The sequence below is a fragment of the Parapusillimonas sp. JC17 genome (assembly GCF_052180245.1).
GTDB lineage: Bacteria > Pseudomonadota > Gammaproteobacteria > Burkholderiales > Burkholderiaceae_B > Parapusillimonas.
The window spans coordinates 4,130,664-4,243,831 of sequence record NZ_CP197474.1; the positions used below are offsets into that span (position 1 = coordinate 4,130,664).

Below are 113,168 nucleotides of genomic sequence, written 5' to 3' on the forward strand. Positions count from 1 at the left end.
CGGTGTCTTCCTGCCCATCTATACCGAAACCTTCATGAAGGCGCTGGGCGGTTATGTCATTCAGTTCCTGCCCATCTTCCTGCTGGGCGCCCTTTTTGGGCAGCTAATGGCGGACTCGGGTGCCGCCCATACGATCTCCCGCTGGATCGTCGACAAGCTTGGCGACAGGCACGCTATTGTCACCGTCGTGCTGGCTTGCGGCATCCTGACGTACGGAGGCGTGTCGCTCTTCGTCGTGGCATTTGCCATCTATCCGATCGCCAAGGATCTCTTCCGCAGCGCGGACATTCCGAAACGGCTGATTCCCGCAACGATCGCCCTCGGCTCGTTCACCTTCACCATGACCGCGCTGCCCGGCACACCAGCCATACAGAATGCAATTCCGATTCCCTACTATGGCACCAATGTCTTCGCCGCCCCCGGGCTGGGGCTGATTGCGGGCGCCATCATGTTTCTTGGGGGACTGTGGTGGCTGCGCGGCAGGGCTGCGCGCGCCCATGCCATCGGCGAAGGCTACGGCACGCACGAAGACGACAGCGACGCCTCCGCGGCCGACGCCGGCCACGAAGGAGCCTTGTCCCTCATGCCGCTGCCATTGGCACTGCTGCCGCTCGTATTGGTGATAGGTATCAATGCGCTTTTCACGTATGTCGTGTTTCCCGGCATGGACATGAGCCAGGTTCTCAGGCATTTCCCGGGACTGGAACCTTCAAAGATCACCGGGCTATGGGCGTTGATCATTGCCCTCGCAATCGCCTGCACCACCCTGATCCTGTCGCGCCTGGGGCATTGGACCGACTTGCGCGCCAGCGTCAACAAGGGCGTATTCGGCTTCATGCTGCCGCTCTTCAATACCGCGTCCGAGGTAGGATACGGCGCCGTCATCGCCAGCCTGGCGGGCTTCACCATCATCCGCGACGCCGTGCTGAACGTCACGCCCGGCAATCCTCTGATTTCCGAGGCCATCGCCATGAATGTGCTGGCCGGGATCACGGGCTCGTCCTCTGGCGGCCTGAGCATTGCGTTGCAGACGCTGGGCGCCGACTATCTGCGCATGGCGCAGGAGGCCGGCATCAGCCCGGAACTGATGCACCGCGTGGCCGTGCTGGCCGCAGGCGGATTCGACACCCTGCCCCACTGCGGGGCCATCATCACCTTGCTGGCGATCTGCAAGCTGACTCATCGCCAATCCTATTTGAATATCGCAGCCGTGACGATGGGCGCGCCCATGCTCGCCTTGGTCGTCGTCATCGCGCTGGGAACGATGTTCGGAAGCTTCTGAGGGATGGGGTCAGACCCCATGCGGGGTCTGACCCCGAGGCCGCGGTTAGGGGGTCAGACCCGGTACGGGGTCTGACCCCACGTGACCCCCTGCCAGCTCGCGCAGGCGTACGAGCTGTTCATGGTCGACCGCCACGCCCAGCGATTCGGCTTCCCTGCGCTCCTGGTAACGGCGGTCTCCCGGCATGCGGGGCTGGCCGGCGTCATGCATGGCGCGGATCAGCGCTTCGGCGCGTTGCGCGAAGTTGCCGCCCGTCCCCCTGGAGGGATCGATGACGATGAACAGTTGCCCGGTGCGAGGCGTTTGCGCACCGGGATGATCCGCCCAAGTGAAGTCGAAGGAAAAGTTGCCGCCGGTCAATGCCGCGGCAAGCAGCTCGACCATCATCGACAAGGCGGAACCCTTGTGGCCCCCGAAAGGCAGCAGTGCGCCGCCGTCCAGTATTGCCGCCGGATCCTGGGTGGGCGCGCCCGAGCGGTCGACACCAAAACCCGGCGGCAACCGCCGCCCTTCCCGGGCGGCAATCTGCACGTCGCCATGCGCGATCGCGCTGGTGGCCAGATCGAACACCAGGGGATCGGCGTTATCGCGCGGAGCGGCAAAGGCGATGGGATTGGTGCCGAACAGCGCCTGCCGGCCACCATGGGGGACGACGCAAGCCATGCTGTTGACGAAGGTGAGCGCCACCAGGCCTTCCCGGGCGAATGGCTCCACGTCCGGCCACAGTGCCGCGAAGTGATGGGAATCATGGATGGCCAGCAGCGCAATGCCGTTGTTCCTGGCCTTGGCGACGAGCGCTGCGCGCGCGGCCGCGAGCGCCGGCTGCGCGAAGCCATTGCGCGCATCGACGTTGAGGTAGCCCGGTGCCGAGTCGCTGACGACGGGAACCGCCTTGCCGTCCACCCAGCCGCTGGCCAGGGTGGAAAGATAACCCGGTATGCGGAAAACACCATGGCTGTGGGAGCCGTCGCGCTGCGCGCAGGCAATGTTGTCCGCCAAGATGGCGGCTACCTGGGCCGACGTTCCGTGGCGTTCGAAGATGCGTGCCAGCAATGCTGACAGTTCGGCCAAGGGAATACGAACCGTGGTTGGATTGTCTTGCATGATGCTCATCCTATGGTCATCAGGCTGGCGTTGCCGCCCGCTGCCGCCGTGTTCACGCTGACGGCGCGCTCGACGAGCAGGCGCTCCAGCGGTATGCCGGTCTCGCCGTGCGCCAAACCAACGAGGCTTGCAATCGGCCCGCGGCGCTGCGCAATCCACTGGGATGCCGCGCGCAACTGATCGCCATCGCCATGATGCAGCACGACATCGAATGATACGTCGTCCGCGGAACAATCGGCCGCCAAAACAATACGCGCACGCACGGCGGCGGGCAAGCTTTCGTACATACCGCGGGTCAACGGACCATCCTCCCACACCACCGTCGGACCCACCGCGACCGCGGCCGCAAGCTGGGCCAGCAGGTCCGCCTCGCTGGCAGCCAGGCAGAGCACGCGTGACCGTGGCAGCAGGCGATAAGTGTTGCTTTCGCCGGTCGGGCCGGGCAGGTTGCGTGTGAGCCCGCTTTGGGACAGGCCCGCGTAATGGTCGCAAAGCCGCGCCAAGTCGCTGCGTCCTTCTTGCAGAGCCCAGGCCTTCAAGGCTCCGAGTGCCCCGCCATCCTTCTTTGCCAGCATGTCGCGCAAGCGGGTATCCGGCGCGCGTCCGCCGTCGAGCCGGGCCAGCGTACGTCCCACTGCGTCCTCCGGCCGGCTCGCCAGCAGGCGATAAAGATATAGCGGCCCGCCGGCCTTCGGACCCGTGCCCGACAGTCCTTCGCCACCGAATGGCTGAACCCCGACTACAGCGCCGACGACGTTGCGGTTCACGTAGATGTTTCCTGCGTGCGCACGCTCGACCACCCGGTCTATCGTTTCGTTGATGCGTGTATGCACGCCCAGGGTCAGCCCATAGCCCGTGGCATTGATTTGATCGATCAAGGCATCGAGATCTTCACGGCGATATCGAAGCACATGCAGAACGGGGCCGAAGACCTCGCGCTCGAGTTCGTCCAGACTGTCCAGACCGATAAGCGTGGGCGTGACGAAGGTGCCATGCACCGTCGCTTCGGGTTCCATGCGCGCCAATCGGTCGACGGAATGCCCGCTCGCCTGCATGGCCGATATATGCCGCTCGATATTGGCCTGCGCCTCGGCGTCAATGACGGGCCCGATGTCCACGGCGATATGGTCGGGGCTGCCCATGCGGTACTCGGCCATGGCGCCCTTGATCATGGCAATGATGCGATCGGCCACGTCTTCCTGCACACATAGCACACGAAGTGCCGAGCAGCGCTGGCCGGCGCTGTCGAACGCAGAGGTGACCACGTCCTGGACGACTTGCTCGGCCAGCGCCGATGAGTCGACGATCATGGCGTTCTGGCCACCTGTCTCTGCGATGAGCGGTACGGGCCGGCCCAGGGCGTCCAGACGCCCGGCCAAGCTGCGCTGGAGGATGCCGGCGACTTCGGTCGAGCCTGTGAACATGACTCCACGGATCCGCTCATCGCTCACGAGCGCGCCACCGATTGCGCCATCGCCCGGCACCAGCTGCACCACACCCTCCGGCACGCCAGCCTGCAGCAATAAGCCGATGGCTTGCGCGGCAATGAGCGGCGTCTGTTCAGCGGGCTTGGCGAGCACGGTGTTGCCGGCCGCCAGCGCCGCCGCCACCTGACCGGTGAAAATGGCAAGCGGAAAGTTCCAAGGACTGATGCAAACGACCGGACCGAGAGGCCGGTGGCTGTCGTTGGAAAAATCCTGGCGCGTCTGCAGCGCATAGAACCGCAGGAAGTCCACCGCTTCACGAACCTCGGCAATCGCGTTTGAAAATGTCTTCCCCGCCTCGCGCACGATCAAGCCGATCAACGGTTGGATTTGCCCTTCCATCAAATCGGCGGCACGCTCGAGGATGGCAGCACGCTCAATACTGGGCGTGGCCTGCCAGATCGGGCCGGCGGCCAGCGATGCATCGATGATGCGGGGAATGTCTGCAGGCGCCGTATTCGCTACGTGGCCGACGATGTCGCGGTGGTCCGCCGGGTTAAGCACGGGCTCCGGTCTGGACTCCGTCGCCGCGCAGGCCAGCATGGGCCGCGCCGTCCAGTCTGCATGCGTGGAGGCCAGCAAAGCGCTCGACAGGGAACCGAGCCGGTGCTCGTTCGAAAGATCGACGCCGCTGGAATTGAGCCGGTCTTCGCCATACAGGGCGCGGGGCAGCGGAATGCGCGGGTGAGGCAGTCCCGCGGCGCCCTCGTCCCCTGTCATTCTCGCGATCGACACCGCCGGGTCTTCGACCAGCGACGCCACGGGAATGTCGGGGTCAGCGATGCGGTTGACGAAAGACGTATTGGCGCCGTTCTCCAGCAGGCGGCGAACCAGATAGGCAAGCAGCGTCTCATGTGTTCCGACGGGCGCGTATATGCGGCAGGGCCGATCGAGGCCGCCGTTGGCCCGCTTGCCTACCACTTGCTCGTACAGCGGCTCGCCCATCCCGTGCAGGCACTGGAACTCGTACTGGCCCGGATAGTAGTTCTGCCCCGCCAGGTAATACACGGCCGCCAGGGTGTGGGCATTGTGGGTGGCGAACTGCGGATAGATGGCGTCCGGAACGAGCAGCAGCTTGCGCGCGCAGGCCAGGTAGGAAAGATCCGTGTACACCTTGCGGGTGTAGACCGGATAGCCTTCCAGGCCGTCGATCTGCGCCCGCTTGATCTCGCTGTCCCAGTACGCTCCTTTTACCAGACGGATCATCAAGCGGTGGTGACTGCGACGAGCCAGGTCTATGAGGTAGTCGATGACGTAGGGACAGCGCTTCTGATATGCCTGGATCACGAAGCCGATGCCGTTCCAGCCCTTCAGCGTCGGTTCGAAGCAAAGGCGTTCGAGCAGATCCAGCGAGATCTCCAGCCGGTCCGCTTCCTCGGCATCAATATTGATGCCGACATCGCAGCCCCGTGCCTGCTGCACCAGGCCCAGCAAACGCGGATAGAGTTCATCCATGATGCGCGCGTACTGGCTGCGGCTGTAGCGTGGGTGCAAAGCCGAAAGCTTGATGGATATGCCGGGGCCTTCGTAGATGCCGCGGCCATTGGACGCCTTGCCGATTGCATGGATGGCCTGCTCGTATGCCGCCAGGTAGCTGCGCGCGTCGTCGTCGGTCATGGCCGCCTCGCCCAGCATGTCGTAGGAATAGCGGAATCCGCGGGCCTCGAATGCACTGGCATTCGCCAGCGCCTGTCCGATGGTTTCGCCTGTGACGAATTGCTCGCCCATCAGGCGCATCGCCATGTCGACGCCCTTGCGTATCAAGGGCTCGCCGCGCTTTCCGATGATGCGGTTCAATGCGCTGGAGAGGCCGGCTTCGTTATGGGTGGACACCAGCTTGCCGGTAATGACCAGTCCCCATGACGCCGCGTTGACGAACATGGACGGGCTTTGGCCGACGTGCTGTTGCCAGTTTCCGTTGCTGATCTTGTCGCGGATGAGCGCGTCCCGGGTGCCTTTGTCCGGAATGCGCAGCAGCGCCTCGGCCAGGCACATGAGTGCGACACCCTCCTGAGAGGACAGCGAAAACTCCTGCAGGAGCCCTTGGACCAGGCCGGCACGCCCCCCCGCACTCTTCTGGTTTCGCAGCTTTTCCGCGAGCCGGTATGCCAGCGCCCCGGCCGATTCAGCGACGTCTCCGGGCAATCGCGCCTGATCGAGCAGCATGGGTACGACCTCCTCTTCCGGACGCCGGTATGCGCCCGTGATGGCGGCCCGCAAGACCGATTGCGGAAGTATGCTTTCGGCGAATTCCAGGAATGGCTGATGGGTGGCCTCGGGCAGGGATTCCATCGCCTCGACCTCGCCCCGCGCAACGCGCGCCGCAACGCTGTGCAGCTCGGTCACCGAGACCCCGCTGTCGAGCGATTCGAGATAAGAAAATATGGACTGCTTGATGACCCAGTGAGGGCTGCGGTCGAGCTTGCGCGCCGCCTCCTTGAGGCGGTTGCGGGTGGCTTCATCGAGCTTGACGCCCAGGGTGGTGCTTGCCGAAGTCGTGGCCATGATAATAGAGTGCCGTAAAGATAAGGTTGCGCGTCTGGAAATTACACTACAGGTTGCACCTTGGGTGCAACCTGGTACAACCTTTTTTCTTTACAGGGTTAACCCTAATACCCGGCCCGCCTAAATCTTCGAACGGACATAGCCGGCCACCACTGCCAATATCTCGTCCAGGTCGCGCTGCAGCACGGCAAAGCCGGCGTTGCGCTCGCGGGTGGCTTCGTCCATGTAGACCGGACGCCGGATTTCAACCTGCAGGCTATGGCGGCGCTGTGCGGGCCGGCCAATTTGCGCGATCAACTGGACGCCCTTGTAAGGGTCATTGCGGGCGACGGTATAGCCCCTGGCGCGCAGTTCATTGTCGATGAGATCGACGAATTCCGGCTCGCAAGTCGTACCGTCGCGGTCGCCCAGCACGAAGTCCGCCAGCGGGCGGTCGCTGCGCAGTCCCAACCGCTCGTAAGCGTCGTTCGGCATGGAATGCAGGTTCAGGTGCCACAAAGCCCCGAACTGCTCGTAGCGCTCTTGCACCGCCCGCGACAAGGATTCATGATACGGACGATAGTAGCCGTCGATGCGCCGCTGGACTTCCGCGACGCTCAGCTTGCGGTCGTAGACGGCCGTTTTCGGGTCCATCCTGGTCCAGACCAGGCCCTTGCCCAGGCGGGTCTTTTCACCGGGCGACAACGGTTCGGGCCAAGGCCCGTCCAGGGTGTCGGGATCCAGATCCGCCAAAGTGCGATTGGGATCGATATAAGTGCGGGGAAAGGTCGCCGCGATGAGTGTCGCGCCATGCCGGGGCGCGGCTTCCCACAGCGCATCGACGTGGGTGTCCTCGCCTTGACGCAATTGGCCCAATGGAACGGCATGCCCGAAATCTTCCGGATATGCCGTGCCGCTGTGCGGCGAATCGCAAACCAGTGGTATGGCGGCGCCGGTCGGGTCGAAGCGAACGACCGGCTTGCCTGCTTGGACTGCTGCCATTATTGCGGCTTGATGTCGGCGGCCTTCGCGACCTTCGTGTAGCGATCGATTGCGGCCACGATCTGCTTGGCGAACTCGTCAGGCGTATTGACCATGACAGTCGCGCCCGCGCTCTTGGCACGCTCCAGGAACTCGGGATTCGTCGCAGCCTTTGCCACGGCCTGATTCAACCGAGTGATGACTTCCTTGGGCGTCCCGGCCGGCGCCACGAGGCCGAACCAGCCGCCCGTGCCCATTTCGGGGAAGCCCAGTTCGCCGTACGTGGGAACATCCGGCAAGACGGCGCTGCGCTCGGCGCCAAGAATGGCCAGCGGACGCAGACGCCCCTCCAACAGGTGAGGCAGGGTCGAGGACAGGTTGTCGGTAATGGCGTCGACCTGCCCGGCGAGCGCATCATTCAGTGCGGGGCCGGCCCCGCGATACGGCACATGCAGCAGCTTGATGCCCGAAAGCATCATGAAGTTTTCGATATTGGCATGCCCCAAAGACGCCACGCCGGGAGACGCGAACGAATACTTCATTGGATCGGCCTTGGCCAGGGCGATGAAATCCTTCATGTCTTTGGCCGGGATCTTGGGATGGACGGCGAATACGCTGGGTACGCCCAGCACATTGGAAATGGGCTCGAAGTCCTTGATGGGGTCGTACTTGAGATCCGTATAGATGGCGGGATTGGACCCATGGGTGCTGACCGTCGCCATGCCGATGGTATAGCCGTCGGCCTTGGAGCGGGCGATCTGCTCGGCGCCCAATGCGCCGCCCGCGCCGCCCTTGTTCTCGACCACGATGGACTGACCCAGTTCGCGGCCGACATACTCGGCGATCAGGCGCCCGACCAGATCGGTCGAACCGCCCGTGGCAAAAGGCACGATCAGGCGTATGGCGCGATCAGGGTAATCGGCTGCGACCGCCGCGGTGGCTGAACAGCCTATCAGGAGACCGGCAACGCCGGCCATCGCACGGCGCACAAACTTGGTGGTGAATGAAACGGACATGGCGACTCCATTAATGGGAAAAGGTTGCATCGCGGAGTATCTGCAATTTACGAAGCAGGGACAAACGACTATATTTCAGCTTTCCATTACTTTTGGTAATGCTCCTGTTTCATCAAGGCGTTGCGCATGAGGCTGCACTCTCCTTCCATGTCCGAATTACATGCTTTCCTGACCACTGCCCGGCTGGGCAGCTTCACAAGGGCAGCAGAGCAGCTGTGCGTCACACAAGGCGCGGTCAGCCGCGCCATCGCCCGGCTCGAAGTGCATTTTGGGCAGCCGCTGATGACGCGGAATGCGCAGGGCCTGGTATTGACCGCCGCCGGCCGGCAACTGATGGAGGGCACGGAAGCGCCTGTGCGCGCCATCGAATCCGTGTCGACCGAGCTTCGGCTCGCCGCCGGCCACCTGAATCTCAGCCTGGCGGTAGTCCCGACATTGGCCAGCGTGTGGCTCGTGCCGCGGCTGCCGGAATTTCACCAGCGCCACCCGGAAATCTCCCTGTCCTTCGCTGCGTACCGCCGCGAGGAAGACTTCTCGCGGTCCACGCCGCATGCCGCCATCCTGAGCGGCGTGCCGGAGCAATGGCCGCATTGGCAGTGCGATTACCTGCTGGGGCGCGAAATCGTCGTGATCTGCCATCCCGACCGCCTGCGCGAGCGCCGGGCCCAGGGGCGCTGGACCGATCCGGCCGAGCTTCTGGACGAGCCTCTGCTCTACCACGCCAATGCCCCCGGCAACTGGCAGCACTGGTTTGCCGCGATGAACGTGACGGGCAAGCCCAAGAGCGGCACCACGCTCGACCAGGTTTCCATCATCGTCCGCGCGGTCATGGCCGACATGGGCATTGCCGTGCTGCAGCGCTGCCTGGTCCGCGACGAGATCGAAGCAAGCCGGGTCGCGGCTCCGTTCGACGTGCCGGTTTCCCTGGATCGCGGCTATGTGCTGTGCAGCCCGCTGCAGCGCAAGGACCACCCGGCCCTGGCGGCCTTCCGTTCATGGATTCTGGATGCCGCCGCGCGCGATCCCTCGGAATAGGGCCGGCCCCGTCGAATCAAGGACGAGGGGTCAGACCCCGTACGGGGTCTGACACCGGACTACAGGCGATGATGGGAGAAGGGGTCAGACCCCGCATGGGGTCTGACCCCAGGCAACAGGCGACTCTGGGTCAGGCCCCATGCGGGGCCTGACCCAGAGTCCGGCTTGCCCACCACAGCACGATGCTGAACGTGGCGCCGCCGGCCATGCCCAGGGCGAGCAGCATCGCGTCATGGAAAAGCAGCGGCGCGATCGTGCCTGAAATCAGCGCAAAGATGGTCATCTGCACGAAGCTCTGCAGCGAGGACGCCATGCCCCGCATGCTGGGAAAAGTACCCAGCGTGACCACCGTCATGCCCGGCAAGGCCAGCGACAGCCCAAAGGCGTAGATGAAAATCGGCAGAACGGCCCACGGCACCGAAGGCACGAAGAAAGCGTTGTATAGCACGTTGCTGAGCGCCCCCAGGGCAATCGCGACCTGCCCGCAATGGATCATTGTGGCGGGCGCCAGCTTTTCGGCAAAGCGCGAATTGATCATGGATCCCGACACCATGCCCAGGATGAAAGGAATGAACAGCCAGCCGAAAGCGGTTTCCGACATGCCCAGAATGTTCATGATGAAACTTGCCGCCGACGAGATATACAGGGCAAAGCCTGAAAACGCGAATCCCACCGCCAGGATCGCCAGGACGAACGAAGGCTGGCGCATTGCATGCAGGTAGTTGGCCACGATGACGCGCAGGCGGAACGGCTGCCGCCGGTTCTCCGGCAAGGTTTCAGGCAGCTTGCGCAGGCTCGCCACGATCAAGAGAATGCTCACGATGGTCAGCAAGCCGAAAACCGAACGCCAGCCGCTGAGGTTGTTCAAATACCCGCCAAGCACCGGCGCGATGGCGGGCGCCAGGCTGAACACCATCGTGATATTGGCGAACAGGCGCTGCGCGTCCGCTCCGTGGTAGCGATCGCGGACAATGGCTTGCCCGACGACCCGTCCCGCTCCTGCCGAACAGCCTTGCAGCCCTCGAAAGAAAAGCAGCCACCCGAACGTGGGCGCCAGCATGGCGCCCACGGAGCCTATGCCGAACAAGACCAGCGAGCCGATGATGACCGGACGCCGGCCGAAACTGTCGGACAGCGTGCCGTAGAAAAGGCTCATCAAGGCAAAGCATGTCAAGTACAGACTGAGCGTCTGCTGGACCATGGCCTGGCTCACTTCGAATTCGCTGCCGATGCTGTGAAAGGAAGGCAGGTAGGCGTCTGTGGCGAATGGGCCGAGCATCGCCAGCCCGGCGAGCATGAAGGTCAGGGTTCGAAAATTCATGTGCAGCTTAAGGGTTGTTGTCGCGCGCGGGCGCTGGAGTCTGTTCGAGGATGATTTCCACCCGCCGGTTGCTGGCGCGGCCTTGTTCCGTGTCATTGCGGGCCAGCGGCCGTGTGTCGGCATAGCCGATGGCTCGCAGCCTGGCGCGCCCGATGCCGTTGGAGGCAAGGTATCGAACCACCCTGCCGGCCCGGGCGCTCGACAGCTCCCAGTTGGAAGGGTACTGGCCTCCGCGTATGGGCAAGGCATCCGTGTGGCCCTCTACGGTGACGGCGTAATCGCTGTCCTTGAGGACCGGAAGCAGCTTGCGCAGCACCGCGAGCCCTTCGAGGCTCAGGTCGGCCTTGGCGGAGCCGTACAGGATTTCGCTATTGATCCGGAAGCTGATGGACTCCTGCTTGCGGATGATTTCGACATCATCGCCCAGCTCCGGCAAGGCCAGCATATCCATGCCTCCCGCCGCCGGCTCGGGAACGGCCGGCGCCGCTGCGGCAGGCACGCCATGGCCATTCCCCATCACATGCCGCAATACGGCATCTGGATCCGTTTCCGCCTGGAAGTGCGATGGCAGGTCGACGACGAGCGCCGCTTCAAGGGAGCGATCATCTGCCAGGAGGGGCGCGTACGTGGGCGAGTCCCAGTCCGTTTGAGCAATGATGGCCGGCAAGGGATCCGCATCGACGGGTGCCGACGGCCTTGGCGGCGCTGCCGGCGCCGGGACCAGAGCGGGAATGGGCGGCGTGGGCGCTGGAACGGCCGTGATGGCATCGGGCGCCGCCACCCCGGGCAACAGACCGCTATGGGCCGGCAATAGCCCGGAGGTCGATGGCGGTTCAGGCGCCAGTTTGGCTGCCTGCCCGGACAAGGCCAGCATGACCACCAGCAGCACGAGCAACAAGGTGATCAGGTCCAGATAGGTCAAGAGCCAGCCCTCGGTTTCCTCTTCGGGCACGGGTTCGACATACCATTTGTTCTGATGCACCACGCTCATGACGGCCTGGTCTGCGGCTTGGCCTTGGGCTTCGGCCGGCGAAACCGAATGCGGGACGTCTTGGCCGGCTCGGTCAATTGCTCTTTGGCGCGCCTGCCCTGGTGATCGTTGATTTCGTCTTCATGTTCTTCCATGAAGGAATTGAGCGTCTCGCGCATCAACGACGGGCTGCGCTTCTGGCACATCATGGAAACGCCCTGCATGATCATGCTCATGACGATCACGCGCTGTTCGGTGCGCCGCTCGAGCTTGACCGCCACGGGCTTGAGCAGCAGATTGGCGAACAAGATGCCGTAGAACGTGGTCATCAAAGCCAGCGCCATCTGCTGGCCAATAGCCGCCATGTCGCCGTCTCCGAGCAGGAAGAGCAGATTGACCAGCCCCACCAGCGTGCCCAGCATGCCGAACGCCGGCGCAAAGCCGGCCATCGTCCTGAAAAGCTGCGCCTCCGCGCGCTCGCGGGCACGCAATCGGGACACCCGCCATTGCATGAGATCGATGATGTCCTGCTCTGGCGTGTGGTCTATGACGAGCTGGACGCCGGTCTTGAGAAAAGGATTGGAAACATTTTCAAGAGCCGCCTCGACCTTGCGGATGTCGTCCTTCATCCATAGCCGTGAAATCGAGATGAGATCGTCGATATCCTGCTCGGTGTGCAGGCGCTCGTTGCGCAGCACAGGACCGAGCAACCGGAAGATGCGCAGCACTTCGCGCAAGGGGTAGCTGATGAAAGTGGCCGCCAGCGTGCCGATGACGACAATGCCCAGGCTGGGCAAGTCGATGAACGAGGCGGCGTCCTCTGCGGAAAAGAACAGCACGGCGCCCAGCAGGACCACGCTTGCGACAATGCCGATAAGGGTCGAGGGATTCATGCGCCAATATTATACGTGGGGCCATCCCGACCGGCGCACCTTCCGGCCATGTTTGCGTTACTCTTGTATGTTCAATTCTTTGAAGGAGTACTTTCATGACCCAAGCCTCAGCTCGCCATATTCTCGTCGACACGGAAGCCAAGTGCCAGGAACTCAAGACCGCGATCGAGAGTGGCGCGGATTTCGCACAAGTAGCCAAGGAAAATTCCAGCTGCCCATCCAGCCGCGACGGCGGCAACCTGGGCACCTTCGGCCGCGGCCAGATGGTCAAGGAGTTCGATGAGGTCGTGTTCAGCGCGCCGGTCGGCGTAGTGCAGGGCCCGGTAAAGACGCAATTCGGCTACCACCTGGTGGAAGTCACCAACCGCGAAGACTAAGATACGCGACGGAACGGCCCGCTCTTGCGGGCCATCCCGCAACCCGGGGTCAGTCCAGCGTGAATCCCACCTTGATGGAAACCTGCCAGTGCGCTACCTTGCCGTCGACGACATGCCCCCGCGTATCGGTAACGGTAAACCACTGGATATTGCGCACGGTCTCGTGCGCCTTGGCAATGGCCGTGCTGACAGCGTCTTCGATGCTGTCGGGGGAAGAACCGGTCAGATCCAACTGCTTGTAGACATGATGACTCATGGTGTGGCTCCTGAAGTTGGGTGAGGGACTCGTCTCCATGTTATTCCATTTAGCGCAGGATGCAATCCGCCATGAACGGTCCCGCCACGCTCAGCACCGCCGCCATCGTCGGCCAGCATCCTTCCATCGTCCAGCTGCGCGACCTCGTCGGGCGGGTGGCCCGGAGCAAGGCGGGCATCGTGCTCATTTACGGGGAAACCGGCGCAGGCAAGGGGCTGGTCGCCCGTGCGCTGCATGCGCAGTCCAATCGGGTCCAGCACAATTTCACTGAAATCAATTGCGCGGCAATTCCGGGCAATTTGCTCGAGTCGGAGCTTTTCGGCCACGAGCGCGGCGCTTTCACCGGGGCCGTCGACCGGAAGGTCGGGCTCCTCGAAATCGCCAATGGCGGCAGCGTGTTCCTGGATGAAATCCGGGAGCTCGACCCCATCATGCAGGCCAAGATACTGACGCTGCTGGACAGCCGCCGGTTCCGGCGCATCGGATCGATCCAGGAGCTGACCACGACGGCGCGTTTCATCGCCGCGACCAACAAGATACTGCTCAGCGAAGTGGCGGCCGGCCGCTTCCGCGACGATCTTTACTATCGCCTGCAGGTGGTGTCGATCAATATCCCGCCGCTGCGGGAGCGCGGGGACGATGTTTTCGTGCTTGCAGACCAATTCCTGCGTAAATTCAACGCCATGCATGAAAGCCGTTTCACGGAAATTTCCCCGCAGGTCAGGGAGATCTTCAAGCGCTACGCCTGGCCCGGCAATGTGCGTGAACTCAGCAATCTGCTCGAGCGCATCTGCATCCTGGAGGAAGGCGACGTCATACTGCCGGATCATCTTCCGCCGCGCATCGTGCGCGAAGTCGCACCTGCGGCTCTTGGCCAATCCGGCATGATCCCGCCCTCTTCCGGGAAACCGTCCGGCGGCTATGCCGAGCAGACGGCGCTTTTCCAGAAGCGACTGATCGACGAAGCGCTGCAGCGCAACCAAGGCAGGCTTGCGCCGGCAGCCGAGTCGCTGGGCCTGTCACGCCACGCCTTGCGCCATCAGATGCAGAAGCTGGCGCAATACCTCGACATCAATTGGCCGTGATGTCGTGCTGCTTGGCAAGCGCCTTCCATCGGCCCAGATCGCGCTCGACACGCTGGGCGAATTCGTCGCTGGAAAGCGAGGCGGGAACGGTTCCGTCCAGCTTCAGCAATCCCGCCAGGCGCGGTGACCGATTGATCTGATTGAACGCCTTGTTGTATTTTTCGACGAGGTCGGACGGAGTGCCGGCCGGCGCGAAGATTCCCACCCAGATATCCACATCGTAGCCGGGCACCGTGGCGGAAGCGGGCTGCAGCTGGGGAAATGCCTGGTCCTGGCCCGGCGCCGTCGTTGCAATCAGCCGCACTTTCTTCGTTTCGAGCAAAGGCGCCAGCGAACTGTAGTTGGCGAGCATCAGTTCGATACGGCCCCCTGCCAGATCGCCCGCCGCCGCCGCGGCCCCCTTATAAGGCACATGCGTCATTTTGACCTTGGCCGCATCGGTAAGCAGGGTCGTAGCCAGATGCGCCAACGAGCCGATGCCCGACGTACCGTAATTCAGTTTCCCGGGTTCGGCCCGCGCCGCATCCAGCACCTGCGAAAGAGATTGATAAGAGCTCTCGCCCGATACCGCGATCACCAAAGGGCCCTGGCCGACCATTGCGACCGGCGCAAAGCTTTTCAGGGCGTCATACGGCATGTTGGGCTGGGTGGATGCCGCGGTGACGAAGGTAGAAGAGGTCAGCAGAAGCGTGGCGCCGTCAGCGGCGGACTTGGCCACATGGCTGGAACCGATGACGCCGGCGGCGCCCGCACGGTTTTCCACGATGACATTGATTTTGAGCTGGGCGGCCAGCTCGGGCGCTACGACCCGGGCAATGGAATCGTTGCTGGCGCCGGCCGAAAAAGGGACCACGATCGTAATCTGGGAGGGAACCGCCGATGCGGCGGTGGCCGTGGCTACCCCCGCCAGCAGGGTCGACACGGCAAACGCCGTCTTGTAGATCAAAGGCTTCATCAATATTTGCTCCTTGAAGTTCAGATTCTTGTTTTCGGTTGCTGCATATCCACGGGAAGCTCAAGCAAGGGCGCATACTGCTGCGCGCCGAAGATATCTCCGTCCCCGGCCGAACCGCTGGGCCGCTTCCGGAAGATCGTGAATTTGATTGCCAGGCCCGGATCGTATTCCACGAAGTCGCAGATACGCTCGGGTTCGAGATCGTACAGGCGGCACATGCTTTCCCGCGTCAGTACGCCGGCCTTCTTGACGGCCTGATAGATATCCGGGTCGCGAAAGATGATGTCGAAGGTGATCTTGTTGACCCCTGCGTTCTTGCTGCGTATGGTCTTTGCGAGTTGGTCGAGTCGGTAGGTGGTCATTGCGTGCTCCGTCAAACGCCTGCGCGGGTGATATGTGTAGGAAAGAGTTCGAGCCCGTCGCCGACGGGTATCGTATGGTTGAGCGTCCAGCGATAGGCGGCGCTTGCCTGCACGACTTCGTCCAGCGGAAATGCAACAGAGCCCGCCGTGCCTTTCACGTCGGGCAAACGCGCATAGAACATTTGGCGCAAGCCCGTCAAGGTGACTTCCTCGGCCATGTCGCGGGTCGGTGCAACGCCCTGCACCATGATGCCCAGTTCATGTCCCACCTGGTGGCGCAGGGGCTCGAGCTCTCCCATCACACCGTCCCGCCCATAGACGTTGTAATGCAACTGGTAGCCCTCTTCGCCGAAGCTTTCGCGCACCTTGTCGCGAGCCCAGTCGATCACACGGTCGATGTTGGCAATGGTGTAGGGATCCCTTACGCCGCAGAATCCGATGTAGCGCTCCCCCACTTTGCCGGAACCCTCCAGTTTTACGCGCATGCTCGCGGCAGGGAAGAAACGCGATCCGGTGATGCGGGTCGTTTTTTCATCCAGCTGCTCGTACCGGCAATGGGTCATGTCCAGCTTGCCGCCGGCAACGTACTCTTCAAAGGGATTGGACCGCTCGTACATGGCGTGGCCCGCCACCGACGCAATGGTGCAGCGCTGGTCGGGATGCATGGCGGTAACCTTGACGTCTTCCTGAGAGATCATGCCCATGACGGTCTCTTTGCCCCCATAAGGCTCGGCGCAGAACGAGGCGCATTCCAGCACCTTGCCCAGATAATAGGCGTTGTCCTCGGGGAAGCCGTTGAAGATGGCGGGAGCGGCGAATACCGCTGCATCGGAGCTGCGGCCTCCTATGATGACGTCGGCGCCCTCTTCAAGCAGCTTGACGTATGGATGCACGCCCGCCACCGCCACGATGCGTTCGGTGGCGTTCAGTTCATCCTCGGTCAGATCCGCATAGCCGTCCAGGCCCAGCACGGCGTCTCCGGCACGCAGCTTGCGCCGCACGATCTCCTTGTCCACCTCGGAATAGAAGTATCCAAGCTTGAATTCGGGCAGCGCGTGCTTGACGGCCAGCTCCTTGATGATGGCCACGTACAGGTCGACGCGGCTGTCGGCCCCTGTGTCGCCGGCCGAACCGATGATCATCGGGACTTTCAAGCGGCGCGCGGCGAGCAGCATTTTTTCCAGATCGTGCCGCTGCCAGGCCTCGGGGCTGGTGGAGGTATCGGACCCAAGCGGCACCGGACCGACATCGTCGCTGCCTGAGTCCGCGGCGATATAGTCCGTGCCGGCCTCTACGCCCAGCTGGAAGCTCTCGTTGCGCAGCGGCGCAAAGCCAAGGTGTCCGTTCGGACAAATGATTTTCATTGTTTCCATCTATCTGCTCATGAATGTTAGGGTTACGAAGCCGCCTGCAGTCGACCGTACCCATGCATACGCAAAATGGATGCCAAGTTGAAAATCAAAATTTTTTCTTATAAATCAATGGGAAAAACTCTGCGCTGTCGAAAACCAGTAATTTATGCGTGAATTTAACTCGGAGAGTGCGTGAAACACACGCAATGTTTCACTCAACGGAAAATCGCAACGGCGCAATGCTAATATCACCCCCTGCGTCTCGCCGTCCTTTCCCTTCCAAGAATCGATCATGTCCACAACCACCCCATCTTATATGCGCACGCTGTATGCCGGCGCGTTCGTCGTGCTGCTCGTCATGGGCGTGCGGGCCACCTTTGGGCTGTTCATGCAACCCATGGGCACGGAACTGGGATGGGGGCGCGACGTTTTCTCGATGGCGTTCGCCATCCAGAACCTGGTGTGGGGCGTCGGCTCCATCTTCATGGGCATATTGGCCGACCGCTATGGAGCAGGACGGACAATCGCGCTGGGCGCCTTGCTTTTCGTGTTCGGGATGGTCGGCATGCGGCTATCCACCGATGAGCTTTCCTTGTACCTGACCGCCGGCGTGCTGGTGGGACTGGGCCAGGCAGGCACCACGTTTCCCGTGATTCTGCCGGTGATCGCCCGCGCGGTTCCGCCGGCATACCGAAGCACAGCCATGGGCATCGCCAGCGCGGGCGGATCGATGGGGCAATTCACCGTCGTGCCGATCGGGCAGATTGCCATTTCCACTTTTGACTGGACCGGCGCGCTTTGGCTGATGTCCTTGTTCGCCGCCGCGGCCATGCCCTTGGCCTTGCTGTTGCGCGGCAAGCCGGACGCCTCAGCGACAGGCGGACATCAATCCCTGGGCACCGCTGTCCGGCAAGCCTTCCGGCACCCATCGTTCCACTTCCTGTTCTGGAGCTATTTCGTCTGCGGCTTCCATACCGCCTTCATTACCCTGCATCTGCCGGCCTACCTCGTCGACGGCGGACTGAGCGCCGGGCATGGCGCAGTCGCGATTGCCCTGATCGGCTTGTTCAATGTAGCGGGATCCTTTTACGCGGGCAAGCTGGGCGGGCGCTACAGCAAGAAGAATCTGCTGGCCGCGGTGTATTTCCTGCGCGCTTTCGGCATTATGTTCCTGCTCGCCATGCCGATGTCGCCGTGGGTCGCATATGTATTCGCGGCATGGATGGGGCTGTTCTGGCTGGGCACCGTGCCGCTGACGCAGGGCTTGATCGGGCAGATCTATGGCTTCCGATATGCCGCCACCCTGTCGGGCATCGCTTTCCTTGGCCATCAGATCGGCAGCTTCATCGGCGTATGGCTGGGCGGCTACGCCTACGGCGCTACCGGCAGCTATGCCAGCGTCTGGTGGGCCGGCATTGTGCTGGCGGTGGTGGCGGCGGCCTTGTGCCTGCCCATCAGGGAGCAGCCGCTGGCTGTTGGGGGGCAGGCTCCGCAAGGAGCGTGATGGGATTGGGTTCAGACCCCATGCGGGGTCTGAACCCTCGAAATACCGGTAGCCGACTGGGGTCAGACCCCCATGCGGGGTCTGACCCCCCAGTGACCTCGAAGGCTTATACTATGGCTGATGGGGGTCAGACCCCGTACGGGGTCTGACCCCATTAACAGACGCATGCAGCCATGAATACCGAATCAAGCACTTCCGACACTCAGTCGCCGTCCGCAGCCTCGCGGCACCGGCACGTCGTCGGCGCGCTGGTGCTGGCAGCGGTGCTGGGGCTGTCCTTCCTGGGTTACCTTACGCCCGACATGCGCATCCAGTGGGAAAACTTCATGTCGATGTGTGGTTTTTGAACGGCGGGTTGGGCATATCGGTGCAAACAGCCAGGACCCGCGCCGGCGCCTTGCTGGTGGACAAATACACATGGCCGACCGAGCTATCGAAGTACGCAGCCTCGTTCCGCTTGAGGCTGATGGCTTCGCCCGTTTCGAAGACGATACGGATGGCCCCCGACAGCACATAGGTGAACTCCTGTCCCGGGTGCTTGATGTATTCGGTGAATTCTTCGAGATCCCGGGAAAAGATGGTGGCCATGATGGGCGTCATGACCTTGCCCGATGTTTCGCTGAACAGGAACTGGTGCCGATAGGTATCGGTAAGATATTCGTCCTGCTCGAGGCTGCTGGCCTTCAGTACCTGCCCGTTCAGCCGGTTCGGCGCATGGTCGGCGCCTGTTTGCAGCAACACGGACATATCCACGTCGAGCGCCAGCGAAATCGCCACGAATTTCTCGTAGCTCAAGGCGGTTTGTCCTAATTCCGCCTTCGACAAGGTGGACAAGGCCACGCCCGACGCCGCCGACAGCTGCTTGAGCGTGAAACCCTTCTGCTTGCGTATGGCTCGAAGACGCGTGCCCATCGCCTCTTTCGAGACGACTTTATGATTCAGCGCATCCGTATTCGATCCCATGGCCCTCCCCCGTTCTTATAAAGGCGAACGGCTGGCACCCACACGATCCACGATTGCCCGATAGTGCTCGGGTCTTCTGTGCCGCTCGTAGTGGAAGATATTACCGCGGTAGCCGTCGGCCATGCTCATGTCGCACACGTAGTTGATCACCTCGTCGTCCTCCGACAACGCCTGGACGGCGATTTCGCCGGTGGGGGCGACGATGCAGGACCCGCCTATCATGTGCACGCCCTCTTCTACACCCGCCTTGGCGGCGGCCGCCACCCAGCATGTGTTCTGGTAGGCGGCAGACTGCAAGGACAAGTGGTTGTGATGCAGCGGCAAATGCTTGGGCTCTCCCAACCGGCCATAGCCGGTGGGCGTGTTGTAGCCGACCATGACCAGGTCGACCGCCTGCAGGCTCATGACCCGGTAGGTTTCGGGCCAGCGCCTGTCATTGCAAATGCACATGCCGATGCGCGTGTCGCCCGCGTCGAAAACCGGAAAGCCCAGGTCGCCCACCTCGAAGTACTTTTTTTCGAGGTGCTGTATGGGATAGCCGTCTTGCGACTGAGCGTCGCCCGGTATGTGGATCTTGCGGTATTTACCGATGATGCTGCCGGTGCCGTCGACGAGAATCGACGTGTTGAATTGACGCTCGCCATCGAGCTCGGCATAGCCAAGGTAAAAACCCACGCCCAGCTCACGGGCCAGGTCGAACAAAGGCTGTGTCTCTTTGCCCGGCATCTGTTTCTCGAAGAAGCTCGCCACTTCCTGCGGGTCGTCCAGGCTCCAGCGAGGGAAGAAGGTCGTGAGCGTCAGCTCGGGAAACGTCACCCACTTGGCGCCACGGCTCGCGGCGTCTTTCAACAGCTCGCACAAGCGCGCAACGGTCCGGCTGCGGGTATCGCTACGGGCGATGGGGCCTACCTGGGCCACGGCAATATGTAATTTCAAATCATCCTCCTATGAGTATTGTGTTCAGGAACGTTGCAGGACACGGCCGGCGTACTGGCCGGTGAAATGCGTTTCGGCATCCCACACCTTGTTTCCATTGACGTAAACGTGGTGGATGCCGCGCGAGCGCTCCATGGGCGTCTCGAAGGTCGCGGCGTCCGCCACCGTGGCCGGGTCGAAAACGACCAGGTCGGCAAAAGCGTCTTGCTGGATGACACCGCGCCCGGCCAGGCCGAAGCGGCCGGCCGGGAGGCCCGTCATTTTCCAGACCGCCGTCTCGATGGGAAACAAGCCAAGGTCGCGGCTGTAATGGCCAAGCACGCGGGGAAAGGTGCCCCACAGACGCGGGTGCGGATGGGTATCGTGCGGCAGGCCATCAGAACCGATCATGGTGTCCGGAAACGCCATGATGCGCTGGACGTCGTCCTCGTCCATCATGAAGTAGATGGCGCCGGCGGGCATGAGTTCGTCGACCGCGTCCCAACGGTCCTTGCCCAGTTCACGGGCAATGTCGTCCAGGTCTCGTCCGGTGTATTCCGGATGCGGCTTGCACCAGGTGATGATGGTCTTGGCGGAGAGCAGCGCACGGTCCTTCTTGAGCATGGTGGAGCCCGCCACGTAGGGATAGGCATCCAGCGATATTTCCTGCGTCTTCATGGCTTCGGCAATGATGGCCAGCGTTTCGCCGGAGCGGCCGAAGTTCTGCTTGCCCATCAGTTTGTGGTGCGAGATGACCACCGGCACGTCGAGCTCTTTTCCGATCCGGAAGGTTTCGTTCAGGGCGGCGACGATCTCATCGCCCTCGTCGCGCATGTGAGTCGCATAGACCCCATTGTGTTCGGTCAGGGGCTGGCAGACCTGGATGATCTCTTCGGTCGTCGCATGCGCGGCAGGCGGGTAGAAGGTGCCGGTGGAGATGCCGATTGCGCCGGCCTCCATGCCTTCACGCGCCAGTTCGCGCATGCGTTCGATTTCATCCGGCGTCGCGTTGCGTTCCAAGTCGCTCATGACCGCGGCCCGCAAGGTGGAATGCCCCAGCATGCAGGCGCAGTTGAGCGCGGGAGGAGACTCCCTCAGCGCATTCAGGTAGTCGGCGAAAGTCGAAAATGCATAGCTGCCGCCCACATCCAGCAAGTCGAGAGGAGACGGAGGGCTTTCATGGAGCAAAGGCGCCAGACTGATGCCGCAATTCCCCGTGATGACCGTGGTCACCCCTTGGGAGATCTTGGGCTCCATCTCGGGCTTGCGTAGCAGCAGATTGTCGTCGTGCGTGTGCGAATCGATGAAGCCCGGCGACACTGCCAGGCCGGATACGTCCTCGCGACGGGCCGCGGTCGCTCCGGACAGATCGCCAATGGCGGCGATGCGATCGCCCCGCACGCCGATATCGGCCGCATACGGCGGTGTGTTGGTGCCATCGATCACCAGACCGCCGGACAAGATGAAATCGAACGACTCTGACTGTTCACTGCTCATGCTTCCACTCCTGAATGGCGGGGCCGGCTGCCCCGACCGCTATGCAAAATGACACGCCACCACATGGTCCGCACTGAAGCGGCGAACCTCGGGCTGGGCTTGGGCGCACACCGCCTGAGCGTTCGGGCAACGGGTCCGGAAGGCGCAGCCGGACGGCGGCGACAAGGGACTGGGAATCTCGCCCGAAAGCCGCAGCGCCTTGGGCTGGTTACGGCTCTCTTCTGAAAAACGCGGCACCGCCGCCATGAGCGCCTTGGTGTAGGGATGGCGCGGCGTATTGAAGATCTCGTCGCGCGTACCGACCTCCACCATGCGTCCCAGGTACATGACCGCCACCTTGTGGCTAAGGTGCCGCACGACGCTCAAGTCGTGGGAAATGAAGAGATACGTCAGACGCAGGGTTCTCTGCAGATCCACGAGCAAATTGATGACCTGTGCCTGCACCGATACGTCCAAGGCCGACACCGGCTCGTCGCATACGATGAAATCGGGTTCCAGGGCCAAGGCCCGCGCGATCACCAAGCGCTGCCGTTGCCCGCCGGAAAACTGGTGTGGATACTTGTCCAGCGAATCGGGTTTGAGGCTGACGAGGCGCAGCAATTCTTCCAGGCGCGCCTCCACCTGTGCCGACGGCACCGAGAAGTTGCGCAGCGGCTCTGCAAGGATGGATCGCACCCTCATGCGGGGGTTCATCGAAGAATAAGGATCCTGGAAAATGAACTGAATCTTCTTTCTGAGTTCGCGCAGCGCCCCGCTTTTCAGGCGACCCACGTCCCTGCCCTCGAACACCACCTGGCCTTCCGTTGGCTCGAGCAGTCGCGCCAGGCAGCGCCCCAAGGTGGACTTTCCACAGCCCGATTCACCCACGATGCTGAAGGTTTCGCCTTTTTTCACTGTGAAGGAAACGTCGCTGACCGCATTCAGGACCGCGCTTTTTCCCTGGCTTTTGATCGTGAAGCGCTTGCTGAGTCCAACGACTTCCATCTGGACTTCACCGCCCTGCAAAGCACCCATGTTTTCCTGAGACATATCCATTACTCGTGATTTCTACAATGGAGGCCGCGACGAGGCGGCCCGGCACCAGTATTGGTGCACATCGCCCGCCTGAAGCACTATGGGCGCCTTGGTTTCGCATGCGGCAATGGAGCGCTCGCAACGCGACGAGAAGGCACAACCTGTGGCGGCGGGCGTGATGGTGGGTACGATGCCGGGCAGCTCGGCCAGGCGCTGCTGCTCGGCGTCCGTGTCAACGAAGGCGGGCAGCGACCGGATCAGCGCCTGCGTGTAAGGATGCTGGGCCCGGTACAGGACGTCGGACACCCGGCCTTCCTCGACCTTGGACCCGGCGTACATCACCATGACGCGGTCACAGGACTCAGCCACCACGCCCAGGTCGTGTGTGATCAGGACGATGGCCGTGCCCAGCTGCTGCTGGATATCCTTCAGGATCTGCAGGATCTGCGCCTGGATGGTCACGTCCAGCGCGGTGGTGGGTTCGTCGGCAATCAACAGCCGGGGCTTGCAGGCCAGGGCGATCGCGATCATGACGCGCTGGCGCATGCCGCCGGACAGTTCGTAGGGGTAGTTGGCCAGGCGCTTCTTCGGATCCGAGACCTGGACCAGCTCCAGCAGGCCCTGGGCGTCGACCAGCGCCTGCTTGTAGGTCTTGCCCTGGTGCAGCACGATGGACTCGGCGATCTGCCGGCCCACCGTGAACACCGGGTTCAGCGAGGTCATGGGTTCCTGGAAGATCATCGACAGCTTGTTGCCGCGAATCCCGCGCATCTGCTTCTCGCTGAGCCTCAGTAGATCCCTGCCCTCGAAGTCGATGGATCCCGAAACCACGCGTGCCGATTTGGCCAGCAGCCGCATGATGGCCAGCGAAGTCACGCTTTTCCCGCAACCGGACTCACCCACGATGCCCAGCGTCTCGCCTGCGCGCACATGGAAGGAAAGATCGTTCACCGCCACGACTGTGCGATCGAAGCCTTCGAAATGCACGCTCAGCCTGTCGACGCTCAGTATGTTCTTGTCACTCATTGCCATGCCCTAGATTTTCTTCGCCAGTTTGGGGTCCAGCATGTCGCGCAGCCCGTCTCCCAGCATGTTCACCGCCAGCACCGTCACGGCAAGGAAAATGCCCGGGAACAAAATGATGTGGAAGGCGATGGAAAGGAAGTTGCGTCCGTCCGCCATGATGTTCCCCCAGCTTGGTGTCTGCGGTGGAATTCCCACGCCCAGGAAGCTCAGCACCGCTTCGGTGATGATGGCCGAGGCGGCGATGAAGGTGGCCTGCACCATCAGCGGCGCAAACAGATTGGGCAAGATGTGCATGGCCAGGATCTTGTGCGTACGCGTGCCGACGGCCTTGGCGGCCTCGACATAGGGCTGGTTGCGTATGGACACCACCAGAGCGCGTACCAGGCGCACCACACGAGGCACTTCGGGAATGATGATGGCGATGATGACGGTCACGAGGCCGCCCTTGAATACGGCCATGAGCGCAATGGCGAGCAAGATGTTGGGGATGGCCATCAGGCCGTCCATGATGCGCATGATGACCATGTCAAGCTTTGAAAAATACCCGGCCAGCATGCCGATCAGCACGCCCAGCACCACGCTGACGATGGCGACGGCGACGCCCACCACGAGCGACACGCGGGCGCCCCAGACGACACGCGCATAGACATCTCGTCCCAGCGCATCCGTGCCGAAGATATGCTGCGCGGACGGCGGCTTCATCCGCGCCAGAGGGTTGATGTCCAGCGGGTTGATGCTGGACATCAGGGGCGCGAAGATCGCGACCACGGTCAGCAACGCCAGCACCGCGATCCCGAAGTACATGGTGGGCTGCATGCGGAACATGGCCCAGAGCTTTCTTCTTGTACTCATAAAACCTATGGCTTGTGTTTGCATGGCGCTCAGCGGTCCATACGGGGGTCGAACAGCCTGTAGCTCAGGTCGACGACCAGATTGATCAGTACGTAGACCGCCGAGGCGATCAGCAGCACGCCCTGTATGACAGGGTAATCATGGCGCAGCACGGCATCCACGGTCAGTCGCCCCAGGCCGGGTATGGCGAAGACGGTTTCCGTGACCACCACGCCGCCGATCAGCATGGCGATGCCCACGCCCACCGTCGTCACGATGGGATTGGCGGCGTTCTTGAGCGCATGCCAGATCACGAGGCGCGCGCCCAGGCCTTTGGCCTTGGCCGTACGGATGTAGTCCTCGCCCAGGGCCTCCAGCATGGTGGCGCGGGTCATGCGCGTCAGCAGCGCCATATAGACCAGCCCCAGGGAAAGACAGGGAAGCAGCAGGTGATTGAAGTAAGCGGCCGCCCCCGCCGAGAACGACTTGTAGCCCTGCACCGGCAGCAGGCCCATCTTGATCGACAGCACGTAGACCAGCCCATAGCCGATAAGAAACACGGGTATGGAGAAGGCCATGACCGACGCCAGCATGATGAGCCGGTCGGTGATCGAGCCCGCCTTCCACGCCGCTACCACCCCGAGCGGCACGGCGAACAGCACCGCAAAAAGTATGGTGAACAGCGCGATGGACAGCGTTGGGCCCATGCGCTGGTAGATGAGTGTGGAGACGGGAACGTTGGTGGACGTCGAGACCCCCAAGTTGCCCGTCAGGACGTTGCCGCTCCAGCTCAGGAACTGCTCCAGCAGCGGCTTGTCCAGGCCCATGGCGGCACGGATCTTTTCCACGTCTTCGACGGTGGCGTTGTCTCCGGCCAGCACGGCCGCCGGATCGCCCGGCGACAGATGAGTCAGCAGGAAAACAAATACCGCAACGACAACCATTACCGGAATTGTCGCGATCAGTCTTCGCAATACATATAACAACTCAAGACTCCTTGTTCTGTTTTCCTGCCGGCCCGCGCCGGAAAGCCCGGCTTACTTCTTCTCGACATTCCACATGACCGGGATGCCGCTCTTCATGAGGTCGACATTGCTCAGCCCGCGCGTGGCGATGACGGGCTTGAACTCGCCCCACATCACATAGGGAACGACTTCGTAGGCCTGCGCCTGGATCTGGGCAGCCAGTTCCTTGCTCTTTTCGGCATCGCCCTCTGCAATCCACTTGGCACGCAGTTCGTCCAGTTTCTCGTCGCAAGGCCAGCCCGGCAAGCCGTTGCCGCAAGGCGCGGACAGCCACGGATTGGTCACCGGCGTGCCGGCATCGAAATAGCCGCCGTGCGTGATGAAGATGTTCCAGCCGCCTTCTGCGGGAGGATCCTTCTTGAGGCGGCGTGCCGCCACGGAGGCCCAGTCCATGGCCTGCAGGTCGACGTTGATGCCGGCCTTCTCGAGCGCTTGGGCCAGCACCAGGTTCGCGGGCGAGTTCACGTTGTCGGTGGGGTAAAGGATGACGACTTTCTCGCCCTTGTACCCGGCTTCCTTGAACAAGGCCTTGGCCTTCTCCACGTTGGGCGTCTTGAAGGGCTCGGCACCGGCGTCCGTGGCATAGGGCGAACTGCAGGTGTACATGGAACCGCAGTAGTCGGTACGGTATTTCTCGCCATAGCCGACCGCCGACACGAACTCGACCTGGTTCACCAGGTGGTACATGGCCTGGCGGGCCTTCGCGTTATTGAACGGAGGGAACAAGTGGTTAGGGACGATCATGCCTTGCGAAGCCACGGAAGGCGTCAGCGTGATCTCGGAGTTGGCTTCCAGCACCGGCAGGAAGTCAGGCGTCACGCTTTCGATCATGTCGACTTCGCCGTTTTGCAGCGCGGCCGCCGCCGTGTTGGCATCGGGGATGTAGATCCACTCGACGCGATCGACCTTGACCACCTTGCCACCCGCCAAGCCGTCAGCCGGCTCGGACCGCGGGACGTAGTTGGGGTTCTTGACGTACACCACCTTGTTGCCCGGCACCCATTCTTCTTTCTTGAACAGGAAGGGACCGGAGCCGACCATTTCGGTCACGGGGACGCTCGGGTCGGTGTCCGCCAGGCGCTTGGGCATGATGAACAGCGGCATGCCGGACGGCTTGGACAAGGCGGCAAGCACCAGGCCAAAGGGCTGCTCGAGCGTCAGCTCAAACGTCTTGTCGTCGACGATCTTGAACTTCGCGCCCGCTTTCATCAATAGGCGGCCCAGCGTGTCTTTCTTGGCCCAGCGCTCGATCGATGCCACGCAGTCGGCCGCGGTCACGGGTGTGCCGTCGTTGAACTGCAGTTTGTCGCGCAATGTGAAGGACCACTGCATGCCGTCTTCCGACTTCTTCCAGCTGTCCACCATTTGCGGATGGACTTCGCCCTTGCTGTCCTGCGAAAACAGTGTGTCGAACACCATGTAGCCGTGATTGCGGGTGATGTAGGCGGTATTGAAGAGCGGATCCAGCGTCTTCAGGTCGGCGGTGGGCGCAAGGCGCACGGTGGTGGCGGACAATGCGGCGCCGCTGGACATCAGCAGGCCACTGGCCAGCATGCCGGCGGCGAGCGCCTTCATGCTCATGGATTTGAATTTCATTACGTGTTCTCCCAGTATTGATTTAATTGGATGCAGCACATTGAACGGCCGGCGTGGTCAGTGGCCATTTCGGATAAACCAGCTTCTTGAAAGGCAGCGTGCTGATGTCTGACGTCACCGATCCGGGCGTACCCAGGTAGATCACCTGCGCGGCCACCTTTGAAAAATCGGCATAGAAGTGCTGCGAAGACTTCACCACAATGAACTTCTGCGCGGCCAGGTCGATGCCGAATTGCGTGAACAGATCGCGGCCGATGGCCTGGTTGCGCACGCTGGTCAGCACCAGCGTGATGCCTTCGGTCTCGACGACCGCCACATCGCCCAGCAGGGACGGCGTATTGGACAAGCCGGTCATGTAGGCGTCGCGGCGCAGCGCCTTGACGGTGCAGACCGCATCCACCGGCTGGCCGGACGCTTCGGACACCTTGCCACCGATGCGAAGCTTGAGAACGGCGCCTTCTCCGGCGTTGAGGCATAGGCCCACGGCGCCCGGATCCCATACCGGGCCGATGACGGCGTCGCGTACCTTGTGTTCAAGGAAATCGGCAAAGACGAATGTGGAATCGCTGCCCGCGCCGCCGCCGGCATTGTCGGCGGAGTCGGCCAGCACGGCCGGATGGAGTTTGTTTTCGGCGACGATTCGCAGTGCTTCAACGGTCGTCGGATTGGGCGTTTGCAGCGCATCGCGGAAACCGATGATCTCCTGGCCCAGGCTTTCCGCCAGTTGCTGTGCCCTGGCGGGGTCGCCGTCGGTGTAGACCAGCACCTTGCTGCCCATGCCCGGCACGTCTCCCCACGGGAAGCCGTGAGCAATCGAAATCGACAGGGTGCCGGGCTCCTGCTCCATCTGCAGCAATCGGTCGACGAAGCTGCGCATGGGCTCGCGGCTGGTATGCATGATGGAAATCATCTCGCAGTCGTAGACGCCCAATGCCGGGTTGGTCTTGCCCTGGTGCTTCGCCACGCAAAGGTCGACCAGATCGTAGGCGCGCTCGAGGATATCGGTGTGCGGATATTCCTTGAAGCACACCAGAAAATCGGCGTTTTCGTACATCAGCGGCGTCATGTGGCAATGCGGATCGAGCTCCGCGCCGACGACCACGCCGGGTCCGACGATTTCACGGACGCGGGAAATCAGCTCGCCTTCGCAGTCGTCGTAGCCGTCGGCCACCATGGCGCCATGCAGTCCCAGCACCACGATGTCGACTTTCCCCGCATTCCGGAGGTCTTGCAGAATCTCGTCCCGCAGCGTCTCGAACGCATAGCGCGTCGTCAGGCCGGCCGGCACGGCGCCTGCCACCGCACCTTCGATTACCGTCCAGCCGTGCTCCTTCGCGCGCTGGCGCGCCGCCCACAGAGGCCCCGAGAACTGCAGCATATTGTCCGGATGCTGGCCGGCCGGATAGTAGCCGCGATCCTTGAAAGAATCGATGCCTGTCGGTATTGGCGAAAACGTATTGGTTTCGGTCGACAGCGAAGCGGTGAAAATCCGCATGTTTTTCGTCTCCTATTTGAATCAGCGATCCAGTGCCTGGATCTCGATTTCCAGATCCACGCCCATGGCAAGCTTTGCCTCGACCGTCGAACGCGTGGGCAGGCCGGCCGTAAAGTAGCGGCGATACTCGTCGTTGAAGTCCGCGAACAGGGCGAGGTCCGACAGCCAGACCGTTGCCTTCACGACATCCTCGAAACCCAGCCCGACCTCGGCCAGGCTGTCTTTCAGGCGTTCCATGACGGCCTGGGTTTGCGCCTTGATGTCGCCCTTGACCACCTGGCCGTTGGCGTCCATGGGGATCTGCCCCGAAAAGAAGACGAAGCCGCCCGCGCGCACGATGCGCGAAAAAGGCAGGCCCAAGGGAGACTCATAGCGTTGAATTGACATGATCCATTACCTATCTGTTCGTGTTGTTCGTGATTCGGCCTTGTTCAGGCGGCAAAGCGTGAAGGTGAGACGAGAGCGGCATCCAGATTCTCTGCCCTCAGCGAAGGGTCGAGATCCTCTCTCAGGACCAGGTTGGACGCCAGCAGCGAAGCGCCCGGCGAGGTCTGGATGCCATATCCCCCCTGCCCGACCAGCCAGAAAAAGCCGCTGGCCTTGCCGTCCCAGCCGATGACGAAATCGCCATCGGACACGAAGGAACGCAAGCCAGCCCAGGTATGATTGGGACGGCGGATCTGTAGCGTGGTGGCCGACGTGATGCGGTCTATACCGACCGCGATGTCCAGTTCCTCGGCCACGACATCGTGCGGTTCAACCGGATCCGCATTCGCGGGAGAGCCCAACAGCTGGCCCGCGTCGGGCTTGAAATAGAAGGATTCATCTATGCCCACGACCGCCGGCCAGTGCTCGATGCCCGGCCATGCGCCATCGGCGTCGCCCGCCGCCTTGAAGGTGAACGCGCTGCGGCGCTTGGGCTGCAGGCCGATGCGCGAGGCGCCGAACAGGTCGGCCACTTGCTGACCCCAGGCGCCGGCAGCGTTGATGACGACGCGTGCCGTGATCGTATCGCCCGAGGCAAGCTCGACCTTCCAGCCATCGCCATCCCGCTGTGCGCTGCGAACGGCGGCGCCGTAGGAGAATTCCACGCCGGCCTGCTTTGCGCCTTTCAAGAAGCCCTGGAGCAAGGCGTGCACGTCGACGTCCTTGGCATCGACCTCCTCGATGGCACCGATGAGGCCTTCGCCGCGCACGCAGGGAACCCGGGCGACCACCTCGGCGGCGGTCACCGTGCGCACTTCGGCGCCCGTTGCACGCAGCTGTTCAAGCGTATCGGCCAGCAGCGCCTCCTGTCCTTCCCGCGCAATGTAGAGCACGCCGCGGTCGGTCAGCAGGCTGTGTTCGCTGAATCCGGCAGGCGGCGATTCGAAGAAGGAGCGACTGGCCCGCGTGAGTGCGCGTATGGTGGGCGTGCCGTAGGTTTCCATGAACATGGCCGCCGACCGGCCCGACGAATGGTAGCCGGCCTGGCTCTCCGCCTCGACCACCTTGATCGCGCCGCGTTCCCTGAGCCGGTAGGCCAGCGAGGCTCCCGCCATGCCCGCACCGATAATCAGATAGTCATACACCTTCGCGCCTGCCATGAAACCCTTCCTTTTTCCAGCAAATCGAATTATCAAAAATGAGAATTCTCTAAAACGAGAATCTTCCACGTTCGCGGAATGGCGGTCAAGCGGACTTTGACGGGGTTTACCCTTAGCTGGTGTGATTTGAGGGGGGGTCAGACCCCGTACGGGGTCTGACCCCGTGAACTTGCCGGCCGGGTCATGAGGGGTCAGACCCCGTATGGGGTCAGACCCCGGCTCATAGGGTCCGGCCCCGGCTACACTATGCGAATGCCATCCTCGGAGACATCGCCATGACCGACCAACTTCCTGAAGACAGCGCGCTTGAGATCGTCGTCGTGCCCCGCAGCCACGATCTGGGCGACAACTTCGAAGTCCGGCGCGCCCTGCCCTCGCGGCAGCGCCGCATGGTGGGACCCTTCGTATTCCTGGATCAGATGGGCCCCCATGTCTTCGCGCCGGGCCGGGGGCTGGACGTCCGCCCCCACCCTCACATCGGCCTGGCCACCGTGACGTATCTGTTCGAAGGCGAGATCATGCATCGCGACAGTGTGGGCAGCGTCCAGGCCATCCAGCCGGGCGATGTCAATTGGATGACGGCGGGCAGCGGTATCGTTCATTCCGAGCGGACGGGGACACAGGCGCGCGAGCTGACATCAGCGCTATACGGCTTGCAATGCTGGGTGGCGCTTCCCAAGGCCCATGAAGAATGCGCGCCCAGCTTCGTCCACGTGGGCAAGGACGCTCTGCCTACGGAGTCCGACACCGGCGTTGCGGCGCGCATCGTGGCCGGCCGTTTCTTCGGCAAGCATTCGACCGTACCCGCCTTGTCGGAGCTGTTTCAGGTCGACGTGCAACTGCTGCCTGGGCATCAGTTGTCCATACCGCCCGAGTATCCCGAACAAGCCATCTACATCGTGCAGGGCACGCTGGACCTGGCCGCGGATGGCCAATATGGCGCGGGACAGTTGCTGGTGCTCAAGCCCGGCAAACAGGTCACGGTGAAGGCGGCCGGCCCCGACCCCGCCCGCTTCGTCATGCTGGGCGGCGAACCCATGGACGGGCCGCGCTACCTGTCCTGGAACTTCGTCTCGAGCTCGGCCGACCGCATCGAGCAGGCCAAGGAAGATTGGCGCCGGCAGCGCTTCGCCGGCGTTCCCGGAGAAACCGAATTCATCCCCATGCCCGATATTCCCGGAAAGCCGGTGCGCTACCCTTGAATCTTCGGCCCTAGGCAATGCCCGCGTCGCGCATGCGCTGATATTGCTCGGGCGTGACGCCGATCTCCTTCAGTACCTCGGCGGTGTGCTGTCCCAGCTCGGGTCCCAGCCAGCGCGTGCCGCCGGGCGTGGCGCTCAGCTTGGGAACAACACCCGGCAAGTCGATGGGCAAGCCGTCCGGCAAGGTGAATCGCTGGATCATTTCGCGGGCGAGGTAGTGTTCGTCCTTGACGATGTCTTCGGCGGTATAGATGCGCCCACTGGGCACAGCGGCCTGTTCCAGCACCTTCAGCACCGTATCCAGGTCGTGGCGCACGGTCCATTCGAGAATCGCGTCGTCGATGAGGTCGACATGGCGGACACGGCCGTCGTTATGCGCCAGCTCGGGATCGAGTGCGAGATCTTCGCGCCCTATGGCCGTCATCAGGCGCTTGAATATCCCATCGCCATTGCCGGCAATGGCCACGTAGTGTCCATCGGCGCACACATAGGTATTGGATGGCGCGATGCCCGGCAGGGAAGAGCCGCTGCGTTCGCGCACATAGCCCTGCGCGGAGTATTCCGGGACGAGGCTTTCCATGACGGCGAAGACCGCCTCGTACAGGGCCACGTCGATGTACTGGCCTTTGCCGCCATTCACCTTCAGGTGGTGCATGGCGATCAGGGCGCCGATGATGCCGTACAAGGATGCCAGCGTATCACCCAGGCTGACGCCGGTACGCACGGGCGCGCGATCCTGGTAGCCGGTTACGTAGCGCAGGCCGCCCATGCATTCCGCAATCGCCGCGAATCCCGGACGCTGGCTTGCCGGACCGGTCTGCCCGTATCCCGAGATGCGCACCATGATGAGATCCGGGTTGATGGCGGAAAGCTGTTCCCATCCCAGGCCCCATTTCTCGAGCGTGCCCGGACGGAAATTCTCGATCACGATGTCTGCTTCGGCAGCCAGCTTGCGCACGACGTCCTGGGCCTCCGGCGCTTTCAGATCGAGCGTCACCGACTTCTTGTTGCGGCTTTGCGTATACCACCATAGCGAAGTGCCGTCGTGCAGCTTGCGCCACTTGCGCAGCGGGTCGCCTTCGCCGGGCGGTTCGATCTTGATCACGTCCGCGCCGAACTGCCCCAGTATCGTGCTTGCGTAAGGCCCTGCGATCAGTGCGCCAAGCTCGATGACCTTGATATCCTTCAGCGGCAGATCCGCATTTTTTTGCTGAGACATCGGAACCCCCATATAGCGTCAGCGCTTGTCGCGCATCCGCAGACTATAAGCGAATGCGCTCGCCAGCAGGCCCAGCCCAAGCGCGCAGATGGCGAATACCCACCGGTAGCTGATGTGATCGATGACCAGGCCGGACAAGCTGACGCCGATCGAGATGCCCAGGAACAGGCAGCCCGCAAACAAGGACATTGCCGTGCCTCGGGCGGCAGGCGCCATCTGCGTGGCCCGGGTTGTCAGGGTGCTGTGCAGCGTGTAGTAGCCGATACCCGCCGCCATGGTCGCCGGCAGCACCCATTCCCAATGATCCAGCACGGCCACGACCAGCCACGAAACGGTCAGCAGCAAGCCGCCCAGCATCGCCATGCCGCCTTCGCTGAATCGCGACAGCAGCTTGCGGGCGCTGAAGGAATACATCATGCCGCCGACGCCATAGAGCGCGACGATGCCGGACGAAACGGAGATGCCGAAGCCGTATTCATCGTGCATGAAAGTCGGCAGGAACGCCATCGCTGAAAATACGAACGCGCCTTCCAGCGTCACGACCACAAGCAGCCAGACCGCCCACAAATTGGTCAGCACGCCGATCATGTCGCGAATGTAGCCATTGCCGGACATCGGCCGCCGCGCTTCCCGGCGGATCGAACGGTCCAGCGACAATGCCAGGCCCACCACCAGGAAGAACACGAACAGCAGGGCGAAGATCCAGCGCCATCCCCAGACATCGGTGATGACACCGGATACCCATTGGCCGGCGATCAGCCCCATGAGTATGGCGGTCAGGTAGCGGGCCATTGCCGCCTGCCGCTCGGCATAGGGGACGGTGTCGCCGATCCAGGCGAGGGACAGCGGAATGATGCCGGCGGCGGCGACCCCCGCCAGCACCCTGGCGATGATGAGCAGGTCCAGCGTGGCGGCGAATACGGCGATCGCATTCCCGACGATGCACAGCAACGCCGCGATCCCGATGACGCGGCGCTTGCCATAGCGGTCTCCCAGGGGGCCGAATATCAATTGCAGGATGCCATAGGCGATGGCGTAGGCTGAAATGGTGTGCGATGCCTGCCCGGCCGTGACATTGAAGTCTTGCGCCAGCGCCGGCAGCATGGGATCGCAGACCCGCATCATGGCGCTGCTTCCGAACCCCGCGAAGCCCAGGGCGAACAGCGCCCGCCTTTCCTGCTGTTGCGAAGCGGCCTGGTTCCCCCCAAGGCCGGTGTTGCCGTCGATGTGCGATTCCTGCGGGTGATTCTGACGCATGCTAGCTAGAGTCTCTGAGTGCTGCCTGTGCGGCCTTCATGGGCCAATGACGTTACTCCTTCTTGGCGGGCGCTGCAAGCGGCCCGGGGTCAGACCCCGTACGGGGTCTGACCCCATGCGGCGATGTTGAAGGGTCAGACCCCGGATGGGGTCTGTCCCCAGAACGCTGCGAACGGGGTCAGACACCATTCGGGGTCTGACCCCTTCTCCTTCATGCCATCATGAGCTGTCCCGCCGTCATGGCTTGCTCGGCGCTCAGGTCGAGCTCGTTCATCAGCTTGGTCAATGCGTTGCTGGCCAGATGCAGAGCGGCCGTCAGCGACATCACCTCGGACTGCAGCATGGCCACGCGCATTTTGCGCTGGTCCGGCTTCATGCGCGTATCAGCCATGGCTTCCTGCAGCTCTCTTTGCTTCTTTTGAAGCTCGGCCCGGATCTCCCGGATGCGCTTTAATGCCTGCTTGACCTGGTCCGGCAGATCGCTGTCGTCGATGTCGCCGTTGGCGTTCCCTTTGCTTCCCGCCGCCGACAGTGTCTTTCCCGCGGGCGACAGGTCGACGTGGATGCCAGAAGACGACCGTCCGCCGACCGCTACACTGCCGCTCCCCGAGGAAGAAATCGTACCGGCCTTGCCGGCGGGCAATGGGGTCGCGCCGGATTCCAGACCCGGCGATATTGCGGGGTTCTTGTCGAGATTGATCATGGACCGCCCACTTTATGTATAGAAGCTCAGCTTCGATAACGGCGCGGGAAATGGACTCTTTAGCGCCGGGAGGGTGTCGGATGGGGTCAGCCCCCATGCGGGGTCTGACCCCGAGCAGAACGGTTCAAGGGTCAGACCCCGAATGGGGTCTGACCCCTGGGCGGTAAGGTTCAAGGGACAGACCCCGACCGGGGTCCGTCCCTCCAGGGTCTGTCCCTTCAGCGCCGGATCAGTTCGGACGAGGCTTCGAGGACTGCCGCCGTGAGCGCGTCCATGGTTTCGGAGTTGATGCGCCAGTGCTGCCAATACAAGGGCACATCTTCCCAGGCCCGGACGCGCAGCGGCACCAGCGTCCCGTCGTCGAGTTCGCGCTGGATCAGAGGAAGCGGATTCATGGTCCATCCCAGGCCTGCCAACGTGGCCTGGACGAAGGCGCGCGACGAGGGCATCCACCAGACCGGAGGGTGCCAGGGCTCGCCCCGTAGAACCTTGGCGGCAAAACGGGCCTGCATGGCATCCTTCCGATTGAAGACCAGAACGGGAGCCACTGCCAGGGTACGCGCGCTGACTCCGGAGGAAAAATAGCGCTCATGGAATTGCGGAGAGCAACTGGCCACATAGCGCATGCGGCCCAGTCCATGAATGCGGCAGCCCTGGACCGGATCGGCGAGCGTGGTGACGGCGCCCAGCACGGCGCCATTGCGCAAGAGCGCCGCGGTGTGATCCTGGTCTTCGGATTGCAAATCGAGCGTGGCGCGGGCCCGATCGGAAAAGATGCGTGCCGCTTTGATGAACCATGTTTCCAGGCTGTCGTGATTGACCGCGACGGCGATGCTGGCGCTTTCGGCCTCGTCTTCCAGGCCGAGGCGGGTCAATGCATCGTGTTCAAGCAGCGCGGCCTGCTCGGCCAAATGAACCAGGATGTGGCCGTCGGCCGTGGCAACGGCGGGCACGCTGCGCTGGACCAGAAGCCGGCCCATGCGTCCTTCCAAAGCCTTGACTCTTTGCGATACCGCCGACGGTGTCACATTGAGGACCGCGGCGGCGCGTTCGAAACTGCCTTCCCGCACGACGGCGGCGAGCGCCCTGAGATTCCCGTGATCTATTCTCATATTAAGAATTTCTTAATCTGATTAAATTAAATTAGCTTCATTTTATACCTTCGATCAACGAGAATATAGTCACATCGCGCGGCTCGCGCGCTCGAAGAATCCCCATTGGAAGTCCAGAATGCTACCCATCGCCATGCCACCCGCATTGTTGTCCGCCTGGGCCAGTGGCGCTGCCACCGGCCTGGGGCTGTTCGCAGTCGTGGGCGCTCAAAGCGCCTTCATTCTCCGGCAAGGCATCATGCGATCTCATCTGCTGGCCATCCTGATGGTGTGCGCGGCAATCGATGCGGTCTTCATCTTCGCCAGCGTGCTGGGCCTGCAGGCCATGACGGAATGGCTGCCCTGGCTTTCGAGCGTGATTCTATGGTTCGGCGTGGCCTTTTTGCTCTGGTATGCGTACCAGTCCGCGCGGCGCGCGCTGCGGCCTCAAGCCGGCCCGGCCATGGCGCAGCAGGCGATGTCCTCGCGGCGCGCCGCGCTGCTGGGCGCCGTCGGTTTCAGCCTGCTCAATCCGCATTTCTGGCTGGACATGATGGTGGTGGGATCCATCGCCCAGAACTTCCAGGAAGCAAGACTGGGGTTCGCCGCCGGCACACTGACGGCCAGCACGCTTTGGCTGATTGTCCTGGGCGCCGGATCACGCCTGTTCGCCCCGCTGTTCTCCAACGCCAAGGCCTGGCGCATCCTCGACGGCATGATCGCGTTGGTCATGGCCTTCATGGCGCTGCGGCTCGCCATGTGGAGTTGACGGGTTGGGGTCAGACCCCGTACGGGGTCTGTCCCCCCGAGGGCGTTTCAAGGGGACAGACCCCATGCGGGTTCTGTCCCCCAAGGCGGGTTCAGGGGGTCAGACCCCGTACGGGGTCTGACCCCACCCCCGAATCACTCCGCCACGTAGCCCGACTCGCGGATGATCGGGCCCCAGGTGTCGAGGTCGTTCTTGACGATGTCGCCCAAGTCCTTGGGCGAGCCGGAATGCGGCGCAAACCCGATGGGCACGATGGCCTTCGCGATGTCGGGCATGGCCGAAACCTTGTTGAACGCTTGGTTCAGCCGTTCGATGACGGCTGGGTCTGTGCCGACAGGGGCAAAGATCCCCATCCATCCCGACGCATTCAGATTGCCATAGCCCAGCTCGACGAAGGTCGGAACGTCCTTCAGGATATCCAGGCGTTCCGGGCCGGTGACGCCCAGGACCTTGACCTCGCCTTTGGCGACGTACTCGGTGATGGTGCCGATGGCATCCACCGCCGCGGGCACGTGACCGCCCAGCAAGTCGCTCAGCAAAGGCGCGCCGCCGCGATAGGGCACGGCCGTCATCTTCAGGCCGTTCTTCTTGGCGATGCTGTAGCCGATGAACTGGGGCGCGCTTCCCGGCGCGGGAATGCCGTACAAACCGAATACGTCGGGCTGCTGGCGCACCAGGGCGATGTACTCGTCCAACGACTTGGCCGGCGTGTTCTTGCCGACGGCCAGGATGTGCTCGAACTTCGCAATGGGTGCGACCGGCGCGAAATCCTTGATCGGGTCGTAGGCCACCGTCTTCACGGTCAGCGGCAGCGTGGACAGCATGTGGTTATTGGCGACCAGCAAGGTCGACCCGTCCTTCGGGCCGCGCACGAAACCCTGCGCGGCCACCTGGCCGCCCGCGCCGGCGCGGTTGTCCACCACCACGCCGACACCCAGTTCGACCCGCAGCTTTTCCGCATAGACGCGCGCCACGGCATCCGCCGTACCGCCCGGCGGATAGCCCACGACGAGCTTGATAGGATCCGGCAGGCCCTGTGCAGTCGCGGTGCCCGCCCCCAACGATAATGCCAGGCTGGACAATGCCAAGCCCATCAATGTCTTTGACCATTTGTTTGCCAGCTTCATGCTGATATCCCCTCTTGTTTATCGAAATTGCTTTTGATCAATGAACTACAACTCTACGCAGACGCCTTTCCCGCCGCTGTCGTAGCGTCGGCGCATGGCGGCCGCCATCACCACGTCCTCGAGCGCGAGGCCCAGGGACTTGAACAGCGTGATCTCCTGCGCATGCCGCCTGCCGGGCGCGTTTCCGTTCACCACCGACCCCAATTCCGTCAACGGCTTGTCGGCATCGATCCGTCCCTGGCGCAAGGCATTGAGATACTCGCCCGATTCGTTCCGGGTCGAATTGGCCAGGTCCACGAACAGCGTGGCATCAGCCATGGTGTCCGGATCGATTTCACAATGGGACGGCGTGCTGGACCCCATGGCGATGACGTGCGTTCCCGCCTGTATCCACGAACGATCGAGAACCGGCTGGACCGAATTGGTTGCCGTCAGGACGATGTCGGATTTCTCGACGGCGCCCCTGGCATCCGGCGCGACCTTCAAGGGAAATGAAAATTCGGACTGCATCCGCTCGACGAATCGACGGGCGCTGTCCGGATGCCTGCTGACGACCTGGACTTCCTCCAGTGGACGCACGGCTGCAATCGCCCTGAGCTGCCATTCGGCTTGGTGGCCCACTCCGAACAAAGTCAGGACCCGGGCATCGGGGCGGGCCAGCAGGTCGGCGGCAAGGCCGGACACCGCTGCCGTCCTCAAGGCCGTGATGCTGCTCGCATCGATGATTGCGAGCGTTTCGCCGGTCTCGCCGCTCATGAGCACCACGCAGCCCTGATGTGGATCCTTGCCCAGCTCGGGATTGCCCGGAAACAGCGTGCCCACCTTGGCGCCATAGACCGGAACGGGATAGATATCGGGGTCGTTCACGCAGGCGGGCATCAGGCCAAGATAGCCGACGCTCAACGGCGATTTGACGATGGTGCGCAACGGCTGGTCTATCCTTCCATTGGCAAGGGCCAGGAAAGCCTGCCTCATCAGCTGGATGCTTTCGTGCATGGACAGGCCGCCGTATACCTGCTCGGCGGTCGCGGTATATACCTGGAGACTCATCCGGCCGCTCCGACGGCCGCGCTCAAATGCTTCATGTAAGTGGCGGGATCGGTATTCGTGCCACACAGCAGGACCCCAACCCGCTTGCCTGCCAGTTCCTCGCGCAACGGATGCATCAGCGCGGCGGTGGCCACCGCGCAAGCCGGTTCGACCGCCAGCTTGAGTTCGGAGAACAGCGTCAGCATGCCTTGCCGGATCTGGTCTTCCGTCACCGTGGCCAAGCTGTCTATATTGTCGCGGCAGATCTGGTAACTGTAGGCGTCGGTATGAGGCGCCATCAAACTATCGGCAATGCTGCTCATGGCGCCCATTTTCTGCGGGCCATCGGCGGCAAAGCTTTGCGCCATGACATTGGCCCCTTCAGGCTCGATGCCGTAGACGCGGCATGCCGGGTTGCGCAGCTTCACCGCTGCGGAAACGCCGGCCGCCAGGCCGCCCCCGCCGACGGGGAGGATCACGGCGTCCAGGTCGCCGGCCTGCCGCAGCCATTCGTAGCCGAGCGTGGCGGTGCCGAGGACGGTCGGATAGCTGCTGAAGGGGTGGATGAAGGTCATCCCTTCGTTCTGCTCGATACCACGCACGATCTCGAACGCCTGCTGGCCATCGTCGGCAAAGATGATTTCCGCGCCATACTGCCTGCACAGCGCGACCCGCGCCGGGCTGGCGGTCTTGATCATCACCGTTTTTGCCTTCACGCCCAGCCGGTGCGCCGCGTAGGCGACCGCCACCGCATGATTGCCGGCCGAAACGCAGGTTACGCCGCGCGCCTTGGCCTCATCGGACAGGCCGAGCAGATTGGTGAAGGCGCCGCGCGCCTTGAACGTGCCGGACTGCTGCAGCAATTCAAACTTGAAATTCGCGACCGTTCCATCGGGAAACGCCGGACCCGAGTAGTCGAGTACGGGGGTCGTCCTGACGTAGTCGGCCAGGCGGGCATGCGCCTGTGCAACGGTTTCCAGGGTAAATGGCTGTGCCTGCTCTGCGTTCATGGATTGGCTCCTGCTGTGTCTCTGGGTGGTTTGGTCGGCACTGGGGTCAGACCCCATACGGGGTCTGACCCCGAGACAAGCCGCCGTGTCGTGATTTCCTGGGGTCAGACCCCATGCGGGGTCTGACCCCGCGATAAGCCGTCATGTCAAGATTTCCCGGGGTCAGACCCCGTTTGGGGTCTGACCCCGGATCAAAGCCGTCAGGAATTTCTCACATTGCGCGATCTGGTCCAGGGCGACGTATTCGTCCGGACGATGCGCCTGCTCGATGTTTCCAGGGCCGCATATGACGGCAGGCACGCCCGCTTTCTGGAAGAGGCCCGCTTCGGTGCCATACGCGACCTTGCGGACCTCGTAGTCGTTCGTCAGCGCCCGCACCAGCTGCGTGATCGCTTCCTTCTCGGCAACGTCCAGTCCTGGAGACTTGGCCAATTGCTCGATCTCCACCCGCCCGGCGGCATTCTCGCTTTTCATGCGCGGCACGACGTCCTGATCGATGTACGCCTGGATCCGCCGCAGGATTTCTTCGGAGGACGTGTCAGGCAGGTTTCGGTATTCGAATTCGAATTCGCACAGGTCCGGCACGGTATTCAGGGCGATGCCGCCCCGTATCATGCTGGCCTGCACCGTCGTGTAGGGAACATCGAAGGCCTCGTCGAACGGACCGTCGGCCTTGTGGCTGTCAGCGATGTCCCGGATCATGCAGATGATGCGCGCCGCATACTCTATGGCGTTCAGTCCTCGGTTTGTCAAGGATGAATGCGCCGCATGGCCGTGGACCCGGCAGCGGTAGGCATTGATGCCCTTGTGCGCAACGATGGTGCGCATGCTGGTCGGCTCGCCCACGACGCAGGCGGAGGGATTCACGCCGCGTTTGACGAGATCCTCGATCATGCCCGGCGCGCCCACGCAGCCCACCTCTTCGTCGTAGGAATACGCGAGATGCACGGGGTGTGCCAGCCGCGCCCCTATCATCATGGGGACCAACTGCAGCGTCACACCAACGAAACCTTTCATGTCGCAGGCGCCGCGTCCGTACAGCCGTCCGTCGCGTATCGATGCCACGAAGGGATCGGTGGTCCACGCCTGGCCGTCCACCGGAACTACATCGGTATGGCCGGACAGCACGATGCCTCCGGTCGTTGCGCCGGTGGCACTGGGTATGGTCGCAAAAAGATTTGCCTTCTTGCCGGAACGATCATGCGTCAATACACATTGCAGCCCTTGCTGCTCGAGATACGCTCTGATGAAGTCAATGAGGTCGAGATTGGACAGCCTGCTGGTGGTATCGAAGGAAATCAGCTTGCTGATCCAATCTACGGAACTCGCCGGATAAGCCTGATCGGCAGAGGAAGGTTGCGGCATAATGGGCAGCTCTGCAAAAACACATGAAGCCGTAACGATAGGCTAAAATTTTCCTATATGAAAATAATTTAAATGTATAAAAAACTAGAGTTAAATTATTTCCGTTTATTATGAGTAGCACAGCGGAACAACAACGGGGGCCTGGCCCTGTACCCACGCTGACCAAGGTGGAACTGGGCGAAAAGATACGTGCGGCCAGAAAAGCCAGCGGCGTGACTCTGCTGCAGCTTGCGGAGCGGTCCGGCGTGTCCCTCGCATCGCTGTCCAAGGCAGAACGGGGACTCATCGCGCTGAGCTACGAGAAATTCCTCGCCGTCAGCCAGGCGCTTCAACTGGATCTTACAGATCTCTTCCATAAGCCCAGCAGCTCAGGCCTTCAAGGCCGGATGGTCGTCGACCGGGTGAACGAAGCCGTCATCTATAAAGCCAATCGCTATCTGTATGGCATGCTGGCAACGGAATGGCCTCAGAAGAAAATGACGCCGATGTATGGAAAGGTCGAACCCGGCAAACCCGCGAATGCCGCCGATTTCAGCAAGCATGCCGGCGAGGAGTTCATCTTCGTGATCAGCGGCACCCTGACCATGCAATTCGAGAACGGCGAGTCGCGCACACTGCATGCGCATGACAGCATTTATTTCGACAGCGGCCTGGGCCATCACTACCTGTGCGCTTCCGAAGAGGCGGTCGAGATCCTGGTCGTGTGCGTCAATGATTCGGGTGACACCGGCACGACGCTTGCTGAAACGCGCCCATGGACACTATCGAACAAGTCGCCGCATTCATGAGATCCAACGGCCTGCTGCTGGTCACGGCGGAATCGTGCACGGCGGGCTTGATCGCGGCGACCCTGGGGGATATTCCCGGTGCCGGCAAGCTGCTGGATTGCGCCTTCGTGACCTATTCGGTCGACGCCAAGCAGCGCAATCTTGCCGTGCAGGACAGCACATTGCAGCAATACAACCTGACGAGCGAAGAGGTGGCGCGCGAGATGGCTCAAGGCGCGTTGCGCAATACCCGGGCCAATCTTGCCATATCCAATACCGGCGTGGTGGACGACACCGACAGCAGTATTCCCGCCGGGACCCAATGCTTTGCCTGGGTATTCCGCCTGCCTGAGACTGGCACGGGGGAAGGCGGCGCACTGAAGGTGTTTTCAGAGAAACGCGTTTTCCAAGGCGACAGAACCCAGATTCGCGAGGCCAGCGCGCATTACGCGCTGGGACGCATTCCGCATTATTTCGCAAAGCTGTAAGCCTGCTGAAAACCACGTGAAGCCGAACAGTACATATTAATTTATCGGCTCTGTATGTCGTCTAAATCCCTAGTAACTTAGTGCGATATCCGTTCATTTGCATGTAAGGCTTGATTCTCGTCAAACACGCCGGCAAATAACCATGATGATATTGGGGTAATGCAATTACTCACACAACATGGGGAAAATCATGTTCAAGCGCGTTACCCTAGCTCTCGGCTTAGCCATGGCATTCAGTGTCCAGGCGGCGGCCCCTTCCACACCCTCGTCCGAACAGCTCCGTAAAACGGCCGGCGCCCTGTTCCAGCCCATTCCCGAAGCGCAAGTCGTCATCAAGGACAGGAACCTGTCCACGGACCAGATCGAACTGGGCAAGTGGCTGTTCTTCGAACCACGTCTGTCCAAGAGCAACATCATCAGCTGCAATACCTGTCATAGCGTCGGCACTGGCGGCGCCGACAATATTCCCACGTCGATCGGCCACGGCTGGCAGGCCGGCCCCCGCAATTCGCCTACCGTATTGAACGCGGTATTCAATATCGCCCAGTTCTGGGACGGCCGCGCCGCCGACCTGAAGGAACAGGCTAAAGGCCCCGTACAAGCCAGCGTCGAAATGAACGCCACGCCCACGCACGTGGAAGACACCCTGCGCAGCATTCCCGAATACGTGGAATTCTTCGCCAAGGCGTTCCCGGGCGAAAAAGACCCCGTCACCTTCGACAACATGGCCAAGGCCATCGAGGCATTCGAGTCCACGCTGGTCACGCCCAATTCGCGTTTCGACCAATGGCTGGCCGGCAAGGAAACCATGAGCAGCCACGAGCTCAACGGACTGAACCTGTTCATCAACAAAGGCTGCGTGGCCTGCCACTCCGGCATCAACGTCGGCGGTCAGGGCTACTTCCCCTTCGGCGTGATCAAGCGGCCCGGCGCGGAAGTTCTGCCGGTAGGCGACAAGGGACGTTTCGCCGTCACCAACACCGCCTCGGACGAGTACGTGTTCCGTGCCGGCCCACTACGCAACATCGCTCTGACCGCCCCTTACTTCCATAGCGGCGAAGTGTGGGACCTGGAACAGGCCGTGGCCATCATGGGTTCGAGCCAGCTGGGGCATGAGCTGAACAGCGAAGAGGTCAAGGCCATTACCGCCTTCCTTCACACCTTGACCGGCGACCAGCCGCGCGTAGAGTATCCCATCCTGCCGCGCAGCACCGCTGCAACGCCCCGGCCTGCGCAATAATCAGTTGGGGTCAGATCCCATGCGGTGAAGATGAAGGGGTCAGGCCCCGTACGGGGTCTGACCCCACGCTAAGGAAGAAAGGGGTCAGACCCACCGGGTCTGACCCCACAAAGAAGGGCCAGACCCCATGGGTCTGGCCCTTCAATTTCATGGCGCGGCCGGCAAGGCGCGTTTATGGGCGGACTGGCGATATGTGCGCAGGATGATCTCGTATACGTCCTGGGGCACGTTCTTGCCTTCCAGGAAGTCGTCGATCTGCTCGTAGCTGACGCCGAAGGCGTCTTCGTCGGGCTTCAAGGGCACCAGCGATTCCAGGTCGGCCGTTGGCACTTTCATGACCAGCGAATCCGGCGCGCCCAGCGCCTTCGCCAATCCGCGCACCCTGCGCTTGTTGAGCCCGGTCAGCGGCATGAGGTCGGCGGCGCCGTCCCCGAACTTGGTGAAGAAGCCCATCAGGGCTTCGGCCGCATGGTCGGTGCCCACCACCAGCCCGCCATACGCCCCGGCGACGGCATACTGGGCGATCATGCGTTCGCGCGCCTTGATGTTGCCGAGCTGGAAATCCTGGTGGGAGGCGTCGCGAAATGCGACCTGTGCCGCCGTGACCGCCTGCAGCATGGCGTCGCTTGCCGGCTTGATGTCGACCGTGACGAGGCGGTCCGGACGTATGACTTCCAGGCACGCCTGTGCATCGGGTTCGTCGCGCTGCTCGCCGTAAGGCAGCCGCATGGCGATGAATTGCGCCTCATGGCCGCGCCGGCGGGCTTGATCGGCGGCGCGCTGCGCCAGACATCCGCCCACGAGCGAATCCACGCCGCCACTGATGCCCAGCACCAGGGCTTTCGCCCCGGCCTGCATCAGGTAATCCGCCATGAACGTCACACGCCGTTCTATTTCGCGGCTGGCGTCGAAGGTGTCGGCAACGCAAAGATGGTCGATGATGTCGCGCTGGATGGCACGTTGTTCGGCTGTTAACACGATGGTTCCTTCGTGGTTGTGTGTCTTTGCCGCCGGGAGACAGGGCCGCGGCGCACGAAGGATTATGATACGACAGGTTGGGCGCGCCCACCGCCCCTGAACCTTCCCGCAACAACCGGATACTTCCGCGTAAACCGATGCCTTCTACGACTCTCGTTCTTGCCGCGACCCTTACCGTACAGGCCCTGGTTGCCGTATGCCTGTTGACGCTTCCGGTCGTGGCGCCCGCCGTGGCGGAAACCCTGGGCGTGTCGGCGGCCTATGTCGGCATCTATGTGGCGATCGCCTATGCGGGCGCCATGACGGCAAGCCTGCTTGCGGGGGCGGCGGTGCGCCGGTTCGGCGCCATCAGGGCAAGCCAGTTCGGGCTTGTGCTGTGTGCGGCGGGTGTCGCGCTCTGTATGGTGGAATCGCTTTTTGCCATCGGTTTCGGCGCACTGCTCATCGGCCTGGGATATGGTCCGATAACACCCGCAAGTTCGCATTTGCTGGCACGCACGACGCCCGCCCACCGGATGTCTTTCGTATTCTCCATCAAACAGACCGGCGTGCCGCTTGGCGGAGCGCTGGCCGGCATCATCGTGCCCGGCCTGGCGGACATGGTGGGGTGGCAATGGGCGTTCCTGGCAGTGGCCCTGGCGTCGTTGCTGTGCGCCCTGGCCATCCAGCCGCTGTGCTCCAGCCTGGATACCGATCGGGACCGGACGCAGCCCCTTTCTTTCGGCAACGGCCTTGCCGGCCCATTGCGCCTGGTCTTCAGCCAGCGCAGCCTGGCCATCCTGGCGGCCGTGTCGTTCATGTTCTCGATTTCGCAAACGTCCCTGACCACTTACCTGGTCACCTACCTGCATGAAGACTTGGGCATGGGCCTGGTGATTGCGGGCTTCACACTGGCCGTCGCACAAGCCGCAGGTGTCGGCGGCCGCCTGCTATGGGGCTATTTGTCGGACCGGCTGCTGGGACCGGTGCGCATGCTGGCGGTGCTGGCCCTCTTGATCGCGCTCTGCGCCATCATCACGCCGTTTCTGGCTAAAGTGGATTCGCCCTTGTTGGTGATCGTCGTGCTGTCGCTGTTCGGCAGCAGCGCAATCGGATGGAACGGCGTGTATCTTGCGGAAGTCGCGCGCCAGGCGCCCGCTGGCCAAGCCAGTATCGCCACTGGCGGCGCACTGGCCATGACCTTCCTGGGCGTGGTGGTCGGGCCGCCCATCTTCGGCATTGTCGCGCAGTCCGTCGGAAGCTATGGCCTGGCCTATGCCACCCTGCTGCTCCCCGCCGGCATCTGCCTGTTTCTTCTGTGGTCCAACCGGAAGATCTTCCGCTAGCGTGCCTTCCGCTAGCGGCTCCACAAGACATAGAAACCCTGTACCAGATAGGCAACGCCTATGGTCAGCAGCAGCGCCTGGGTCCAGCGGCGGAACTGATGGTCGGTCATTTTTTCGAGGACGAACTTGCTCAGGCTGGTGCCCAGCACGGCCATGACGATCACCATGGCCAGCAAGATGATGTCGAAGGTGTCCTCGCCGCCGATGGCGCGGCTGAAATACACCAGCTTGGCCATGTGCGACACAGTCTGGCAGGCGGCCTTCGTGGCCACGACGGCGCGCCTGTCCATCTGGGTCCGGATGAAGAACGCGTCCAGCATGGGTCCCGAGACGCCGGCAATGAATTGCAGCGTGGTATTGAGCACACCGCAGACCTCCGCGCCGAAGCGCGACGTCACCTGGGGCACGTAACGGGCCGGGATGATCAGGGCCACGAATGGCAGCGCGCCCAGAACGATCAGGACCAGCGCGCGGTCGGGCACGAACCCCAGAAACAGGAATGCGATCGATGCCAGGACCAGGCCCAGGCAATAGCCGCGGAATATCCTGAAATCGATATGGCGGCGCCATAAAAACGCCCGCCATCCGTTGGAGGTCATCTGCGCCGTGCCGTGAACGATCATGGCGGGAGCCACCGGCAGAAAGGCCACCAGCACGCCCATGAGGACCATGCCGCCGGCCATGCCGAACACCCCCGACAGGAACGAGGTGCCCAGCACCGATACGGCGATCAAGGACAACAGGCTAAGCGGCATATCCTAGAAGCGATCCAGCACTGCTCCGGTACTTGCCGTGGATGCGTTGAAGGCGAACTTGGCCTGCACGCCGCGCGTGTAGCGCGGCGCAGGCGCTTTCCAGTCTGCCCGCCTGGCGGCGAGCTCGTCGTCGGATACGTTTACCTGGAGCAGCAGCTGGTGCGCGTCGATGGTGATGGAATCATCTTCCTTGACGAGGGCGATGTTGCCGCCCACCGCGGCCTCCGGGGCGACATGCCCCACCACCATGCCCCAGGTGCCGCCCGAAAACCGGCCATCGGTGATCAGACCCACCGAATCGCCCAGGCCGGCACCGATCAATGCGCCGGTGGGCGCCAGCATTTCAGGCATGCCGGGTCCGCCCTTGGGCCCCAGATAGCGCAGGACCATGACGTCTCCCGCCTTGATCCTGCCGTCCAGTATGGCCTTCAGGGCGGATTGCTCGTCGTCGAATACGCGCGCTGGGCCGGTGATGACGGGATTCTTCAGGCCGGTGATCTTGGCAACGGCGCCTTCGGGAGAAAGATTTCCCTTGAGGATGGCCAGGTGTCCTTGCGGATACAGCGCCCTGTCGGGCATGAAGATGACTTTTTGCTCGGCGCTGGGCGTATCCGGAATATCGGCCAGGGTTTCGGCCATGGTCTTGCCGGTGATGGTCATGCAGTCCCCATTGATGAGGCCCGCATTGAGCAGGATCTTCATGACCTGGGGCACGCCCCCCGCCTTGTGGAAGTCGACGGCAAGATAATGGCCGCTGGGCTTCAGGTCGCAGATGACCGGCACGCGCTGGCGCACGCGCTCGAAATCGTCGATGGTCCATTCCACGCCGGCGGCATGGGCGATGGCCAGTATGTGCAGCACGGCATTGGTGGATCCGCCCGTCGCCATGATGACACTGACGGCGTTCTCGATGGATTTGCGCGTGACGATGTCGCGGGGCTTGAGGTCCAGCTCTATGGCCTTGAGCAGCACGCGCGCGGACTCGGCGGCCGATTCCGTTTTCTCGTCGTGCACGTTGGCCATGGTGGATGAATACGGCAGGCTCATGCCCAGCGCCTCGAAGGCGGAACTCATCGTGTTGGCGGTGTACATGCCGCCACAGGAACCCGGCCCTGGAATTGCGTGGAGCTCGATCTGCTTGAGCTCGTGGTCGCTCATGCGGCCAGCGGCGTTTTCTCCGACCGCTTCGAATACGCTGACGATATTCAGGTCCTTGCCATTCAGCCGTCCCGGCAGGATCGTGCCGCCGTATACGTAGATGGAGGGGACGTTCGCGCGCAGCATGCCCATCATGCCGCCCGGCATGTTCTTGTCGCAGCCGCCAATGACGACCACGCCGTCCATCCACTGGCCCTGCACGCAGGTCTCGACGCAGTCGGCGATGACTTCCCGGGACACCAGCGAATACTTCATGCCCTCAGTGCCCATGGCCATGCCGTCCGAGATCGTCGGCGTTCCGAACACCTGGGCATTGCCGCCCGACGCGGTAATGGCGGCCACCGCCGCATCCGCCAGTTTCTGCAAACCGCTGTTGCAGGGCGTGATGGTGCTGTATCCATTGGCTACGCCGACCATAGGCTTGACGAAGTCTTCTTCTTTGTAGCCCAGTGCATAGTACATGGATCGATTGGGCGCCCGGGCCGGACCCTGCGTGATGTTGGCCGACCGCAGCCGTCTTGACGTCGTCATTTTGCCTCCTTGGTTCGAGTATGGGCGCAGCATTCCTGGCGCCTGCATCGGGAAAACAGTTTAGCGCCTTTGGACGCCTTACGCGCGACCGCGCAAAAAACACGCCTCAACGAGATTTCTTGATTTACATCATGGATTGTCGGCGGCAATGATGGAATGATTCGCGATTGATAATCATTATCATTCAAAGGCCAAAATAGGCAATGACCGCCATGAAGAAAATGTTCGCCGCGACGCTGTTCACGGTATTCGCCTGCATGCTTGCTTCCGCGCATGCAGCGACCAAGTATCAGAAAATAACGTTGGCCGGTCCCACGGCCCTGGTGACCTTCCCTTTGCTGCACATGGTCGAGTCCGGTGCGCTGAAGGAGTTCACCGACAAGCTCGAGTTCCGGCTCTGGCAGAACCCGGATCAATTGCGCGTGCTGCTCGCCAAGAAGGAAATCGACTTCAGCGCCAGCCCCAGCAACCTGCCCGCTCTCATGGCGAATCGCGGCGAACCGGTCCGGCTGCTCAATATCTCGGTCTGGGGCATTCTGTGGCTGGTGAGCCGGGATCCGGACATCAAGCGCTTTCAGGATCTTGCCGGACAGGAGCTGCTGGTGCCCTTCCATCGGGACCTGCCGTCCGTACTGCTCGATACCTTGCTGGGGCGCGATGAATTTGCCGGCGACCGCGCCCCGCAACTGCGGCGCACCCGCAGCGCCGAGGACGCCATCGCGCTGATGCTCACCGGTGAGGGAAAAAGCGTGCTGCTGGTGGAGCCCACGGCCTCCCTGCTGATGTTCCGCAACCAGCAACAAGGCGGACAGCCGCTGTATCGCGTCGAAAGCCTGGAGGACACCTGGCGTGCCAGCTTCCCCGGCCAGGCAGAGCTACCGCAAGCCGGCATCATGGCCAATTCGAATGTCGCAGGCGACATCGCCCTGAGCGAGGCGGTCGAGCGGGCATACGCCCAGTCCGCCGCGTGGTGCAAGCAGAATGCCAGGGCTTGCGCGGAACTCGTCCAGCGACATATTCCGCACCTGCCCGTTCCAGCCGTCGAAAGCGCCATCCAGGCCACGCGGCTGGACAGCCGCCCGGCCCGCGAGGTCCGTCCTCAGCTCGAAGCCTTGTACGCCCTGCTGGCCAAGACCAATCCGCAGGCGGTGGGCGGCCGTCTGCCTGACGCAGGATTCTACGGACCATGAGCGCTCCCATGCTGCGCGCGCCCCAACGCACATCGCGCACCTGGTCCCTGGCGGGCGTGCTGATCCTGCTGGCAGGCTGGCAGATTGCCGCCATGTACCTGGGTCCGCTGCTAATGGCCACGCCGCTGCAGGCGTTGCGTGCCCTTGGCGGCATGCTGAAGAACGACGGTTTCTGGTACCACGCCGGGCAATCGCTGGGGCGCATCGCTATAGGTGTGGGCCTGGGCTGCAGCATAGGGTTCGTGCTCGGCGTGCTCGCCGGGCATTACGCCCGGCTGCGTGGCCTGCTGGAACCGCTACGCTGGCTGCTCATGGCCATTCCGCCGGTGGTGGTGGTCGTGCTCGCCATGCTCTGGTTCGGACTGGGCTCGCCCATGGTCATCTTCATTACCGTCCTGATGATGGCGCCCGGCATGTATGTCAATACCGTCAAGGGCATGCTGCTGGTGGATCGCCAACTGATCGAAATGGCCCACGTCTATCGCTACGGTCCATGGCTGCGGCTGCGCCATCTGTACCTGCCCGCCCTGGCCGCGCCCTTGACCGCAGCCCTGCTGATCGCCACCGCCGGCGGCGTCAGGCTGGTGGTCATGGCCGAGGTCCTGGGGGCCGAGAGCGGCGCGGGCTATGCGATCGCCAATGCCCGCAGCACCTTCGACAGCGGCGAACTCTATGCCTGGGTCATCCTGATTCTGCTGCTGGTGGCCATGCTGGAATTCACCCTCCTCCAGCCCATCCAACGCCGGCTCACCCAATGGCAGGATTCAACGCCCGCCAAAGCCGGAAGGCCCTGAGCATGCTTGAACTACGACAGGTTTCACTGAAATTCGGGTCCCGGAGCGTTCTGGACGGCGTGGACTTCAGGCTCGCGGCCGGCGAGCGCATGGGCGTGCTGGGCGCCAGCGGAGCGGGCAAGAGTTCCTTGCTCAAGATGGCGGCGAGACTGCTGCCGGCGACCAGCGGTGCCGTGGTCAACAGCTACCGCCATCCCCTGCTGGTGTTCCAGGAGCCCCGGCTGCTGCCCTGGCGGCGCCTGCGTGAGAACGTGGAGATCCCTTTGCTGGCGGCAGGCTGCCCGAAGGAACGAGCCCGCGACAGGGCCGACCACTGGCTCGGCAAAGTGGGGCTGAGCGGCTACCACGACGCCTGGCCGCGGGAGCTATCCGGCGGCATGGCGCAGCGCGCGGCGCTTGCGCGCGCGTTCGCGCTGCAGCCCGACCTCTTGCTGCTGGACGAACCCTTCAGCGCGCTGGACCCCGCCTTGCGCGCCGACCTCGGAGCCCTGTGCATCCAGTGCCTGCGCGACACCGGCGCCGCCATGCTTTGCATCAGCCACCACCCGCACGAGCTGGTCAACATGGTGGACCGCTGCATCCTGATCTCCCGCGGCAAGCTGATCCAGTTCGATATCGACGACACGGACGGCATGCGCGCTTCCGTCGCGCGCGATCTTCACGACATTTTGCTCAGACAGGACATTTGATCCGAATGAACTACGCCTTGCTTCTTACCCTTCATCTTTTCGCGGCGCTGATTTTCATCGGTACGGTCTTTTTCGAGGTGCTGATCCTGGAAAACGTGCGCAAGCATGTTCCCCGAGACGTCATGAGAACCATGGAGATCGCCATCGGCACCCGCGCGCGCGGACTCATGCCCTGGGTGCTCCTGGTGCTCTACAGCGCGGGACTGGGCATGGCCTGGCACCACCGCGCCGTGCTGGCGCACCCCTTGGAAAGCAGCATGGGACTGATGCTGACGATAAAGATCGTGCTGGCGTTGAGCGTGCTGGCCCATTTCTTCACCGCCATGACACTGCGCAAGAAGGGCAAGCTGCATTCCATCCATTTTCAACGCATCCACCTGAGCGTCTTCTGTCACATGGTCGGCATCGTACTGCTGGCCAAAGCCATGTTTTATCTGCACTGGTAACAAGTCCCTGAACTCATGACGAGAAAGAAAAAAATGCCCACTACGCCCGCTTTCCCACGCATCGCCCTGGCCATCGCGCTGGGTGCCCTTTGGCTGCCCGGCGCCCAGGCCAATGAGGTTTCCACCTTGGCGCCCGTCCTCGTTACAGGCGAAGGCGGCGCCACGCCACTGCAGCCCAGCGCGCGGACGGAAGCCGCCAAGCTGCAACGCGTGCCCGGCGGCACCAATCTCATCGAGCCCCAGAAAGAACCGCGACTGGCCACACTGCGCGATGCGCTGGACTTCCAGCCCGGCATCGTCGTGCAGGAGTTCTTCGGCGGCATCGACCAGCCTCGCCTGAACATCCGCGGCTCCGGCATCCAGAGCAATCCGGTGAACCGGGGCGTGCTGCTGATGCAGGACGGCCTGCCGCTGAACGAAGCGGACGGATCCTTCGTCATCGGCTTTCTGGAGCCGCGCAACAGCCGGCTGATCAGCGTCAGGAGAGGCGCCAACGCGCTGTCGCCGGGCGCGACTACCCTGGGCGGCGAAATGGATCTGCAATCGCTTACCGGCACCCAGGGCGACGGCATCAGCGTGGACGGAGGCAGCTTCGGCCGTCTGGGCCTGTATGCCGCCAAAGGCTTCGAAAGCGAGCGGCTGGACGGCCGCCTGAGCGTCAGCCACGACAAAAGCGACGGCTATCGCCATCATTCCAGCTCGAAACGCAGCAGCGTCCAGGGCAATTTCGGCGTGCGGGGCGACCGCTTCGAGAACCGGACCTATTTCTCGTACACCGATCTGGAATTCGATATCCCCAATGTCATCCCGCGCAGCCGGCTGGAAAGCGATCCGCGCAGTGTCATGGGCGACTATCCCAATGATCCCGTCAACGTATACAAGCGAGACCCGAACCGCAAATCGCGCCAGTTGCGGCTCGCCAATCGGAGCTACTGGGGCACCGAGGATCTTAACCAGACTTTCGGGGTGTACTGGCAGAACATAGACGATACCTTCACCAGCCCCGAGGTCTCTTATCCGACCACCGGCCATACCTATGGCTCGCAGTGGCAACTGGCGGGCAAACTGAGCTCGCTGGACTATCGTCTGGCGCTGGACTGGGCCCGCAGCAACATGGACCGCGAGCTCCATGCCGTCAGCCCGGAAGGCGGCCGCTTGCGCGAGCTGGCGAACTACGACCTTCAAGCGGAAAATCGCAGTGCCGTGCTCGGCCTGCAATGGCACTTGACCGATCAATTCAGCCTTGTGGGCGACCTGAAGTACACCCAGGCCGTCCGCGATGCCCGGAACCGCAACAACGGCATCTCCCTGAATCAGGACTGGTCCTACGCGAGCCCCAAGGCCGGCGTGCTCTGGAAACCCAGCGATGCGCTGCGGTTGTTTGCCAACATCAGCCGCAGCAACGAAGCCCCGACCTACTGGGAAATCATCTCCGCTTCGTCGCCTGCCGCGCCGCAGCGCCTGGACCTGCAGCGCGCGACCACCTATGAAATCGGCGGGGACGGCACACTGGGCAGCGGCGACTACGCCGCCAATTGGTCCCTGACGCTGTATCGCAGCAACGTTCGCGACGAGCTGATGCACGTGAGCAACGCCAATGGCACATCGGCCGGCACGTACAACTATCGCGGGCGCACGCGGCACCAGGGCATCGAAGCGGGGCTCAGGGGGACGCTGCCCGGCTTCGGCGCCGGAGCATTCGACTATCGCCTGGCCTATACCTACAGCGACTTCCGCTTCCGCGGCGGCGAATTCGATGGCAATCACATCGCCGGCGTGCCCAAGCACTTGATCGCCGCGGAGGTCCTGTACCGCGTGGGCGGTTGGCGCGTCGGCCCGAACCTGCGCTGGATACCATCCTCCACGCCGACCAACCATGCCAATGTCAGTGGCACGCAACAGGATTCCTATGCCTTGCTGGGCTTCCGGGTGGCCTATCAGCACGACAAGCACTGGAGCGCCTATCTGGCCGCCGACAACATCACCGACAAGACTTATGCCAGCAGCTATGTCATTCGCGATCGTGCGACGGACGCAATGCCTACGTTCCTGTCGGGCAACGGGCGCAGCTTCAGCGCGGCGCTGAGCTATAAGTTTTGACGGCCTGAGGGGTCAGACCCCGTATGGGGTCTGACCCCAACACCTCTGGCACGGGGGTCAGACCCCGTACGGGGTCTGACCCCATGGACGCCTGCGCTAGAATAGTCTCGACAACCGAACCAGACCCGGGAGACATCATGACGACGCGCAACCCAACCGTTCTGATTACCGGCGCCAGCCGCGGCATTGGCGCCGCCACCGCACTGGCGGCCGCACGTGAAGGATTTGACGTTGCAGTCAATTACGTCAACAACGAGGCCGCGGCCTTGCAGGTGGTCGAAGCGGTAAGGCGCCGCGGGCGGCAGGCTGTCGCCATAAAGGGCGACGTGGGCCGGCCCGGCGACATACAAAGAATGTTCGTCCACGCCGAAGAATCGCTGGGGCCCCTCACCGCCCTGGTCAATAACACGGGCGTCACAGGCCCCATCGGGCCGTTCTCCAACACCACGGACGAAACCATAGAAAACGTCTTCCGGGTGAACGTCTTCGGCGCCATGCAATGCACGCGGGCGGCGCTCGAGTCGTTCTCCCGCAACGATGTGAAAGGCGTGATCGTGAACGTGTCGTCGGTCGCGGCCCGCACTGGAAGTCCTGGCGAGTATGTACACTATGCCGCGAGCAAGGCCGCGCTTGAAGCGTTCACCCTGGGCATAGCGCGTGAGGTGGCCGGAACCGGCGTCCGCATTTGCGCGGTCGCGCCCGGGTCCACCTTGACCGAAATCCACGCCACCGCCGGCGAGCCCGAACGGCCTGCCCGCATCGCGCCAAAGATCCCCATGGGCAGGCTGGCGAACCCCGAGGAAATCGCCGAGACCATCGTCTGGCTGCTTTCGCCGGCGGCGTCCTACATGACAGGCACCGTCGTGCAGTGCTCCGGGGGCCTGTAGCAGGCGGCTCGCCGGGTCCGCTACACTACGTCGATCACATTGCGCGCGCAGCCATCCTGCGCTGCGCGCGCCTAGTCTACCCCCAAAAGCCAGGGGTCAGACCCTGTATGGGGTCTGACCCCGCCTCCGGCGTTAACAGACCCTAGCGCAACAAGCATGTCCACTGAACCACATATCGTCTGTCACTCCACCGATCTCGTCGATGGAGGGCTTGCCCAGAAAGTGGACGCCGTCCACAGCGGCAAACGCATGAGCGCTTTTTTCATCCGCTACCAGGGCCGGGTATACGGCTACGTGAACTCCTGTCCTCACATGGGCGCGGAACTGGACTGGGAAAGCAGCGTATTCACCCGCGCCGGCGACTTGCTCATGTGCGCCCGGCACGGCGCCACCTTTCTGCCCGACACGGGCGAATGCACCGGCGGTCCCTGTCGTTCGAGCCGGCTCACTTCGCTTGCGGTTTCTGAGGAAGCGCGGAACGGGGAGTCGGTCGTGCTGTGGTGGCCGCAGGGTCAGACCCTGAACGGGGTCTGACCCTCAGAGTGATGGTGTTGGGGTCAGACCCCATGCGGGGTCTGACCCCTTCGCATTAGACTCGTTCGCCCTACGGGGTCAGACCCCGTTCGGGGTCTGACCCCTCAACTGGGAGACGTCGCGCACGGCGCCGCGGTCGGCCGAGGTGGCCAGCGCGGCATAAGCCTGGAGCGCCTGGGATACCACGCGCTCGCGGCCGACGGGTTTCCAGGCCTGGGCGCCGCGTGCTTCCATCTCGGCGCGGCGGCGGGATAGCTCGTCGTCGCTGATCGCAAGTTGGATGGTCCGGTTGGGGATGTCGATTTCGATGGTGTCGCCGTCGTTGACCAATCCGATATTGCCGCCTTCCGCCGCTTCCGGCGAGGCATGGCCGATGACCAGGCCCGAGGAACCGCCGGAGAACCGGCCATCGGTGAGCAGCGCCGAACACTTGCCCAGGCCTTTGGACTTGAGGTAGGAAGTGGGGTAGAGCATTTCCTGCATGCCGGGGCCGCCCTTGGGGCCTTCGTAGCGGATGACGACGACATCGCCTTCCTTGACCTTGTCGTTCAGGATGCCGTCGACGGCGTCTTCCTGGCTTTCGTAGACGCGAGCCACGCCGGTGAACTTCAGTATGCTTTCGTCCACGCCGGCAGTCTTGACGATGCAACCCTTGGGCGCAAGGTTTCCGTACAGGACGGCCAGGCCGCCATCCTGCGAATAGGCGTGCTCGCGCGAGCGGATACAGCCGTTTTCGCGGTCCAGGTCGAGTTCGCGGTAATAGCGGTCCTGGCTGAATGCCACCTGGGTGCGCACGCCGCCGGGCGCCGCCTTGTAGAAGTCCTGTACTTCCGCCAGAGCGGTGCCGCTATTGACGTCCCAGTCGGCGATGGCCTGCCCCAGGGTGCCGCTGCGGATGTTGCCGACATCCAGATTGAGCAGCTCCGCCCGCGCAAGCTCGCCCAGAATACCCATGATGCCGCCCGCGCGGTGGACGTCTTCGATGTGGTATTTGTTGGTGGCGGGCGCGACCTTGCACAGGCAGGGCACGCGCCGAGAGATGCGGTCGATGTCCGACATCGTGAAATTCACGCCCGCCTCTTGGGCCGCGGCCAGAAGATGCAGCACGGTGTTGGTGGATCCGCCCATGGAGACGTCCAGCGCCATGGCGTTCTCAAAGGCCTGAATCGTGGCGATGTTGCGCGGCAGCACCGACGCATCGTCCTGCTCGTAATAGCGTTTGCACAAGTCGACGACCAGCCGGCCCGCCTCTTCGAACAAGGCCTTGCGCCGCGCGTGGGTGGCCAGCACCGTGCCGTTGCCGGGCAGCGCCAGGCCCAGGGCCTCGGTCAGGCAATTCATGGAGTTGGCGGTGAACATGCCCGAACAGGAGCCGCAAGTCGGGCAGGCGCTGCGCTCGGCCTCGGCCGCCTCGGCGTCGGTCACGTTGGGATCGGCCGCCTTGATCATGGCGTCGATCAGGTCCAGCTTCATGAGCACGTTGTCGGTGCCCGGCTGGAAGACCTTGCCGGCCTCCATGGGACCGCCCGACACGAACACCACGGGAATGTTCAGCCGCATGGCGGCCATCAGCATTCCCGGGGTGATCTTGTCGCAATTCGAAATGCACACCATGGCGTCCGCGCAATGGGCATTGACCATGTATTCAACGGAGTCGGCAATGAGCTCGCGCGATGGCAGGGAATAAAGCATGCCGCCATGCCCCATGGCGATGCCGTCGTCCACCGCAATCGTATTGAATTCCTTTGCCACGCCGCCCGCCTTCTCGATCTGGCGCGCAACCAGTTGCCCCAGGTCCTTCAGGTGCACGTGCCCCGGCACGAACTGCGTGAAGGAATTGACGACCGCGATGATGGGCTTTTCGAAATCGCCATCCTGCATGCCGGTGGCGCGCCAGAGGGCGCGCGCGCCGGCCATGTTGCGGCCATGGGTGGAAGTGCGTGAACGATATTGCGGCATCTCAATCTCTGGAATAATAGACGGTAAAAAGGCCTAATGATAATCCATCGTGTTGCATACTTCCGGCAAAAACCCTACCTCCAGGAGACATCGTGATCCCAGCAGCAGCGCCCCGCCAAGAGCCCGCCCACCTCAGAGCCGACATCCGAAAGCTGGGCAAGACACTGGGAGACGTCATCAAGGAATGCGAAGGCAAAGCCATCTATGACGTAATCGAAAAGCTGCGCAGGGCCGCCGTCAAATTCCGCCGCGAGGGCGACCCCGGCGCCAGCCGCATACTGGAGCGCCAGATCAGCCGGCTGGACGAGGACCCGGCCACGCTGGTCGCGCGCGCCTTCAGCTATTTCCTGCATTTGTCCAATATCGCCGAAGACCGCGACCAGAACCGCAGGCAGCGGCAGCACATGCTCAGCGTCGGAACGCCCATGCGCGGCAGCCTGCAGCATGCGCTGGATCTTTTGAAGGAACAGGGTGTGGGCTCCGGCAAAGTGCTCCGCTACCTCGAAGCGGCCAGCATCGTGCCCGTCCTGACCGCGCACCCTACCGAAGTCCAGCGCAAAAGCACCTTGGACCTGCACCGCGAAATCGCCCGGCACCTCGCACAGGCGGATGCCCTGCTGACGCCGTCCGAAGATGAAACACTGCAGCTGACCTTGATGGGCCTGGTCGCCACGATGTGGCAGACACGCATGCTGCGTCTTAGCAAACTCACCGTGCTCGATGAAATCGACAATGCGCTCAGCTACTACGACAGCACTTTCCTGAAGGCCATTCCGCGCCTGTACCAGGATCTTTCCGGACGCCTTCAGCCTCCTGCCGGCCAGCCCTTCAGCGCCGGGACACGGCCGCTTCCCCCCTTCCTGCGCATGGGTAGCTGGATAGGCGGCGACCGCGACGGCAATCCCAATGTCGACGCCGCCACGCTCGAACAGGCCTTGCTGCGTCAATCCACGCAGCTAATGCGGCATTATCTGCAAGAGATCAAGGCGCTTGGAACGGAAATCTCCATTTCCGCCCATCTGGGGTCGGCCAGCCCCGCGCTGCTGGCGCTGTCCGGGTCCAGCCAGGATAAATCCCCGCACCGGCAGGACGAGCCCTACCGACGGGCGTTCATACACTTGTATGCGCGCATCGCCGCGACCGGCCTGGCACTGACCGGCCGCCGTCTGGCCCTGCGTCCCACCTACGACGCGCCCCCGTATGACACGGCCGAGGCGTTCCAGCACGATCTCCAGATCATTGCCGACTCGCTGGATCAGCATCACGGCAACCTGATCGCGCGCCTGCGGCTGTCCGGCCTGCTGCAGGCGGTCAGCATTTTCGGGTTCCATCTGGCCACTGTCGACCTGAGGCAGAGCTCGGACGTGCATGAACGCGTCCTGACCGAACTCTTCAAGGCGGCGAAAACGGAATTCCAGGGACGCCCCGTGGACTACAGTTCACTGGCCGAAGAGGAACGAATCGAACTGCTGCGGCTCGAACTCCATCAAGTGCGTCCCCTCGTTTCCCCTTGGATCGAATACTCGGCGGAAACCCAAAAGGAGTTGGCCATCCTGCGCATGGCCGCGCATTGCAGGCGCCGATACGGCAGCGACGCCGTCAAGCAGACCATCGTATCGCACACCGAGACCCTCAGCGACCTGCTGGAGGTTCTCGTCCTTCAGCAGGAAACCGGCCTCATCGCTCCGTCCGATGGGCATCCGTCTTCCGACTCGAAAGACGGGCTCATGGTCGTGCCCTTGTTCGAGACCATTCCCGACTTGATGCGCGGACCCGAGATCATGGCCGCCTGGTTCGATCTTCCCGAGGTCGCCGCGCGGGTGCGCCACAATCAGGGAGGCATGCAGGAAGTCATGCTGGGCTATTCCGACAGCAACAAGGACGGCGGATACCTTACGTCGAATTGGGCGCTGTACTGCGCCGAACGAGAACTGGTGCGCGTATTCCAGAAGCGCAAGCTGCGCCTGCGCCTTTTCCACGGGCGCGGCGGATCGGTGGCCCGAGGCGGCGGATCCAGCTTCGACGCCATCCTTGCCCAGCCGCCCGGCACGGTCAACGGCCAGATACGCCTGACCGAACAAGGGGAAGTCATACAGGGCAAATACAAGGACGCCGAGGTGGGACGCTGGCACCTGGAGAACTTCGTTGCCGCCACCCTGGAAGCCAGCCTGTCTACCGCATCCGCGACGCCGCGCACCGAGGACGACAACATGGCGCGTTTCGGCGCAGCGCTGGACACCATGTCGGGGCTGGCCCGGCAGACCTATCGGGACCTTGTCTATGAAACACCCGGTTTCAACGATTACTTCTTCGCCTCGACGCCCATCCTCGAAATCGCCGGACTGAACATCGGCTCCCGTCCCGCATCGCGCAAGTCCACTCAGCGCATCGAAGACCTGCGCGCCATCCCCTGGGGGTTCTCATGGGCCCAATGCCGGCTGATGATCACCGGCTGGTACGGCATGGGCACCGCATTGCGAACCTATATCGAAGAAGGATGCGCGGGCGCGCCCGCAACCGCCAAGGCCCGGCTCAAGCTGCTGCGGGAAATGGCGGAGACTTGGCCATTCTTCCGGACCCTGCTCTCCAACATGGAGCAGGTACTGGCCAAAACGGACCTGCAAATCGGTAAGCGCTACGCCGGCCTGGTACAGGATGCCAAGCTGCGCAAAGCCATCTTCCAGAGGATTTCAGCAGAATATGAATTGACGGTCGACATGTTCAAGCAGGTCACCGGTCACGACTTGCTGGCCAATGACCCGCAATTGCGCGCCGCGCTGACCGAGCGCTTCGCCTACATCGACCCGCTCAATCATCTGCAGGTCGAACTGCTGAAGCGACAGCGCGCGAAGTCCTCGCGCGCTGCCAGGGATGAAGAAAGCCCCACGCAAAGGGCGATTCACATGACCATCAACGGAATCGCGGCGGGGCTCAGAAACTCGGGGTGAAAACGGCTTCAGGCCCTAGGACACCGATTCCACTTTGCAGTCGCGCGCCAGCATGCTGCCCACGTTCGACGCCTGCGCGGCGCCGGGCTGGGCCGACTCACGCGTCAGCATCAGGCCTTTGGCGTCTTCGACATCGCCCTCGACGAACTTGTCGGTGGTCCAGGTGTAGCCGCCTCCGCGGAAGGTATTCCCGACCATGTCCGCGTTATTGGCGGTCGCGCGATTCAGCTCTATTACCTGGTTCATGTACACGACGCGCGCCGCAAGCGCCTGTTCGCCCTGGAACGTATATTGAGCGGAAAGGGGGACGGATTCGGGGCCGCAAGCGTACTCGACGGTCTTTTGAGACAGGTGCTGGGCGTCTTTCGTCGAGGAACACGCGGCCAAGCCCGCGCACAACGCAATACCCGCCGCTACAGTCAGTTTACGGTTCATGAAAAATCCTTCAAAGTTCCAGACATCGTTGCCTGCTCTTGATTTTTTATAACACCCGGTCCCGCGCGCCGATGTAAGCGCGGGTGTCAAAATGGCGCTTACTACAACCGCCCCGAAACGCCTTACGCCGACTATGAAATACGCCGCGAGCCACTACGCATTGCGCATTGCCATCCCCGCCTACCTGATCCTATGGGCGGCGCTTGCCAGGCATCCTTCCGATCGTGAAGCGTGGCTGCTCGAGAATGCGCTGGTGGCAGCGTTGTTCATCGTGCTGTGGGGCGTGCGCAGGCTCTTCCGGTTTTCGGATCTGTCTTTGCTGCTGATCCTGTCCTTCCTTGCCCTGCACACGCTCGGTTCCCACTACACCTACTCCGAAGTGCCCTACGACGAATGGTGGAGTTCGCTCACCGGCCACACCCTGAACAGCGTATTCGGATGGGAACGCAATCATTTCGACCGTCTCGTCCATTTCTGTTACGGCCTTCTGCTCGCCTATCCGGTGCGCGAATTCTTCTTGCGCATTGTCGAAGTGCGCGGCTTCTGGGCATATTTTCTTCCACTGGACTTCACGCTCAGCACCTCCGCGCTTTATGAGCTGATCGAATGGGGCGCCGCGGAAATCTTCGGCGGCGACCTGGGCATGCACTATCTGGGAACGCAGGGCGATATCTGGGATGCTCACAAGGATATGGCGCTCGCAGGCCTGGGCGCCCTGATCGCCATTCTTCTCATTGCCGCTCTCAATCGCGGGATGAAGCGCGACGCAGCCTGGGAATGGGCGCACAGGCAGAAGCGACGCAACGTATAATTCGCGCCAGAGCAAACCCAGTCCAAGCTAAAAGGTAGGCGACATGAACGGAGATAAATTCGCGCTGGTGACCGGCGCAGGTTCAGGCATAGGCAAGCGCATTGCACTCGCCTTGATCCAGGACGGCTATACCGTCGCCCTGACCGGAAGACGCCGCGGTGCCCTGGAAGCCACCGCACAGGAAGGGAGCGGGCATGGCGACCGTTCCTTCGTCATTCCAGCGGACGTCAGCGATCCCCATGCGGTCGAGCATCTGTTCGAAGAGATCCGCCGCCGCTTCGGCCGCCTCGACCTGCTGTTCAACAACGCAGGCGTGTTTGCACGCTCGACATCGCTGGAGAACCTGGACTACCAGGAATGGAAGACCGCGGTCGACATCAACCTGACCGGCGCTTTCCTGTGCACGCAAGGCGCTTTCCGCATCATGAAGGCACAGTCTCCGCAGGGCGGCCGCATCATCAACAACGGGTCGATTTCCGCTCATGCGCCGCGCCCTCATGCCGTGTCCTACACCGCCACCAAGCACGCCATCACCGGCCTGACCAAGGCGACATCGCTGGACGGCCGGGCGTACAACATCGCTTGCGGGCAGATAGACATCGGCAACGCCGCCAGCGAGATGACCACCATCATGGGCCGCGGGGTCCTGCAGGCCGATGGCTCGACCAAACCCGAGCCCTTGATGGACATCGACCACGTTGCCCGCGCCGTGCTTTACATGGCAAGCCTGCCGCTGGACGCCAACGTGCAGTTCATGACCGTGATGGCGACCAAGATGCCTTACATCGGACGAGGCTAGCCGGACGTGGGGTCAGACCCCATGCGGGGTCTGACCCCGGCACCTCGGCATGCAAGGGGTCAGACCCCGTACGGGGTCTGACCCCAATCTCTTAGTACGGGGTCTGACCCCAACCTCTTAGAGCCTGACGCTCTCCAGGTGCTCGACCACACGGCAAGACCAGCCCAGCTCGTCCTTTATGCGAAGGCGCAATGTGTCGGCCGCCTCGGGTTCCCCGTGCACCAGGAAGGTTGCGCGCGGCGCTTTCTTGAAGCCTCGCAGCCAGCGCAGGATTTCATCGGAATCCGCATGCGCCGACAGCATGGACAGGTTGCTCAGTTCGGCGCGCACGGGTACGTACTCGCCATGGATCTTGATCGTATCGGCGCCATGCAGCATTTTCGAGCCCCGCGTTCCGGCGGCCTGATAGCCCGAAAACAGGATGGTGGACCGGGGATCCGGGGCATATCGCTTCAGATGATGCAGGACACGGCCGCCCGTCGCCATGCCGCTGGCGGAGATGATCACCTTGGGCATGGGCGTGGTGTCCAGCTTCTTCGATTCTTCCGCGTCGCGAACATAATGGGCCACGCCATACGCTTCGTCGCACTCGCCAATGTCGGGACGCATGAGATCGCGGTGGCGCCGATATACCTCGACCGCGTTCACCGACATGGGACTGTCGAGATAAATGGGCAGCCCCGCGGGCAGGCGTTTTTGCTTCTTGAGCATGTGCAAGTACCAAAGCAGCAGCTGCGCCCGTCCAACGGCGAATGCCGGAATGATCACGCTGCCGCCGCGCTGGGCGGTGCGGCCAATGATGTCCGCCAGTTGTTCCATTGCGTCCAGCGGCTCGTGGCGCCGGTCTCCGTACGTGGATTCGAGCAGCAGGTAGTCGGCCTGCCCTATGGGCTCCGGATCCGGCAGCAAAGGGTCGCCGTAGCGGCCCAGATCACCCGAGAACACGACGCGCGTGCCGCGCCAATCGATTTCCACGATGGACGCCCCAAGAATGTGCCCGGCTCGGGAAAGCCGCGCATGCACGCCGGGCGCCACTTCATATGGGGCGGCGAAATCCATGCCCTTGAAGCGGCTCATGGCTCGCCTGGCATCCGCCGTCGTATAGAGCGGCAGGGCCGGCCGGTGCTTGCTCAAGCCATGGCGGTTCGCGAAATCGGCATCCGACTCCTGAAGGTGAGCGCTGTCGGCCAGCAGGATATCGCACAGATCGATGGTTGCTTCCGAGGCATAGACATTGCCCTTGAAACCGTCGCGCACCAGCCTGGGCAAATATCCTGAATGATCCAGGTGGGCATGGCTGAGCACGATGGCGTCGATTTCCGCGGGATCGACGGGAAACGGCGCCCAGTTGCGCTGCCGCAGGGTCTTGAGGCCCTGGAACATGCCGCAGTCGAGCATGACGGACGCTTCACCATCGCTGAGCAAATGACGGGAACCGGTCACCGTACCGGCTGCGCCTAAAAACTTGAGTTCGAGATCCATGTATCGCGCCTGGGCCCTTCAACAGTACAAATCCTCCGAACGCCCGCGGCTACGGACCGCGTTCAGTTCGTTCTCCGTCAGGAAGTCCTGGACATCGCCGCCGCTCATTTCCGCCGCCGCAAGCGCGATATGCGCCCAGGTGCAGCGGTTGGCGAACAGCATGCCGTCGACGTCCAGTGTACCGCCCCGGTTGATATACCCCAGCGCGCGCAGCCGGCGCGGTCCTTCGTCGAGCCGGCGCAAGACGCCCAGCAAAGGCTCCGGCCTCGAATGCGAGACCAGCACTCTTGGAAGATCGGCCGGAAAGAGCTCGGCCAGGGCCGCATCCGGGATCACGAATCGAGCTTCCAGTTCATCGCGCGGCATGCGCAGCCGGCCCGGCTCGATGATGCAGGTCACCAAGGCTTCGCAGCCCCGTTCGGCAAGGCGCCGTGCCGCGCGCATGCTCTCGCGAAGCTGGTAGGCGCCGACGGCCACGAGTTGCACCGGCGGCCGTGCCGACGGCGTCCTCAGGTGCGCGGCTCCGGTCCTGCATGCGGCGAAGGCCTGGTCCGGACCGAAGCAATGAGGGACAGGCTGCTTGGGGACGACCAGCGCAGCAATCACGCCGTGCGATCGATAGACCTCCTGGAGGGCGGCGACGGCACTGTTGGCATCCACGGGAAACAGCACCCGGGACGTGTCCGACATTTCGCCCAACAGTGCTTCGCACAGCGTGGGATCCTGGTGGGATTGTTCGTTCTTGCCGTTTTCCCAGGTATGGGAGGTAAGCAGCAGCGGCACGCCCAGCCAGCGCGGATCCCGGCCCGCCTGACGCTGGTGCCTGGCAAAAAGAATGTCCTGGCGAAGGGCGCCCAGCATCTTGACCGCGAAGGCCTCGTAACTGACCGCCAGGTTCAGGCCGGCCTTGTTTCCCAGTGCCGCTCCGATGACGGCCTCTTCGTTCAAAGCCGTGATCACCGCGCCGTCCACCGCCTCGCTTCCACCCGGCTCCGGATTGCTGGCCCGATGTTTCAGCCGGGCCAGCGTCGCGTCCATCCGATTGCTGCTCAGCTCGTCAGGATTGCCCACTCTGACCCGCAAGCGAGGATTGGCATCGATCATATCGACGAAATACGCATCGATCGCCTGCATGGGCGATACCATCGCCTTTTCATCCACATTCCACGAGGGCGTGGGAAGGACGGGTGTGTCGATATTGCGCTCGGCAAGAGGGTGGTGGGCTTCGCGGACCCTGCCCTGCTCCTGGTGGCATGAAAATCGCCTCCGCACCTCGTCGAGCTCTCCAGGCGGCACGAACAGCCGGACGGCGCCTTGGTTGAACTCATCGCGCGCAGCGTCGTCGTTCCGGGGGTTGTCCTCCAAAGGCAGGTTGTGGGCGCGGTTGGTTCCCGCCCCCGGAAAGCCGAAGCCCTTGATGCATTTGGCAATGGCATGGGGAATCCGGACGGGATAATCGAGCTCATCGTCGGCCTTGGCCTGCAAGGCGGTCAGGCGGTCTTCCATGTCGATGATGGCCCACGCGTATGCGGCGGGATCATGCCCATCGATCTCGAAGGGATCGAATCCGTTCAGCTCCAGATGCCTGAGCAGCCACTGCGTGCCGCCCTTCTGGGCGATGCTGGTGCGCTGGTCGATGCGCCGGCCATTGAGCACCATGATGGGCATGATGGCGCCGCTGTCGGATGCTCGCCACCATCTGGGCGACCAGTCGCTGCCCCGTTGCTCTTCGAAGGCGCCGTCGCTCAGGAATACGGCCAAGCTTTCCCCACGCAAGGGCATGTGGGCATATTGCACTTCCGCAAAGCCCAGATAGCCGCCCTCGGATATTCCGCCCGCCGTATGCACGTTCACGTGACTGCCCAAGGGCACGCCCGGCGTGCCGTCGGGATGAATGGCATAAGAATAGAAGTCCCGCGCAAGCTGGCTGAGCCCTTCTTCACCGAATGCGTAGCGAAGGCGCTGCTCTGCCGACAGATTATCGACCAGGGCGTTGAGCGCTTCGATGGCCGCCACGCAGTGCCCCTGCCCCATCAGCCATGAACGCGTGGTTCCGGTCAGGATGTTCGCGGCCAGGTAGCCGGCGTAAGCCGGCACGATGTTCAGGGCGCCGCCGGTGTGTCCTTGCGGATCCGGCTTGAAATCATCCGCCTGAAGCGGCGCGCCCGACAAATCGACGCGATTGGCATAGGTCATGTGCACGACCAGCCACATGCCCGCACTGGCCAGGCGGTCCGCCGCGGCAAGAATCGCAAACATTTCTTCGGCTTTCGCCTCGGACTGCCCGGTACGCCCCGCCACGAGTTCAAGGACGCGCCTCCGGGTTTGTTCGGTATGGCGGATCACTCCATACCCTGCGCTCCAAGATGCGTAAGAAGGAAGATGCTCCAGCGTATCGATCCAAGCGCCTTTGCTGATGGACATAACGGCTCCTTGCAGGGGGCCTGTTAACGCTAAAAGGCCCTAAAGATGTCTAAGGGTCTCCCTGGCGATGACATACTCTTCATTCGTTGGAATGACGAGCACCGCCACGGGGCTCGTGCCGGATGAAATCCGGAGTGCGCCTCGCTGGTTCAACGCGTCGTCCAGCTCGACACCCAGCCATGCCAGGCGCCTGCAGACCTGCTCGCGCACCCAGGGCTGGTTTTCTCCAACGCCGGCCGTGAACACCAGGGCGTCCACCCCGCCGCTTGCGACGCACAGGCCGGCCATGCTTTCCGCGGCCCGGTAAGTGAAATGGTCCAGGGCCAGACGCGCGGCCGGCTGATCGCTGCTCAGCAAGTCCCGTACATCGCCGCTGACGCCCGACAATCCCTTCAGGCCCGATCGGTTATACAGGACATCCTGGATCTCGTCGTGTGTCATCCCCTGTTCCAGCATCCATAACACGACGCCGGGATCCAGCCTTCCGGGCCGGGTGCTCATGGGCAGCCCATCCAGAGCGGTGAAACCCATCGTGGTTTCGACACTGGCGCCGCGCAGCATGGCGCAGGCGGAAACCCCGGACCCCATGTGCGCAGCAATGACCCGGCCCTGCCATACTTCCGGCATGTTGCGGGACAGATACCTGGAAATATAGTCGTAGGACAGGCCGTGGAAGCCATAGCGGCGCACCCCCCGGTCGTAGAAGGACTGGGGTATCGCGAAGCGTTCGACGACGGCATCGTTGCTGCGATGGAAGGCGGTGTCGAAACATGCGACCTGAACGATGCCGGGCCATCGCTGATGAATGACGTGCACCGGCGCCAGGTTGTTGTGCTGATGCAGGGGCGCGAGCGGAGCAAGGGAATCCAGATACGCAAGAATGCCGTCGTCGACCTTGACGCTGTCGGAAAGCCGCGGCCCGCCGTGCACGATACGGTGGCCCACGGCCCGGGGCGCTACGTCCAGTTTGCCCGCCAGCCATTCGCCCAAGGACGCCTGCGCCGAAGCCAGGTCGCGAGCCTGTTCCAACGGCAAGATGTTCTGCACGATCTTGACGCCGTTGCCGTCCCGAATGGCGAGTTCTGGCTGACCGCCGCCTATGCCCGAGACCTGGCCCCGATACATCAGTTCCAGCCCCTCGCTGCCCGCCAGCGCATAGAGCTGAAATTTCAGGCTGGAACTGCCCGCATTGATGACGAGTAATGTATCCATAGGTCGAAGAGGGGGGTCAGACCCCATACGGGGTCTGACCCTAGCTTTTTTGCGTCTGCCCCTGAATTCAAGGGGTCAGACCCCGTACGGGGTCTGACCCCAGCCTCTTTTGGGCCTGACCCCTTTTTCAATCGACCTGTATTTTAGCCTTTCGCACCACCGGCTCCGACTTGGCGATTTCCGCCTGCATGAACGCGTCGAAGTCCTTCGCTGAGCGGTTCTGCACGAAGGCGCGCCGGCGCACAGGTTTGCGGCGCGGGGTCGGACCCCATACGGGGTCTGACCCCGAAGCTCCTGGGGTCTGACCCGATGTTTGGGTCTGACCCCTGCATCAATCGAGCTTGATGCCCGCCTTGCGGATCACGTCGCCCCACAATTTGCCTTCGCTTTTTGCGAAGGCTTCGAATTCCGCGGGTTCCATGGGCATGGGCTGGATGCCCAGGGCATCGAACTTCTTGCCGATGACCTCGCTCTTGAGCGCGGTATTCAACGCGGTACTCAGTTTTCCAACAACGGCTTCAGGCGTGTTCTTGGGCGATACGAAGCCTTGCCAGGCATAGGCCTCAAAGCCCTTGATCCCGAGTTCGTCGAAAGTGGGGACGTCGGGCAGCACGTCCAGTCGCTTGGGCGTTGCCACCGCCAGGACCCGGAGCTTGCCGGAATGGATCATCTGGATGGAGGGCGGAAGATCGACGAACATCGAGTCCACCTGGCCGCTCATCAGGTCTTGCAAGGCCGGGGCGGATCCCTTGTACGGAACGTGAAGCAGACTCACGCCTTCGCGCTGGTTGAACAGTTCGAGCGCCACATGCAAGGGTGAACCATGTCCCGACGATGCGGAGGTGGTCTTGCCGGGTTCCTTGCGTACGATCTCCATGAACTCCTGCAGACTCTTGGCGGGGAAATTGGGATTGACAGCCAGCACCAACGGCATGCGCCCCAGTCCTCCGATGAACGTGAAGTCCTTCTCCACGTCGTAGGTCAGCTCCGAATACAAGGCGGGGTTGAAGGCCAGGGTGCCGGAGTCCACCGTGCCGAACGTATAGCCATCAGGCGTCGAGCGGGCGATCTGGGTGGCGCCGATGATGCTGGCCGCGCCGGGCTTGTTGTCGATGACGACGGTCTGGCCCAGCAATGGACCCATTTCGGCGGCAAGATGGCGCGCCATGACATCCGTGGTGCCGCCGGCGGCATAGGGAACGATCCAGCGCATGGTACGGTCCGGAAAATCCGCGGCCGCCGATGCGTGCATGACTGCGCTTGCCGACAGCGCGAAAAGCAGTCTGGAAAAAGTCTTCTTCAAAATTGTCTCCAATGAAAGTCTGGGGAATGAAAAAAATGGACTGGGGCCTGTTAACGCTAAAAGGCCCTAGGCGTCGCCGGGCGGAAGCTTCGCATGGCGCTCGAGACGATAGGCCAGGGCAATGAACAAGGCCTGGGCAAGGCAAATGGTGGACGTCAAGGTCCTGAAGGCAAAAGCCGTCTGCTCGCGCGTGTACAGCTTGACGTCGGCATACGCGCAGATGGGCGCCATTGGCGTGTCCGTGATCAGCACCACTTTGGCGCCGCGCGAACGGGCCTGCTCCAGGCATTGGCGGGTTTCCGGCGCATAGGGGGCGGCGCTGATGGCCAGCAAGGTGTCGCCGGCGTCCATGGTGCCCACCATCCTCGCGGGATCGCCGCCAAGGCCGGAAACCAGGTGGCTGCGCTTGCTGAGGTTCTGCAAGGCATAGACGAGATAAGATGCCACGGACAGCGATCGGCCCATCCCGACGACATAGACATCGCGCGTCGCGGCCAGCAGATCGACGGCCTGCTCGAAGGCGGGGGCATCGAAGTCGGCCGAGAGCGAATCCAGGCCATCCTTGCTGGCCTGGATGAACGAATGGGCCAATGCGGCGCCCGAGTCCGGGTGTCCTTTTGCCGCTTCCCTGCGTATGCGCTCGGCATAGTTCGCGGAAGACGTGTCGTCCACTCGCAAAGAATCGCGGAACACCGCCTGCAGCTCGCTATAGCCTGAAAATCCGAAGCGCTGCGCAAAACGCACGACTGCGGAAGGATGCACGGAACAAGCCTCCGCAACGTCCTGCACGCGCTGAAACACCACGTCGGACTGATGGCATTCGAGATAGACGGCAATGCGCTGCAGTTGTTTGGACAGGTCTTGAAACTGCTCGGTGACCGTCTCCAAGAACTTGCGCAAATCGGCATTAGGCTTCATTACGGTTCCGCCACGTTGTTGATGACAGCATGCACATTCCCGTGCATTGCGTCGTATTGTATCGATATTACAATAAAAATTCTATTTATTTAAAAAATAGAAAATTATTTGAAAAATACAGGGAAACGACTTAAAGTACCTTCTGGACAAGCCTCGCCGCTTGTCTTCTTTTCCGCTGTGGCCAGCGCATTCTCTTCAACATTTTCGTCATGAATCAAGCAACTACCGCCGGGCGTGACCGCCCTCTCGACCTCATCTGCCTAGGCCGCCTGGCCGTGGATCTTTATTCCCAGCAGGTGGGCGCCCGTCTCGAGGACAGCTCCAGCTTCGCCAAGTATCTGGGCGGCTCATCCGGCAACATCGCCTTCGGCACAGCGCGCCTGGGCTTGCGCTCGTCCATGCTGACGCGTGTCGGAGACGACCACATGGGCAGGTTTCTCGTGGAAACCCTCGGCAAGGAAGGATGCGATACGAGCCACATCGCCATCGACCCCGACCGCCTGACCGCCCTGGTCTTGCTGGGCATAAAAGATCGGGAAACCTTCCCGTTGATTTTCTATCGCGAAAATTGCGCGGACATGGCGGTGTCGCCGACCGATTTCGACGAAAACTACATCGCGTCCGCCCGCGCGCTGCTGATCACCGGCACGCACTTGTCCACACCATCGGTCCTTGAAACCAGCATGGCGGCGTTGGAAATGGCGCGCAAGAACCAGGTCAAAACCGTGCTGGACATCGACTACCGGCCTGTGCTGTGGGGCCTGACCGGCCAGGCCGACGGGGAAAACCGCTATGTGCCCAGCGAAAAGGTTTCATCCGACTTGCAAAAGGTATTGCCTCTCTTCGATCTGATCGTGGGCACCGAGGAAGAGTTCATGATCGCCGGAGGCGCCTCGGACGTACTGGCCTCTTTGCGCAAGGTGCGCGCGCTGACCGATGCCACTCTCGTCCTGAAGCGCGGCGAGCAGGGCTGCAATGTCTTCACGGGCGAGATCCCGTCCGAGCTGCCGGCCACCTACCCGACCTTCAAGGTCAGCGTTTTCAATGTGCTGGGGGCCGGCGACGCCTTCATGTCTGGCTTGCTCAAAGGCTGGCTGGACGGAAAATCCTGGGAGGAATCCTGCCGCATCGCCAACGCCTGCGGCGCCCTGGTCGTATCCCGCCACGGTTGCGCGCCCGCCATGCCGACGCTCGCCGAACTCGACTATTTCTTCAACGAAGCCGATCTCGGCCAGCCGCTCGAACACGACCGAAAGCTCCAACGCTTGCACCGCAGCAGCGCCGCTCAGAAGCAATGGAAGGATCTGCTGGTGTTCGCGTTCGACCACCGCAGCCAGCTGAGCGAGCTGGCCCAGCGTTGCGGCGCGGACCCGGCACGCATTCCAGAGCTGAAGCGCCTGTTCGTGGAAGCGGTAAGCCAGACGGAACAAGGCCTGCGCAACGACGGCCGATCCGATATCGATGTCGGCATCCTGGCCGACGAACGCTATGGGCAGGACGCCTTGAACGCTGCAACCGGAAGAGACTGGTGGATAGGCCGTCCGGTCGAATTGCCCGGCTCGCTGCCGCTGCGTTTCGAGTATGGGCGCAGCGTGGGAAGCACCCTGCTTTCATGGCCCAGGGAGCACATCATAAAGTGCCTGGTCTCTTATGACACCGAGCATCCGGCCGGGATACGGGACGAGCAGGAAGCCCAGATGCAGAGCCTGTACGACGCCGCCCAGGCCAGCGGCCACGACCTGCTGCTCGAGATCATCCCGCCTGCCGATGCAAACAGCGAACCGGATGCCCAGGTACTGCGCGCGATCGAGCGCCTATACTCGCTGGGCATACAGCCTGAATGGTGGAAGATCGGCGCGCTGCGCAACCATGACAGCTGGCGGCGGCTCGACGCCCTGATCCAGGAAAACGACCGCTATTGCAAAGGGGTGGTGCTGCTGGGCCTGGCCGCCCCTCTGGAGGAGGTCGCAGCGGGATTCGGCGTGGCGGCATCCAGCCGCAGTTGCAAGGGATTCACCGTCGGCCGCAGCATCTTTCAAGAGCCCAGCGAAGCCTGGATGTCCGGCCGGATCGATGACCGGGAACTGGTGCAGCGGGTGCGCCGCAACTTCGACACACTGATCGCGGCCTGGACTTCGGCACGCCATCAAGCCACCGTATAAGGAAGCCTTTATGACCACCTTGAAAGTTTCCGCGCAAGCCGGCGCGCTGATCACCGAAATCCCGCTCGGGTCGGGAGGCCTGCACTACGTCGGCTTCTCCGCTCATCGCCTGCCCGACAACGACACGCTGGCGCTCGCCAGCGGCGACGATGAACTGTGCGTCGTCATCCTGTCGGGAAAAGCCTCGGCACAGGCCGGCGGCGCAGGCGGCGACATGCAATGGGAAGCGATAGGAGACCGAAAAAGCGTTTTCGAGGAGAAATCTCCCTATGCTTTCTATCTGCCCGCGCACTCCAGTCTTGTTCTGACCGGCGTGGACGCGGCGGAGATCGCCGTGGCGCGCGCACCCAGCGGCTCCAAAGCGCTGCCGACCAGGCTGATCGAGCCCGCAGGCATGAAGCGGTCCGTACGAGGCTCCGGCAGCAATACGCGCTATGTTTGCGACATTCTTCCCGAAACCGAGCCGGCAAACAGCCTGCTGGTGGTGGAAGTGATCACCCCGCCCGGCAATTCGTCGAGCTACCCGCCCCACAAACATGATGCGGACGCCATTCCTCGCGAAAGCCAACTGGAGGAAACCTACTACCATCGGCTGAATCCACCGCAAGGATTTGCTTTCCAGCGCGTGTACACCGATGAACGCGACCTGGATGAAACGATGTGCGTGGAAGACCACGACGTCGTCAAGGTACCGCGCGGCTATCATCCCGTGGTCGTGCCGCATGGGTACACCTCGTATTATCTGAACGTCATGGCCGGCCCCACCCGCGCCTGGCATTTCCATAACGATCCACAGCACGAATGGATGCTGCAGAAGGGCTGATGAGGGGTCAGACCCCATGCGGGGTCTGACCCCGGCGACCCTGGGGTAAGACCCGCCTTTTGGGTCTGACCCCACAGCAGCTAGGTTATGGGGTCAGACCCCGTGCGGGGTCGGACCCCTGCTACATGGGCCGATCGCTCAAGCGCTCAAGGTGGGCGACGAAAGCTCGTGCAAGCGCGGTCTGCGGGCGAGCCTCGCTCCACATGAGATAGCTGGTTATTTCGACTGACGGTTTCAAAGGCCTCACCGTCAGCGCGGGAACGGGGAGGGCCTGCAGCACGCTGGAATCGACCAAGGCAACGCCAGCGCCATGCAGTGCCAAAACAATTCCCGTCAGAGAGGTCGCGACCTGGACACATATATTGAGCGGCGCTTTCAAATAACCATCCAACCTGTGACGCAGTAAAGCCTGAGGCACATAAGTAATGACCGGATAGGGTTGCAGATCAAATACCGACACAGAAGAAAGGCTGGCCAATGGATGAGCGACCGGCATAACACAGGTCAACTCGGAGCTTCCCAGATGCTGCGTGTGCAGCGTTTCGTTATCGCCAGGCGAGAATGCTACACCAAGGTCAATCTGCCCATTGATGAGGCGCTCAGCAATCAGGTTGGAGTCCATGGCATGCAATGCCACCTGAGCCCCCGGCTTCTGCTCAATGAACGAAGCAACGGCTCGCGCCAAAAAAACGTTTGCGACAGGTGAGGTTGCAGCGATCGACAATGCACCCTGAACCCCATCGGCCAAATCCTGGCTGAATCGGTCGAGCGCGCTCAGGCGGCTGAAGATTTCCTGAACGTCGGGTAACAGCGCTAACGCTTCCGGAGTCGGCACCAAGCGACCCGCCATTCGTTCGAACACCAAAAACCCGAGCTTCCGCTCAAAATGTTTGATCGTCGCGGTGACCGCCGGCTGCGACACATGCAGCATCGCTGCTGCGCCTGTAACGCTGCCCGTCACCATCACGGCATGAAACGCTTCCAAGTGGCGAAGGCGGATTTTAGAGTTGGCCGACACCTGTGCCTCCCTATAAGCAAAGATTATAGCTAGTTCTAATTTAGTGATTAGCTTGGCCAAATCTTCAAACCTAGAATGGCACCTCTTTGATATAACACAAAGCAAGTTTTGATATGACGCAAAAAACTCAGACCATCTATAAACCAACACAGGAAAATCTTTACTTTCCTCAGTATCCGACATTCAACGCGCCGCAAGAGGAACGATGGCATCGCCGTCAACGTCTTGCAGCCGTATGTCGAGTGTTCGCGAAGTTCGGCTATGAGTACGGATTTGCGGGCCACGTAACGGTACGTGATCCCGAACATCCGAATCTGTTCTGGACTAATCCTTTCGCAATGGATTTCGGGCGCGTGCAAGCCAGCGATATGCTGCTTGTCGATCATGAAGGCACTGTCATAGAGGGGAACTGGGCCGTCAATCGAGCAGGCTTTGTGCTGCACTCCGCCATACACGCGGCAAACCCCAGCATCGTCGCATCCTGTCATGCCCATACGATAAACGGCATGGCGTGGGCAGCCCTGGGCAGACCCCTGGACCCCATTACGCAAACCGCTTGCGGTTTCTTTGAAGATCAGGCTCTGATCCAGGAAGAAGCAGGTGCTGTCGTTGTGGAAAACACTGCAGGGCACGCTGTCGCCAAGGCATTCGGCAACGCAAAGATCGCCATTCATCAGAATCACGGCCTTTTTTCGGCAGGGCGCGAATCAATTGAAGAAGCAGCGTGGTGGTTCATCGCTGCGGACCGCGCCTGCGAGATCCAACTCAAAGCCGAAGCAACGGGCAGCCCGCTGAAGCTGATCGATCGCAATGCCGCGCTGCACTCCAAAGCCCATCTCGCCACACCATTTATGGCATGGCTTCATTTTCAGCCCATCTACGATGCAATCGTGCGTGAGCAACCCGATTGCCTGCTGTAAACAGATAAGAAACGTACACGATTAAAAAACTCTGGAGAAGATCCGTGAAAAAATTCAATGCTCGGCCCTTGGCCGCGGCAGCCGCGGCTGTCGCTTTGTTTTCCTCTAACGCATGGGCCGCGTGGCCGGACGACAAGCCCATCGAACTGGTGGTGGGTTTCTCTGCAGGCGGTGAAACCGACATACTCGCGCGCACACTGGCTCCGTTCTTGCAGAAGCATATCGGCGGCAAAGCCAATTTGGTGGTTGTAAATAAGCCGGGCGCATCTGGCGCCATCGCCAACACCTTCGTGCAGCGCGCAGAAAAGGACGGCTATACCGTCGCGTTCGTCAACACCCCTCCCATGAATTTTCTGCCCCTATATCAAAACACGCACTACGATCCCGACCGATTCGCTCTGATCGGCCGAGTAGTCAGCGATCCGACCTTGCTGGTCGTCCCCGACTCAAGCCCCTATACGTCTCTCAAACAATTGGTGCAGGACCTAAAGGATAAGCCGGAAAGCGTTTCGGTCGGCCAAAACGGGCTGGGAAGCAATGGCAACGTGGCCATGAATCTATTAATGGTCGAAACCGGTGCACGCTTCAACGACGTCCCCTTTCCGGGCACCGGCCCTTCGAAAGTGGCATTGCTGGGTGGTCACGTCGACATGATTTTTGCCAGCCATACGGCGGTACCGGCGCCGGAAAAAGAGCCGGTCAAGCTCAGGATTCTGTCTCAGTTCATGGCCGAGCGTGCATCGATTCTGCCTGATGTACCCACTGCAACTGAAGAAGGCTTTCCGGTGGTGGTTCCCTCGGACCGCGGTATCGCAGTCGATAAAAGCGTGCCACAAGATGTCCAAGATCGCCTACAGGCGGCCCTGAAAGCTGCGGTAAATGACCCAGAGTTCCGCCGGGCCGCCAAATCGTTCGAAGCGATCCTGGCTTATAAGTCCGGCCCCGAGTGGCAGGCGGATATCGTTGGGGCGAAAGCCTCGCTGCAAGCTTTGGCGGCGGAACTCAAAGCGCGTGAAAAGACAAGCGGCCAATAAATCAAAACGTCGCTTCTGCAAAAGGGTTGAGGGGTCAGACCCCATGCGGGGTCTGGCCCCGGCAGCCTGGGGTCAGACCCGCCTTTTGGGTCTGACCCCGCAGCAGCTACGTTACGGGGTCAGACCCCGTGCGGGGTCTGACCCCTCTGACCCGCCCGCCAACCGGCGTATGGGATCCTGCCGGTAATAAGCTTGCAGCAATCCATACCAATCGGGGAAGGCCTGCGCCAATGGCCAGGGGGCGACGAAGAAGGCCTCGGAGCTGACAGCGAAGAACTCCGCCGTATCGATTGCAGCGTACGGATCCAGCGGCAGGGACCCATACCAGGGATCGGCCTCTTCGGACTCCGGATCGACGTCATGCGGGATGGCCCCCTCCACCTCTGTCACCATCCGCTCGAAACGCTCGAAAGTGGACGCCAGGATACGGCGCCATTGTCGAGGCCGGAGTTGCGGATGCGCATCGAGAATAGGCGTCCCGTCCGCCTCGCCACCGTATAGATCGAGCTTGTGCGCGAATTCGTGGATGACGACATTGGCAGTCTGCGGCATGCCGGGACAGCTGTCTTCCCAGGAAAGAATCACCGGCCCGCCGTCCCAGGCTTCGCCGGCGGCTTCCTGGATGTATTCGTGAACCACGCCGCTGTCGTCGACCTCGGTGCGCGGTATGAGGAAGCCGCCCGGATACACGATGATTTCGGTCCAGCCTTCGTAGAGCACCGGATCCAGCTCCAGAATGGGCAGGGCTGCCTGAATGGCGATAGACAGCATGATGCTGTCATCCAATGCCATGCCGGCGGCGCCGCTGAATGACTTGCTGGCCAGCAGCCATGCCGCGCGCGCACGCAAGGCTTCATCCTCGCGATCGTTCAGGCCGTTCAGAAAAGCCAGGCTCGCGCGTGCATCGCGCCATGCGTCCGGCGAAATTCGAGTCAGCGTTTCGGCTACGCGTGAAGGCCGGGCACCACGCCCGGCAAGCCATCTGAACATGCCATGAATCCGTGAAAATCGGCTTTTTCCTTTAATGCAAGACATTGTATCGGCTTAGGGGCCTGCACCGAGCAAGCGATGCTTCCTGCACTCCGACGCCACTCGCGGCCATGAATGAGGCGGGATAATAATCGGTTCCTCATCCAGAATCATCGGGTAACCCCTGTTAAAGAAATGTCGCCGAACCGGTATAGTCACCAGCGTTGCGTGGAAACACGTTTAATCAACTGATCATCGGAGATCGTGACATGAAGTTGAACAAGTGGTTTATCGGCGGCGCCCTAGCGGCCGCATTCATGGTGGCTGGTCCCGCGCAGGCACAAAAAGCACAATTCATCAATATTCTCACCGGCGGCCAAAGCGGCGTGTATTACCCCTTGGGCGTGGCGCTCTCGCAAATCTACGCAAAAAGCATTCCCAACGTGAAATCCACCGCTCAAGTCACCAAGGCTTCGGCGGAAAACATGAACCTGCTGCAAGCCGGTCGTGGTGAATTGGCGCTGGCGCTGGCCGATTCCGTATCCGATGCCTGGAAAGGCAACGCCGAGGCCGGTTTCACCAAGCCGCTCGACAAGTTGCGCGGCTTGTCCGCCACCTACAACAACTACATCCAGATCGTCGCCAACGCCGACTCCGGCATCAAGTCACTGGCTGATCTCAAAGGAAAGCGCGTTTCTGTCGGTGCCGCCCGTTCGGGCACCGAACTGAATGCACGCGCGATCCTGAAAGCAGCAGGAATGGGCTATGACGACTTGTCCAAAGTCGAATACTTGCCTTTCGGCGAATCGGTCGAACTGATGAAAAACCGTCAGCTTGACGCGACCTTGCAATCAGCGGGCCTGGGTGTATCGTCCATCCGCGATCTGGCCACATCGGTCAACATCGTAGTCGTGCCGGTACCTGCCGATGTCGTCAAGAACGTCGGCGACGCCGCTTACCAGCCCGCAATCATTCCCGCCGGCACCTACGCAGGCCAGGACAAAGACATTGCCACTGCTGCCATCCCCAACTTTCTGGTAACCCATTCGGGCGTTTCCGACGACTTGGCTTATGCCATGGCGAAAGAACTGTACGAGAACATCGACAGCATGTATGCCGCGCACAATGCCGCAAAAGCCATTAAGCTGGAGAATGCCGTCAACGGCATGCCCGTGCCTATCCATCCCGGCGCCGAACGCTACTACAAAGAAAAAGGCGTCGTCAAATAAGCATCACGCTTCGCGCCCTACCGCTCCGCCTCCTTACCAAGGGCGCGGAGCGCCGTCTGGCCCCGGATCCGGCGCAACTGCCCGAACCGTTTTTCCGTACCCATCGCCCCGATTTTTATGAGCGCATCCTCAACTCCAGCCACAGATAAGCCCTTCGAGGATATGCCGCGTGTCGTCTTCTGGATCGCCGTCGCGTTCTCCAGCTTTCAAGTCTACACCGCTGCCTTCAGTCCCCTCTCCAGTCAAGTCGTCCGTGCCATACACGTAGGCTTCGTGCTGTTGATGATCTTCACGCTGTACCCAAATTTTTTTGGACTGAGAGCCAAAGCCCTAGGCTGGATTCTTGGCATCGTCGGCTTTGTCACCAGCTTTTATCACTGGATCTATGAATCGGATCTCACCGCGCGCGCAGGCGAAATGACCGACTTCGACATGGTGATCGGCATCATCACGATTGTGCTGGTATTTGAGGCCACGCGTCGCATGATGGGCTGGGCCTTGCCCTTGATTTGCAGCATATTCTTGCTATACGGCCTGTTTGGCGAGTATTTGCCGGGCTTGCTGGCTCATCGTGGCTATGGTTTTGACCAGATCGTCAGCACCATGAGCTTCGGCGTCGAAGGCATCTACGGTACGCCCACCTATGTCTCGTCCACCTATATTTTCCTGTTCATCCTGTTTGGGTCGTTTCTGGAACAGGCCGGCATGATCTCCTTATTCAGCGACTTTGCCATGGGCACGGTGGGCCATAGCAAAGGCGGCCCAGCCAAAGTTTCCGTCATCAGCTCCGGGCTGATGGGCACGATCAATGGTTCCGGGGTCGCCAACGTGGTCACGACCGGACAGTTCACCATTCCCCTGATGAAACGCTTTGGCTATTCGCCCGCCTTTGCCGGTGGGGTCGAAGCCACGTCCAGCATGGGCGGTCAGATCATGCCGCCCGTCATGGGCGCCGTTGCCTTCATCATGGCCGAGACCATCAACGTGCCCTATGTTGAAATCGTCAAAGCGGCAGTGATCCCTGCCATTCTGTATTTCCTGACCGCTTTCTGGACGGTACACCTGGAAGCAGGCCGCAAGAATTTGAACGGCTTGGCCAAGGAAGATTGCCCCAATCCCTGGGCGGCCGTCAGGCTGCGCTGGTACTTGCTCATTCCTCTGCTCGGCCTGGTCGCCCTGCTGTTCTCGGGCTATACCCCATTGTTTTCCGGCACGGTCGGTCTGGGGTTGACGGTAATCCTAATCTTCGGTGCCGCGGTCATCAGCGGTGCCTCCAACAACGCCCTTCGCTATTTGTTTTGGGTCTTGCTGGGCTTCGCTTGCATGGGTTTCATCGCCTTCGGCGTCATTACCTTTTTCGTCATCGTCGCCTTTCTTGTCGCCGTGCTGGCCTTGCGTCGCGGCAAGAAAGACGTGCTGTCTCTTGCCATCAAAGCAATGGCCGACGGCGCACGCCATGCCTTACCGGTCGCTATTGCCTGCGCATTGGTGGGCGTGATCATCGGCATCATCAACCTGACCGGAGTGGCGGCCGAGTTTGGTGGCCAGGTCATTGCCATCGGTGAAGAAAATCTGTTCCTGGCCTTGTTCCTGACCATGATCACCTGCCTGGTGCTAGGCATGGGCATCCCCACAATTCCCAACTACATTATCACCAGCTCGCTGGCGGCGCCAATTTTGCTCAAGCTGGGTGTGCCGCTGATCGTGTCCCACATGTTCGTGTTCTATTTTGGCATCATGGCCGACCTGACGCCCCCAGTCGCTCTCGCCGCATTCGCAGCCGCACCCATTGCCCGAGAAACTGGCCTGAAGATCAGCCTGCAAGCGCTACGCGTCGCCGTAGCCGGTTTTGTCGTACCATATATGGCGGTGTATTCCCCCGCCCTGATGCTGCAAGGCGACGGCGACATCCTTGATGTGGTGTATATCATCTTCAAGGCTATCCTCGCCATCGGCCTGTGGGGCGCGGGCGCCACCGGCTATCTGTTCAAGCCCTTGAACTGGTTTGAACGCCTCTTCGCCATCGCTGCTGCTGGCTTTCTGGTGGCCGCCTCGCCCATTTCCGACCAAATCGGACTCGCCACAACGGCGCTCTTCCTGGCGTGGCACTACCTAGATAGCCGCAGGGCCAGAACGGCATCTGCCTGATGGCATCGACCTTGGTCGGATTCGGGGTGTGCCTGGCGTTAGCATCGGCACCAGACGCACCCCAGTTTCTTCCCATTCAGGAATTCACCCTAGCCTGGACACACTCGATAGAAAAAACGCGCTGGGAAGAAGACTACACGGTGGTCGCACCCATCAGCCCAGGCCGCTCGCCGACACTCAAGGCGGGCCGCGCGAGAATACATGGCTCGGCGGCAGGCATGGAACCACCGCCCAACGCCGTGTGGCACAAAGGCTGGTACGAATATCAGCCAACAGTCCAACCCCTTGATCCGCTGAGGTTGACGCGTTCCGGCTATACCGCAGACTACGAATGGTGCACGCAGGGAACATGCCGCTCCATGACGGAAATCCTCCCTTCCGATGGGGGGGTCACACTACTGTATGCCTGTCGGTGACCGAGCACCAGCATTCTGCAAGTGTTTGATGCAAACATAAGCCAAGCCATGACCTCGTTTGCAGTATCCTTATGCTTGGCATACACACTCGGGAGCCAACATGGAAATTCAATCGCTGCATCGCGGACGGCTGATCGACCATATCCAGCTGGTGGTCAAGGACCTGGCGAAAAGCCAGGCTTTTTATGAATCCGTCATCGATATTCTGCGCATTCCCATGGGCGGCACGGGCGACGGCTACTTCTGGGTGGACGAACTGGTCGTCACCTCCATCGACAGCCCCGCCGCGCAAGGCCACCCGACCGGCCGGAATCATCTGGCCTTCCAGGCCGACAGCACCGAGATGGTCGACGCCTTCCATCGCGCCGCGCTGGCGAACGGAGGCACGGACAACGGCAGCCCGGGCTACCGGGAATACCATCCCAGCTACTATGCCGCTTTCGTGCTGGATCCCGATGGCAACAACATCGAAGTCGTCTATCACGGCCCCGCGCAGCGCAGTTCGCCGTCGGTCCAAATAAGCTTCTGATTTCACGCCCTTTCGCCATGCGACTGAACCGCTCCGCCCTCTTTGCCGCCATCATCGCTGTCCTGCTTTCCGCAGCCAGCGCGGCATATGTGTGGCTGGACCGCTGGCAACGAGGCGCGATTTTCTCGATAGAGCTTGGTGAAGCCCGCTGGGCGCGCGAACCTCTGCCTGGAACCGAAATCTTTGATCTGCCGCTGTCGGGCGGCCAGACCATCCGGGCCTGGTATGTTTCCGGGCCCTCGCCCGATGCCCCCACCGTGCTGTATTTGCATGGCTCGCGCTGGAACCTGAACAGCAGCGTCTTTCGCATGGAGCGCTGGGTGGACATGGGATATTCGATGCTGGCCATCGATTATCGCGGCTTCGGCGAATCGACCGAGCTCCTGCCATCGCAGGCCAGCGCCGTGGAAGACGCCCAAGCCGCGCTGCGCGAGCTGGAGCGCCGCCAGCCCGACCCCGCTCGCCGATTCGTGTACGGACATAGCCTGGGCGGCGCGGTCGCGGTGGCGCTGGCTGCCGACGCCGAGCCGGACAGCTTCGCCGGCCTGATACTGGAATCCACCTTCACCAGCATCCGCGAAATGATCGCCGCCAGCCGGTGGCGCAACGTGCCCGGTTTGCACTGGATCATCACCCAGCCGTTCGACTCGCTTTCCCGCATCGCGCACGTGCGCCAGCCGATACTGTTCATACACGGCACCGGCGACAGCGTGGTGCCGCATGCCATGAGCGATGCGCTCTACGAAGCCGCCAGCGGGCGTGACGGCGGCAAGCAATCGTTGGCCAAAATAGAATCCGCATCACATTCAGGGGCGAGCCGCAGCCCCGGGTACGCCGAAGCGGTGAGGGAATTCACAGGCGTGGTCGTCACTGAGGCTGGATCCCCGCCGCTTTAGCTACCTTGCTCCATTTTTCGATTTCTTCGGCAAGAAATGTTCCGAATTCTTCCGGCGAATCGCCCACCGGTTCGAGCGCCAGTTCCGAAAATCGCTGGCGGACGCGTTCCGACTTGAGAACCGTGGCAAAAGCCTGATTCAACCGTTGGATGATAGGCTTAGGGGTCTGCGCCGGTGCAAACATTCCGACCCAAGGGCTCATGTCGTATCCGGCCACTCCCGACTCCGATATCGTGGGAACGTCAGGCAGCTTTGAAGACCGCTGCTTGCTCGTAACGGCTATCGGCCTTAATTGGCCCGCCCTGATCATATTCATTGCCGCAGGCAGTGCCGGGAATGCCAACTTGACCTGCCCTCCTGCAACGTCTGTCAACGCGGGGCCGTCGCCTTTATAGGGCACGCTGGGCAGCTTGACCTTGGCCATTATGTTGAAGAGTTCTCCGGCCATATGAGGGGATGTTCCCATACCCGCCGTAGCATACATGGCGGACTGCGGGTCTTTTCGGGCGGCATCGATCACTTCCTGGACAGTTTTGAACTCGGATGCGGGATGAGCCACCAGAATGTTTGCTGACGACGCCAGCTTTGTAATGGGCGCAAAGTCCTTAATTGGATCGTACGGCATGTTCTTGTATTGACTGGGAGCAATGGCCATGTTGCTTATCGCGCCCAAAAACAGCGTGTATCCGTCAGGAGCCGCATTGGCAGCGTAACCGCCCCCTATCGTACCCCCCGCCCCTACGCGGTTCTCTACGACGACCGGCTGCCCGAGTTCCTTGGCCAAGCCATCGCTGAGCAGTCGCGCTACTATATCGTTCATACCGCCAGGCGCAAGTCCCAGAATGATTTTCACAGGACGCGTTGGATAGCTCTCGGCCGCAGCTCCCAGACATGGCACGCCCAGCAACGCCATCAGTACGGTTGCATGAAGAAATCCTTTGAGTGGTTTGAGTATTGCTCGTTTCATGAATGTCTCCTTCACCACGATTGATTGACGACAGTACTCAGCATCTATGGCTGAGTCGCCTGCCTTTCTTTTTCACTTCCCGGCACCGGCCCCATGTCCAGATGAGCACCACGCTTTCTCAGCTGTTCGCGAAGCTCGTTCGCATCCACCGCACGCACGCTCGTTCCATTGCGAATGGCAAGCGCCGCAGCCGTGCCTGCAGCCTCTCCAACCATCATCCCGGTAATCATGGTCCGGGTGGATGCCATGGCCTCATGGGTCGTGGAAATGCAGCGGCCGGCAAGCAGCAAGCCCTCGACATTCTTAGGCAACAAGCATCGATATGGAATGTCGTAAGATCCGTCCTCTCCTCCAATGGGCGTGAATAGAGTCTTGCCGCTGCTGGGATCATGAATATCGATGGGGTAACCTACTTTTGCAATGCCGTCTTCGAATTTGCGGCCAGACACGCAATCGCTCGCGGTAAGCTGATATTCGCCCTCCATCCGCCTGGTCTCGCGCACGCCAATAAACGGAGCCGTAGCTTGGATATAGCTGCCTTCGAATCCCGGAACATACTTGCGCAAAACCTCGGCAAGCTTAAAGACCTGGCGCTTTCCCTCGACTTCGCCGACTGTAAGATCAAACGAGTTCGTTCCATCGAGCCCCTGCAACCGCGAGGCGTTGATATTTGTTTCTCCTTTATGGACGGTGTTTCCCCAAAACTCATCCGTCCCGAGAAACAGACCTTCCTGCATCGCGATGTCCGCATACCTTTCCAAGGTCGCAGACCACCACACCGGATATGACTCGCCGCCGTCGGGGAGAGGGGCCCATGCTCCACCCTTTCCTATTTCATTGAACATGCGCGGGACGTCTACGTTGCCCATCTTGAATACCAGCGACATGCGCTGCATCTTTTTATCGCTGTCGCGTCCCTTTTCGTAGGGTACGCCGGACCAGGTCGCTATGTCGCCGTCTCCTGTGCAATCAATGACTACCTTGGCCCTCACAAGCATTTTCCCGTCTTTCGTCAGCAGCACGACTCCCGCGATACGGTTGTCTTCCATCACGACTTCCAGCGGAAGAGTGTGATACAGCAGCTTGCCGCCAGATTCCAGCACCATTTCCTGAGTCACGTACTTCATGACTTCGACGTCGATAGGCGTCGTCGTCTTCATATGGGCGTTTTCGATCCACACAGGCCCCGTCGAACCGCCAAGCGCTTTCATGCGCTGAATCATCTCCCACGGCAGTCCCGCCACGACGCGCTCGCCATTGCTGCTGTGAAAAGTATGCAGGCAAAGCCCCACATTTGCCACGCCCCCAAGGAATCCATAGCGTTCGACCAGTAAAGTATTGGCACCGCTACGCGACGCTGCAACAGCGGCTCCAACGCCCGAGGTTCCGCCTCCTAGAATCAGTACATCGACATCCTGCTGATGTTTATAGTCAACCACCGTCATCTCCTGTTATGCTCATCAAGTCATTCAGATCTGGGATACAGTTCGGCAGCAAGGCGCAATGCCTCCACCATGCTGCCTGCATCTGCAACGCCCTTTCCTGCAATATCAAACGCCGTGCCGTGGTCCACCGAAGTTCTAACGAAAGGAAGGCCTACGGTGACGTTGACGCCTGCCTCAAGCCCCAAGACCTTTACCGGACCATGGCCTTGGTCGTGGTACATCGCAACGACGAGATCAAAGTCGCCTCGCACCGCGCGGAAAAACAAGGTGTCGGCGGGCAATGGACCTTGCACGTCGATTCCCATGTTCCTGCACTTCTCTATAGCCGGAGCAATTTTTGTGTCTTCTTCACCACGCCCGAATAACCCACCTTCGCCCGCATGCGGATTGATGCCGCAGACGGCGATCCGGGGAGACATGCCTCTTCGGCGCAAAAGTTCATGCCCGCGTTCGATCGTCCGCGCAACGATGCCCGGTTCAATACGCTCAACGGCATCCATGATTCCTATATGAGTGGTTACATGAATTACGCGTAAACGAGGCGCTACGAGCAGCATCGAAACCTCGGGCGTTTGAGTAAGGTTTGCCAATAATTCCGTGTGCCCAGGAAATATATGGCCAGCCGCATGCAGGGCGGCCTTGTTCAAAGGAGCAGTACAGATTGCATGGGCATGACCTTCTTGAGCCAGGGCGACCGCTTTGATAATAAATTGATATGCCGCTTCCCCACCCTCGGCGCTGATACGGCCGAATGGCAAATTCGACGAGACGATCGGGACATCTATGCATTCTATTGTGCGAGGTGCATGGCAAGCCTGTTCGGGCCTTTTGATTGCGTGAATGCTCAATCCCGAATCGACCAACCTGGATGCGCACTCCAGGCGTCGGGCATCACCGACGACAAGCGGCAGTATGTCAAGGTCGCCTGGTAAATGCGCCAGAGATTTCGCAATTATTTCCGGCCCCACCCCCGATGGGTCACCCATCGTTATCAGAATAGAAGGGGGTCTCATGAGGGCACTCCATCGGATGTGGCACTGGCCCGGCACGGCTCCGTGATACTGCGGGACGCCCGACTGAAAAACCGCTGCAAAGTATCGGCATCTCCGAACGAGCCGGCCTTTATGTAAATGGTCTCTGAACGTCCTGATTGCACGCGGCAAGTTGATATTCCGGGCTCAAGCTCTCCCACGACATTCACTTGGAGAATATTCAATTGCTCCAGCACGGCACGCGCGGTGTCTCCGCCCACCAACAGAAGCGAACGAACCGCCAGGAGAGAAGGCAACGCCGCTTCAGCAATAGCCTTGACCAACTCGCGCGACCAGTCGCCTGACGGCCCGCCGCTGATTGCATAGACAACGCTTCTGCCCTGCGCAACGAATTTTTGGGCCAAGCCTATGGCTCTTTGACGCTTGACGGAGCTTCGATCCAACCATTCCGTGGCGCTGCACTCAACCAGGTCGACATTGCTACAGGTTTTCAGCAATCGCAGCTGCGCCTGAGTTTCCGTCGAAAAACTCCCAATGATGGCCACCGTCTGGTCAAGCGCCACAATCGCATGATCCTGAGCGCTGTCTGAGTCTTGCGCCTGGCCATTGCATGCAGTTCTCGCAAATGCTTTTGCGAGCCCGGCAGACCCAGCGAGCAGCACGCGACCAGCGTATCCGCTCAACGCGCGTGCAAGGCGATCAAGGTCAGCTTCATTTTGCGCGTCCACAACCACCGCCCTGGCCCCTTGGGCCAACGCATGCTCGATATCGCCACGCAGCTTGGCAGGATCGGCATCCTCGTTTCGCAGTAGCGCACATTGGAAGCCGGCCGCTTCCAAGATCCCTGGCAGATTTTTTGAACCCTCTATTGGGTGAAGGCGGCCATGCACAAACAGTTTTCCACCAAGAAGCGTACGCCCCTGTTCCGGCAAGGCCGGCGACACTATGACTCCTGTTGAATCCGCCAGTGCCTCCAGCGCGCCGGCGACTTCGGCTGCGATATTTCCACGCAATGTCGAATCTATTTTTTTGAAGATGAGCATAGAAGAATCATGGGAAAAAGATCGCATGATTCTTTCGACTTTCTGTCGCGCGACCCTCTCGTCGTCTGCCCGACTATCCAGATCCAGCGCCCAGCTTCCGTCTCCCCTTGCCAGCCGGTCGTCCAGGTAGACCGGAATGGACGTACCGCGTGCCAGAGCAAAGCCCGCAACGCAATCGCATGCGCCGGAAAGATCATCAGCCAACACTCTAAGTTTCATTTTTTCTGCATGCACTTTTGAATAATGTGCATTCATATTAAGCAATCATTAGAGCATCCGTCAAGGCCTGCGCTTATACTTCCGGAAGGCCAACCTTATTTTCCGGAGATTTTTTCGTCGACATGTCATCCGCCGTACAGAGCGCCACGAGCCACCAGACACGCGAGCCGTCCGTTACTCAATCCATCTATCGGGAACTCGTGAGCCTTATTCTCGAGGGTCGGCTCGCGCCTGGGTCCATAGTGAGTGAAAAGGGCTTGGCAGAGAGGCTGGGTGTATCGCGAACGCCAGTACATAACGCGATACTTCAGCTCATCAAAGACGGATTGGTCACTCAAGAAGTCAACCGCCGCCCTGTGATTGCTCATGTCACGCGACGCGACGTCGAAGAAATCTTCGACATGAGAAGACTATTGGAAAGCGAAGCAGCACGACTTGCTGCCACGCGCATCGACCGCGCCACGCTTGCCGAACTTCGCGGCAGCGCACAGGCGCTTTCCCACGAAACCGACGACACGGCCGCGTTGGCCCTATGGGCCGATTTCGACGACGCCTTTCATGATGCGATAGCCGCTGCATGCGGAAGCACTCGCCTCGCCGCAGACATACGCCGCTATCGAATGGTTCACCATGCTCTTAATCGTCTGCGGATGACGGCAGACCTGATTCCGCAAGCGTTGCGCGAGCACCTGGACATCCTCGATGGGCTCGATGATAGGGATGGAGAAATCTCTGCCAAGGCAATGAGCCGCCATCTACTGGAATGGAAGGCCTTTTACGTACAACGCTTTGCCGCGCTCAGCACGCAAGAGTAAATATCGCCCGCCGGTCCTGATCAGGAGTCGAGCCGCTGTTCCTTCCCGGACTCCATGACCGAATCAGCGTCGGGCATCAGCGCTTCGCGTTGGGATTCACCGCCCGCTCATACTGGATCGGCCATTGCGACGCCACGCCGTCCAGTTCTGCTTGAGCCCGAAGCGGCCAATAGGGATCGACGAGCAATTGACGCGCAAGCAGCACAAGATCGGCCTGTTCCTGGACCAGAATCTCTTCGGCCTGCCTGGCCTGCGTGATCAGTCCGACCGCAGCGGTCGGGATGCCGGCCCCCGTTCTTATGGCGGCAGCCAGGGGAACCTGAAACCCCGGCGCCTGGGGGCCTCGGGAGCCGGGAACGATAGAGCCACTGGAACAATCGATCAGATCCACGCCGGCAATCCGCAAGGCTTTCGCCAATTCGATGGACTGCTGGACGTCCCACCCGCCTTCCACCCAGTCCGTGGCGGACAGCCGTGCAAAAAGAGGCAGCTCTTCCGGCCACTCGGCGCGTACCGCAGCGGCGATTTCCACGGCGAATCGAATTCGGTTCTCGAAATTACCGCCGTAGTCGTCTTCACGGCGATTGGACAGCGGCGACAGGAATTCGTGCACGAGGTAGCCGTGGCCCATGTGCAGCTCGATGACCTGGAAGCCGGCCGACCGGGCAAGCCGAGCCGATGCGATGAAATGATCGATTGCCTGATCGATGTCGGAACGCGTCATTTCACGCGGCAACGGATACTCCGGATTGAACCGCAAGGCGCTGGGCGCCATGGTCTCCCAGCCCCCCTCGGCGATGGAAACTTCCGCGCGCCCAATCCAGGGTACCTGGGTGGAGCCCTTGCGCCCTGCATGCGCCAGCTGGATTCCCGCCATTGCCCCCTGCCCATGCACGAATTCGGCAATGGGTCGCAAGGCTTCGGCCTGGCCCTGGTTCCATAAGCCCAGGTCTCCCGGGCTGATGCGGCCGTCGGCGCAGACGGCGGCGGCTTCGAACAAGACCAGCCCCGCTCCGCCAACGGCACGGCTTCCCAAGTGCACCATATGCCAGGCATTGGGCAAGCCATCGACACTGGAGTATTGGCACATGGGCGCGACGCCGATGCGATTGCGAAAAGTGATGCTGCGGCAACTGAAGGGGGAAAATAGATTCGAAGTCATAGATGAAGCGAAGCAGTTGATGCTGAAGCGGAGCCCTTTGCGTATTGGAAGCGACCGCTGAAAGTATAGGTTGCGCATCCGGTGGATTCCAGGCCGGTGTGTTTCCAGACGCGAAATACTTAATTCTCGCGCAGCCCCTCGTCGCTTTGATGTGGATCAAGAATAATAAGGCCTTGCCGGGGTCAGACCCCGTACGGGGTCTGACCCCAGGCTCGATGCAATGCCGGAGCCGGCTAGATCCCAATAATCAAAAAAGGAATGGAGATGACAAAAACGCTTGCACGCCGCAGCCTCATTATTGGCGCCCTTGCCACGGCCGGCTCGCTGGCACTGCCGATCGCCTGTGCGCAATCCGCCGCCGGCTCCTACCCGTCCAAACCGATCAAGATCATCGTCCCCTTTGCGGCGGGCGGGTCGGTAGACGCCATCGCTCGTGTCCTGGCGGAGCGCATGCAGGATCATTGGGGGCAACCCGTCTTGGTCGAATCCAGGCCGGGCGCCTCAACGCAGATCGGTACCGCGGCCCTGGCCTCGGCGCCCGCGGATGGCTATACGGTCATGATCGCCGTCAGCAACCATACGACGAACCCCGCACTGCGCAAAGAACTGCCCTACGACACACTCAAGGACTTTCAGCCCATAGGCTTGATTGCCCGAACGCCCATCGTGGCCTATGCCAATCCCAAGTTCCCTCCCAACACCCTGCAAGAGCTGGCGGAATATTCCAAAACCCACCCCGGACCCGTGAATTTCGGCTCCGCCGGCGCAGGTTCCATGACCCATCTGACCGCCGAGCAGTTCAAGATCGAATCCAAGATCGACATGCAGCACATCGTCTACAAAGGCGGCACGCCGGCGCTCATGGATGTCATCGCAGGGCATATTCCCATGACATTCGCCACTGTCGGGCAGGCCTTGCAAAACTATCGGGCGGGGCAGGTCAAGCCGCTGGGCATTTCTTCCGCGGAGCGCTATTCCTCTGTTCCCGACATACCCACATTCAAGGAACAAGGCTTCGATGTCGTCGCGACGGAATGGTTCGGCATGCTGGCGCCCGCCGGAACACCACGCCCCATCGTTGACAAGCTGAACAATGAAATCCGGCGGATCATCGCCCTTCCCGGCCTGGGCGACCGGCTCACCGCCATCGAGCTCGTCAGCTCGACGCCCGAAGAACTGGGGGAGTTCATTAAATCCGAAATGAACAAACTGTCGCCGCTCGTCCAGCAGATCGGCCTGGCAGGCAGCCAATAATCATCAACGCCCGTTGACACTGAAAGGTAAGCGCGGCTGATCCTGAATGGTTTTGATCAGCTGCGCATTCAGCCGAGCCGGCACCTGAGAATCAGGCTCGGCTGGATGCACAGCGTTTCGGGAAATGGATTCCGGGCCTGGATCAAGCCGCCCCTTCCTTCACGAACCGATTGCTCAGCGTGCCCAGGCCGGTCAGGCTGACGTCCACGCGGTCGCCGTGCTGCAGATCGGGTGACTTGCCGTCGGTACCCATCCAGATCATGTCGCCGGGATACAAAGTCAGGTAGCGGCTCATGGTGCTGATGAACTCTTCAACGCCGAAGAGCATGTCTGCGGTCGAAAACCGTATCGACTCCTTGCCGTTGACGGATACGGCCGTCTCCATGCTCCGCAAGTCCGCTTCGGTGGTGATCCAGGGCCCCATGGGCTTGAACGTATCGCTGTTCTTGGCGCGCCAGAAAGTGCGATCCGAAGCCTGCCAGTTTCTTTCGCTGACGTCATTGCCGATGGTGTAGCCGAAGATGCAGTCCTTGACTTGCCCGGCATCGATATTCTTGACCTTCTTGCCGATGACGACGACGAGTTCGCCCTCGTAGTGAATACGCTTCGAATCCGCCGGCATGATGACATCTTGTCCGTGCGCGACGAGGGCGTTGTTGGCGCGGTAGCCGACGTCCGGCTTGGCGGGGATCGACATGCCTTCGGCGCCGATGTGCTTCACGTAATTCAGTCCCACGCAATAGAACGTGGGCGGCACCACCGGCACCTCCAGTCGCAAGTCTTCAAGCTTGAGCACCGTGGACGTCGTCTCGTACCCCTGGAAAGGGTCGCCAACCACCTGTTTGACTTTGTCCGCGTCGGTGAGCATGCCGTAATGCGTGTTCCCATCGATTGTGTAGCGTAACCATCTCATTGATTTTGCTTCCTTCTGTTTTCAGCGATTATCCGCCTTGTTCTCCGGCATGCCGCGCCGGAGCTTCACCACTTGCCGCCTACTCGACCTTGACGTTGCCTTCTTTGATGACCGCAGCCCAGCGGTCCTTGTCGGCAATCAGGAACTGGCGAAACTGCTCCGGCGTGTCCGCGATCACTTGCGCGCCGAGTTTCTTCAGCTGCTCGCGCACCTCGGGCTGGGAAAGCGCCTGCACTGCCGATTTATTCAGCTTGTCGACGATTTCCTTGGGCGTCCCGGCCGGCGCCAGCATGCCTACGAAGGGCGCGCCTTCCTCGAAGCCGGTCAGGCCCATGCTTTCCAGGGTCGGAACGCCGGGGAAATCCGGATGAGGATCCTTGGTTCCGACCGCCAATACACGCAGCTTCTTGTCAGCCACATAGTTTGCAATTCCTATGCTGGGATAGAACATGAAAGAAATGCGCCCCGCAATCATTTCCTGCAACGCCGGGCCATTTCCTTTGTAGGGAATATGGCTCATTTTGATGCCCGCCTTGGTCGACAGCATTTCGGCGGCCAGATGCGCCGAACCGCCCACGCCCGAAGACCCGAACGTAAGTATGCCGGGTTTGGCTTTGGCATCCGCGATCAGGCTGGCCAAGTCCTTGTAGGGCGAATCGTAGTTGGTGACCACGACCACCGGAAGATTGGCAAAGTTGCTGACGGGTTCGAATGCCTTGACGGAATCGTAGTTGTAGCGGTCGGGATACAGCAGTGGATTCACCGTCAAGGTCAATGAAGTGACCAGCACTTTATAGCCATCGGGCGTCGATGTCATGATGTCGTTCGCGGCGATATGCGCGCTCGCGCCGGGCTTGTTCTCGACCACGACGGACTGGCCTATGTTTTCGCTCATGTGCTTGGCCACGATGCGCGCAATGACGTCGGTCGGTCCGCCGGCCGAATACCCGAGCACCATGCGTATCGGATGTTCCGGGTAGCCTGCGGCCTGTACAGGCCACAAGCTCATACACGCCCATGAAAGCAACACCATTGCAAAGGCTTTGAATAGCTTCATCTCTTGTCTCCTTGGTTTTTTCTAGGTTGGATTGCGCGCGCACGGCGCGGGAAGGCTCAGTAAAGCTCGGGAAAATACTTGTCCGCCATGACCTGGCACCGCTTGATCAGGCGGTGTTCGTCGGGGCGGTAATCGGCCACCGCATTGTGTATTGTTCCCATGTTGTCCCACATCAAAACATCGCCGGCCTTCCAGTAATGGCGATAGCGATACTTGTCCTGCAGCTGATGCTCAAAAAGAAACTTCAGGACTTCGTCGCTGCGTGCCTCGGGAAGCTCGTTGATCCTCACGGAGTACCCCGGATTGGCATACAGCACCTTCTTCCCCGTGATGGGGTGAGTCAGAAACACCGGGTGGGATACCGGCGGCTTGCGCTTGCGCTGTTCCTCGGTCAGCGGGGGCCGCGTGCTGCCTTTTTCGCTACGCATCATCTCCCAGAATTTATTGAAATCATGAGTGATGGTCATATCGGCAAGCTCTTCTTTCAAAGCCGCCGGCAGGTCGGCATATGCGGCATGCATATTGCAGAACTCCGTGTTGCCCAGTGGCTGTCCGTCGCGATGCGGGATCTTGATCCCATACAGCACATTGCTGAACGCTATGGTCTTGCTGTAGGACATATCCGTATGCCAGTCCTGGCCTGCGTCGCTCAGCCCGACCGGCTTGCCGTCTTCTTTCATGTTCGACAGAATCATGACTTCTGGATAATCGGCGTCGTGGTACATGTTGGCCACGTTGATTTCCAGCTGGCCGAAGTTTTCCGCATAATCGCGCAATTGCCGGGAAGTCAGCGTCTGGCCTGGAAAGCTGATCACGCCGTATCGACCCAACGCCTGTTCTATGGCCTTGTAGTTTTCCTGGCTGAGGGGTTTTGAAAGGTCTATGTCGTGTATGGAGGCACCAAGCCCGGTGCCCTTTGGTTCGACTCTCATGCAATCTCCTACGTGTGCTAAGGCGCCTGGCGCGGCCATCGCCGAAACCGGGCGACGGCAGTACCATGTGACAACATTGATTTAGATCAAGAACACATTCTAATAAGCACCACGCTGCGGCTCATACCCCAAAACGGGCAAATCACTATTTCCATTTACGAAACGAACTCTGCTTTCAACCATGAACACAATCGAGTGCATCGAAGTATTTATCGAGGTGGCCAAAAGCCTGAGCTTTTCCAAGGCCGCCGAGCGATTGGGCACGAGCCGCTCCACCGTGACCAAAAAGATCTTCTGGCTGGAGAAAGAATTCGAGACCCAGTTGCTGAACCGCAATACCAAGCGCGTCAATCTGACGGAAAGCGGGCTGCTGCTCCTGCAGAACGCCGACGCCCTGACCCAGACGGTCAGCAACTTGAAGGACTTGGTGCGCAATCCCGTGCAACATCCCAGCGGACGTATCAGGGTCGGGTCGCCGCCTTCTTTCGGTGCCGTGCACTTGATACCCGCTGTGCACCAGTTCCTGCAGAACTATCCCGACGTGCAGGTCTCCTTGATGATAGACGACGGCCGTAGCGACCTTATCGCCGAGAACATGGACCTGTCCGTGCGAATTGCCCCCCGTCTCAAGGACACCAACCAGGTCGCCTACAAGATAGCGGTGGTCCCCCAACTATTGGTGGCCACTCCCGCCTATTTGGCCAAGAATGGACGGCCGACACACCCCAAGGACCTAGAGCATCACAATTGCCTGCTGCACAATTTGAAATCGCCCACGGGCTATTGGCATTTCAGGCGTCGTGGCGGCAAGCGCCAGACCGTGCACGTGAACGGTACGTTAAACTCCAACTTGGGCGAGGCGATTCTGAACATGGCGAAACTCCATCACGGCGTTGCCATGCACCCCCGCTACATGGTCGACGAATACATACGCAACGGCACTTTGGAAATCGTGCTGCCGCAGTATCAGTGCGAAGGCCTGGATATATACGCGGTGATTCAAAGCAAGCGCTACCTGCCTTATAAAGTCCGTATTTTTGTGGACCATCTGCGTGACTGGTTCAGTCACACGACGTGGTCAAGCGATTGATGTCCAAACCTCACCAGAAACACAACCCTCCATCCCCCGGCTGGATTCTTTTCGCGCTGGCCGTTGGCGCATTCGCCATCGGAACGACCGAATTCGCCACGATGAGCTTGCTGCCCTATTTCGCCCGGGACCTGGGTATCGACGCCCCCACCGCCGGGCATGCGATCAGCGCTTACGCCTTGGGCGTCGTCATCGGCGCGCCCGTCCTTACAGTGATGGGCGCACGGGTTCCGCGGCGAACCATGCTTATCTGGCTCATGGCGATGTTCTCGCTGTTCAATGGCTTGTGCGCCTTCGCGCCCAGTTATGAATGGCTGATCGCCCTGCGCTTTCTCAGCGGCTTGCCGCATGGCGCCTATTTCGGCATCGGCGCCCTGGTGGCCGTTTCGCTCGTTCCGCTCAACAAGCGCAACCAGGCCGTCGGGAGAATGTTCCTGGGACTCACGGTCGCCACCATTGTCGGCGTCCCGCTCGCAAACTGGCTGGGGCAGGCCATTGGCTGGCGCTGGGGATTCGCCCTGGTCTCCGTTAGCGGCCTGCTGACGATGGCGCTGCTTATCCGATGGGCACCGCGTGCAGCGCCGCCGCCAGGGTCCAGTCCCCGGCGCGAACTGGGCGCGCTGAAGCAAGGCCAGATCTGGTTGACGCTGGCCGTGGGGGCGATCGGATTCGGCGGTCTCTTTGCCGTCTATACCTATCTGGCCGACACATTGATGCAGGTGACCATGGCTTCTCCGGAAACCGTACCTTTCGTGCTGGGCATCTTTGGAATCGGCATGACCGCAGGGAACATCCTGGTACCGAAGCTCGCCGATCATGCGCTCATGCCGACCATCGCCGGCTTGCTGATCTGGAGCGCCGCCACCACCGCGCTGTTCAGCTTCACCGCATCCAGCCTATGGGGCATTTCAATTACCGTATTCCTCATCGGCATAGGCGGCGCGCTGGGCACCGTGCTGCAGACCCGCCTGATGGACATTGCCCGCAACGCACAAGGCCTGGCCGCCGCGTTGAATCATTCCGCCTTCAATTTTGCGAATGCCTTGGGCCCCTTGTTGGGCGGCATGGCTATCGCCCACGGTTTCGGATGGGCCTCGACGGGATGGGTGGGGTCTCTTCTCGCCCTGGGCGGCCTGATGCTGCTGGGGCTGTCGGTTCGGCTCGAAAGAGGAAAACTGCCGAACCGATAGCGGCGCGCCGCCGCCCTCAGAACCCGTATAGCCGCGCCGGGTTGTCCGCCAGGATCTTCTGCCGCATGGCGGCATCGGGCACCCACTCGCCCAGCAAATTGAACAGATCAACCGAGCTGTTTTCATCAAACGACAGGTGCGGGTAATCGCTGCCCCAGATCAGGCGATCCGGTACGGCGTCAAGCGCGGCTTGCACCATGGCACCCACATCAGCGAACCCCGGCGCTGTCGAGATGCGATAGATGCCGGTGATCTTCAGATAGCAGTCGTTGTTCCTGGCCAGGTCGAGCACGTGCTGGAAGTCGGCTGCATCGGCGCCATTCTTCGCCTTCTGCATGCCAAGGTGGGCAATCGAAAAAGGCAGGCGAAGCGACCGGAGCACAGGCAGCAACTCGACCGTCAGCCAGTCGGGCAGCAGGAAATCCAGATGCCAGCCCAGTTCGGAGCAACGCGCCGCCAGGCGCCGGATACGAGGCGCGAGCGTATCGCCGAATCCGGGCTGCGCCGGCATGATGGGGCGGACATTGATGCGCACGCCGCGTATGCCCAGCGCATCCAGATTGCCAAGGACGTTGTCGGGCTCGTCTTCATCGATATCGACGATGCCCCGGCACGGCAGCGTCATCTGCTTCATGGCATCGAGCATGCATCGGTTGTCGCGCCCGTACGCACTGGGCTGAACGAATACGAAGCGGGTCAAACCCAGGCAGCGCGCGAGCTCGAGGTAATCTTCAAGCGGCGCATGCGGAGGTTCGTATCGCAGCTCTGTACCGTATCCATATTGGCCGGCAGGGCCGAACACATGGAAATGACTGTCGCAGGCATTGGGCGGCGCAATAAAAGCGGGCTTGGTGTTGCTATGACTCATTCTTTGTTTCCGTCAATGCCGAAGTAGCCCGGCGCAGTTGCTCGGCATCTTTGCCGGCGGCCTGCATAAGATAGGTGACGTCGCTGCCGGCAATGATCAATCGCGCGCCCATTGCGACCAGGTCGCTTTGCAACTCCAGGTCTGCCCGTATCCCTCCGACGCCCAGAAACTTGCCATGCTCTTTGCAGGCGCGTGCCGCTTGCGAGTAGGCGTCGCGAAGGCTCGGATGCCGCAATTGCCCGGGGATGCCCATCTCTGTGCAAAGGTCGTTGGATCCGATCAGCAGCATGTCGATGCCTGGCACCGCCGCAATGCCGTCCGCATTGGCGATTCCTTCCGGGGTTTCCAGCATGGCGATCAGCAAGGACTCGCGGTTGCCGATTTCAATGGTTTCCGTAAGGGGCTTGGGCATGTAGGCAAGGCTCGGCCCGCTGCCCATGACGGAGCGATGGCCCAGCGGTGGATACTTGGCGGCCGCCACCAGCGCCTGCGCTTGTTCGACGGTCGACACATGCGGCACGATGATGCCCTGCGCGCCGCCATCCAGGGCGCGCGCGACGTGCTGCGGAGCATGGTCCGGCACCCTTACCAAGGGCGTTATGCCGCAGCCCAGGGCCGCGATGCAAATGGCGGACACCGCGCCAAGGTCTATGGGACTGTGCTCCATATCCAGGTAGATGCTGTCGAAGCCGCAAGCGGCGGCCATCGGAGCGATGTCCGGTGTACGCGCTTGCCTGATGCCCATGCAAAGCACCAGGCCGCCTTCGTGCATCGTCCTGGAAATACGGTTCTGTTGCCAACTCATCTTTAGGTCCTGTTAACGTTAGTCCACCTTCACATTCGCACGCTTGATGACGTCCGACCATAGCGCTGTTTCCGCCGCGACACGCTGGGTGAACGCTTGCTGATTCGTCGCTTCAGCCGCCACGCCGGCGCTCTCGAACACCTTGCGCAAGTCTGCCGACTGCGTGGCCTTGACGATACCGTCCTGCAACTTCTGGAGGATGGGTGCGGGTACGCCTGCCGGCCCCATGACGCCAAACCAGTACATGACGCCGTAGTCGGGATAGCCGGCTTCCGCGAACGTCGGAACGTCGGGAAACATGGGGTGGCGATTCTTGCCGCTCAGGGCAAGGCCCTGAACCCGGTTTTCCTTGATGTACTGCACGGTGGATCCGACACTGCCTATGGCAATGTCGACACGCCCGGCCACCACGTCAAGCATGGCGGCGGCAATGCCTTTGTAGGGTACATGCACCAGCTTGGCGCCCGCGTCCAGCAGGAAAGCCTCCATGGCCAAGTGCGCCGAGGATCCCAGGCCTCCGGATCCGAACGTCATGGAGTCCGGCTGGGCCTTCGCGGCGGCGATGACGGATTTCAAGTCCTTTCCGGGCAACGCCGTGCTGCCCACCAGGACGGCCGGCGCCTCGGCAAGCTGGGCGACCTGGATTATGTCTTTCCTGGGATCATAAGGCAGGGTCTTGTAAAGCGCTGTAGACACGGCGAATGAATTGTCCGTCACCATGAAGGTGTAGCCGTCCGGGGCGGCTTTCGCCACGACGTCGGTGCCGATCGTGCTGCCGGCTCCGCCACGATTCTCGACGACGAACTGCTGGCCGAATTGCGTGCTGAGTTCGCGGCCCATGGCGCGCGCCGCCGTATCGGTGAATGAGCCTGCGGTAAACGGAACAATGATGCGTACCGGGCGATCCGGCCAGTCCTGCCCCGATTGCGCAAAAGCCTGGACGGAACAACAAGCCAAGACGGCCAGGGCGCTGGCGAGCTTCTTATACATGGATGTCTCCTGATGATGTTTATGCGGTTCCGTGCCCGGGACGAACGCCATTGCCTCGTTCCGGAATGCCCGCATTCTTTCTTGGGATGGAAACCTGCCATGGTAACAGCAAATAATCCAATATGGTGATAATCATTTATATTTCATGCCATGGCGCTCTGAGGCCGCGCGGCGTGCCTGCATGGCGGTTGCCTTGATGGAAGACATGACCGGCCGCCCGAACTCAGCGGACAAGCCGTCCAGCACACCCAAGGTCGGCAACTGAGAGCATGCGATGAACATTGCGTCACACGACGCACTCATTGTCTTCCGGGCCAGCTCCGCCACCTGGCTTTCCGTGATGCGGCCCAATGCGTCCACATCCGGGGCATTGAAGCTGGCAAGTTCCTCGACCCGGATTTCATCTTCGTCCAGGAATTTCATCAGAGCGCGATTCACGCTTTCGCTATAGGGAGAAACGAGCGCAATGCGGCGCGCACCCAGTTCGCGCAGAGCGAGCACCATGGATCGTGCCGTCGTGACCACGGGCGTACCCGTCACGGCCTGCAGGTCCTTGGCAAGCTGCGCTTCTCCGTCAGGACCGGCGACGAAACCAGCCGCCGTGCACCCGTAGGCGATGACGTCCAGGTTCTTGCTCATGCCGGCGGCCAGATCCAGCGTACTGCGGACGTATTCCGGCAAGACCTCCGGTGTGATCAAGCCCTTGCCGCGAGGAATGCGCAAGACCTGGATTTCGGAACCTGTCGGTAGCCAACCCGCGATCTCTCGGGCCATGGTGGTGTTGTTCATCGGTACGATCAGACCGACTTTCAAACCCGTGTTTTGCGCCGTGCCTGCATGCTGTTTGTTCATGTCACCCTTCGCCATCATCCATTGATTAGAAACTATCTTACTATACGGAAATTATTCTGATCTCTTTGCCGAGCGTCGGCAACAAGCCAGTGAATCGCGCGAGAATGCCGCAGGTCGCTCCGGATATGAAGTAATCTATCGAGCGCGTCGGCTGGAAGGTGCCGACGTTGCGCATGCCAACTTTGAATGGACGGATTTGACGAGAACAATGAGCAGCCTGGACAAGATGCTGAACCTGCTGGATGTGTTCACGCCCGCGGCGCCTGTTTGGGCCACCGAAGACCTCATACGATATGCGGGCATTCCCGCATCGACCTGCTATCGGTATATCAAGTCGCTGCATCAAGCGGGCTTGCTTGCGCGCGTGGCCAATGGTTCCTATGTGCTCGGGCCTCGCATCATGGAGATGGATCGCACCATCAGGCTGTGTGACCCCGTCTACATCGCCGGGACACCCGTCATTCAAAAGCTGACGGCTGACAGTGGTTTCAGTTCGCTGCTCTGTATTCTCTTCAGCGACAGCATCATGTGCGTGCAGCAAGCCTTGGCGCCCAATGCCCCCTCCGCGCTGTTTACACGCGGCCAGAGGCGGCCGCTGGTCGCGGGCGCCTCTGCAAAGATCATTCTTGCCTACCTGCCGGTCCACCAGTTGCGCAGCATTTTCGCCAAGCATCGTAAAAGCATCGCAAGCGTCGGGCTGGGCGCCGACTGGGATGGCTTCCGCCAGAACCTCAAGCAAATCCGGCAGCAAGGCTATGCAAGAAGCTTCGGGGAATACAACGCGGGCATTCTTTCTGTGGCGGCCCCATTGTTCAATCGGGCCGGCGACGTGCTTGGCAGCCTCGCGCTGGTGGCCTCGGCCGGCACAACCAGCGAGTCGGCGTTCAGCGCCGCCATGCCGCTTGTGCTGGATGCCGGCCAGCGTGTGAGCGAACTGATTTCCACCTCGGCCAACGTTGTCGACCTGCCCGCGCGGGCAGTGGGCTGAGCCCGCCTACCCGCCGGCCACCCCCTGGGCTTTCACCCTGGAGCTCCTGCCCGCAAGGGCTTCAAGGGCGGCTCCATGCCATCCGGCAGCGGTGGTTCGGCGGTATTGAGCACCATGGCCAGCAAAGCGTAATACCCGCAGATTGCCAGCAGGTCCAGCACGCCTCGCTTGCCATAGCGCTGCTCGACGCGCTCGTATGCTTCGGCACTCGGCGCGCCAAGGCGCTGCGCCTCGATGCAGAAGTCATACACGTCTTGCAGCTCATCCGTCATGGACACAGGACGTTCATTGCGGGCGACGGCGTCCATGATTTCAGCGCCGAGACTGGTGGTATTGGCGGCAATGCGTCGATGCGCCACCCATTCGTACTGACAGTCCCAGGCCCTGGCGGTGATCAGTATGGCTAGTTCGATCACCTCGCCCGGCATGCCGGTGCCGAACCGCAGATGCTCGCCGACCTTCTGCAGGCATCCCGCAAGTTCAGGATTGTGCAGCAGGGCGATGAACGGCCCCTTGACCTCGCCCCTTGGGCCGGCGGATATCTCGGCCGCGACTTCCCGCTGCTTGTCGGACATGGTTTCGGGTGCTATCCGTGGAAAACGCTCACTCATGGTCTCTTCCTAAGTTGATTCATATGGGTCGGCAATTACTTGCGAACCGTGATCGAATGCGCAGGGCGCCCTTCCGGGATCTCGGCCCAACGCCAGTGCAGCGCGCGCAATTCGCCGAATTCATGCGGCATGCGTTCCCAGTTGTCGCCGCCATCCCGGCTGCGAAACAGCTGTCCGAGATTCGTGCACACAAACAGCAGCATCGGATCATGAACATGGGTCGCCACGCACCACACCGTGCTGTTCAGCTTGCCCGGCAAGGCGGCTTCATGCCAGCTGTCACCGTAGTCATCGCTGCGCAGCAGCTTGCCGTCGTTTCCCGGCGGCCCGTTTCCGTTGGTCAGGAACAGAACCCGGTCCGTATCGACTCTGGGAACCACGGCGCGCGTATATTGCCAAGGCGAATCCAGTTTCTGGAATGCCCAGGTTTCACCGTCGTCATCACTGCGGTGCAGGCCCTGGTTGGTGGTTGCGAACATGACACGACGGCCACGCCCATTGCGAATGATTGCCAAGCCGTGCACATCAAGCGAAATCAATCCCTCGATGCGGGCCTCCCAGGTCCTGCCTCGGTCGCCGCTGCGGAAGATGCCGCCGATTTCAATGGAAGCCCATACGATGTCGCGATCGAAAGGATCGACGAGGATTTGCGTCACCCGGGTCGGCCCCTGGTTGATGGGAGAAAAATCAGCCATGCCGGGCGCGGGGACGCCGACCCAGCTGGCGCCCCCGTCCTCTGAACGATAGAGTTCGGCCGGCCGGCCACCGGCAATCAGCAGGTCGGGATCATCCGGATGCTGGACCACCGACCACACATCTTTCAATGGAGAGGCCACGGGCGTCCAGCGCGTGGTCGACTCGTCCCAGCGGAACAAGCCCATGTCGGTACCTGCCCATAGCACCGTCGGCTGTCCGACATGGCTGCTGTATGTCCAGACCCGCGCTTCCAGGTACATCCCGGAATGGCTGTTGGGATGCACCCACGTCTGCCCTTGATCTTCACTGAACCACGCCGAGTGGCCGGCGGTGCCCGCATAGGCCTCTATGCGCCTTCCCATTGCTTTCCCCTTTCATGGTTCTGCGCGACGTCCCGCACAAAGGTCGAAATATACAATAAATCTCGCTATATGGTAATATTTTTATATTGATTCAGATCAATTCTGTGATTGGCTTACGCTAATGGTCAATCCAGATGACTCATCCACATATAAATTAATTTTCTCTATTCAATAACTATTCACTTATTGAAGGAGACCGGAGAAGACATGAAAAAATTCGCTTGCGGACTCGTACTCATCGCCGGCGTGGCGGCCATCGTGCCAGGCGGCCAAGTCAACGCTGCTTACCCGGAACGCCCCATACGCGTCATGATCGGCTTCCCGCCCGGCGGCGCCATCGACACCATCGGTCGGCTGATCGCCCCTCGGCTCAGCGAACGGCTGGGACAGTCGGTGGTCATTGAAAACAAGGCGGGTGCGGGCGGCATCATCGCGCTGCAGCAGTTGCTGAAATCGGAGCCGGATGGGTACACATTGCTCATGGGCACGATGGGCAACCTGAGCATCTCGCCCGGGCTGGTCAAGGACTTCAATGCAGACATGGACAAGGACGTGGCGGCGGTCACGGTCGTGGGAGCCTCCGGCATGGTGCTGTATGCCAATCCGAAATCCCCCTTCAAATCCGTCTCTGAACTGGTCAGCTACGCCAAGGCGCATCCCGACGAGATCAATTTTTCCTCCAGCGGCAACGGCGGATTGCCGCACATGGCCGGCGAACTTTTCAAAACCGCGACCGGCGCCAAGCTGACTCATATTCCCTATAGTGGAAGCAACCCCGCCGTCAAGGACGTGGTCGGCGGCCAGGTGCACGTAACGTTCGAAGCCACGGCCATCGGCTTGCCTTTCGTGCAGTCCGGGCAATTGCTTGCACTGGGCACCACGGGGAAAGAACGCTCCCCCGTCATGCCCGACGTGCCCACCATCGGCGAAAGCGTCCCCGGCTACGAGGTGACGAACTGGTACGGGGTCATCGCGCCGGGCGGAACGCCTCCCGAGCGCATCGCGACGCTTCAGAAAGCCTTCGCCGACGTGCTGGCCGAGCCCCAGATCAAGGACAAGCTCTTGAGCCTGGGCGTTACGCCCGATGGCCGCTCATCGGAAGACGCCGCCGCCTATATGTCCGGCGAGCGCAAGCGCTGGATGAAAGTCGTGAAAGAGAACAACATCACCACGCAGTAAGCAAGCTTCCATATTCCCGTCAACGGGCAAGGCGGTGGCCGCATCGCCTTGCCCTTCTTTTTAATGAATGAGGTTGCCCCATGAACGGCGCTGAGTCCCTAGTCAAAACCCTGCTCGCATCCGAGATCGATGTCTGCTTTGCCAACCCCGGCACCTCCGAGATGCACTTCGTTGCCGCCCTGGACCGGGTGGCCGGCATGCGCTGCGTGCTCGGCCTGTTCGAAGGCGTCGTGACCGGCGCTGCGGACGGCTACGGACGGATGGCGGGAAAACCAGCTACGACTTTGCTGCACCTGGGGCCCGGACTGGCCAATGGCATCGCGAACCTGCACAATGCCCGCAAAGCGCGAACGCCGATCCTGAATATCGTGGGCGAGCACGCCAGCGACCATCTCCAATATGAAAGCCCGCTGCGCAGCGATCTGCCGGCCACGGCGGCCCTGATATCCGATTGGTACAAGGTCGGCGGACAGCAGTCCATTGCACAGGACGCCGCCGAGGCGGTCACTGCCGCCAGATCGCGCGACGGGCAGATCGCCACCCTGATCCTGCCCGCCGACACAGCATGGGCCCCCGGCGACGAACCCCGCGTGGCGCAGGCGCCGGAACCCTTGCTGCAAGCAGATGCCAACGCCATTGCGCGCACCGTGCAAGCCATCTGCTCCGGCAAGCGGGTCGGACTGCTGGTAAGCGGGCCTGCCGTCGAGTCCGAAGGGCTGCGCTTGCTGTCGCGCTTCATCGGCAAGCCGAACGTGCAGCTGTTTGCACAGCAGTCCAATCGCCGTTTCGCGCGCGGACGCGGCCATCTCGTCGTTCCCAGAATACCGTTCAATATCGATTTGGCCGTGCAGATGCTGCGCGACATCGAAACCCTTGTCCTGGTCGGCAGCCATCCGCCCGCTGCCTTCTTCGGCTATCCCAACAAGCCGCGCCTTCTCATGGCCACCGATTGCGAGGTCATTTCGCTGCTGGAGCCGGGCGGAGACACCATGCATGCCCTGGCATGGCTGGCCGATGAACTCGGCTGCCCAGCACAGGGGCAGGCAGTCGCCGAGGCGCGTCGCCCGGAGATGCCTGATACCGACCAGCTCGATCCCGACACCATCATGCAGGCCATGGCGGCCCTGTTGCCCGAGAACGCAATCATCGTCGATGAATCGGTCTCGTCCGGCCGCTCGCTTTTCAAGTTTACCGACGGCGCCGCACCCCACGATTTCCTGCAAATCACAGGGGGCGCGATCGGCTCGGGCCTGCCTATGGCCACCGGTGCCGCCGTCGCCTGCCCGGATCGCAAAGTCATCTGTTTCGAAGGCGACGGCAGCGGCATGTACACGCTGCAAGCACTCTGGACGCAAGCCAGGGAGCAACTCGACGTCGTCACCATCATCCTGGCGAATCGCAGCTACCGCATTCTGCATGGAGAGCTGAAAGGCGTGGGCATCGATGCCCCGGGCGAACAAGCGCACAGCATGCTTGACCTGGAACGCCCCGCGCTCGACTGGGTATCCCTCGCCCGAGGCCACGGCATTCCGGCGGTGAGCGTCAACACCGTCAGCGGATTCGCGCGAGCGTTCCGAAACGCTTGCGCGCACGAAGGGCCGTTTTTGATCGAGGCGCTGCTTCCTTGAGAAGCTGAGGGGTCAGACCCCATGCGGGGTCCGACCCCAAGGCTCTAAGACCCTCTCGCGACACGCCGCTGCCTGGCCGGGGTCAGACCCCGTAGGGGGTCTGACCCCATCCCCTCTTTTTCAAATTAATCGAATAATGCTTTCGAATCCCGGTGCTTACTCGCCCCAGTTCCGACGCCTACACTGCCCGTACAGCGTACAACTGGGATTGAATAAACCATGGATTCATACGATGTAGCAGTAGTAGGCGGAGGCAACGCGGCCTTATGCGCGGCAATCGCGGCTCATGAGCAAGGCGCCAACGTTCTGGTGATAGAACGCGCGCCAAAAGGCAATCGAGGCGGCAATTCCGCATTCACCGGCGGCGCGTTCCGGATCGCTTACCGCAGTGTCGACGACTTGCTGACGCTCGTGCCCGACCTGCATCCCGAGGAAATCAAGAATAGCGACTTCGGCACTTACACGGAAGACCAGTTCTTCGAAGAGGTCGTCGCCATGAGCGGTTACAGGGCGGACGCCGACGTCCTGGACACCGTGGTGGCCGAAAGCCTGCCGGCCATGCAATGGCTGCGCACCCATGGCGTCCGATTCGTTCCCATCTATGGCCGCCAATCGTTCAAGGTGGATGGGAAGCAGAAATTCTGGGGAGGCCTCACGGTCGAGGTGTCCGGTGGCGGGCTAGGCCTGATGGCGGCCTTGTACGCCCGGGCGGAGCAACTGGGAATCACCTTCCAGTACGGCGGCCGGGCAAACCGCATGGAGCGATGCGGCGACGAATGGGAAATCGGCGTGGAAGGCCAGGACCGGTCGTCCTCCCGGGTGCGCGCAAAGAACGTCATACTGGCGACCGGCGGCTATCATGCGAACGTCCGGATAGCGAGCCGATAGTTCGGTACTTCCTTGACCTGTTGATCGAGAATGACGTAAGCGAGGCCTTCGGTCTGCTCGTAGATGCGCCGCGTCACACGCTCGTAGCATGCGTCCACCGTGGCGGGGGCTTCGTCGGTAAAGCCTAGGCCCTCTTTGTTGACCAGTATCCCATAGGGAAATATGAACACGGCCGGCTCCGAGACGCCCGAACGGCGATCCACGGGTTCCGCATGATAGCTGCCGAACTCGTCCTGGATGAGCTTGCGTGCCGTCGTGTTGTAGAAGAACTCGACGCCCAGCTGCTCAGGCCCGGGCCGCCAATGCCTCGACCAGCGCTTCTCCTCCCCCTACAGGCAGCAGGCGAGGCTGCGTCTTGGTAAGGAAGGCAGTAGGCAGGAAATCGAACTTCGCCCCCAAGCGACTGGAGCCAGTCTATCGTCTCCGGCACATGGTCGGCAAAGTTGCCGATTACCTCGGGATCCGGCAATGCCAGGGACCGCGTGACCTGCGACCAGGAATCGCGACCGCCGCCCATTTCGGCCATCATCTCGGGATCGACATAGGGCCCGACATTCTCAGCAAGGACCGCTACGCGCAACCCCTGTTCAGCAGCCGAAACCGCGGCTGACAGGCCGGCTACGCCGCAACCCGCCACCACCACATCGAAAGTCCTTTCCATTTGCTTTTACCTTGTAGAACTAATATCGCCCGACATTTCCCGGAATACGAGGAAGTGTAGGAGCCGCCGGCTGTCTCAAACAGTCACCGGCATCTAATGATCTTTTAGAAAAAAGCGAAAGGACATCTATGGATCGACTTTGGGGGATGGAGGTCTTCGTCCGGGTGGTCGAATGCGGCAGCTTTTCCAGAGCAGCCGAATCGCTCGACCTGGCGAACGCCACCGTCACGTCGAGCTTGCGCAATCTTGAAAAGCACTTGGGAGTCACGCTGATCCAGCGCAATACGCGCCATCTCAACCTGACCGATGAAGGCCGTGCGTTCCCGCCCAAATGCCGGGAAATCCTCGCTGCGGTCGCCCAGGCCGAATCCGACGTCAAGGCCAATGCCGGCGACGTCTCGGGCTCGCTGCGGATCGAGGCGCCGTTCGCCATCGGTCACAGCCTGCTGTGCCCCGCGGTGGTCCAGTTCGCCGACAGGCATCCCAATATACGGGCGTCCGTCACGCTCACGAACAAGCCGCAAAAGCTCATAGAACGGGGAACCGACATCGCCATCCGGATGGACAGGATCGAAGACGCCGACCTCGTGGGCAGACCCATCTATGAAGCCAAATACATCGTCTGCGCGGCGCCCGGCGTAGCGGCCACCATTCGGGGCGCTCATCCCAACGAGCTGGATCCTGCCCGATGCCTGGGCTTATTTGAGGAAGGCAGCCATACCGCCAACCAATGGCAGTTCAGCAAGGGCCATGAAAGCTTTACGCTGCTCCCTGCCGGCCCGCTGCATTTCAACATACGCAAGCGCTGTTGCAGGCGGCGACACTCGGATCAGGCTTTATCTATATTCTTGACATCTTCGCCACCGAACTCATCCAGCAGGAAAAACTGGTGGCCTCGAGCCTCGTGCCGGATATTCCCACGCTGCATGAGCAAGGCTTCAAGGACTTCGATGTCAGCACTTGGTATGGCTTGTTTACGCCAGCCGGCGTGCCCGACGAGATCGTCAACATGCTGGCGGAGAAAACCATTGCGTTTCTGTCCACGCCGAAGATACGTGAACAGTTTCTGCAGCAAGGTCTTGAAACCGTGGCCAATACACCCGAGCAATTCGACGCGCTGCTGCGTTCGGAAGTCTCGAAGTGGTCGAAAGTGAAACTATCAAAGTAAGTACGGAGCACAGCATGGATCTGAATCTCAAGCGCGCGACCATCCATGGCATCGTCGCAGCGTCGACACTATGCATGGCGCCGATCGCGGCGGACGCGCAAACCTATCCCGGCAAGGCCGTCAGGGTGATTGTTCCCTTCAATGCGGGAGGCAGTACCGATGTCGTGGCTCGCGCCGTTGCCCAGCGCCTCGGCAAGCAACTGGGGCAGTCGTTCGTCGTCGAGAACAAGGGGGGCGCGGGAAGCGTCAACTATGATCCCGTCAAGGACTTCGCCCCCATCACGAACATCGCGTTCATGCCGATGGTGCTCTTCGTGAATTCCGGCTTTCCCGCCAAGACAGTCGCCGACATCGTGGCAACCGCCAAGGCGGCACCGGGCAAGCATACTTATGCGTCAAGCGGAAACGGCGGCCCGCCGCACTTCGCCGGTGCCTTGTTCACGAATCTCGCCGACATCGATCTGACCCATGTTCCGTACGGCGGGGCGGCTCCCGCATTGATCGACGTGGCCTCGGGCCGAGTCGACATGAGCTTTACGACGTTCTCGTCGGCCATGGCCTTCATGAAAAGCGGACAGCTGCAGCCCGTGGCCATTGCCAGCCATGAACGGTTCCAAGGTTTTCCCGATGTGCCGACGTTTGAAGAGGCCGGACTGAAAGGACTCGACATGTCGACCATGTACGCGCTGCTGGCCCCTGCCGGCACGCCCAGGCCCATCGTGGACAAGTTGTACGAAAGCGTCATGACGCTCTTGAAAGATCCTGAGATCCGTAAGCTGATCGTGGACCAAGGCGCACAGATCGTCGGCAACACACCTGACGAATTCGCAGAGTTCGTCAAGGCCGACGTGGCCCGCTGGGCCAAGCTGGCATGGGAAACCGAAGGCGTCACGCCGCAATGAAGGGGTCAGACCTTGCCACGCAATGAAGGGGTCAGACCCCGCCACGCAATGAAGGGGTCAGACCCCGCAGGGGTCTGACCCCAGGTTTTATTGCCGCTGCAGCCGCATTCATGCAATTCCCGCAGCAATGTCGAGCCCTGGGGTCCTCGGGCGTTCTTCCTGATGCAATCAACTTCCGGCGGATGGTAGCGGCAACGATCAAGGCTCTGCCACGTTGTGCCAGACCGCAATACCCATGATTGCAACTTTCGTTGGCTTGAACCTAGTCTTACTAGGGTATGTACTCATTTTGCTCATTGTTTGTTTGATACATCATACATCAAACACTAAACATCGAAATTACTGACTCAGGATTTCATAGAGCAATGAATGACGCCCGATTCCTTCCAAAAGGCTCACAGCCCGCCGCCAATAACAAACCCAGCCCGCTTAAGGCACCCGGCTTCAATCTAGCCGGCGCCCATACGACCGCACATGCCATCAGTCGGGCCCTGCTCCGCCACGGCGTGACCCACGTTTTTGGGCAGGGTATCCCGAATCTGTTGATGCTGACCTGCGAGGAACTCGGCATTACGCAAGTCGGCTATAGAACGGAAAATGCGGGGGGCTATATGGGCGATGGCTATTCACGTATTTCCGGAAAGGTATGCGTGCTGGCTGCACAGAATGGCCCCGCCGCCACGTTACTGGTAGCAGCCATGAGTGAAGCCATGAAGGCTTCCACGCCTATGGTGGCACTGATTCAGGACGTCAATCGCGAGTTCACCGATAAAAATGCGTTTCAGGAATACGATCACCTTGCGCTCTATGCAGGCTGCACCAAGTGGGCCCGGGTAGTTCATCTGTCCTCTCGAGTAGAGGAATATGTGGACATGGCGTTCACGATCGCCGCCTCGGGTCGGCCCGGCCCCGTGGCCCTGATGCTGCCTGCGGACATGCTGCTTGAGTCCGGGCCTATGCTGTCACGCCAGGCAAACCTCGGCCATTTCCCTCTGGACCGATCGATCCCGCCTCCTTCGAAACTGCGTGAAGCAGCACAGCGCATCGCCATGGCAAAACGCCCGATCGTCATCGCGGGAGGCGGCGTTCACTTATCTGGCGCTGCCGCTGCACTGGAGCGCCTGCAGGAAGAAGCTCACTTACCAGTGGCCACCACCATGATGGGCAAAGGCGCCGTCTCCGATTTGCACCCCTTGACCGTTGGCGTGGTCGGCTCTGCCATGGGAATCAATAGCCCCACCAGATACCTGCGTTCACTGGTCACCGAATCCGACCTGGTCGTTCTGGTTGGAAACCGCAGCAATCAAAACGGCACCGATTCCTACACGCTATACCCGAAGGCGGCCAACTATATCCATATCGACATAGACAGCCAAGAGATTGGCCGCAACTATGAGGCATATCGGCTACAAGGGGACGCTCGGGAAACGCTCGAAGCACTAGTCGATGCGCTGCGCGAACAGGATCTTGGCCAGCGTGAGCGCAGCCGTGAGAGCGTCACGCAACTCATCAGACAAGGGAAGGCGCGATATCGTGAAGAGGCGGCCGCGGTACTCGATTCGACCGCCGCTCCCATCAGGCCGGAAAGGCTCATGAAAGAACTGGATGCCGTTCTGGAAGATAACGATATTGTCGTAGCGGACGCCAGCTATTCATCCTTCTGGACGGTCAACTATCTGACTTCCAGGCGTGCAGGCCAACGCTTCTTGACGCCGCGCGGGATGGCAGGGCTGGGTTGGGGTTTTCCGATGGCGCTGGGAGCTCGCGCTGCCACGGCAGACGGAACCGTCTACTGCGTCTCAGGAGACGGCGGCTTCGGTCATGTCTGGTCCGAATTGGAAACGGCGCGCCGAATGGCGTTGAAAGTGGTGCTGATCGTCTTGAACAACAGCATTCTCGGGTTCTCGAAGCATTCCGACAATGCACGGTTCGGCATGCACAACAGTGCGGTCAACTTCACCGAGGTCGACCACTGCGCCATAGCGCGCGGAGCCGGGTGCGAGGCAATTCCGGTCACGGAGCCCTCACAGATCGCCAATGCGCTTCGCCAAGCCAAGCACAACACGCTGACAACGCTAATAGAAATACGCTGTGATCCGAACGCCTTTCCGCCCTTCACGCATTACGCCGACATGGAGGCGCATGTATGAAACCCAAGACATTGATAACCGGCGCAGCAAGCGGCGTAGGACGCGTACTGGCTGAGCGGCTGGCGAAGTCTGGGCATGCTCTGTACCTGACTGACCGTGATGAATATGTGCACGACGTCGCACGGGAACTCTGCGCGCAAGGAGTCACTGCTTGGGCGGAAACCGCCGACTTGGCAAACGAAGCCCATCTGACGCGCTTGGCCAATAATGCACAGGAAAAACTCCAAAGTTGCTCCAACTTGGTCAACTGCGGCGGCATGACGATCAAGCTCAATGGCGAGTCCATTGCGCTCGAAGCGCTCACCGTCGACGACTGGGAAAAAGTACAGCGAGTCAATCTGCTCGCTCCCGTCATCTTGTGCCGGGAACTCATACCCGAGATGGCGCGCGCCGGCTATGGACGGGTGGTGAACGTTGCTTCGCGTGCGGGGCGCATGCATGTTCCACCGGCAGGCCTTGAGTATCATGCCTCTAAGGCCGGACTGATCGGGGTGAGTCGTGCGCTGGCGGGTATCTACGCCGACCGTGGCGTCACAGTCAACTGCGTGGCTCCCGGAAGGGTAGACACTCCAATGACCAAAGCAACAAGTCCAGCGCAGTTGGTCCTGGCCAAGGCTGCGATCCCAATCGGGCGCTTCGCCTCGGCCCACGAAATCGCAGCCAGCATCGAGTTCCTATTGTCACCGGAAGCGTCGTACATAACCGGCAGTTGCCTGGATGTAAATGGTGGGATCTACATGAACTGATTTCCACATACAAATCAAATCCAAAGGAGAAGAGACATGAAGCATCCACTATTAAAACTGAGCTTTGTCGCGCTATGCGCCACACCCTGCGCCGCCATGGCGAGTTTCCCGGAGAAGGAAATGACCATGACAGTCAACTACGGCCCTGGTTCCAACACGGATGTTGCTGCCCGCATCATCGCCAGTGCCATGGAAAAGGACCTGGGCAAATCCATCGTGGTCGACAATAGAGCGGGCGCCCTGGGCACAATGGCCGTATCCTGGCTGGCCAAGCAAGCACCTGATCCCTACCGCCTCGGCGTAGTGACCTACGCCACCCAAGCCATTTCGCCTCATCTCATGAACGTCAGCTATACCCTGAATGACTTCGACTGGGTTTGCGGCTTCGGACGCTACTTATACGGCGTAGCCGTGCGCTCGGACTCGCCTCACAAGACCATTGACGAACTCGTTGCAGCCGCGAAAAATGACAAGGGCATTTCATTTGGTGGCGCGTCCACGCCCAACCTGATTGCCTTGCTGGAGCTGGGCAGGGTCACCGGTTCCAAATTCATTCAGGTACCCTACAACTCGGGCGCGGAGGTCCGCGCTGCGCTATTGGGAGGACATATCGAAGCCATGGTGCAAAATCCCGGCGACATCGTCCCCTATGTTGCGAACGGACAAATGCGCATGCTTGCCTCGGCAAGTCCCATGCGCTGGCCCATGGCACCAGAAGTTCCGACCCTCAAAGAAGCCGGCTATCCGGTCGAAGTCGACTCGTGGATTGGATTGGGCCTACGAGCGGGCGCTCCCGCCGAGGCAGTGAAGCGGCTGGAATCCGCCTGCCTGAATGGACTTAAGGATGCTGAGGTGCTCGAGCGTTTCAGCACAATCGGCATCAATCCAACCGGCCTGACCGGCGATCAATATCGCGATGCGTTAAAATCCGGCTACGACACGATGGGAGCCGCCATAAAGGCAGCCAATATTCCACGTATTTCGAATTAAACTCGCCAGAGCTGGTCACAAGCACACCTTCTGGCACGCCAGAAGGTGTGCTCTTTTGCCGGTCGGCTGAATTGAACAGATGAACCAATCGCTCAGCCCAATCGCGGGGCAGCTCAGCCTTTCCGAACTTGCTTACCAACAGATACGGAATGCCATCGTCCAGGGAAGGCTTGAGTCAGGACGACGCCTGGTTTACCGAACCCTGGCGGAAGAACTTGGAATAAGTCCTACACCAGTGCGTGACGCCATTCAGCGGCTGGTGTCCGACGGTGCGCTGCAACTTGATGATCGCGGCGTCGCTATCGTGCCCGTCATCACGGCCGACACTTACATAGAGATCATCAATCTTCGACTGAATTTGGAAAGCGTTGCTGCGCAGGCCGTTGCATTGATGCCCGAAGGGCGCGACGACGTAGCCGACCAACTGGAAGCCATTCATCGAGGTGTCGCCGATTCCCAGCGTCAAGGCCGTGTCAATGATGCCCTACATGGAAACGAGCAATTCCATTTCCATTATCTGCACGCCGCCCATATGCCAGTGCTTGAGGAATTGGTCAGGTCATTGTGGCTGCGTTGCGGCCCATCATTGCGCCTGGCTTACTCAAACGGCTTTCAACCGTTGCCGGTCCATCCCCACTTGCGATTGATCCAGGCCATTCGGCGAGCCGACCCTATCGAGGCGCGCCTGGCAGTTGAAGAAGACCTGAAATACGCTGGCAAGCATATTCTGAGCCAACTAGATGCCGACGCAGTACATCGGGTGGATTGGGACTGAAGAGGCCAAACCCAGGGGTCAGACCCCGCAGGGGTCTGACCCCCTACTGCTTTGCGGTCGTGCTTTCCAGTATCAGGCCTATCCAGGCCTCGGGGGTCGCTCCCTCGGGAACCTGCAACAGCCCATCCAGCAGCAACAACGCCAGGCCATGCACCAGCGACCAGCAGCCCCGCGCCTGGGCGCTGCGCTCGTCGGTGCCGGCGCTAGCCTGCATATGACGCATCAATACACCAAAAGCGCCGGCGCGGGCGGCATCCAGATCGGGGGCAAGACCCTGCGGCCTGTTCGTGCCGAACATCAGGCGAAATAGTGCCGGGTTGCCCAAGGCGAACAGCACGTAGGCTATCCCCTCACGCAACAACGGCGAACCAGGCGATTCATCAGACCGTTCCGCCGCTTCGAGCCTTTCTTGCAGCCGTCGGAAGCCGTCGGCCGCGATCGCTGCCAACAACGACTCCTTGTCCGGGTAGTGCCGATACGGCGCCATGGCGGATACGCCCAGCCGCTGCGCCAGCTTGCGCAAGGTCAGGGCCTCGGGACCGCTTTCCTGCACCAGCGCCATGCCTTCGTCCAGCAACGCCTGGCGCAAGTCACCGTGATGATACTTTTGTGAAGATGTTGACACCGTAAACATTCGTCCTTAGAATCCAAGCCCTAGATGTTTACATTGTAAACCAACTTAGAGGAAAGAATGATGGCTGTCTCATCGATATTACGCACGCAATGGAACGACTATCCGCAAGTACATGCGAGCCGAACGAACTTCATGGTGCATTTGGCGACGGTTCCCGTCTTCATGGCGGGTACCGTGATCTTCTTCTGGGGCGTATGCGTTTTTTCACTTACGCCGGCGTTGGCAGGCTTACTCGCCATGATGGCCGCCCTGGGCGCACAAGGGTGGGGCCATCGTCAGGAATCCCGTCCACCGGCCCCTTTTACCAGTCCAGGCAACGCACTCGTCCGACTCATGCTTGAACAGTGGGTGACGTTCCCACGGTATGCATGGCTGCGGATTCGGAATGGGCGCCGCACGGCGGGCAAAATCGGCAAAAGAAACTGAAGGAGGCAGGAAGGGGTCAGACCCCGTATGGGGCCTGACCCCAGCGTTGCGTTATGGCAGGAATTCGACCGGCTTCGGAAAGCTCAGGTGGTTCTTGGTCAATTGCTTTTCCTTTTGCTGATTGGGGTTGGCAGGCCCACACCAGCCATCCGACTTGTCGTGTTTTTCTCCACGGCTATTGACCACCACGCAAGACGCCTTGTCGACGATGCTGGTTTTGTTTTTTGGGCAGACGGTGTCGCCGTCATTGCATTCGGCGAACTTCTCGTTGA

At 61.3% G+C, this 113,168-nt stretch carries 106 protein-coding genes and 2 pseudogenes (2 of these 108 cut by a window edge); 48 read left to right on the forward strand and 60 right to left on the reverse strand.

The genetic code is table 11. The features are described 5' to 3' along the window. Positions 1–1,282, forward strand: the 3' portion of a protein-coding gene (locus ACSBPU_RS19930; RefSeq protein ID WP_442593531.1) for a GntP family permease. The gene continues 125 nt to the left of window position 1, outside the view; 1,282 of the gene's 1,407 nt are visible here — the last part of the coding sequence; the start codon falls outside the window, past its left edge; it ends in the stop codon at positions 1,280–1,282. Between the two features lie 45 nt (positions 1,283–1,327). On the opposite strand, the gene ACSBPU_RS19935 is transcribed toward ACSBPU_RS19930, so the two are convergent. The 4 genes from ACSBPU_RS19935 to ACSBPU_RS19950 form a co-directional block, all read right to left on the reverse strand. Beyond that, the gene (locus tag ACSBPU_RS19935; protein ID WP_442593533.1) at positions 1,328–2,395 is read right to left on the reverse strand and encodes an Ldh family oxidoreductase; all 1,068 of its coding nucleotides are present in this window, start codon (positions 2,393–2,395) and stop codon (positions 1,328–1,330) included. Further along, complete coding sequence (gene putA, locus ACSBPU_RS19940) at positions 2,392–6,375, reverse strand: trifunctional transcriptional regulator/proline dehydrogenase/L-glutamate gamma-semialdehyde dehydrogenase (protein WP_442593535.1); 3,984 nt, start codon at positions 6,373–6,375, stop codon at positions 2,392–2,394. Before putA ends, ACSBPU_RS19935 begins: the two co-directional genes overlap by 4 nt. Positions 6,376–6,495: 120 nt before the next feature. Beyond that, positions 6,496–7,356: an N-formylglutamate amidohydrolase gene (locus tag ACSBPU_RS19945; RefSeq protein WP_442593537.1), complete on the reverse strand. Its 861-nt coding sequence runs from the start codon at positions 7,354–7,356 to the stop codon at positions 6,496–6,498. Then, complete coding sequence (locus ACSBPU_RS19950; RefSeq protein ID WP_442593539.1) at positions 7,356–8,351, reverse strand: tripartite tricarboxylate transporter substrate binding protein BugE; 996 nt, start codon at positions 8,349–8,351, stop codon at positions 7,356–7,358. The genes ACSBPU_RS19945 and ACSBPU_RS19950 overlap by 1 nt, the downstream gene beginning before the upstream one ends. A gap of 126 nt (positions 8,352–8,477) precedes the next feature. On the opposite strand from ACSBPU_RS19950, the gene ACSBPU_RS19955 reads away from it, so the two are divergent. Beyond that, positions 8,478–9,386, forward strand: a complete 909-nt coding sequence (locus ACSBPU_RS19955; protein WP_442593541.1) for a LysR substrate-binding domain-containing protein — start codon at positions 8,478–8,480, stop codon at positions 9,384–9,386. Positions 9,387–9,516: 130 nt separating this feature from the next. Here the strand turns inward: ACSBPU_RS19955 and ACSBPU_RS19960 are convergent, their stop codons facing one another. From ACSBPU_RS19960 to ACSBPU_RS19970, 3 genes are read right to left on the reverse strand one after another with little or no spacing between them, the layout of a single operon-like run. Next, complete coding sequence (locus tag ACSBPU_RS19960; protein WP_442593543.1) at positions 9,517–10,707, reverse strand: multidrug effflux MFS transporter; 1,191 nt, start codon at positions 10,705–10,707, stop codon at positions 9,517–9,519. Positions 10,708–10,714: 7 nt separating this feature from the next. Further along, positions 10,715–11,698 (reverse strand): OmpA/MotB family protein, encoded by a 984-nt coding sequence (locus tag ACSBPU_RS19965; protein WP_442593545.1) that lies wholly within the window; start codon positions 11,696–11,698, stop codon positions 10,715–10,717. Then, complete coding sequence (locus ACSBPU_RS19970; protein WP_180067104.1) at positions 11,695–12,570, reverse strand: MotA/TolQ/ExbB proton channel family protein; 876 nt, start codon at positions 12,568–12,570, stop codon at positions 11,695–11,697. Before ACSBPU_RS19970 ends, ACSBPU_RS19965 begins: the two co-directional genes overlap by 4 nt. Positions 12,571–12,665: 95 nt before the next feature. On the opposite strand from ACSBPU_RS19970, the gene ACSBPU_RS19975 reads away from it, so the two are divergent. Further along, on the forward strand, positions 12,666–12,947 hold the full coding sequence (locus tag ACSBPU_RS19975; protein ID WP_442593547.1) for a peptidylprolyl isomerase: 282 nt from the start codon (positions 12,666–12,668) through the stop codon (positions 12,945–12,947). Positions 12,948–12,996: 49 nt separating this feature from the next. Here ACSBPU_RS19975 and ACSBPU_RS19980 read toward each other — a convergent pair whose 3' ends face one another. Beyond that, positions 12,997–13,203, reverse strand: coding sequence for a dodecin (locus ACSBPU_RS19980; protein WP_180067102.1), 207 nt, complete (start codon positions 13,201–13,203; stop codon positions 12,997–12,999). A gap of 71 nt (positions 13,204–13,274) precedes the next feature. On the opposite strand from ACSBPU_RS19980, the gene ACSBPU_RS19985 reads away from it, so the two are divergent. Further along, entirely contained in the window at positions 13,275–14,288 is a 1,014-nt protein-coding gene (locus ACSBPU_RS19985; RefSeq protein ID WP_442593549.1) for a sigma-54 interaction domain-containing protein, read from the forward strand. Here the strand turns inward: ACSBPU_RS19985 and ACSBPU_RS19990 are convergent. From ACSBPU_RS19990 to ACSBPU_RS20000, 3 genes are read right to left on the reverse strand one after another with little or no spacing between them, the layout of a single operon-like run. After that, on the reverse strand, positions 14,275–15,243 hold the full coding sequence (locus ACSBPU_RS19990; protein ID WP_442593551.1) for a tripartite tricarboxylate transporter substrate-binding protein: 969 nt from the start codon (positions 15,241–15,243) through the stop codon (positions 14,275–14,277). The two genes, ACSBPU_RS19985 and ACSBPU_RS19990, sit on opposite strands and share 14 nt — an antisense overlap. 20 nt (positions 15,244–15,263) lie before the next feature. Next, positions 15,264–15,605, reverse strand: coding sequence for a DUF4387 domain-containing protein (locus ACSBPU_RS19995; RefSeq protein ID WP_442593553.1), 342 nt, complete (start codon positions 15,603–15,605; stop codon positions 15,264–15,266). A gap of 11 nt (positions 15,606–15,616) precedes the next feature. After that, positions 15,617–16,978, reverse strand: coding sequence for an acyclic terpene utilization AtuA family protein (locus ACSBPU_RS20000; RefSeq protein WP_442593555.1), 1,362 nt, complete (start codon positions 16,976–16,978; stop codon positions 15,617–15,619). 271 nt (positions 16,979–17,249) lie between these two features. On the opposite strand from ACSBPU_RS20000, the gene ACSBPU_RS20005 reads away from it, so the two are divergent. Together ACSBPU_RS20005 and ACSBPU_RS20010 are read left to right on the forward strand one after the other, a co-directional pair. Continuing rightward, positions 17,250–18,461 carry an MFS transporter gene (locus ACSBPU_RS20005; RefSeq protein ID WP_442593557.1) on the forward strand — a complete coding sequence of 404 codons (1,212 nt, stop codon included), beginning with the start codon at positions 17,250–17,252 and terminating at the stop codon, positions 18,459–18,461. Between the two features lie 173 nt (positions 18,462–18,634). Further along, on the forward strand, positions 18,635–18,808 hold the full coding sequence (locus ACSBPU_RS20010; RefSeq protein ID WP_442593559.1) for a hypothetical protein: 174 nt from the start codon (positions 18,635–18,637) through the stop codon (positions 18,806–18,808). Here the strand turns inward: ACSBPU_RS20010 and ACSBPU_RS20015 are convergent. The 11 genes from ACSBPU_RS20015 to ACSBPU_RS20065 form a co-directional block, all read right to left on the reverse strand. Beyond that, positions 18,786–19,424 carry a helix-turn-helix domain-containing protein gene (locus tag ACSBPU_RS20015; protein ID WP_442593561.1) on the reverse strand — a complete coding sequence of 213 codons (639 nt, stop codon included), beginning with the start codon at positions 19,422–19,424 and terminating at the stop codon, positions 18,786–18,788. The genes ACSBPU_RS20010 and ACSBPU_RS20015 overlap by 23 nt on opposite strands. A gap of 15 nt (positions 19,425–19,439) precedes the next feature. Continuing rightward, a complete protein-coding gene (locus tag ACSBPU_RS20020; protein ID WP_442593563.1) occupies positions 19,440–20,360 on the reverse strand; it encodes an N-carbamoyl-D-amino-acid hydrolase in 921 nt (306 codons plus the stop codon). A 24-nt stretch (positions 20,361–20,384) separates the two neighbouring features. Beyond that, the gene (locus ACSBPU_RS20025; protein WP_442593565.1) at positions 20,385–21,836 is read right to left on the reverse strand and encodes an N-acyl-D-amino-acid deacylase family protein; all 1,452 of its coding nucleotides are present in this window, start codon (positions 21,834–21,836) and stop codon (positions 20,385–20,387) included. A gap of 39 nt (positions 21,837–21,875) precedes the next feature. Next, positions 21,876–22,871: an ABC transporter ATP-binding protein gene (locus ACSBPU_RS20030; RefSeq protein WP_442593567.1), complete on the reverse strand. Its 996-nt coding sequence runs from the start codon at positions 22,869–22,871 to the stop codon at positions 21,876–21,878. A gap of 12 nt (positions 22,872–22,883) precedes the next feature. Further along, positions 22,884–23,876: an ABC transporter ATP-binding protein gene (locus ACSBPU_RS20035; RefSeq protein ID WP_442593569.1), complete on the reverse strand. Its 993-nt coding sequence runs from the start codon at positions 23,874–23,876 to the stop codon at positions 22,884–22,886. Positions 23,877–23,885: 9 nt separating this feature from the next. After that, a complete protein-coding gene (locus ACSBPU_RS20040) occupies positions 23,886–24,728 on the reverse strand; it encodes an ABC transporter permease (protein WP_442593571.1) in 843 nt (280 codons plus the stop codon). A 29-nt stretch (positions 24,729–24,757) separates the two neighbouring features. Further along, positions 24,758–25,651, reverse strand: coding sequence for an ABC transporter permease (locus ACSBPU_RS20045; protein WP_442593573.1), 894 nt, complete (start codon positions 25,649–25,651; stop codon positions 24,758–24,760). 93 nt (positions 25,652–25,744) lie between these two features. Continuing rightward, a complete protein-coding gene (locus tag ACSBPU_RS20050) occupies positions 25,745–27,328 on the reverse strand; it encodes an ABC transporter substrate-binding protein (protein WP_442593575.1) in 1,584 nt (527 codons plus the stop codon). A gap of 22 nt (positions 27,329–27,350) precedes the next feature. After that, positions 27,351–28,823, reverse strand: coding sequence for a M81 family metallopeptidase (locus ACSBPU_RS20055; protein WP_442593577.1), 1,473 nt, complete (start codon positions 28,821–28,823; stop codon positions 27,351–27,353). Between the two features lie 21 nt (positions 28,824–28,844). Next, complete coding sequence (locus ACSBPU_RS20060) at positions 28,845–29,210, reverse strand: RidA family protein (RefSeq protein WP_442593579.1); 366 nt, start codon at positions 29,208–29,210, stop codon at positions 28,845–28,847. Between the two features lie 44 nt (positions 29,211–29,254). Then, positions 29,255–30,409 carry an NAD(P)/FAD-dependent oxidoreductase gene (locus tag ACSBPU_RS20065; protein ID WP_442593581.1) on the reverse strand — a complete coding sequence of 385 codons (1,155 nt, stop codon included), beginning with the start codon at positions 30,407–30,409 and terminating at the stop codon, positions 29,255–29,257. Between the two features lie 269 nt (positions 30,410–30,678). Here ACSBPU_RS20065 and ACSBPU_RS20070 point away from each other — a divergent pair, with 269 nt between their 5' ends. Then, positions 30,679–31,611 (forward strand): pirin family protein, encoded by a 933-nt coding sequence (locus ACSBPU_RS20070; RefSeq protein ID WP_442598447.1) that lies wholly within the window; start codon positions 30,679–30,681, stop codon positions 31,609–31,611. 10 nt (positions 31,612–31,621) lie between these two features. Here ACSBPU_RS20070 and ACSBPU_RS20075 read toward each other — a convergent pair whose 3' ends face one another. The 4 genes from ACSBPU_RS20075 to ACSBPU_RS20090 form a co-directional block, all read right to left on the reverse strand. Next, the gene (locus ACSBPU_RS20075) at positions 31,622–32,830 is read right to left on the reverse strand and encodes a CaiB/BaiF CoA transferase family protein (RefSeq protein WP_442593583.1); all 1,209 of its coding nucleotides are present in this window, start codon (positions 32,828–32,830) and stop codon (positions 31,622–31,624) included. Between the two features lie 18 nt (positions 32,831–32,848). Further along, entirely contained in the window at positions 32,849–34,087 is a 1,239-nt protein-coding gene (locus ACSBPU_RS20080) for an MFS transporter (protein WP_442593585.1), read from the reverse strand. 211 nt (positions 34,088–34,298) lie between these two features. Beyond that, positions 34,299–34,790 carry a hypothetical protein gene (locus ACSBPU_RS20085; RefSeq protein ID WP_442593587.1) on the reverse strand — a complete coding sequence of 164 codons (492 nt, stop codon included), beginning with the start codon at positions 34,788–34,790 and terminating at the stop codon, positions 34,299–34,301. A 218-nt stretch (positions 34,791–35,008) separates the two neighbouring features. Continuing rightward, on the reverse strand, positions 35,009–35,902 hold the full coding sequence (locus ACSBPU_RS20090) for a LysR family transcriptional regulator ArgP (protein ID WP_442593589.1): 894 nt from the start codon (positions 35,900–35,902) through the stop codon (positions 35,009–35,011). Between the two features lie 118 nt (positions 35,903–36,020). Here ACSBPU_RS20090 and ACSBPU_RS20095 point away from each other — a divergent pair, with 118 nt between their 5' ends. Beyond that, positions 36,021–36,650: a LysE/ArgO family amino acid transporter gene (locus tag ACSBPU_RS20095; RefSeq protein ID WP_442593591.1), complete on the forward strand. Its 630-nt coding sequence runs from the start codon at positions 36,021–36,023 to the stop codon at positions 36,648–36,650. A gap of 134 nt (positions 36,651–36,784) precedes the next feature. On the opposite strand, the gene ACSBPU_RS20100 is transcribed toward ACSBPU_RS20095, so the two are convergent. The 4 genes from ACSBPU_RS20100 to argE all read right to left on the reverse strand — a co-directional run bounded on the left by ACSBPU_RS20100 (position 36,785) and on the right by argE (position 41,181). Then, positions 36,785–37,777 carry a tripartite tricarboxylate transporter substrate-binding protein gene (locus tag ACSBPU_RS20100; protein WP_442593593.1) on the reverse strand — a complete coding sequence of 331 codons (993 nt, stop codon included), beginning with the start codon at positions 37,775–37,777 and terminating at the stop codon, positions 36,785–36,787. A 45-nt stretch (positions 37,778–37,822) separates the two neighbouring features. After that, on the reverse strand, positions 37,823–38,827 hold the full coding sequence (locus ACSBPU_RS20105; RefSeq protein WP_442593595.1) for an ornithine cyclodeaminase family protein: 1,005 nt from the start codon (positions 38,825–38,827) through the stop codon (positions 37,823–37,825). Further along, positions 38,824–39,816: a threonine/serine dehydratase gene (locus tag ACSBPU_RS20110; RefSeq protein ID WP_442593597.1), complete on the reverse strand. Its 993-nt coding sequence runs from the start codon at positions 39,814–39,816 to the stop codon at positions 38,824–38,826. The genes ACSBPU_RS20105 and ACSBPU_RS20110 overlap by 4 nt, the downstream gene beginning before the upstream one ends. A gap of 162 nt (positions 39,817–39,978) precedes the next feature. Beyond that, complete coding sequence (gene argE / locus ACSBPU_RS20115; protein ID WP_442593599.1) at positions 39,979–41,181, reverse strand: acetylornithine deacetylase; 1,203 nt, start codon at positions 41,179–41,181, stop codon at positions 39,979–39,981. Positions 41,182–41,291: 110 nt separating this feature from the next. On the opposite strand from argE, the gene ACSBPU_RS20120 reads away from it, so the two are divergent. The 3 genes from ACSBPU_RS20120 (at position 41,292) to ACSBPU_RS20130 (ending at position 43,676) form a co-directional block, all read left to right on the forward strand. Beyond that, the gene (locus ACSBPU_RS20120) at positions 41,292–41,969 is read left to right on the forward strand and encodes a helix-turn-helix domain-containing protein (protein WP_442593601.1); all 678 of its coding nucleotides are present in this window, start codon (positions 41,292–41,294) and stop codon (positions 41,967–41,969) included. Further along, the gene (locus ACSBPU_RS20125) at positions 41,936–42,436 is read left to right on the forward strand and encodes a CinA family protein (protein ID WP_442593603.1); all 501 of its coding nucleotides are present in this window, start codon (positions 41,936–41,938) and stop codon (positions 42,434–42,436) included. Before ACSBPU_RS20120 ends, ACSBPU_RS20125 begins: the two co-directional genes overlap by 34 nt. A 190-nt stretch (positions 42,437–42,626) precedes the next feature. Further along, positions 42,627–43,676, forward strand: coding sequence for a cytochrome-c peroxidase (locus tag ACSBPU_RS20130; protein ID WP_442593605.1), 1,050 nt, complete (start codon positions 42,627–42,629; stop codon positions 43,674–43,676). 147 nt (positions 43,677–43,823) lie between these two features. On the opposite strand, the gene nadE is transcribed toward ACSBPU_RS20130, so the two are convergent. After that, positions 43,824–44,654, reverse strand: a complete 831-nt coding sequence (gene nadE / locus ACSBPU_RS20135) for an ammonia-dependent NAD(+) synthetase (protein ID WP_442593608.1) — start codon at positions 44,652–44,654, stop codon at positions 43,824–43,826. A gap of 137 nt (positions 44,655–44,791) precedes the next feature. On the opposite strand from nadE, the gene ACSBPU_RS20140 reads away from it, so the two are divergent. After that, positions 44,792–45,979: an MFS transporter gene (locus ACSBPU_RS20140; RefSeq protein ID WP_442593610.1), complete on the forward strand. Its 1,188-nt coding sequence runs from the start codon at positions 44,792–44,794 to the stop codon at positions 45,977–45,979. An 11-nt stretch (positions 45,980–45,990) separates the two neighbouring features. Here ACSBPU_RS20140 and ACSBPU_RS20145 read toward each other — a convergent pair whose 3' ends face one another. Beyond that, positions 45,991–46,734: a TSUP family transporter gene (locus ACSBPU_RS20145; RefSeq protein ID WP_442593612.1), complete on the reverse strand. Its 744-nt coding sequence runs from the start codon at positions 46,732–46,734 to the stop codon at positions 45,991–45,993. A gap of 3 nt (positions 46,735–46,737) precedes the next feature. After that, positions 46,738–48,423 carry a dihydroxy-acid dehydratase gene (gene ilvD / locus ACSBPU_RS20150; RefSeq protein ID WP_180067075.1) on the reverse strand — a complete coding sequence of 562 codons (1,686 nt, stop codon included), beginning with the start codon at positions 48,421–48,423 and terminating at the stop codon, positions 46,738–46,740. A 212-nt stretch (positions 48,424–48,635) separates the two neighbouring features. On the opposite strand from ilvD (ACSBPU_RS20150), the gene ACSBPU_RS20155 reads away from it, so the two are divergent. From ACSBPU_RS20155 to ACSBPU_RS20185, 7 genes are all read left to right on the forward strand, one after another. Then, positions 48,636–49,613 (forward strand): ABC transporter substrate-binding protein, encoded by a 978-nt coding sequence (locus tag ACSBPU_RS20155; RefSeq protein WP_442593614.1) that lies wholly within the window; start codon positions 48,636–48,638, stop codon positions 49,611–49,613. Continuing rightward, positions 49,610–50,407, forward strand: coding sequence for an ABC transporter permease subunit (locus ACSBPU_RS20160; RefSeq protein ID WP_180067073.1), 798 nt, complete (start codon positions 49,610–49,612; stop codon positions 50,405–50,407). The genes ACSBPU_RS20155 and ACSBPU_RS20160 overlap by 4 nt, the downstream gene beginning before the upstream one ends. Before the next feature lie 2 nt (positions 50,408–50,409). Beyond that, positions 50,410–51,096, forward strand: coding sequence for an ATP-binding cassette domain-containing protein (locus tag ACSBPU_RS20165; protein WP_442593617.1), 687 nt, complete (start codon positions 50,410–50,412; stop codon positions 51,094–51,096). Positions 51,097–51,101: 5 nt separating this feature from the next. Continuing rightward, on the forward strand, positions 51,102–51,542 hold the full coding sequence (locus ACSBPU_RS20170; RefSeq protein WP_442593619.1) for a CopD family copper resistance protein: 441 nt from the start codon (positions 51,102–51,104) through the stop codon (positions 51,540–51,542). A 33-nt stretch (positions 51,543–51,575) separates the two neighbouring features. Beyond that, positions 51,576–53,642, forward strand: coding sequence for a TonB-dependent receptor family protein (locus ACSBPU_RS20175; RefSeq protein ID WP_442593621.1), 2,067 nt, complete (start codon positions 51,576–51,578; stop codon positions 53,640–53,642). Between the two features lie 137 nt (positions 53,643–53,779). Continuing rightward, positions 53,780–54,529, forward strand: coding sequence for an SDR family oxidoreductase (locus ACSBPU_RS20180; protein WP_442593623.1), 750 nt, complete (start codon positions 53,780–53,782; stop codon positions 54,527–54,529). Positions 54,530–54,685: 156 nt separating this feature from the next. Then, on the forward strand, positions 54,686–55,063 hold the full coding sequence (locus tag ACSBPU_RS20185; RefSeq protein ID WP_442593625.1) for a Rieske (2Fe-2S) protein: 378 nt from the start codon (positions 54,686–54,688) through the stop codon (positions 55,061–55,063). A 78-nt stretch (positions 55,064–55,141) separates the two neighbouring features. Here the strand turns inward: ACSBPU_RS20185 and ilvD (ACSBPU_RS20190) are convergent, their stop codons facing one another. Further along, on the reverse strand, positions 55,142–57,022 hold the full coding sequence (gene ilvD / locus ACSBPU_RS20190) for a dihydroxy-acid dehydratase (protein WP_442593627.1): 1,881 nt from the start codon (positions 57,020–57,022) through the stop codon (positions 55,142–55,144). Between the two features lie 95 nt (positions 57,023–57,117). Here ilvD (ACSBPU_RS20190) and ppc point away from each other — a divergent pair, with 95 nt between their 5' ends. Continuing rightward, entirely contained in the window at positions 57,118–59,970 is a 2,853-nt protein-coding gene (gene ppc, locus ACSBPU_RS20195; RefSeq protein WP_442598449.1) for a phosphoenolpyruvate carboxylase, read from the forward strand. 15 nt (positions 59,971–59,985) lie between these two features. Here the strand turns inward: ppc and ACSBPU_RS20200 are convergent, their stop codons facing one another. After that, positions 59,986–60,405 (reverse strand): hypothetical protein, encoded by a 420-nt coding sequence (locus ACSBPU_RS20200; protein WP_180067059.1) that lies wholly within the window; start codon positions 60,403–60,405, stop codon positions 59,986–59,988. 133 nt (positions 60,406–60,538) lie between these two features. Between ACSBPU_RS20200 and ACSBPU_RS20205 the strand changes: the two genes are divergently transcribed. Beyond that, entirely contained in the window at positions 60,539–61,216 is a 678-nt protein-coding gene (locus ACSBPU_RS20205) for a DUF2238 domain-containing protein (RefSeq protein WP_442598451.1), read from the forward strand. A gap of 43 nt (positions 61,217–61,259) precedes the next feature. After that, positions 61,260–62,015 (forward strand): SDR family oxidoreductase, encoded by a 756-nt coding sequence (locus ACSBPU_RS20210; protein WP_442593629.1) that lies wholly within the window; start codon positions 61,260–61,262, stop codon positions 62,013–62,015. Positions 62,016–62,132: 117 nt separating this feature from the next. Here the strand turns inward: ACSBPU_RS20210 and ACSBPU_RS20215 are convergent, their stop codons facing one another. From ACSBPU_RS20215 to ACSBPU_RS20235, 5 genes are all read right to left on the reverse strand, one after another. Next, positions 62,133–63,497, reverse strand: coding sequence for an MBL fold metallo-hydrolase RNA specificity domain-containing protein (locus ACSBPU_RS20215; protein ID WP_442593631.1), 1,365 nt, complete (start codon positions 63,495–63,497; stop codon positions 62,133–62,135). An 18-nt stretch (positions 63,498–63,515) separates the two neighbouring features. Then, positions 63,516–65,921 (reverse strand): xylulose 5-phosphate 3-epimerase, encoded by a 2,406-nt coding sequence (locus tag ACSBPU_RS20220; RefSeq protein ID WP_442593633.1) that lies wholly within the window; start codon positions 65,919–65,921, stop codon positions 63,516–63,518. 39 nt (positions 65,922–65,960) lie between these two features. Further along, a complete protein-coding gene (locus ACSBPU_RS20225) occupies positions 65,961–67,133 on the reverse strand; it encodes an acetate/propionate family kinase (RefSeq protein WP_442593635.1) in 1,173 nt (390 codons plus the stop codon). 331 nt (positions 67,134–67,464) lie between these two features. Further along, positions 67,465–68,436 (reverse strand): Bug family tripartite tricarboxylate transporter substrate binding protein, encoded by a 972-nt coding sequence (locus ACSBPU_RS20230; RefSeq protein WP_442593637.1) that lies wholly within the window; start codon positions 68,434–68,436, stop codon positions 67,465–67,467. A 66-nt stretch (positions 68,437–68,502) separates the two neighbouring features. After that, positions 68,503–69,354, reverse strand: coding sequence for a MurR/RpiR family transcriptional regulator (locus ACSBPU_RS20235; RefSeq protein WP_442593638.1), 852 nt, complete (start codon positions 69,352–69,354; stop codon positions 68,503–68,505). Positions 69,355–69,563: 209 nt separating this feature from the next. Here ACSBPU_RS20235 and ACSBPU_RS20240 point away from each other — a divergent pair, with 209 nt between their 5' ends. Beyond that, positions 69,564–71,516 (forward strand): bifunctional 5-dehydro-2-deoxygluconokinase/5-dehydro-2-deoxyphosphogluconate aldolase, encoded by a 1,953-nt coding sequence (locus tag ACSBPU_RS20240; RefSeq protein ID WP_442593640.1) that lies wholly within the window; start codon positions 69,564–69,566, stop codon positions 71,514–71,516. Positions 71,517–71,526: 10 nt separating this feature from the next. Continuing rightward, positions 71,527–72,339, forward strand: a complete 813-nt coding sequence (gene iolB, locus ACSBPU_RS20245; protein WP_442593642.1) for a 5-deoxy-glucuronate isomerase — start codon at positions 71,527–71,529, stop codon at positions 72,337–72,339. Between the two features lie 121 nt (positions 72,340–72,460). On the opposite strand, the gene ACSBPU_RS20250 is transcribed toward iolB, so the two are convergent. Further along, the gene (locus ACSBPU_RS20250) at positions 72,461–73,357 is read right to left on the reverse strand and encodes a LysR family transcriptional regulator (RefSeq protein WP_442593644.1); all 897 of its coding nucleotides are present in this window, start codon (positions 73,355–73,357) and stop codon (positions 72,461–72,463) included. A 113-nt stretch (positions 73,358–73,470) separates the two neighbouring features. On the opposite strand from ACSBPU_RS20250, the gene ACSBPU_RS20255 reads away from it, so the two are divergent. Beyond that, complete coding sequence (locus ACSBPU_RS20255) at positions 73,471–74,277, forward strand: class II aldolase/adducin family protein (RefSeq protein WP_442593646.1); 807 nt, start codon at positions 73,471–73,473, stop codon at positions 74,275–74,277. A 44-nt stretch (positions 74,278–74,321) separates the two neighbouring features. Next, positions 74,322–75,311, forward strand: a complete 990-nt coding sequence (locus ACSBPU_RS20260; RefSeq protein ID WP_442593648.1) for a Bug family tripartite tricarboxylate transporter substrate binding protein — start codon at positions 74,322–74,324, stop codon at positions 75,309–75,311. Positions 75,312–75,422: 111 nt separating this feature from the next. Here ACSBPU_RS20260 and ACSBPU_RS20265 read toward each other — a convergent pair whose 3' ends face one another. Further along, the gene (locus ACSBPU_RS20265; RefSeq protein WP_442593650.1) at positions 75,423–76,301 is read right to left on the reverse strand and encodes a zinc-dependent peptidase; all 879 of its coding nucleotides are present in this window, start codon (positions 76,299–76,301) and stop codon (positions 75,423–75,425) included. A 248-nt stretch (positions 76,302–76,549) separates the two neighbouring features. On the opposite strand from ACSBPU_RS20265, the gene ACSBPU_RS20270 reads away from it, so the two are divergent. The 5 genes from ACSBPU_RS20270 (at position 76,550) to ACSBPU_RS20290 (ending at position 81,498) form a co-directional block, all read left to right on the forward strand. Then, a complete protein-coding gene (locus tag ACSBPU_RS20270) occupies positions 76,550–77,509 on the forward strand; it encodes a TAXI family TRAP transporter solute-binding subunit (protein ID WP_442593652.1) in 960 nt (319 codons plus the stop codon). 117 nt (positions 77,510–77,626) lie between these two features. Continuing rightward, positions 77,627–79,657, forward strand: a complete 2,031-nt coding sequence (locus ACSBPU_RS20275; RefSeq protein WP_442593654.1) for a TRAP transporter permease — start codon at positions 77,627–77,629, stop codon at positions 79,655–79,657. Continuing rightward, positions 79,657–80,073, forward strand: a complete 417-nt coding sequence (locus tag ACSBPU_RS20280; protein ID WP_442593656.1) for a DUF1850 domain-containing protein — start codon at positions 79,657–79,659, stop codon at positions 80,071–80,073. The genes ACSBPU_RS20275 and ACSBPU_RS20280 overlap by 1 nt, the downstream gene beginning before the upstream one ends. A gap of 100 nt (positions 80,074–80,173) precedes the next feature. After that, a complete protein-coding gene (locus ACSBPU_RS20285) occupies positions 80,174–80,602 on the forward strand; it encodes a VOC family protein (protein ID WP_442593658.1) in 429 nt (142 codons plus the stop codon). 17 nt (positions 80,603–80,619) lie between these two features. Further along, positions 80,620–81,498 (forward strand): alpha/beta hydrolase, encoded by an 879-nt coding sequence (locus ACSBPU_RS20290; protein WP_442593660.1) that lies wholly within the window; start codon positions 80,620–80,622, stop codon positions 81,496–81,498. On the opposite strand, the gene ACSBPU_RS20295 is transcribed toward ACSBPU_RS20290, so the two are convergent. From ACSBPU_RS20295 to ACSBPU_RS20310, 4 genes are read right to left on the reverse strand one after another with little or no spacing between them, the layout of a single operon-like run. Then, complete coding sequence (locus tag ACSBPU_RS20295; RefSeq protein ID WP_442593662.1) at positions 81,470–82,480, reverse strand: Bug family tripartite tricarboxylate transporter substrate binding protein; 1,011 nt, start codon at positions 82,478–82,480, stop codon at positions 81,470–81,472. The two genes, ACSBPU_RS20290 and ACSBPU_RS20295, sit on opposite strands and share 29 nt — an antisense overlap. 29 nt (positions 82,481–82,509) lie before the next feature. Next, positions 82,510–83,904: an FAD-dependent oxidoreductase gene (locus tag ACSBPU_RS20300; RefSeq protein WP_180067020.1), complete on the reverse strand. Its 1,395-nt coding sequence runs from the start codon at positions 83,902–83,904 to the stop codon at positions 82,510–82,512. Positions 83,905–83,930: 26 nt separating this feature from the next. Continuing rightward, positions 83,931–84,923 (reverse strand): 4-hydroxythreonine-4-phosphate dehydrogenase PdxA, encoded by a 993-nt coding sequence (pdxA, locus tag ACSBPU_RS20305; protein ID WP_442593664.1) that lies wholly within the window; start codon positions 84,921–84,923, stop codon positions 83,931–83,933. After that, complete coding sequence (locus ACSBPU_RS20310; RefSeq protein ID WP_442598453.1) at positions 84,920–86,200, reverse strand: four-carbon acid sugar kinase family protein; 1,281 nt, start codon at positions 86,198–86,200, stop codon at positions 84,920–84,922. Before ACSBPU_RS20310 ends, pdxA begins: the two co-directional genes overlap by 4 nt. 86 nt (positions 86,201–86,286) lie before the next feature. Here ACSBPU_RS20310 and ACSBPU_RS20315 point away from each other — a divergent pair. Next, a pseudogene (locus tag ACSBPU_RS20315) lies at positions 86,287–86,448 on the forward strand (GntR family transcriptional regulator); the annotation flags it as partial. Positions 86,449–86,565: 117 nt separating this feature from the next. Further along, the gene (locus ACSBPU_RS20320; RefSeq protein ID WP_442598455.1) at positions 86,566–86,979 is read left to right on the forward strand and encodes an FCD domain-containing protein; all 414 of its coding nucleotides are present in this window, start codon (positions 86,566–86,568) and stop codon (positions 86,977–86,979) included. 76 nt (positions 86,980–87,055) lie between these two features. Here ACSBPU_RS20320 and ACSBPU_RS20325 read toward each other — a convergent pair whose 3' ends face one another. After that, positions 87,056–88,141 carry an NADH:flavin oxidoreductase/NADH oxidase gene (locus tag ACSBPU_RS20325; protein ID WP_442593666.1) on the reverse strand — a complete coding sequence of 362 codons (1,086 nt, stop codon included), beginning with the start codon at positions 88,139–88,141 and terminating at the stop codon, positions 87,056–87,058. 264 nt (positions 88,142–88,405) lie between these two features. On the opposite strand from ACSBPU_RS20325, the gene ACSBPU_RS20330 reads away from it, so the two are divergent. Continuing rightward, positions 88,406–89,395: a Bug family tripartite tricarboxylate transporter substrate binding protein gene (locus ACSBPU_RS20330; protein WP_442593668.1), complete on the forward strand. Its 990-nt coding sequence runs from the start codon at positions 88,406–88,408 to the stop codon at positions 89,393–89,395. Between the two features lie 142 nt (positions 89,396–89,537). On the opposite strand, the gene ACSBPU_RS20335 is transcribed toward ACSBPU_RS20330, so the two are convergent. The 3 genes from ACSBPU_RS20335 to ACSBPU_RS20345 form a co-directional block, all read right to left on the reverse strand. Beyond that, the gene (locus ACSBPU_RS20335; protein ID WP_442593670.1) at positions 89,538–90,308 is read right to left on the reverse strand and encodes a fumarylacetoacetate hydrolase family protein; all 771 of its coding nucleotides are present in this window, start codon (positions 90,306–90,308) and stop codon (positions 89,538–89,540) included. A gap of 79 nt (positions 90,309–90,387) precedes the next feature. Next, the gene (locus ACSBPU_RS20340) at positions 90,388–91,365 is read right to left on the reverse strand and encodes a Bug family tripartite tricarboxylate transporter substrate binding protein (RefSeq protein WP_442593672.1); all 978 of its coding nucleotides are present in this window, start codon (positions 91,363–91,365) and stop codon (positions 90,388–90,390) included. Between the two features lie 56 nt (positions 91,366–91,421). Further along, positions 91,422–92,297 carry a TauD/TfdA dioxygenase family protein gene (locus tag ACSBPU_RS20345; RefSeq protein WP_442593674.1) on the reverse strand — a complete coding sequence of 292 codons (876 nt, stop codon included), beginning with the start codon at positions 92,295–92,297 and terminating at the stop codon, positions 91,422–91,424. A gap of 181 nt (positions 92,298–92,478) precedes the next feature. On the opposite strand from ACSBPU_RS20345, the gene ACSBPU_RS20350 reads away from it, so the two are divergent. Further along, the gene (locus tag ACSBPU_RS20350; RefSeq protein ID WP_442593676.1) at positions 92,479–93,387 is read left to right on the forward strand and encodes a LysR family transcriptional regulator; all 909 of its coding nucleotides are present in this window, start codon (positions 92,479–92,481) and stop codon (positions 93,385–93,387) included. Further along, positions 93,387–94,577, forward strand: a complete 1,191-nt coding sequence (locus ACSBPU_RS20355; protein WP_442593678.1) for an MFS transporter — start codon at positions 93,387–93,389, stop codon at positions 94,575–94,577. Before ACSBPU_RS20350 ends, ACSBPU_RS20355 begins: the two co-directional genes overlap by 1 nt. 16 nt (positions 94,578–94,593) lie before the next feature. On the opposite strand, the gene ACSBPU_RS20360 is transcribed toward ACSBPU_RS20355, so the two are convergent. The 4 genes from ACSBPU_RS20360 to ACSBPU_RS20375 all read right to left on the reverse strand — a co-directional run bounded on the left by ACSBPU_RS20360 (position 94,594) and on the right by ACSBPU_RS20375 (position 98,092). Further along, a complete protein-coding gene (locus ACSBPU_RS20360; protein ID WP_442593680.1) occupies positions 94,594–95,445 on the reverse strand; it encodes an amidohydrolase family protein in 852 nt (283 codons plus the stop codon). Next, positions 95,435–96,250 carry an HpcH/HpaI aldolase family protein gene (locus ACSBPU_RS20365; protein WP_442593682.1) on the reverse strand — a complete coding sequence of 272 codons (816 nt, stop codon included), beginning with the start codon at positions 96,248–96,250 and terminating at the stop codon, positions 95,435–95,437. Before ACSBPU_RS20365 ends, ACSBPU_RS20360 begins: the two co-directional genes overlap by 11 nt. 18 nt (positions 96,251–96,268) lie before the next feature. Beyond that, complete coding sequence (locus ACSBPU_RS20370) at positions 96,269–97,240, reverse strand: Bug family tripartite tricarboxylate transporter substrate binding protein (protein ID WP_442593684.1); 972 nt, start codon at positions 97,238–97,240, stop codon at positions 96,269–96,271. A gap of 132 nt (positions 97,241–97,372) precedes the next feature. Next, the gene (locus tag ACSBPU_RS20375) at positions 97,373–98,092 is read right to left on the reverse strand and encodes a maleate cis-trans isomerase family protein (protein ID WP_442593686.1); all 720 of its coding nucleotides are present in this window, start codon (positions 98,090–98,092) and stop codon (positions 97,373–97,375) included. Positions 98,093–98,300: 208 nt separating this feature from the next. Between ACSBPU_RS20375 and ACSBPU_RS20380 the strand changes: the two genes are divergently transcribed. Further along, the gene (locus ACSBPU_RS20380; RefSeq protein ID WP_442593688.1) at positions 98,301–99,080 is read left to right on the forward strand and encodes an IclR family transcriptional regulator; all 780 of its coding nucleotides are present in this window, start codon (positions 98,301–98,303) and stop codon (positions 99,078–99,080) included. A 32-nt stretch (positions 99,081–99,112) separates the two neighbouring features. Here the strand turns inward: ACSBPU_RS20380 and ACSBPU_RS20385 are convergent, their stop codons facing one another. Continuing rightward, a complete protein-coding gene (locus tag ACSBPU_RS20385) occupies positions 99,113–99,691 on the reverse strand; it encodes a carboxymuconolactone decarboxylase family protein (protein WP_442593690.1) in 579 nt (192 codons plus the stop codon). A gap of 35 nt (positions 99,692–99,726) precedes the next feature. Further along, a complete protein-coding gene (locus ACSBPU_RS20390; protein WP_442593692.1) occupies positions 99,727–100,749 on the reverse strand; it encodes a WD40/YVTN/BNR-like repeat-containing protein in 1,023 nt (340 codons plus the stop codon). 207 nt (positions 100,750–100,956) lie between these two features. Here ACSBPU_RS20390 and ACSBPU_RS20395 point away from each other — a divergent pair, with 207 nt between their 5' ends. The 3 genes from ACSBPU_RS20395 to ACSBPU_RS20405 all read left to right on the forward strand — a co-directional run bounded on the left by ACSBPU_RS20395 (position 100,957) and on the right by ACSBPU_RS20405 (position 104,444). After that, positions 100,957–101,928 carry a Bug family tripartite tricarboxylate transporter substrate binding protein gene (locus ACSBPU_RS20395; protein ID WP_442593694.1) on the forward strand — a complete coding sequence of 324 codons (972 nt, stop codon included), beginning with the start codon at positions 100,957–100,959 and terminating at the stop codon, positions 101,926–101,928. Positions 101,929–102,008: 80 nt separating this feature from the next. Further along, complete coding sequence (locus ACSBPU_RS20400) at positions 102,009–103,556, forward strand: acetolactate synthase large subunit (protein ID WP_442593696.1); 1,548 nt, start codon at positions 102,009–102,011, stop codon at positions 103,554–103,556. Between the two features lie 219 nt (positions 103,557–103,775). Then, positions 103,776–104,444: an FAD-dependent oxidoreductase gene (locus ACSBPU_RS20405; RefSeq protein WP_442593698.1), complete on the forward strand. Its 669-nt coding sequence runs from the start codon at positions 103,776–103,778 to the stop codon at positions 104,442–104,444. Here ACSBPU_RS20405 and ACSBPU_RS20410 read toward each other — a convergent pair. Beyond that, entirely contained in the window at positions 104,414–104,647 is a 234-nt protein-coding gene (locus tag ACSBPU_RS20410; protein ID WP_442598560.1) for a hypothetical protein, read from the reverse strand. The genes ACSBPU_RS20405 and ACSBPU_RS20410 overlap by 31 nt on opposite strands. Beyond that, the gene (locus ACSBPU_RS20415) at positions 104,569–105,105 is read right to left on the reverse strand and encodes an FAD-binding protein (protein WP_442593700.1); all 537 of its coding nucleotides are present in this window, start codon (positions 105,103–105,105) and stop codon (positions 104,569–104,571) included. Before ACSBPU_RS20415 ends, ACSBPU_RS20410 begins: the two co-directional genes overlap by 79 nt. A 146-nt stretch (positions 105,106–105,251) precedes the next feature. Between ACSBPU_RS20415 and ACSBPU_RS20420 the strand changes: the two are divergent. From ACSBPU_RS20420 to ACSBPU_RS20450, 7 genes and pseudogenes are all read left to right on the forward strand, one after another. Continuing rightward, positions 105,252–105,782 (forward strand): annotated as a pseudogene (locus ACSBPU_RS20420) (LysR family transcriptional regulator); the annotation flags it as partial. A gap of 131 nt (positions 105,783–105,913) precedes the next feature. Next, on the forward strand, positions 105,914–106,273 hold the full coding sequence (locus ACSBPU_RS20425) for a tripartite tricarboxylate transporter substrate-binding protein (protein WP_442593702.1): 360 nt from the start codon (positions 105,914–105,916) through the stop codon (positions 106,271–106,273). A gap of 14 nt (positions 106,274–106,287) precedes the next feature. Further along, positions 106,288–107,175, forward strand: coding sequence for a Bug family tripartite tricarboxylate transporter substrate binding protein (locus tag ACSBPU_RS20430; protein WP_442593704.1), 888 nt, complete (start codon positions 106,288–106,290; stop codon positions 107,173–107,175). A 365-nt stretch (positions 107,176–107,540) separates the two neighbouring features. Further along, positions 107,541–109,325 carry an acetolactate synthase catalytic subunit gene (locus ACSBPU_RS20435; protein ID WP_442593706.1) on the forward strand — a complete coding sequence of 595 codons (1,785 nt, stop codon included), beginning with the start codon at positions 107,541–107,543 and terminating at the stop codon, positions 109,323–109,325. Further along, entirely contained in the window at positions 109,322–110,071 is a 750-nt protein-coding gene (locus ACSBPU_RS20440) for an SDR family NAD(P)-dependent oxidoreductase (protein ID WP_442593708.1), read from the forward strand. The genes ACSBPU_RS20435 and ACSBPU_RS20440 overlap by 4 nt, the downstream gene beginning before the upstream one ends. Before the next feature lie 36 nt (positions 110,072–110,107). Beyond that, positions 110,108–111,061 carry a tripartite tricarboxylate transporter substrate binding protein gene (locus tag ACSBPU_RS20445; RefSeq protein WP_442593710.1) on the forward strand — a complete coding sequence of 318 codons (954 nt, stop codon included), beginning with the start codon at positions 110,108–110,110 and terminating at the stop codon, positions 111,059–111,061. A gap of 79 nt (positions 111,062–111,140) precedes the next feature. Continuing rightward, the gene (locus ACSBPU_RS20450; protein WP_442593712.1) at positions 111,141–111,836 is read left to right on the forward strand and encodes a GntR family transcriptional regulator; all 696 of its coding nucleotides are present in this window, start codon (positions 111,141–111,143) and stop codon (positions 111,834–111,836) included. A gap of 43 nt (positions 111,837–111,879) precedes the next feature. Here ACSBPU_RS20450 and ACSBPU_RS20455 read toward each other — a convergent pair whose 3' ends face one another. Further along, positions 111,880–112,461, reverse strand: coding sequence for a TetR/AcrR family transcriptional regulator (locus tag ACSBPU_RS20455; RefSeq protein ID WP_442593714.1), 582 nt, complete (start codon positions 112,459–112,461; stop codon positions 111,880–111,882). A gap of 66 nt (positions 112,462–112,527) precedes the next feature. Between ACSBPU_RS20455 and ACSBPU_RS20460 the strand changes: the two genes are divergently transcribed. Then, positions 112,528–112,896, forward strand: a complete 369-nt coding sequence (locus ACSBPU_RS20460; RefSeq protein ID WP_442593716.1) for an Mpo1-like protein — start codon at positions 112,528–112,530, stop codon at positions 112,894–112,896. A gap of 51 nt (positions 112,897–112,947) precedes the next feature. On the opposite strand, the gene ACSBPU_RS20465 is transcribed toward ACSBPU_RS20460, so the two are convergent. Further along, on the reverse strand, positions 112,948–113,168 hold the 3' portion of the coding sequence (locus ACSBPU_RS20465; protein ID WP_442593718.1) for a hypothetical protein. The gene runs 1,888 nt beyond the window's last position; only the last 221 of its 2,109 coding nucleotides appear in the window; its start codon lies beyond the right edge, outside the window; the stop codon is at positions 112,948–112,950.

Coding starts and splice junctions, on each gene's coding strand:
- ACSBPU_RS20145 (WP_442593612.1), bottom strand. CDS start 46,734: ATGCCGCTTAGCCTGTTGTCCTTGATCGCCGTATCGGTGCTGGGCACC.
- ACSBPU_RS19950 (WP_442593539.1), bottom strand. CDS start 8,351: ATGTCCGTTTCATTCACCACCAAGTTTGTGCGCCGTGCGATGGCCGGC.
- ACSBPU_RS20030 (WP_442593567.1), bottom strand. CDS start 22,871: ATGGATATGTCTCAGGAAAACATGGGTGCTTTGCAGGGCGGTGAAGTC.
- ACSBPU_RS20010 (WP_442593559.1), top strand. CDS start 18,635: ATGAATACCGAATCAAGCACTTCCGACACTCAGTCGCCGTCCGCAGCC.
- ACSBPU_RS20440 (WP_442593708.1), top strand. CDS start 109,322: ATGAAACCCAAGACATTGATAACCGGCGCAGCAAGCGGCGTAGGACGC.
- ACSBPU_RS19995 (WP_442593553.1), bottom strand. CDS start 15,605: ATGACCACCTACCGACTCGACCAACTCGCAAAGACCATACGCAGCAAG.
- argE (WP_442593599.1), bottom strand. CDS start 41,181: ATGCCGCAACCTTCCTCTGCCGATCAGGCTTATCCGGCGAGTTCCGTA.
- ACSBPU_RS20430 (WP_442593704.1), top strand. CDS start 106,288: ATGGATCTGAATCTCAAGCGCGCGACCATCCATGGCATCGTCGCAGCG.
- ACSBPU_RS20405 (WP_442593698.1), top strand. CDS start 103,776: ATGGATTCATACGATGTAGCAGTAGTAGGCGGAGGCAACGCGGCCTTA.
- ACSBPU_RS20325 (WP_442593666.1), bottom strand. CDS start 88,141: ATGACTTCGAATCTATTTTCCCCCTTCAGTTGCCGCAGCATCACTTTT.
- ACSBPU_RS20395 (WP_442593694.1), top strand. CDS start 100,957: ATGAAAAAATTCGCTTGCGGACTCGTACTCATCGCCGGCGTGGCGGCC.
- iolB (WP_442593642.1), top strand. CDS start 71,527: ATGACCACCTTGAAAGTTTCCGCGCAAGCCGGCGCGCTGATCACCGAA.
- ACSBPU_RS20200 (WP_180067059.1), bottom strand. CDS start 60,405: ATGAACCGTAAACTGACTGTAGCGGCGGGTATTGCGTTGTGCGCGGGC.
- ACSBPU_RS19935 (WP_442593533.1), bottom strand. CDS start 2,395: ATGAGCATCATGCAAGACAATCCAACCACGGTTCGTATTCCCTTGGCC.
- ACSBPU_RS20445 (WP_442593710.1), top strand. CDS start 110,108: ATGAAGCATCCACTATTAAAACTGAGCTTTGTCGCGCTATGCGCCACA.
- ACSBPU_RS20165 (WP_442593617.1), top strand. CDS start 50,410: ATGCTTGAACTACGACAGGTTTCACTGAAATTCGGGTCCCGGAGCGTT.
- ACSBPU_RS20110 (WP_442593597.1), bottom strand. CDS start 39,816: ATGAACGCAGAGCAGGCACAGCCATTTACCCTGGAAACCGTTGCACAG.
- ACSBPU_RS20125 (WP_442593603.1), top strand. CDS start 41,936: ATGGACACTATCGAACAAGTCGCCGCATTCATGAGATCCAACGGCCTG.
- ACSBPU_RS19980 (WP_180067102.1), bottom strand. CDS start 13,203: ATGAGTCATCATGTCTACAAGCAGTTGGATCTGACCGGTTCTTCCCCC.
- ACSBPU_RS20340 (WP_442593672.1), bottom strand. CDS start 91,365: ATGAAGCTATTCAAAGCCTTTGCAATGGTGTTGCTTTCATGGGCGTGT.
- ACSBPU_RS20180 (WP_442593623.1), top strand. CDS start 53,780: ATGACGACGCGCAACCCAACCGTTCTGATTACCGGCGCCAGCCGCGGC.
- ACSBPU_RS20040 (WP_442593571.1), bottom strand. CDS start 24,728: ATGAGTACAAGAAGAAAGCTCTGGGCCATGTTCCGCATGCAGCCCACC.
- ACSBPU_RS20400 (WP_442593696.1), top strand. CDS start 102,009: ATGAACGGCGCTGAGTCCCTAGTCAAAACCCTGCTCGCATCCGAGATC.
- ACSBPU_RS20105 (WP_442593595.1), bottom strand. CDS start 38,827: ATGAGTCTCCAGGTATATACCGCGACCGCCGAGCAGGTATACGGCGGC.
- ACSBPU_RS20065 (WP_442593581.1), bottom strand. CDS start 30,409: ATGGCAGGCGCGAAGGTGTATGACTATCTGATTATCGGTGCGGGCATG.
- ACSBPU_RS20255 (WP_442593646.1), top strand. CDS start 73,471: ATGACGCAAAAAACTCAGACCATCTATAAACCAACACAGGAAAATCTT.
- ilvD (WP_180067075.1), bottom strand. CDS start 48,423: ATGACGACGTCAAGACGGCTGCGGTCGGCCAACATCACGCAGGGTCCG.
- ACSBPU_RS20050 (WP_442593575.1), bottom strand. CDS start 27,328: ATGAAATTCAAATCCATGAGCATGAAGGCGCTCGCCGCCGGCATGCTG.
- ACSBPU_RS20205 (WP_442598451.1), top strand. CDS start 60,539: ATGAAATACGCCGCGAGCCACTACGCATTGCGCATTGCCATCCCCGCC.
- ACSBPU_RS20330 (WP_442593668.1), top strand. CDS start 88,406: ATGACAAAAACGCTTGCACGCCGCAGCCTCATTATTGGCGCCCTTGCC.
- ACSBPU_RS20100 (WP_442593593.1), bottom strand. CDS start 37,777: ATGAAGCTGGCAAACAAATGGTCAAAGACATTGATGGGCTTGGCATTG.
- ACSBPU_RS20120 (WP_442593601.1), top strand. CDS start 41,292: ATGAGTAGCACAGCGGAACAACAACGGGGGCCTGGCCCTGTACCCACG.
- ACSBPU_RS20320 (WP_442598455.1), top strand. CDS start 86,566: ATGAGAAGACTATTGGAAAGCGAAGCAGCACGACTTGCTGCCACGCGC.
- ACSBPU_RS20000 (WP_442593555.1), bottom strand. CDS start 16,978: ATGGAAACAATGAAAATCATTTGTCCGAACGGACACCTTGGCTTTGCG.
- ACSBPU_RS20155 (WP_442593614.1), top strand. CDS start 48,636: ATGAAGAAAATGTTCGCCGCGACGCTGTTCACGGTATTCGCCTGCATG.
- ACSBPU_RS20185 (WP_442593625.1), top strand. CDS start 54,686: ATGTCCACTGAACCACATATCGTCTGTCACTCCACCGATCTCGTCGAT.
- ACSBPU_RS20060 (WP_442593579.1), bottom strand. CDS start 29,210: ATGTCAATTCAACGCTATGAGTCTCCCTTGGGCCTGCCTTTTTCGCGC.
- ACSBPU_RS20275 (WP_442593654.1), top strand. CDS start 77,627: ATGAGCGCATCCTCAACTCCAGCCACAGATAAGCCCTTCGAGGATATG.
- ACSBPU_RS20370 (WP_442593684.1), bottom strand. CDS start 97,240: ATGTATAAGAAGCTCGCCAGCGCCCTGGCCGTCTTGGCTTGTTGTTCC.
- ACSBPU_RS20380 (WP_442593688.1), top strand. CDS start 98,301: ATGAGCAGCCTGGACAAGATGCTGAACCTGCTGGATGTGTTCACGCCC.
- ACSBPU_RS20055 (WP_442593577.1), bottom strand. CDS start 28,823: ATGCGGATTTTCACCGCTTCGCTGTCGACCGAAACCAATACGTTTTCG.
- ACSBPU_RS20240 (WP_442593640.1), top strand. CDS start 69,564: ATGAATCAAGCAACTACCGCCGGGCGTGACCGCCCTCTCGACCTCATC.
- ACSBPU_RS20290 (WP_442593660.1), top strand. CDS start 80,620: ATGCGACTGAACCGCTCCGCCCTCTTTGCCGCCATCATCGCTGTCCTG.
- ACSBPU_RS20220 (WP_442593633.1), bottom strand. CDS start 65,921: ATGTCCATCAGCAAAGGCGCTTGGATCGATACGCTGGAGCATCTTCCT.
- ACSBPU_RS20335 (WP_442593670.1), bottom strand. CDS start 90,308: ATGAGATGGTTACGCTACACAATCGATGGGAACACGCATTACGGCATG.
- ACSBPU_RS19955 (WP_442593541.1), top strand. CDS start 8,478: ATGAGGCTGCACTCTCCTTCCATGTCCGAATTACATGCTTTCCTGACC.
- ACSBPU_RS20160 (WP_180067073.1), top strand. CDS start 49,610: ATGAGCGCTCCCATGCTGCGCGCGCCCCAACGCACATCGCGCACCTGG.
- ACSBPU_RS20085 (WP_442593587.1), bottom strand. CDS start 34,790: ATGATCAATCTCGACAAGAACCCCGCAATATCGCCGGGTCTGGAATCC.
- ACSBPU_RS20075 (WP_442593583.1), bottom strand. CDS start 32,830: ATGTCTCAGCAAAAAAATGCGGATCTGCCGCTGAAGGATATCAAGGTC.
- ACSBPU_RS20435 (WP_442593706.1), top strand. CDS start 107,541: ATGAATGACGCCCGATTCCTTCCAAAAGGCTCACAGCCCGCCGCCAAT.
- ACSBPU_RS20175 (WP_442593621.1), top strand. CDS start 51,576: ATGCCCACTACGCCCGCTTTCCCACGCATCGCCCTGGCCATCGCGCTG.
- ACSBPU_RS20215 (WP_442593631.1), bottom strand. CDS start 63,497: ATGGATCTCGAACTCAAGTTTTTAGGCGCAGCCGGTACGGTGACCGGT.
- ACSBPU_RS20140 (WP_442593610.1), top strand. CDS start 44,792: ATGCCTTCTACGACTCTCGTTCTTGCCGCGACCCTTACCGTACAGGCC.
- ACSBPU_RS20025 (WP_442593565.1), bottom strand. CDS start 21,836: ATGAGCAGTGAACAGTCAGAGTCGTTCGATTTCATCTTGTCCGGCGGT.
- pdxA (WP_442593664.1), bottom strand. CDS start 84,923: ATGAGACCCCCTTCTATTCTGATAACGATGGGTGACCCATCGGGGGTG.
- ACSBPU_RS20095 (WP_442593591.1), top strand. CDS start 36,021: ATGCTACCCATCGCCATGCCACCCGCATTGTTGTCCGCCTGGGCCAGT.
- ACSBPU_RS20130 (WP_442593605.1), top strand. CDS start 42,627: ATGTTCAAGCGCGTTACCCTAGCTCTCGGCTTAGCCATGGCATTCAGT.
- ACSBPU_RS20210 (WP_442593629.1), top strand. CDS start 61,260: ATGAACGGAGATAAATTCGCGCTGGTGACCGGCGCAGGTTCAGGCATA.
- ACSBPU_RS19965 (WP_442593545.1), bottom strand. CDS start 11,698: ATGAGCGTGGTGCATCAGAACAAATGGTATGTCGAACCCGTGCCCGAA.
- ilvD (WP_442593627.1), bottom strand. CDS start 57,022: ATGCCGCAATATCGTTCACGCACTTCCACCCATGGCCGCAACATGGCC.
- ACSBPU_RS20035 (WP_442593569.1), bottom strand. CDS start 23,876: ATGAGTGACAAGAACATACTGAGCGTCGACAGGCTGAGCGTGCATTTC.
- ACSBPU_RS20080 (WP_442593585.1), bottom strand. CDS start 34,087: ATGCGTCAGAATCACCCGCAGGAATCGCACATCGACGGCAACACCGGC.
- ACSBPU_RS20170 (WP_442593619.1), top strand. CDS start 51,102: ATGAACTACGCCTTGCTTCTTACCCTTCATCTTTTCGCGGCGCTGATT.
- ACSBPU_RS20225 (WP_442593635.1), bottom strand. CDS start 67,133: ATGGATACATTACTCGTCATCAATGCGGGCAGTTCCAGCCTGAAATTT.
- ACSBPU_RS20015 (WP_442593561.1), bottom strand. CDS start 19,424: ATGGGATCGAATACGGATGCGCTGAATCATAAAGTCGTCTCGAAAGAG.
- ACSBPU_RS20280 (WP_442593656.1), top strand. CDS start 79,657: ATGGCATCGACCTTGGTCGGATTCGGGGTGTGCCTGGCGTTAGCATCG.
- ACSBPU_RS20270 (WP_442593652.1), top strand. CDS start 76,550: ATGAAGTTGAACAAGTGGTTTATCGGCGGCGCCCTAGCGGCCGCATTC.
- ACSBPU_RS19985 (WP_442593549.1), top strand. CDS start 13,275: ATGAACGGTCCCGCCACGCTCAGCACCGCCGCCATCGTCGGCCAGCAT.
- ACSBPU_RS20235 (WP_442593638.1), bottom strand. CDS start 69,354: ATGAAGCCTAATGCCGATTTGCGCAAGTTCTTGGAGACGGTCACCGAG.
- ACSBPU_RS20415 (WP_442593700.1), bottom strand. CDS start 105,105: ATGGAAAGGACTTTCGATGTGGTGGTGGCGGGTTGCGGCGTAGCCGGC.
- ACSBPU_RS20460 (WP_442593716.1), top strand. CDS start 112,528: ATGATGGCTGTCTCATCGATATTACGCACGCAATGGAACGACTATCCG.
- ACSBPU_RS20045 (WP_442593573.1), bottom strand. CDS start 25,651: ATGGTTGTCGTTGCGGTATTTGTTTTCCTGCTGACTCATCTGTCGCCG.
- ACSBPU_RS19970 (WP_180067104.1), bottom strand. CDS start 12,570: ATGAATCCCTCGACCCTTATCGGCATTGTCGCAAGCGTGGTCCTGCTG.
- ACSBPU_RS19990 (WP_442593551.1), bottom strand. CDS start 15,243: ATGAAGCCTTTGATCTACAAGACGGCGTTTGCCGTGTCGACCCTGCTG.
- ACSBPU_RS20365 (WP_442593682.1), bottom strand. CDS start 96,250: ATGAGTTGGCAACAGAACCGTATTTCCAGGACGATGCACGAAGGCGGC.
- ACSBPU_RS20450 (WP_442593712.1), top strand. CDS start 111,141: ATGAACCAATCGCTCAGCCCAATCGCGGGGCAGCTCAGCCTTTCCGAA.
- ACSBPU_RS20345 (WP_442593674.1), bottom strand. CDS start 92,297: ATGAGAGTCGAACCAAAGGGCACCGGGCTTGGTGCCTCCATACACGAC.
- ACSBPU_RS20360 (WP_442593680.1), bottom strand. CDS start 95,445: ATGAGTCATAGCAACACCAAGCCCGCTTTTATTGCGCCGCCCAATGCC.
- ACSBPU_RS20005 (WP_442593557.1), top strand. CDS start 17,250: ATGTCCACAACCACCCCATCTTATATGCGCACGCTGTATGCCGGCGCG.
- ACSBPU_RS19945 (WP_442593537.1), bottom strand. CDS start 7,356: ATGGCAGCAGTCCAAGCAGGCAAGCCGGTCGTTCGCTTCGACCCGACC.
- ACSBPU_RS20285 (WP_442593658.1), top strand. CDS start 80,174: ATGGAAATTCAATCGCTGCATCGCGGACGGCTGATCGACCATATCCAG.
- ACSBPU_RS19975 (WP_442593547.1), top strand. CDS start 12,666: ATGACCCAAGCCTCAGCTCGCCATATTCTCGTCGACACGGAAGCCAAG.
- ACSBPU_RS20265 (WP_442593650.1), bottom strand. CDS start 76,301: ATGTTCAGATGGCTTGCCGGGCGTGGTGCCCGGCCTTCACGCGTAGCC.
- ACSBPU_RS20390 (WP_442593692.1), bottom strand. CDS start 100,749: ATGGGAAGGCGCATAGAGGCCTATGCGGGCACCGCCGGCCACTCGGCG.
- ACSBPU_RS20350 (WP_442593676.1), top strand. CDS start 92,479: ATGAACACAATCGAGTGCATCGAAGTATTTATCGAGGTGGCCAAAAGC.
- ACSBPU_RS20090 (WP_442593589.1), bottom strand. CDS start 35,902: ATGAGAATAGATCACGGGAATCTCAGGGCGCTCGCCGCCGTCGTGCGG.
- putA (WP_442593535.1), bottom strand. CDS start 6,375: ATGGCCACGACTTCGGCAAGCACCACCCTGGGCGTCAAGCTCGATGAA.
- ACSBPU_RS20375 (WP_442593686.1), bottom strand. CDS start 98,092: ATGAACAAACAGCATGCAGGCACGGCGCAAAACACGGGTTTGAAAGTC.
- ACSBPU_RS20385 (WP_442593690.1), bottom strand. CDS start 99,691: ATGAGTGAGCGTTTTCCACGGATAGCACCCGAAACCATGTCCGACAAG.
- ACSBPU_RS19960 (WP_442593543.1), bottom strand. CDS start 10,707: ATGAATTTTCGAACCCTGACCTTCATGCTCGCCGGGCTGGCGATGCTC.
- ACSBPU_RS20355 (WP_442593678.1), top strand. CDS start 93,387: ATGTCCAAACCTCACCAGAAACACAACCCTCCATCCCCCGGCTGGATT.
- ACSBPU_RS20310 (WP_442598453.1), bottom strand. CDS start 86,200: ATGAATGCACATTATTCAAAAGTGCATGCAGAAAAAATGAAACTTAGA.